The sequence below is a fragment of the Endozoicomonas sp. OPT23 genome (assembly GCF_009653635.1).
Lineage (GTDB): Bacteria > Pseudomonadota > Gammaproteobacteria > Pseudomonadales > Endozoicomonadaceae > Endozoicomonas_A.
Genome location: NZ_PPFD01000001.1, coordinates 232096 through 347438 on the forward strand (window position 1 = coordinate 232096; position 115343 = coordinate 347438).

The following is a 115343-nucleotide window of genomic DNA, read 5'->3' on the forward strand; positions in this document are numbered from 1 at the left end:
GTACTTCCGGCAGCTGATAGCGGCTGCTAAGGACACCGATAAAGCCATCATTGCTGTCCGAGCAGGCCAGATAATATAGAATTTCTCTGAACAGTTTGTCATCAGGCGTGTTGTTGATAAACGACGCGCCTTGTTCGATAAACAGACGAATCTGATGATCCAGTTCTCTCAGCAGATTAACTGTATGCAAACTGTATTCAATGGATTCATCCTGAAGCCCTTCGGTCAGGGCTACGCTGGCTTCCCAGAGAGGAGCAATAGGAGCTCCCCAGCTGATGTCCTGAAGTTTGGCAAAAATTTTCTCCAGGGTTTTAACCTGTTTGGTACGATCCTGGTTACGTAAGTAGCCTGCAAGACAAAGCTGATACTTTTGTCGAATCTTGCGCAGCAGGTTGATCAGGCCAGATTGTTCCAGTTTTGCCAACTGAGGCTGTTCAACGGACTCGGCAGAAAAAGAAATGTCGGGATGAAAGAAAACAGCTTCAGAAAGAGAGTCAACGCCGCGTAGTTTTCTCAGGTCGTTGATCAACGGCAGTATTGATAATGGCTGATCAATACCGCTGTTTATGGTCTGCTGAATATAAGCGGGGAGTTGCAATACACCCAGCATTAAATTTTCGAGGGATTGCTGACGATCGGAGGCTGTATTATCGACAAGGGCGTCGGTGAGACGAATCATGTCCTGACACAGTTGCGAAGAGCCCTCCTGATTCAGCATTTTCAGGGCACCAAACACCTGCCGAAAAGCGGTCTGGCAGGCAGACAGGTGAGCAGGGTTAACGACGTCGTCTTGATAGAGTTCAAGAGCCTGACGAGCTTCAGCAAGCGTGTTCTCTATTTCTTCCCTAACCCAGTCCAGGCCGGTGTAATCCTGTTGTTCAGCCATTAAAGGCTCCCATCATCTTATAGCTGTAATGAAGGCGGTATACATCTTGTGGAAAGAGACCTGTATAAACTGGCCTGTAAAACCTAGCCTTCATCATCTTGTCCTGAGATACGACCATGGCTGCCTGTAAAAGCAAGTGGCGGACGTTTCAGTCCGCCATCTGGTATCAGGCAGGGGTTGTTTCTTCGTCTATCTGGCTTGCCTCATCTCTGGGAGCAGGCAGACGGAAACCGGATACAGACTGACGCATTTCCAGAGCCATCTCAGCCAGATTACCTACCGAGCTGGCAGTGGCTGTGGTGCTGGAAGTGGTCTGGGTCGTGATGTCCCGGATAGTGGTCATACGTTGTGCAACCTGACCGGCAGATACTGTCTGGCGTTGTGCCGTTTCGGAAATGTGACGGATCAAGCCAGCCAGACTACTGGATACTTGCTCAATCTCTTCCAGAGCAACACCCGCATCCTGTGCCAGCTTGGCACCGGTTACTACCTCGGTGGTGGTCTGTTCCATGGAGATAACGGCTTCGTTGGTATCGGTCTGGATGGTGGATACCAGTGCTTCAATCTGCTTGGTTGCACCGGATACACGTTCCGCCAGTCGCTGTACCTCGTCCGCTACTACTGCGAAGCCTCGACCGGCTTCACCAGCCATGGACGCCTGGATGGCGGCGTTCAGGGACAGAATGTTGGTCTGGTCGGCGATGTCGTTGATCAGTGCGATGATGTCACCGATCTCCTGGGAAGATTCACCCAGTCGCTTGATTCGTTTGGAAGTATCCTGAATCTGCTCACGGATAGTGTCCATGCCGTCGATGGTGTTACGTACTACCTGGCCACCGGTTTCAGCAATTTCTACTGAACGTTCTGCTACCTGTGCTGACTCAGAGGCTTGTTCGGATACCCGGTTCATAGACTGGGTCATCTCGTTAACAGCCTGGGTCGTAAAGCTGATTTCTTCGGCCTGGTGACTGGCAGCTTCGGCCAGTTGTTTGGCGTTTGTCTGGGTATCCTGAGCCGAGGTATCTACTTCTACCGCAGTCTGGTTGATGGTGTTAACCAGCGCACGGAGCTGTTCGATAGAGAAGTTGATGGAGTCAGCGATAGCGCCGGTAAAGTCTTCGGTTACTGTCGCCTGTACGGTTAAGTCACCGTCCGCAAGGTCGGCCATTTCGTCCAGTAGACGCAGGATCGCAGTCTGATTGGCTTCGTTCTGGGCTGCTGTTTCAGCCAGACGGGCGTTGGCTTCCCGTACGATACTGATCGCAATATACAGCAGAGCCAGCAAAGCGATGATACCGGCAATGATGTTGACGGTGTTGTTTACCAGACGCTGTTCAGTAGCACGCTCGAAAGTGTCTACCAGAATAGAGGTCTGTTGTAGCAGTTGCTGGGAGTCGGTAAAGATCTGGTCAGATGCCGCACGTACCTGGAACAGTTCCGGAGAGGTTTCCAGAATCTCGTCTACGCTGCCTTCTACGAAGCCAAACAGGTCGAGGATTTCAGCCAGACGATCAGTCGCCTCTTCGTCGGTTACCTGACTGATTCTCATGGCCAGGTTACCTTCCAGCATACCGTTCAATACTCGTCCAAACAGTTTGGCATCTCGACCAAAGCTGTCTGCCGCCATGATGGAGTCTTCACCACCTTCCAGTACTTTCGATACGCTTCGAACAATACGTTCTGCAAGCCATGGCTGACGCTGGGCTAGTGCGATCTGGTCGCTTGGTGCTTCGTTCTGCAGCAGGATCTCTACGACTTCATCGTATTCAATCTGCAGCTGAGGGATGGTCTCACCCAAGGTTATCGCTACGTCGTGCAGGGTCAGTACGGTCTCTTCAGAAGCCAGAATGTTATCTGCTTCTATTTTAAGTGCCGACCAGGATGCATCCAGAGTTTCGATTTGTGCGGCTACTGCTTTGTCGCCAGGGCTTAACGCTGGAAGTACAGAGAGTTTGGAACTCTTCAGAGTGTTAAAACGCTTATCAAATTCGTTACGAGCTTCACGAAGCAGGGAGAAGGCTTCTTCCTTACCTGCTGATGCCTCGGACGCACTGGTCGCAATACGCTGCGAGAGTACGCGAAGTTCGCCTGCATCAGTCAGGTGAACCTGATCCAATGTGTTCTGCTGACTTATATAAGTGAACGAGCCAGCAATAATGACGAGAGAGACGATCAACAGGGTGATCGAGGCTATTATGCCCCGATTTGCCCCTGTTCCCTGGGCTTTTTTTGCGGTGTTGCCTTTCATTGTTGGGTCCCCGGAGACTTCTTTGAATGCTCGCTGTATTTAAAATTTGTCTATTGCCGCTTTTAGAAAGCGGGGGTTCATGGTCAAAAGTTCAGTGCTGAATACCGAATATAAAATATCCTGATGGAGGTAAGAGCCTGTTGAGAATGGCTGTACGACATCAGGTAAGTCTACTGGGAGTTTTTCACTGAAATTACTGGCAGAGAAATGAACCATTCCCTGAACTTCATCTACAATGAGCCCTGCAGCCAGTTCGGTTTGCTCAATGACCATAATGCGGTTCACTGATTTGTTAGCACTTCGCTTGCTGCCAAGGAACTCTCCCAGATCAATGATGGGAAGCAAGCGCCCCCGAACATTAGCAACACCCTTGGCCCAGGGCTGAACTCCCGGCAATGGTGTTGTATCCGGAACCGGCAGTATTTCCAATACTTCACCGATTTGAACAGCGAAGCGCTGATCATTCAGAGTAAAGCTGACACCACTCCAGTGTTTATCTTCACTCTGCTTTTCAGGCAGGCTGAAACGGTTACTCCGAGCTTCTTGCTGCAGTTGCTGCAAATGCTCAAACGGCATTGCCGGAGCTGCTTGTCCATTTGTATTCATGTGAGTAGTGTTTCCAGGAATTGACGGCGAAACATTGCCTGCCTGACTCCACGCAAACCGTTAAACGGTTCAGGCGGACTCTACGGTCAATACACTACCAAGCGTCTCAATCAGAGTGTCTTCCTTGATTGGCTTGGTCAGGTAATCCCTGGCACCCTGTCGCATACCCCAAACCCGATCGGTTTCCTGATCTTTTGTGGTGACAATAATGACTGGAATATGTGAAGTATCAGCGCCTTTAGACAACTGTCTTGTGGCCTGAAAACCATTAAGACCAGGCATAACAATGTCCATGAGTACGAGATCAGGGCGTTCAGCACGGCAGAGAGCGACACCGTCGGCACCATTTTCTGCAGTTAGAACACTGTGACCGTGCTTTTCCAGCATGCCTTTCAGTTGGAACAGTTCGGTTGGAGAGTCATCTACAACGAGTATATTGGCCATAAAAAAAAGAAATCCCCCGTTTACTGCTGCTGTCCGACATTCGACGCCTGACTTTATGGTTGTTCTGCAGTAATTTGTTATTGCTTACTCTGACAGAGCGATAAAATGCTAAGAGTACTATCGTATCAGCTTAAGCAGGATTGTTAACCGATATTATGCCACTGCCGGACAGTAATTCCTGATCGCACCGAGCAGTTCGTCTCTGCTGAATGGCTTTGTCAGGTAGTGATCTGAGCCAACAACCCGGCCCTTGGCTCGGTCAAACAGTCCGTCTTTGCTGGAAAGCATGATGACAGGCGTCTGTTTATAAGACTGATTGTTCTTGATCAGTGCGCAGGTCTGGTATCCGTCCAGGCGCGGCATCATAATATCGACAAAAATGATATTGGGCTGATTATCAGCAATTTTAGCCAGAGCATCAAAACCGTCAGTTGCTGTTACAACATCACAACCAGCTTTCTTTAGCAGTGTTTCTGCGGTTCTGCGGATGGTCTTACTGTCATCAATGACCATGACTTTTAGATTATTCATGCTTTCGTCCATAGATGTTGTCCGCTTACTCGAAGCTGCTCTGATATGGCTTCGAATACTCTCTTACACCTTTAAATAACAATGATGTTTTGGTATGGATCATACTCTTGCTTAAAGGTCTGATGATCCAGTCTCCAAGGCTTGAGTGCGTTGACATTACAGCAGCAAGCTAACTTTACGGCAGCATGCTGGCTATGACCGTATTTATTTACTGGTCAGCACCTTTGCACCAATACTGTTTCTGATCAAATTAACTTCCGGTTTTCACCAGACGATCCGTTATTGTCATTAGTCCGGATCCTGAATCAGTGGCTGGGTTGCTCAGCATTCTGTTTTATACAGATTCAGAAGTTGGACTACCGCACCTTTTTACCACAAATACAAACCCTATGACCAGTTGCACGAGTTGCAGAAAAAGCTGTATTTAACGAGGTTTTTCCAATTTTGAAAGCTACATCACTGTTCCTGACTTTTGGGATGCCTTGTCACGTAAAATAATGCTTTGTCGAAGTAGTAGTGATGTAAGGCTGTGCGGTTATAGTTCAGTGTTTTTCCAACTCATATAAAAAAATTTATTGATTGATATTTTCCACATTCAATATCTTCTACTAGCCTTGTCTCTGAATGCACAGTACTGCAATGGGTCAGCTTATTGCCTTGAAACTTTCAAGGCAGGAAACACCAAGAAAAAACAATGAACAAAGCAGGATGTAAGTGCCAGGAGCAGGCAGACAGATAAAAGATGTACAGGAGGTTCGGACAAGTGAAGATAGTAGCTGTTACAGCATGCCCAACCGGTATTGCACATACCTATATGGCAGCAGAAAAACTGAAAGAAGCCGCTCATAATCAGGGTCATGAAATAAAGGTTGAAACTCAGGGAGCTATGGGAGTCGAAAACCAGATTACCTCAGATGATCTTCAAGGTGCCGACGTTGCTGTTCTCGCTGTCGATATTACGGTCGATGGTGAAGAACGATTCAGCCATCTTCGTGTGATTAAGGTACCGGTTGCTGAAGCAATCAGAAATCCGAATGCTGTGCTCGACCAGCTTGGCAACTGACTACAACCTTTTTGAGTTATTGGAACGAGGGTGAGCGGGCGAATGAGCTGTAAGGAGCTGGTCTTTACCTGTGAATTGGTACACGGATTACATGCAAGGCCTGCCAGCGCACTGGTAGCACTTGCCGAAGAGTTCGATGCAGTAATGGAACTCGAAAATCTCAGGACTGGTTTCAAGGCCAGCCTGGACAGTGCTCTTTCTCTTATCGCAGCAGATATAGCATACAGGGACACCTGCAAAGTCAGAGTTGAAGGTTCTGATGCCCAGGTAGCGTTGAAAAAGCTGCAACGATTTGTTCTGAGGGAATTGCAGCATTTTGATGCAGAAGTGCTGATTGCAGATAATGTTCCCACCCTGCCGCCTTCTCTCAGAAATCTAAATATTAATCATTGTGTCGGGCACTCAATAGGCAGCGACTGGGTTGAGGGTATACCGTTCTGCCTGAGTGAACACAAACTTTATTCGAATAGAGACAACACTGCTTATACAGGTATTTCTGGCGAAAGAATGAAGCTGCTTGGTGCCCTGGAGCAGTTACTTGCTAACATCCGGGCAAACATGTCGGTTGCTGAGCTGGATACAGAGAAATCCATCCTCAATGCCCATGTCATGTTGGCGAGTGATCAGGAGTTTAAATCCAGATTACTCAATTACATCAGTGAAGGTTGGGCAGCATCAGAGAGTATTAAAAAAACCCTGCAGTACTACTCCTTGCGATTGGAAGCGGCGGAAAGCAGTTACCTCAGAGACAGGGTTCTGGATATTCAGGATTTGTGTGACCAACTACTGCATCTGACCTGCAATCTCACCTGCGAAAAAACAGATAGCCTCACCGCTCCCAGTATCTGTCTGGCTGATAACCTGACACCTAGTCAGTTTCTGGCACTTGATAAAAAATATCTAACGGGACTCGTACTGGAAAATGGCGGTAAGGCATCCCATACCGTGTTGCTGGCACAGGCACGAGGTATCCCTGTCATTGTTGGTGTTGAAGGTGCCAGAAGCCTGATGAAAAATGCAGAGCGGGTGATTCTGGATGCCAAGCTTGGGGTTTTGATTTCAGACCCTTCAGAGAAAGTAGATCGCTATTATTTGCAGGAAGCTCGGAGACAGCAAAAGTTAGAAAAAAAGTATCAGCCATTTATCCACAGAAAAGCCAAAACAGCAGATCAGAAAAGGCTCGAGGTCGGAGCTAATATTATTGGGCTGGACGATGCTGTTCAGGCATTTGCTTCGGGCGCTGAAGGTGTTGGTCTGTTTAGAACAGAGATGATGTTTATGGAGCGAACCTGTGCTCCGGATATGAATGAACAACATGATGTATATGAAGCGGTGGTAGATGTTGCTGAAGACAGGCCGGTCATTATTCGGACTATTGATGTCGGTGCAGATAAGCCGGTTGACTACTTTGAGCTACCTGAAGAGCAGAATCCTTTTCTCGGATTCAGAGCGGTCCGTCTTTATTCAGAGTTTCTGGATGTTTTTAAAGAGCAAGTCAGAGCTATTCTGAAAGCATCCAGAAACAAATCTCTCGGCTTGATGATTCCAATGGTGACTACAGTTTCTGAAGTAGTCTGGGTGAGAAAGATTATTGCTGAAGTACAGCAGGAGATGACCTTAGCAGGTGCTCAGTTTGGGAGAATCAGATTGGGTATCATGGTTGAAGTACCGTCTGCCTGTATGATTATTGATCAGCTGTCTGAGTATGTAGATTTCTTCAGCATTGGCAGTAATGACCTTGCTCAATATGTATTGGCAGCTGATCGTTGTAACGATCGAATAGGCGAACTCTATAACTACCTTCAACCGGCTTTTCTGAGGTTATTAGATAAAGTAGTAAAAGATGCAAGAAGTAAAAATAAATGGATTGGGGTTTGCGGAGAAATGGCCTCTGATATTAATACGCTGCCCATTCTTGTAGGTTTGGGTGTGGATGAAATCAGCGTGTCAGGCAGTCAGATTGGAGCTATAAAAGAACGAATAAGCCACCTCGACAGCCAGCAGTGTCGTAAGTTGCTTGATTCAGCTCTGTTTGCCAGAGATTATCGTGAAGTGTCCGGACTGCTTAAAAATACTTACAGCGAGTTGGCTCCCCGGCCATTGTTTGACCCTTCTATTATTTGTATTGATTATGACTGTCTTTCCAGAGAAGAGGCTATCAAGCAGCTGGTGGATATGCTTTATCTGGATAGTCGTATAGCTGACAGTACTTCAGTTGAAGAAGCTATCTGGCAGAGGGAAGACATATCATCAACTAATCTAGGTAATGGAATAGCTATACCCCACTGTCGGTCGGATCTTGTCTACAGTCATTCTATTGCAGTGCTCAAACTGGCGAAACCGATTCAGTGGCAATCTCAGGATGACAGCCTGGTGGATACTGTTTTTATCCTGGCAGTGAGAGAAGCTGATACACCTGATGCTCATATGAGGTTTTTTGCCAGCCTGGCGAGAAAACTTATGGAAAGTGATTTTGTGAAACGCTTTCGAAACAGTGCCAGTGCTATCTCGGTTGATCAGCTTTTAAAATCCGAGTTGAAATTGAGTAATTAACCTTGGAGCCTGCCGGGGTTTATGCCGCCTCTTAGTCTGGCAAAGTGCTTAACTGAGAGAAGTAAGCCAGAGCAGGTTGTTTTAGCATAATGTTTTTTTGTGTTGTGTAGACTGAGTGCAGGCTATCTTTTGAAGCGGTATTCAGGGCTACTTTGGGAGGAATATTAACGATAACTTCATTGTTGAATTTGATGCTACAACCTACCTCAATTTCCCCCTGTTCCTGTAAGCCGCATAGCCATCCCGCGCATAAATCTGAGAAGTGCCGTTTTACAGCTTGTTCATTTGAAGGCCACTGATTAGTTTGTTCAAGCTGATGCTTGATTAGCTTAAATGACTCCAGATCTTCAATATTGAGCGATGTTATAAACCTCATACGTTCCAGCCGTTCAATATCCCTGACAAGTTTGGCAGCGATGGGTGAATTGCCAGCATGCTCAAAAATATCGTTGGTGCCTGATATGTCTGTGGCAATAGTCGTGGATATCTCAGAATCGATATCACCAAGATTGATCAGCATATCGGTTATCAGTTTTTGTTGTTCAGCTGAGCCTGTTTTTTCAAGGACTCCTCTGGTGTTCGGCGTGGCAGCAGCCAAACCAAGTTGGTAAAGAGGAATAACCTGGTCTGAATAGCAGAGTGCTTCGGGGTGCTGCCAAGCTTTCATTGAATTCATTAAAATAGGGAAAAGCAGTGCTTTTCGAGCTGAATGGGCGTACGCCTGCTTGCCTGTGGTATCAATTCTGGGGTCGATATCCGGAATCTTTGAAAGTGGGTTGGGTAGCCCATGAGTATCCAGTGGGCTGTTACCAATTCTTGCCAGAGTAGCTCTGCCAATAAGGTTATCTGTGGGTTCTTGTGCTTCAGTCGTTGCATACGGATTTATGTTCACCGTTTGTATTTTTACTCTGCCAGCTTTATAGGCTTCCGTAAGTTTTATCTGTTTATTTTGTGGTTCGGGTGTTTTAACTGGAGATTCTTTTGATTGCTGAGAGGGTTGCCTGTCTTTTTGACGGACTCTTTTCCCCCTTGTTTTCTTCGATTTGGCTGGCGCTGAAGAGTGAGAAACTAACGGCGAAGGTGTTACAGGGTCTTCTGCCCGGGGCGGTTTTTTCAGTGGTTCTGGGCTTTCATGTACTCTTTGATCAGAAAAGTAAGTAAGCGGCTTTTGTCGTTCGCTTCCTGGAGCAACCGGAATGGAGTCAGGCCTGATTTGCGGTCGTAGCTTATTCAGAAGATCCAGTGCCAGGGCTGAGCGCATTTCCGGCTTTGGCCTGCCGGGTAAAGGAATGTTGTGCTCGGCCAGTTTTGCTTCGATGTTGCTGAGGTTTTCTTTGGCACTATTTAAGTCTGCAGTTAACTGACTTTTTTGATCCTCGGTGAAGTGTTTATCGATTAAAGCAAAAGTGTCAGCCAGAGTGTTGCAGAGTGCTGCTGATTTCTTTGTATTCTGCATGCTTAAATCTGGTGGAATAACGTTAGTCATATCCCCTGAACCACCAATATGAATAACAATAATATGGGGCGGTGCAGCGCCAAGGTTTTGATGGCGAAGAATCTGGCTGATATTGCCTGCTTCTCTGGCAAGGCAGACCTGATGCTCAAGAGATTCTTTTCTTAACCTTGATGACTGGAAGTCACTGAGTAGCTTTTCTGGTGACAAATCTTCAGGTTGTATTGATGACGTTGTGTTATTTGTGACTGTTTTTCTTTCAGATATAGACTTTCCGGAGGTCTGACTAGGTTCTAATGGTCCTGGTTTTGTCGAATCTTTGGCTGATTTATGCTCTTGCTTTTTTGAAGTCGATGAGAAAGAAGGGCCTGGAGGTTTTGGTGGAATATTCATGACTTCAAACCTCTCACGCAGATTTAGTCTGTAACTGTGGAGGGAGTTGAATTTCTTTTATCAGGTTGTCTTTGACCTGACTTTTGTAAGCCTCAATACCTTTTCTAACAGCAGCCTCTACTTCTGCTTGCGAGCATTTGTCGTGGCGGTATAGGCCGCTACTGATAGCGCACATTCTCAAGGTCTCAAGTTTAGGTAAATTACCGATTTTTTCAGCATGCTTATTATAATTGTTAACGGTTGCTGGAATATCAAAGGCGGTTTTTGATACGGCGCTCAGAAAGGCTGCTTTATCTTTATAATGGCTTCCTTTTGGTGGGGAAACATAAACCATAGCCTGGTTTTCTGCACAGCCATTCGGGTGGTTATCTTTAATTACATCAACGAATACGGCACCCATTCCGTCTCCCTTGTACACCTCTCCTTTAGGTCTCGGGAAAAAAGCATACATAGCCTTTAATGGCGTTCCTTTAAGCTGGTCTTCGCCCATTTGGACCAAAGGGTTGTCTGATCTTCTGGCAAAGCCCATCAGTTGATTATGGAGTTCCTTGTATTCATCAGGGCGAGCAATTTCTTTTGCAAAGGCTGCATTAATCCCGTCGCCACCGATGGACAGGTCACCTGTTCCGGAGTTGACTGATGCAACAGACCCTTGAGTCTGTCCCGCATTTATTTCTCTGTCGGAGGGGAAGATAGGTGCATTACTGCCACCCTGTTCGGCCTTGATGTTTCTATAGCTTAAGTCGACCGGAGTTATTTTTATCGGGGGCGGTGCCATTGGCTTTCTGGAAATAGAAGGGGGCGTGTACGGAATAGGTGGCGCACTCTCATCAATATCCAGAGAAGGGTGTTTTGGGCTGAGAACAAAGTGAGGTTCTGTTTTTCTCTGAGTATGAGGAGCATGTCTTTTGGTTGGTTCTACTGCTTTTGTTGAAAAGATAGAGTCATCGATAAAGATCATCGCTTGCTGTAAATCGAGAGCAGGCAACGGATTCTGAAATTTGGAAAGCTGCTGTTTGGCTATGGCGAAGTTATGAAGAGCGGTGTCTCTGTTAGCTTTGAGGTGCTGTACTTTATTTTCCGTATTCCCCTTTTCAATATTATCCAGTTTGGAGAGAAGGCTTTTCTTAATAGCTTCAGCATCGGGGTGGCCATCCAGACCAGTCAAAACAGAGATAGGATTACCTGATGAGTCAAAATATAGAATATCAAAGGGGAAACTATCCGCTTTTAAACCAGGGGTTGTCAGAAGCTTTTTTAAATCAGGTATGCTTTCCAAAAACTCAACTTTTGTACTTTCTGCTGCCGCGACTTTTCCCGTCTGCTGATACTGTTGTGCCAGCTGAGCAACAGGATTTACCTGAAGCTGAGGTGAAACTGGCTTGGCAGTACGTTGTTGAAGTCGGCTGGAAGAGTGATGGTCAGCCCCATAAGCTGACCTTGGAATCTGTCTACGAACAGGCACATTATCCGGTTTATTGTCCTCGTTCGGGCCCGTAATGGGGGAGGGGGCTCTTCCTGACTCTCCGGGACCTGTAGGTGGAGGAAATGACATTGCTCAGTATTCCTGTTTTCAACCAATGCCTTTTTATCGGTCAGTAGAAGCAACAAATGAGTTCTCCAAAGCAAGCCGCTATACTGGCTTGTTTTGAATTTAGCCAAACTCTGATAAGTGCGCAGTCATGCGGATTCACAAGCTCTTTTGCTTACAAAAGGTGGAGGATCTGTGTCTATATCATTTACAGGGTCTGTGGCAGTGAACAAGTAGAGTCGTGCATGAGCAATAAAGACCTGGCCCAACGATTTATTTTCGATAACGCCGATATTCGGGGCGAGATTATTTCTCTGGAGGAAAGTTTGGCTGCATCCCTTGCAGCTCATAACTATCCGGTCAATGTCAAAGCCCTGTTGGGCGAGCTGGTGGCTGCAGCGGTGCTGCTCAGCTCAACTCTCAAGTTTGAAGGCATAATGAGCCTTCAGGCTAAAGGTGAAGGTCCTCTCTCCCTGCTGATGGTGGAATGTTCCGATCAGAGAACGTTTCGTGCGTTGGCTCGCTGGGATGAAGAAAATACGGACAAGCTAACGGCTAAAGGTCTTCAGGGCTTGCTGGGTAACGGTCAGTTGATAATGACGATCGATCCTCATAAAGGTAACCGCTATCAGGGTATTGTTCCTCTGCATCATGAAACCCTTGCTGCAGGCTTGAATGATTACTTCAAGCAGTCTGAGCAGCTCGCTACCGAATTCTGGCTGACCAGTAATGGTGAAACTGCTACCGGCATGCTGCTGCAGGCTCTGCCAGTGAATCTTGAAAAAGATGAGAAGGTGCGTGCTGAAACATGGGAACGAATTTCTGTTCTGGCCAAAACAGTCACTGAGCAGGAAATGCTGGAGCTTGATCACCATACTCTGCTGACCCGACTGTTTCATGATGAAAGTGCCCGTCTGTTTGATGGTGAGAAAGTAGAGTTTAACTGCAATTGCTCTCGTCCGCGTAGTGCCCAGATCATCCAGAACCTGGGGCAAGAAGAAGCTGAATCTATTGTTGTCGAGCAGGGTGAAATTTCCATGGGCTGCCAGTTCTGCAGCCAGACCTACGTATTCACGGGTAAGGATGTCGCTGACATTTTTACTGGCAATGAACCGCGCACTCACTGATTGTTCAGTTGTTAGCTCTTTCAGATCCTCTTTAGAGCAGCTAGCTATTCCCTTCTCAGGGTCGGTATTTTGCCGATCCTGATCGCCATTTAAACGCATAGTTTCAAATATTGTCAGAAATCAACATATTCAGATAATTAACTTGTTAAGTTGCTGTCAGGAAAGAGCTATAGAAGCGCAATTCAATAGATTCAGCCCTTATGGATACTTTCTAGGCAGTTTGAATGTTGTGTAAGCAACTGACTGAATAGGACAATGCTTCGTTGCTCTCATGAGATGTTTTGTTTGTCTGTGTAAGTTATTTGTAGAATCAGGAAAAAAATGACTAAAAGTGCGTTTATTCGGGCCGCCTAATCCCCTATGATATGCGCCTCTACATCTAATACCAAAAAATCACAAAGACGCACAAAGATTTTGTAGAAAGCTTAGGAGAGCTTGTAAATGACTGAAGTTAGAGCAAAGGGTGAGCTGCGTGCAGAAGCTCTGGCCGGCCTTGGCATCAAGGATGTTGCTGAGATTGTTTACAATCCTTCCTATGACCTGCTGTTTGAGGAAGAAACCAAGCCAGATCTGGAAGGCTATGAAAAAGGTGTAGTAACCGAGCTGGGTGCAGTATCTGTTGATACTGGTATCTTCACCGGCCGCTCCCCGAAAGACAAGTACATCGTTAAAGATGATACGACCCGCGATACCCTCTGGTGGGCAGATCAGGGCAAGAATGATAACAAAGCCATCACTCAGGACACCTGGACACATCTGAAATCTCTGGTGACTAATCAGCTTTCAGGTAAGCGCCTGTTTGTGGTTGATGGCTTCTGTGGTGCCAATAAAGAAACAAGACTTTGTGTACGTTTCATCACTGAAGTGGCCTGGCAGGCACACTTTGTTAAAAACATGTTCATTCGTCCATCTGAAGCAGAGCTGGCAGTATTTGAACCAGACTTTGTAGTAATGAACGGTGCCAAGTGCACCAACCCTAACTGGAAAGAACAGGGTCTGAACTCTGAAAACTTCGTTGCCTTCAATCTGACTGAACGTGTTCAGGTAATCGGTGGTACCTGGTACGGCGGTGAAATGAAGAAGGGTATGTTCTCCATCATGAACTACCTGCTGCCACTGCGAGGGATTGCTTCCATGCATTGTTCTGCCAACGTCTGCAAAGACGGCGATGTGGCCGTATTCTTCGGCCTGTCCGGAACCGGTAAAACTACGCTTTCTGCAGATCCTAAGCGTGCACTGATTGGTGATGACGAACACGGTTGGGATGATGACGGTGTCTTCAACTTTGAAGGTGGCTGCTACGCCAAGACCATCAAGTTGAGTAAAGAAAACGAGCCGGAAATCTACGAGGCAATTCGTCGGGATGCTCTGCTGGAAAACGTGACTGTTCGTGAAGGTGGTGTGATCGACTTTGACGATAACTCAAAGACCGAGAACACCCGTGTTTCCTACCCGATTCACCATATCGAAAACATTGTTAAGCCGGTTTCCAAGGCAGGCCATGCCAAGAAGGTTATCTTCCTGACTGCTGATGCTTTTGGTGTTCTGCCTCCTGTGTCCAAGCTGACACCAGAACAGACTAAGTATCACTTCCTGTCTGGTTTCACGGCTAAACTGGCCGGGACTGAGCGTGGTATCACTGAACCAACACCAACTTTCTCTGCATGCTTTGGTGCAGCTTTCCTGAGCTTACATCCAACGCGTTATGCTCAGGAGCTGGTGAAGAAGATGGAAGCCAATGGAGCTACAGCTTACCTGGTTAACACCGGTTGGAACGGTACTGGCAAGCGTATCTCTATCAAAGATACTCGCGCCATCATCGATGCAATTTTGGATGACTCCATCGATGAAACTGAAACCATGACCGTTCCATACTTCGGTCTGCACGTTCCAACTCATGTAAGCGGTGTATCTGACGGCATCCTGAACCCTCAGGACACCTATGCAGATAAGTCTGAATGGGATAAGAAAGCTCGTGACCTAGCGGACCGTTTTATCACTAACTTCAATAAGTTTACTGATACGGAAGAAGGCAAGACTCTGGTTGATGCTGGTCCAGTTCTTGACTGACGTTTAGTGCTCTCTTCAGGTACCCTGTGCAAAGACCTTGTGTAGGGTACCTTGTCCGGGCTTTATAGCTTGAAACACTGTCCATGTTTGTTGCTGCTTCTTGATTCTTTCAATATCACCCTTCCACCCTTCTGTTAGAGCTTTGTAGTTAGCTTCTGAATTTGTTTTTAGAAATTCTTTTCTCTGCTGTCTTAATTGCCGGAGACTGGATTTTAGTAACTGCAGTATCTCCGTTTCCCTGTTTAGGGTTGTGATCTCTTCAAAACCGGTAACTCTAAGCAGGGATTTCAGTTCTCTGGTGCTGTTAGGGTAATAGTGTCTTTGCTGAAACTGATCTTTAGCTTTATCAGACAAAGGGTCACTATCAAGACAGAACGTCGTGAAGAGAATTTTTCCACCTGGTTTTAACCAGTTATAGGCTTTATTGAGAAAATCCTCCTTGTTTTCAAGATATATCAGGTCGTCTGAACTGAATACAGCATCAAAGGATTCGTTTGAAAACGAAACATTAGTGCTGTTTTTATTGATGAAGCGCACGGGTAAGTGAAAGTTGTCATCACTATCAAAAATCTGCTCTTGAATGCTTGCAGCTATATCAATAGAAACCACTGAAACATGAAATTCTTTTGCGATAAATAGTGCGTTTTTGCTCAGAGCGTTACCAATGCCGAGGATATGTTGGCCTGGTAAAGGTGGATGCCTGGAAATCAACTTCTTGATTAAATGGTCGGTTGCCGAATTGGTGGAAGCCTGCTTTTTATGGAGTGCGCTCAGAATCGAATTTCTGCTGGCGTCCGGGTTTAAAGTCAGTTCAGCATAAGAAATATAAGGAATGACCAGCCAGAGGCTGATCAATAAAAATTGGATAATTGTATTTTTGGAAATATGAACAGGTCGACGCATTTATTTTCCTGAAACAACCATATAGGGAAGCATGGTTGATATACAGGGATTTGCAAACACTGCTTCTGGTCAACGATACAACTGTTCATCTCCATCCTGTTTCAGAACCGGCTGTGGTTTGTTCTGCTGATCCAGCCAACGTGCAAGCTGGTCGTGATAGAAATCCCATACACAGGGAGAACAACCTCCTCCGCAGCAATCGTCATCAGCGGGGCGTTCAGGTTTTTCAATCGGTTTTGTTTTCATTGTTATTTTTCAATGTGGCTAATTGAGAACAAGCCCTAAGCACTGGTCAATCAGTCGATCAATAGCGGTCGAGGTCTGTGTAGCAAACTTGCTGGACAAGGAGAATGGTTCCTCTGTGGCATTCTCAAGCCCGAAATCATTTTCAGGTATCAGGTAGCCTAGCGAATCATGGCTCAATCCTAAAACCGCAACCGGACGATTCTGAACTTTTTCCATCAGCTCTCTGCCGAACGCCGTCACAGGTTCACCGGGGACCGTTATCAGAACCAGTGAACCCAAAACTATGACCGAAACACGAGAAGTTACCTGAGTACTGAAAGTGGATGGCCAGCTAATGGTACCTTGTCCCAAAGTTTTTGTAAGGCCTACCAATTGCAGATTCTCAGCATCTACCTTTAACTGCTCGGTGCAATATGAAAGCTTACTTTTCAGTTCGGTTATATTTTCTTGTTTCGCTGCAATCACATGACTGGCAATCTGGTCACCGTAAAGCTGAGCGTTTTCGAAATTACGTTTTTTATGCTCCGGTAATGGGATCACATCACCGAGAACGCCATTGATGAAAAGAACTCTGGTTTGCAGATCGGTTTCCAGTTTGTTTCTGGCAAAACCTACCCAGTCTGAAGTGACCTGAAGGTTGTCTTTGTCTAAAACTACAGGGTGAGAGCCGAAGGATAACAACAGAACAACGGGTTTGTTGTCGGGCGTTTCAATATGGACTGCCGTTATCTGGGAAATAATGCCCTCAGATTTATGACGCCGATTAAGTCCTTCTCCCTTCATGGAACGGCTTAGTTTTAAAGTGACAGGTTGCTGATGAGTGAAAGCTTCTTTGGCTGATCCAACCACTTTGTTAAGCAATTTTTTCTGTTGCGACTCTGTCACACTGCCCCAAATGCCTTGAATATCAATGCTGCTGTGAGTATGAGTCGCAGAGAGAATAATGTTTTCGGTTTTGATACCAGTGCTTTTTGTCACAGCTATTCTTGCCTGTTCTGCAAAGTCCTGACTGAAGCCGATGGTATCCAGAGAGACGAATAAAATTTTTTGTGTACCATCGCTTAGATACAGTGATCGAACGGATACATCATCATGAATCGTTTCAGCAGGTCTGTTGCCAAGGCCATAGCCTGCCAGGTAGACCGGATCATCTGCAGAAAGATCATCAGTAGTAACCAGTACCTCCATACCAAAGCCGGCAACCCAGTCAGATGCAGAAGCAAATCCCGGCTGGAAAATCAGAAGAATGATTGCGAAAAGTGCTGGTTTGGTATTCATTCAGTGAGTCATTTTTAATGTATTTATGAGAACTGATGCCGCCTGCAGGGTAGACATAGATTGTTTATGCTACAGCCAGTGGGGCTCATCCGGTATAATTTCATGCCCGAATTTTTTCAGGACAGAATTTAGACCACAGTTTTGCGCCGATTATCCGGTACGGTCAGTCTGTTTTTATTGATGCAGTGACATGACATCAGACATTTTAAATATTCGGGCATACGTATTCATAAGCTGCTTGTCCGCTTTCGGCGGTCAAACAGTAACTTAGTATTCGATTACGTGAGTTTATACACTTACATATTCCAAGCTGATAACGAGTGGGTTTTATGGAAATCATCTTTCAGCGTATCGCCGAAGAGCTAAATGTACGTCCAGCACAGGTTACCAGTGCTGTAAATTTGCTGGACGATGGTGCAACAGTTCCTTTTGTTGCGCGCTATAGAAAAGAGGCAACGGATGGTCTGGATGATACCCAGCTCCGAACTCTGGAAGAGCGTCTGAGATACCTTCGTGAACTTGAAGATCGTCGCGCAACCGTTCTGAACAGTATTAAGGAACAGGACAAGCTGACACCGGAACTTGAAAGGGATATCAAGACGGCTGACACCAAAACCCGTCTTGAAGATCTTTATCTGCCATACAAGCCAAAGCGTCGCACCAAGGGGCAGATCGCCCGTGAGGCAGGTTTGGAGCCACTGGCAGACAAGCTGTTTGATGCTCCGGAAACAGACCCTGAAACAGCGGCTACTGACTTTGTTGATGCCGGCAAAGGTGTGGCTGATGTAAAGGCAGCACTTGAAGGTGCCCGTTATATTCTCATGGAGCGTTTCAGTGAGAACGCTGAACTGCTGGGCAAGCTTCGTGACATGCTCTGGAACGAAGGTATTCTCACCAGCCGTGGTGTTGAAGGCAAGGAAGAAGAAGGCGCCAAGTTCCGCGACTACTTCGAACACGATGAGCCAATAAAAACTGCACCGTCTCACCGTGCTCTGGCGATTTTTCGTGGTCGTAATGAAGGCGTTCTTCAGGCCAGCATCAAGCTGGAAAACGAACCTGAATCCCGTCTGGCAAGTCACCCTTGTGAAATGGTGGTTGCCGACTTCTGGAAGGTTTCCGATGAAGGTCGTCCGGCTGATAAATGGCTGAAAGACGCTGTTCGCTGGACCTGGCGTGTAAAGCTGCTGACTCAGCTGGAAACTGACCTGATGTCCCGTGTCCGTGAAAGTGCGGAAGAAGAGGCGATCAAGGTATTTGCCAAAAACATGAAAGACCTGCTGCTGGCTGCTCCGGCTGGTCTGCGTCCAACGCTGGGTCTCGATCCTGGTCTGCGCACCGGCACAAAGGTCGCCGTAGTTGATGGTACTGGCAAGTTGGTGGAACACACGACCATCTACCCTCATGCGCCTCAGCGTAAGTGGAAAGAGTCCTTAGGTGTTATTGCCACTCTGTGTCTGACACATAAGGTTGAACTGGTCAGCATTGGTAACGGTACGGCTTCTCGCGAAACCGACAAACTGGTCGCTGAACTGATGCGTACCTATCCAAAACTGGGACTGACCAAGATTGTTGTCAGTGAGGCGGGTGCATCGGTTTACTCGGCATCTGAACTGGCTGCCCGTGAATTCCCTGATCTGGACGTATCCATTCGTGGTGCGGTATCTATTGCTCGTCGTCTGCAGGACCCACTGGCAGAACTGGTGAAGATTGAGCCTAAAGCTATTGGTGTTGGTCAGTATCAGCATGATGTTAGTCAGACTCAGCTGTCACGCTCTTTGGAAGCGGTAGTGGAAGACTGTGTAAACTCCGTTGGCGTTGATGTGAACACCGCGTCCAGCGCGCTGCTGACTCGAGTGTCCGGTCTGAACCGTACACTGGCAGACAACATTGTCGCTTTCCGTGATCGCAATGGCGTTTTCAATAGTCGTGCTGCGTTGAAAGACGTTGAACGTTTTGGCCCTAAAGCGTTTGAGCAGGCGGCAGGCTTCCTGCGTGTTATGAACGGTGAAAACCCGCTGGATGCTTCTGCAGTTCACCCGGAATCCTATCCTGTGGTTCAGCGTATTGCGTCTGAATCGGGTCGTGAAGTGAAAGGCCTGATGGGTGATTCTCCCTTCCTGAAAGTGCTTGATCCAAAAACCTTTACCGATGAGAAGTTTGGTTTGCCAACGGTGACTGACATTATTTCGGAACTGGATAAACCGGGTCGTGACCCTCGTCCTGAGTTCAAGGCACCTGAATTCCAGGAAGGCGTTGAGAAGATTTCCGACCTGAAGCTCAACATGGAACTGGAAGGTGTAGTAACCAACGTAACCAACTTCGGTGCCTTTGTTGATGTTGGCGTTCACCAGGATGGTCTGGTACACATCTCAGCAATGTCCAACGAGTTCATCAAGGACCCGGCAGAAGTTGTGAAAGCAGGTGATATCGTCAAGGTTAAGGTGATGGAGGTTGATGCGCCGCGTAAGCGTATTGGCCTGTCCATGCGTATGACGGATAAGGCTGAAGAAGTGGCTGAAGCTCGTCAACAACCTCGTGGTGAGCGTTCCGGTGGTGGTAGAAAACCTCAGCATCAGAACAACAATCGCAGCAATCAGAAGAGCAGTCAGAACAGCGGTAACCAGAAAGCCTCTGGTGCTTTTGCTGACCTGTTTGCCAATGCGAAAAAATTACGTAAGTAACAACTGACCCATGAGCGTGGTCATTTTGATCACGCTCATTCTTTCTGCCCTTTACCCTTCTTTGACAGTCGTAACAGATGCAAGCCTTGCAGTTCCGTTATATAGTCCGGCAGATATTCTGCCAAAACGACGGTTTGGAACTGTATTTTGACTAGCCTTTACGAGCAACGTTTGCACCTTTTTCAGCAGACGTCCAATCAGAAATTGTTCAGCGGTATTCGACACGGAATTGAGCGCGAAGGTTTGCGTGTTACTCCCGATGCCCGGCTGTCACAAACTGAACATCCGGAAGCTCTGGGTAAGACCCTGACCCACCCTTATATTACGACTGATTATTCCGAAGCACTGCTGGAGTTTATCACTCCGGTCTATTGCAAAGTGAATGATGTCTTGGGCTTTCTGGAAGAGCTGCACGCTCACACCTGCCGGAATATGGAAGGTGAATACCTCTGGGCTGGAAGTATGCCAGCCATTCTTGAAGGCGATAAAAAAATCCCTATTGGTCGCTACGGTTCTTCCAACCCGGGTAAGATGAAATCGGTTTATCGCGAAGGCCTTGCTCATCGTTATGGCAAGCCTATGCAGACTATCGCCGGCATTCATTATAACTTCTCTTTACCTAAAGAGATCTGGGAAGTACTGCAGGCAAATCAACAGGGAAGCAGTTCTCTTGATGATTTTCAGTCGGAGGGCTATCTGGCACTGATCAGAAACTTCCGTCGATACTCCTGGTTGTTGATGTATTTGTTTGGTGCTTCTCCTGCTGTAGATAAAAGCTTCGTTCCGGAAGGTAACAATTCAGGCCTTGAGGAACTGGATGACAAAACTCTGTTTCTGCCCTGGGCGACCTCTTTGAGAATGAGTGACCTAGGTTACACCAACAACGCTCAATCCTCTCTGGATATCTGCTACAACACCTTGCCGGAGTACGTTTCCAGTCTTGAGAAAGCGATCCGTACACCTTATGAACCTTATGAAGCTCTGGGTGTGAAAAAGGATGGCAAATATCTGCAGCTGAACACGAATGTGTTGCAGATCGAAAACGAGTACTACAGCAATATTCGTCCAAAGCGTGTTGCCAGTCGCGGTGAAAAGCCAGTGGATGCGTTGAGAAGAGCGGGTGTTGAGTACATTGAAGTTCGCTGTATGGATATCAATCCATTTGAGCCGCTAGGTCTATCAGCCACTGATGCCCACTTTCTGGATGTGTTCCTGAGTTTCTGTGCGCTCCATGAAAGTCCGGAAATTGCTGGGGATGAATGTCGCAGAGCGACGTCAAACTTTGCTGTAACAGTTGCTGAAGGCCGTAAACCTGGTTTACTGCTGCAAAGTGAACAGGGCGACATTGCATTGCCAGAGTGGGGCTCTCAGCTTATCGACAACATGATGCCGATTGCCGAGTTGCTCGACAAAGCCAACGATACAACGGACTTTACTGCAGCCATGGCAGTGCAGCTGGAAAAGCTGGCTGATGTCGAACAGACTCCGTCCGCAAAACTGCTGCGTGAATTGAAAGATAACAAGCAGGGTTACATTGACTGGTTGACAGAGCTATCGAAAAAATACTCTGGTGATTTTTCAAAAGTGCCTATGAATGAAGAGCGAAAGGCTTATTTCACAAAATTAGCACAAGAGTCTCTAATTGATCAGCAGCAGCTGGAAGCATCTGATACCAGTGATTTTGATGAGTTTTTAAAGAACTATTTTGAAAAAAACTGATTGATATCTTCTCAGGGCAGTCACTCTGACTGCCTTCATTTACAGACAAAAAACTGAATCAAATACTGATTAATTAATTCTCAGAGTAGCGTTGCAGCCAAATCACTCCTTTAACATAGATAACATTTTCAAATTATTATTTTTGTTTTTATCTGCATTTGTTTTTAAAACTTGCAGAACTCCCTATAAACAGAGTTTATTGGTACTTTCATACAGAATTATTCAGGAAATTTTCATCCTGTTTTTAAATTACCTCTTGCCGCAAAAAATTCACTGTCATAACCTAGCAACTAAGCCGTCCTAAACAGACGCATCTGTGATCCCGTTTATCAAGATGAGATCCAAACCAAGAGGAATGATCATGCTGGAGGGGTGCAAATCGGCCAAAGAGCGTTGGGGAGGTGTATCAGAGATTATTGATCGCTGGCTCAATGCCCGTCAGGAATTGATAGTTCTCTATTGCTCTGTCAATGGAGTTAATCAGTTTCATGATGATAAGCGGCCTGTTGCAAACAAGCTGAAAGAAATGTGTCAGATCCTGGTTGATTATGTTTCAACAGGGCATTTCGAAGTCTATGAGCAGCTTGTACAGGAAGGCCTTGAGTTTAACGATGGCAGTATTGAACAGGCAAAAAGCATCATTCCTCAATTGGAAAAAAACACACAGGTTTGTCTCGATTTTAATGATGATTGCGAAAACCTGAGCAGTGTTGCTCAGCTGCAGTCCAGTCTTTCCGAGTTGGGTGAGGCTCTGGAAGAACGTTTTTCTCTGGAAGATAAACTGATTGAAGTGCTGCATGAATCACACAGGGAAATGGTTTCCTGATAATAAAAAGCAGGGTCGGCTGAAAACCGCCCTGCCTGGTAATTACTTCTTCTTGTCTTCTTTTCCTACTTTCATCAGCTCAACTTTAAATGTCAGCATGGAGTTAGGTGCAATTCTTCCAGGAATCCCCCCGGGACCGTAAGCTAACTCAGCAGGAACAAACAGCTCCCAGGTAGAGCCTTCAGGCATTTCCTGTAAGCCTTCATTCCAACCACGAATGACCTGATTCAACCGGAACGTTGCTGGCTGGCCACGCTCATAGGAGCTGTCGAAAATCTTACCGTCCAGAAGCTTTCCTTCATAGTGAACGGTGACTTCACTGCTCTCTTTTGGTTTTGCACCAGTACCTTCTTTTATGATGCGATACTGCAGTCCATTATCCATGGTTATAACACCTGGTTTTCTGGCGTTTTCCTTGAGAAACTGTTGCCCTGCCTCAAGGTTGGTTCTTGCTTCTTCTGCCAGTTTCTCCTGTTGTTTTTTCTCATCTTCTTTACGAGCTGTTTCCACAACCTTAAGCATTTCCTGTTTGCTTAGCTCTGTTTCTTTACCTTCCAGGGTATCTCTTATCCCTTTTGTCAGTGCATCACTGTTTATTGTTCCAAACTGTTTTAGCTGTTCAGCCATTAAAGCACCAAGACTGTAACTGAGTTTGTCAGATTCAGTTTCAAGAGCTGCACTTGCATGCAAACTGATGCTTGTCATGACGATTGCTGTTGCAATTTTCAGCTTCATAAACCCTCTCTTCATGAATTTTTATAATGCAGTAATTGTCATTCGCTGCAAAAAGTGGAGAATTTTATATTTGTGCAAAGTATCTAAGATAGCAATAGATATTTTTCTTTGCTGAGTTTTAAAAACTTCGAGAAAAAAAGGTTTAAATGATATTTTATTTTTTTGTGCGTTTTTTTTATTTGAAATCTGTCTTAGATTTTCGTGAAAAAAAATTAAAAAAATATATAAAAAAATTTGCAGTATGGCGATAAGCACTCTATTAGTATTAAAAACTGAATGTTTTTTGTTCAGCTTTTAAATGGAAGTACAAGAAGTACTTTATTAAGGCAATGACGAGGGACGACTAATGCCTGTAGCTAAAAGGAAGCCAGCCGCTAAAAAGGCTGTTAGAAAACCGGCTGCTAAAAAAGCAGTTAGAAAACCAGCCGCTAAAAAAGCCGCAGCTAAAAAGCCAGTAAGAAAAACTGTTGCTAAAAAAGTGGCCAGCAAGGTTGATCCGGTTAAAAAGCTGGAAAAAGAAGTAGCAGCTCTTGATAAGCAGTTAAAGAAGGCTAAAGAGTCTTTAAAGAAAGCCAAAGTGAAAGCTAAGGCTACTGCCAAGAAAACTACTGCTAAAAAGCCTGCTGCCAAGAAAACTGCAACTAAAAAGAAGGCCACTGCCAAGAAAACTACCGCTCGCAAGACTGTAGCCAAGAAAAAGGCACCGGCGAAGAAAAAAGTTGCAGCTAAAAAGACTACCGCCAAGAAAAAGGCACCTGCAAAGCGTAAGGCTCCCGCCAAAAAAGCTGCAGCGAAAAAGACAGTAGCCAAGAAAAAGACAACTGCCAAGAAAAAAGCGCCAGCTAAAAAAGCTGCTGCTAAGAAGACAGTTGCCAAGAAGAAGACTACTGCCCGTAAACCTGCTGCCAAGAAGAAGGCTCCAGCTCGTAAGGCTACCGCTAGAAAGGCACCAGCCAAGCGTAAAGCTCCAGCTAAAAGAAAAGCTAAACGTTAAGTTGTAGACAGTACCCTCGCAGGGGGCTTGCCCCCTGCAATACTTTTCTAATTATGAATCTTCCCTCTCGCTTGCTTTAAGTGCGAGTATTTCTTTAAGTGGCTCAGGCTTTCTGATGCCACTTTTTTTGTGCCTGTCTATAGTTCCTTTTAGATATTCAAGAAAGGGAATTTTGTTATGAGTACAGGTGGTCTAGGTGGTGCAGGAGGTGTGAGTCATGGGAATCATTCTCCTGAGAGGGTGCAGTCAGATGATCCTGAAACAAAGGAAGGTAGTACAGGTGCAAGAAAGGTTGAAGTTGCAGATACAGGTAAAAAATTACCTGACAAAGGCGGGCTGGCGAAAAGAAAGGGGAGAGGATTGAGGCTGGGAGGTTCTCCTTCATCCTCACCTGGTAATAGCCCTGAAGTTCAAGGCAGAACTGTTCAAGTTCCACCATCAGAGTCGGCAGAATTAAAAAAAATACCGGATACCAGTCACAAACTCTGGGAACAACTTGAGTCAAGAAAACCGACACAGGTTAAATGTACTGAGGGAGAAAAAACAGCTTACAAGTTTAAACAGACTGAAATAGTTGCACCTACCGCTGTAAGGCTTTCAAGAGATGAAAATAAACTGACACCATACAATCAGATAACTTTGGGTGGGCAAAAAGTTGGTATAGCTGCTCGAGGCCCTACTGCGGGGAATAATCAGGAGAGGGCTACTTTCATGACGGCGGCAGTTGAGAATGGGTGTAAGGCAATTGTTAATATAGCTACTTCACTTGAGGGTGTATCTGATTACATACCCAGAAACAACCAAGCAGCGCAATATAATTCAGTGACAGTTACAACGATTGATGAGCCTTTCTTTTATGGTCCAAAAGTTCGCAGCGAAATAGAGGTAAAATTATGGGAGGAAGACAAAGGAACATCACTTAAGTATTTCTTAAAGGGTGATATTGGAAATAGGAAAGCTGGTGACCCCAAAGAATTAGTTGACCTCGCCCGTGAACTTCCTGAAGGGCCTGTGATCGTCCACTGCAAAATGGGAATTGGCCGTACAGCTATGTTTATGCTGGTTCGAGCACTGGTGAACGATACTACGCTGACAAAAGAAAACCTTGTGCAAACAGTATTTAATATGGTTCAGGATGGAAGACAGTGCCGTGGAGAGTTTCTCGAGAATGAAGCTCAGCTGGATTCTGTTTTAAAGGCCGGAGCAATACTTCTCGGAATGCCAGAAGAAGAACTTTACCAGAAGGTTGATCAGTATCTTGCCAGCTCTACGTAAGCATAATAACAACCCGCAGTATTCCATAGGAAACAGCAGCTGACAGCGTTTATAATGCGCGCCATGATTAATTTGAACTCTGTCAGTCTGCTGCGTTCCGGCAAACCTCTGCTTGAAGACACCAGCACAATAATTCATCACGGCCAGCACGTTGGTCTTGTTGGTTCCAATGGTTGTGGTAAATCCAGCCTGCTTGCTCTGTTGATGGGAGAGTTACACCCGGATCAGGGTGATATCTCTATGGACACCGGCCGTGGCATTGCCCACATGGCTCAGGAAGTTGAAGCGCTTGATCAACAGGCTGTTGAGTATGTGCTCGATGGTGACGTTCAGCTGCGCCGTATCGAAAACGCAATAACTCTTGCAGAGCAACAGGAGCAGCATGTAAAGCTGGCGGAATTGCATGAGCAGCTTTTACATGCCGATGGCTACACTGCACGCTCTCGTGCTGAACAGCTATTGCATGGCCTGGGTTTTAGTCACAGTCAGGTAACCAACAACGTCAGGGACTTTTCCGGTGGCTGGCGAATGCGCCTGAACCTCGCCCGTACACTGATGTCGCCTTCCGATATTCTCTTTCTTGATGAACCGACCAACCACCTGGATCTGGATGCTATTGTCTGGCTGGAAGGTTTTCTGAAGCGTTATGCTGGAACCCTGATTGTTATTTCCCACGACCGGGATTTTCTCGATGAGGTGATTAACGTCACCATCCATATCGAAAACAAAAAACTGAACAACTACAAAGGCAACTATTCAGCCTTTGAAAGAATGCGTGCTGAACGTCTGCAGCAACAGCAAGCTGCTTTTGAGAAACAACAGAAGCAACGTGCGCACATGGAGTCGTTCGTCGAACGGTTCCGTGCTAAAGCGACTAAGGCAAAACAGGCCCAGAGCCGTTTAAAAGCACTGGCTCGACTGGAAGATATCGCGCCAGCACACGTAGACTCACCGTTTACGTTCAGTTTCCCTGCATCCGATAAAATGTCATCGCCTCTGCTGACCCTTGACCGTGCCGAGTTGGGTTACGCTGATAATCCAATGCTGAAGCTAAAACTCAGTATTCTTCCAGGTAGTCGTATTGGTCTACTGGGTGCAAATGGCGCAGGTAAGTCGACTCTGATCAGAACGCTGGCCAATGAGTTACCACTGATTGCCGGTGAGCGTCATGATGGCGAACATCTGAAGATCGGTTACTTTGCTCAGCATCAGCTGGAAGAGCTTGATCCACAGGCCAGCCCTTTCCTTCACTTGCAACGTATTTCTCCGACAGCCCGTGAACAGGAGTTGAGAAACTTTCTTGGTGGTTTTGGTTTTCACGGTGATAAAGCTCTGGAAATTATTGAAGGATTTTCGGGTGGTGAGCAGGCTCGATTGGCACTGGCTATTGTGGCCTGGGAAAAGCCTAACTTATTGTTGCTTGATGAGCCGACCAACCACCTTGATCTGGAAATGCGTCACGCATTGACCATGGCATTGCAGTTGTTTGAAGGCGCAATGGTGCTGGTATCTCACGACCGTAATCTGCTGCGAAGCACGACAGATGATCTGTTTCTGGTGCACGATGGCAAGATGGAACACTTCGAAGGTGATCTGGATGATTACAGTTGCTGGTTGCTGGAACAGAAGCAGGATACGAAAGCAGAAAGCTTTGATGAGTCAGGTGAAGTTGTTGAACACTCTGCGCAGGCTCGTAAAGAGCAGAAGCGTTTAGCTGCTGAGCGACGCAAGCAGTTGAGACCTTTGAAGAAGAAGGTTGATGAGTTTGAAAAGAAACTGGATAAGAAACAGTCAGAGCTGGCCAAGGTTGAAGACGAGCTGGCTGATCCGGTTATTTATGAAGGTGCGAACAAAGACCGCCTGAAAACTCTGCTGGATCAGCAGACATCTCTTAAGCAAACCGTTGCCGACATCGAAGAGCAGTGGATGGAAGCGCTCGAAGAATTTGAGCAGATGGAATCAGAAGTATGATTCCATCGCGCAGTTACTAATCAGCAACAGCGGTTCATCTATGTATTATTTGCCCACGATGGCGGGCAAATAATACATGAACCCGATATGAGGCAGATCAATAGTCCGAATCCGCTCAGGCTGTTTCGTAATCAACCTGTTCAGCGTCGTCAGACACCTTGTCCAGCTTACCCAGCAGAGCGCCTACACGCTCAGTCCAGGAGCCCAGCTCGTTCTTCAGCTCGGTGTTTTCCTGCTCAAGGCGGCCGTTAGTTGTGCGGAGCTCTTCCAGCTCCATGCGAGTCAGTTCCAGCTTATCAATCAGGTTTTGAAGTTTGGATTCCAGATGACCCAGGGATTCAATGGACATATCTGTTACTTTTCACCAGCCAGTCAAATTAGACGATCATCGCCAGTCATTGCCTTTTATGAAGGGCATAGGACGATAGGGTTTGAATCTAAGATACCACATAGTTTTGACCAAATCAGAACTCTTGTCTCTCGAGATTGTAAAAGTCTCTGGTTTTATATTTTGAAAAGTTTGGCAGACATTTTTCGCCTGAAATCTCAGGACGACTATACTTCGTCAGTGATTGATCAATCAGGGTTTGAAAAGCGTATTTTCTGATCGTAGCAGTGGATAAATTGGGTTTTATTCACCGCTGCATTACAGGTTGCGCCTGTGGTTAAATGTTTATCGCTCACGGGTGCAAAGAGGCTGATGCCTCAAAGGAGTCATGCATGAGCGAGATGATCCGACCCTGTGCGACTATTGTTTCCGACCTGAATGTAGAAAACGAAGCCTTAAAAGCTTTCTACATTTCTCTCACCTGCAACCAGAGTGTTGATGATTACATTGTTGATCGACACATTCATTTCTCATCCCGTCATGTCGAGGGGACATTTCTGAGCCATCTTCTAGCACTGACTGAACTGGCTCTGGATCGATGTGTTTTCAGGGAGAAGCAGTCAGGGCTGGCCAACTGAATGAGTCATGATTCTTTCAGGCTTAGCTGACAAGCTTTCATCAAGGCTATACACTTCGGGTTTCTGAATCTTTGCTATCTATATCAAAATATTTTGATGTATAGAAAAGCATCAGGTTTTAGCCGGAGTCCGGAATGTTCCGGAAACAAGAAGAATGAGTCCGCCGCTGTATTCGTTGAAGGTCAGTTTGTTGAAGAACTGTTCGTTGAACCATTGTCAGTGAGTGGCTAGCAATACAGACACTATTATGCCGGATGCTATTCCCGTTGACTCAGTCGGTCTGGTAACACCTCAGACCATCCACTTCAGTCAGCCTCTGCAGTTAAGTTGTGGCCAGATTCTGGAAGAGTACGATCTGGTCATTGAAACCTATGGTCAGCTCAATGAGCAGCGCAACAATGGTGTACTGATCTGTCATGCGCTCAGCGGTCATCATCATGCCGCTGGCTACCATTGCATGGATGATAAAAAGCCCGGTTGGTGGGACAACTTTATCGGACCTGGAAAGCCGCTGGATACCAATAAATTTTTTATTGTTAGTCTCAATAATCTTGGTGGCTGTCATGGCAGTACAGGGCCAGTTAGTTCAAACCCTAAAACGGGTAAACTCTACGGCCCTGACTTTCCTATTATTACGGTTGAAGACTGGGTTGAAAGTCAGGTTCGACTTTCTGACCATTTAGGCATTGATCAGTGGGCTGCAATTGTTGGTGGCAGTCTTGGTGGTATGCAGGCATTACATTGGTCTATCACTCATCCTGATCGACTGCGTCATGCTTTGGTTATTGCTTCTGCGCCTAAACTGTCTGCCCAGAATATTGCTTTTAACGAAGTGGCTCGTCAGGCCATTATGTCCGATGAAAACTTCCGGAACGGTCGTTACCTTGAAGAGAATACCTTGCCGAGAAATGGTCTTGGCCTGGCTCGAATGGTGGGACACATAACCTATCTGTCTGATGACGCTATGGGTGAGAAGTTTGGGCGTGAGCTGAAGAATAAAGAGTTCAGCTTTGACTATGGTGTCCAGTTCCAGATTGAAAGTTATCTCCGTTATCAGGGAGCTAACTTCTCTGGTTTGTTTGATGCCAATACCTATCTTCTGATGACCCGCGCACTGGATTACTTTGATCCTGCCAGCCGTTTTGATGACGACCTTGCAAAAGCCATGGCAAAAGCAAAAGCAAAATTCCTGCTGGTTTCATTTACTACGGACTGGCGTTTTTCTCCGGCTCGCTCTCATGAAATGGTCAATGCTCTTCTCCATGCCGGTAAAGATGTCTCTTATCTGGAAGTTGATGCGCCGCAGGGACACGATGCTTTTCTGATGAATATTCCCCGTTACGTGAATTGTGTTTCTGGCTATATGCAGCGGGTAGCTAATGAATGCGGGGAGAAGCAGTAATGGCATCAAGAGTTGACTTAAGTGTTATCAGTCGCTGGATAAAAGAAGACAGTCGCATTCTTGACCTTGCCTGTGGCGATGGCAAATTACTCCATGATCTGGCCCGTGACAAAAATATCAGTGGCTACGGTATGGAAATTAACCCTCAGAATATTCAGGCCTGTATCGAAAGAGGTGTGAATGTTCTCGAACACAATATTGACCAGGGGCTGGGCAACTTTACCGATCAGAGTTTTGACACCGTAGTTATGGCTCAGGCTCTGCAGGCGTTACAATTCCCCCATCTGGTTCTGGATGAAATGCTTAGGGTAGGCAGAGAGGGCATTGTTACCTTTCCAAACTTTGGTCACTGGCGTTGCCGGTTGCACCTTTCCACGAAAGGGCGAATGCCGGTTTCCAAGTTTATGCCCTACACCTGGTATGACACACCCAATATCCATTTCTGTACCTTTAAGGATTTTGAAGATCTTTGTCGTCAAAAAAAGCTAACCATTCTTAACCGATTGGTGGTGGACAGAGCCAACAAGGGCGACTGGAAAACCAGACTACTGCCAAACCTGATGGGCGAAGTGGCTATTTATCACGTTACTCGTTAAGTAAACGGACATACGAAGTCATAAGCTATTTGCCCGCCATTGGCGGGCAAATAGCTGTTGAATATCTGGCGACGAGTGTCTGTACACTTAGTGTGACTCTCAGATTTTAAATTAATGCTCAGAGAAAGAGTGGGTCAATGAAAAGAAAGTTTCTTAAGTCCTCAATTTTCAGCTTTATGGTTATGCTGTTTGCAGCTAATACCTTTGCTGCACAGGAAGGCCGTATTCTGGACAGAGAACCTAAGCGCTTTGGTGATTACGAAGTGTCGTTCAGTGCTTTTCCAAGCACCTTCCTGACACCGGAAGTGGCAAAAGCTGCGAAACTGAAGCGTGGGCCGAAAACAGGTCTGGTGAACATAGCTGTTCGCAATGTGAAGAAAAGCGAAGCAGGAAAAGCGGTAAAGGCTACCTTTGAAGGCAGCAAGTCGATCAATATTATTGGCCAGCAGGCAGGTCTGAAGTTTAAGGAAATAAACGAAGGCGAGAATGCTATCTACTACCTTGCAGACTTTCGTTACAGCCATGAAGAGGAAATCCGCTTTGAAATTTCCGTCAAACCTGAAGGTTCAAAGCGCACTCATAACTTCAAGTTCAGACAGCAGTTTTATGAGGCAGGCAGAAAGTGAGCACTGAAAAGCAAAAAGTAGTTCTGGCCAGTGGTAACAAGGGCAAACTGAATGAGCTTCAGCAGATGCTTGACGGTTTGAACTTTGAAGTACTGCCTCAGAGTGATTTCAATGTCAGTTCAGTGCCGGAAACGGGACTGACCTTTGTTGAAAATGCTCTGATCAAAGCCAGACACGCTTCAAAGGTGACAGGCCTGCCAGCTATTTCCGACGATTCAGGTCTGGAAGTGGATGCACTTAATGGTCAGCCGGGAATCTACTCAGCGCGATACGCAGGTGAAGATGCTGATGATGCGGATAACAATGCGAAACTGCTGGAAGCATTGAAGGATGTCCCTTCAGAGCAACGTACAGCTCGTTTCCACAGCGTTCTGGTTTATATGCGTCATGAGAGCGATCCAACGCCGTTGATCTGTCACGGCAGCTGGGAGGGCTCTATTTTGACAGAAGCTGCTGGTGTTGGTGGTTTTGGTTATGATCCGCTGTTCTGGGTTCCTGAAAAAGGCTGTGCTTCTGCAGAGCTGACCAAAGAACAGAAGAATGCGATCAGTCATAGAGCCAAAGCTAAAGATCAGTTGTTGGTACAGCTGAAAGCCCTTTTAGATGTGTAGATCTATTTGAGGCTGGGGAACAGGTTGATACTTCAAAGGCCAGGAAGGCCTGCTAGTGACTCTGACCATGGATGGTCAGTGGAGCGGAAATAACAACCTGTTTTCCAGCCGATAGCGACTAACGTGATCGTAAAAATAAGGTCAAAGGGTATACTTACCCTTTGACCTTAAAACCAAGCGAGTTCCATGCTCTCACTTCCCCCTCTGAGTCTTTACGTCCATATTCCATGGTGTATCAAGAAGTGTCCCTATTGCGACTTTAATTCCCATGCCATGAAAGATGGAATTCCTGAAGAGGAGTACGTCACGGCTCTTCTAGAAGACTTTGATCAGGAACTGCATACCATTCAGGGGAGAGAGCTGCATTCGATCTTCTTTGGTGGTGGTACTCCAAGTCTGATATCAGCAAAGGTTTTTGATCGATTCCTTACTGAACTTCAGAAACGGATTACTTTTGCCAGTGATATTGAAATCACTATGGAAGCCAATCCCGGTACCTATGAGCACGATAAATTCAAAAGCTATCGTGATGTTGGTATCAATCGCTTGTCTCTGGGCGTGCAAAGTTTTCAGGATGAAAAACTGAAAGCGCTGGGTCGTATTCATTCTGCCAATGAAGCTTACGAAGCCATTGCTTCCCTGAGAGAGATTGGTTTCGATAACTTCAATATCGATCTTATGCATGGCCTTCCAAGTCAGACCGCTGAAGACGCTATGTCGGATCTCAGAAAAGCCATTGAGCTGAATCCTACTCATATTTCCTGGTATCAGCTGACCATTGAACCCAATACCGTGTTTTTCTCCAAGCCGCCAAAACTGCCGCAGGATGAAACGCTCTGGTCTATTCAGGAGCAGGGCTGGGACTTACTGGAGCAGGCAGGATATAAACAATATGAAATTTCTGCTTACAGCCAGGAAGGCCGACAAGCGCGTCATAACCTGAACTACTGGACCTTCGGTGATTATATTGGCATTGGTGCTGGTGCTCACGGCAAGATCACCAGCCTGGCCGATGGCAGTATTTATCGTAACTGGAAGACTCGTATGCCATCGGATTACCTGTCTGCTGACAAACCTTATGAAGCCGGTCGCAGGCTGCTGGAACAAGGCGATCTGCCGATTGAATTTCTGATGAATGCTCTGAGGCTGAATGAAGGCGTTGCTCATTCACTCTTTTCTGAACGCACAGGGCGTGAACTGGCCATTATGGAATCAGGATTGAAGCAGGCTATCAGCAAAGGTTTGCTGGAGCAGAAAAGGTTACAGCCAACGAAGCAGGGAAGGCTATTTCTGAACGACCTGCTAGAAATATTTGCCTGAATTGAGTGACAATGCAGGCATAAGAAAAAGGACTTTTTATGGACTGGCTATCAAGCAGCATTATTCAACTGTCAGCTTTTTGCCGTGACTACCTGGGTATTATCGCAATGGCGTTTACTGCTGTTGCGGTGGTTATTTCCGGCAGATCACTGGCCGCTGTTGCTGGTGGCTGGTTATCGAGATTTCCAACGTTACTTCGTATACCGGCAAGAGCAGTATTGAACCTTGGCCTGTTTGGTGCCGTTTTCTATTTTGTGCCTTACTGGCTGGGAAGCCTGCTGGGCTATTTCAATAATTACACTCTGGCCCCCGTCCTGCTGATTATTATTGTCTGCATTGGTATTCTTTCGGAAAAGTTTCGTTAAGAGGGCTCCGTTGAAAGGGCTCAGTTAAAAGAACTTCGTTGAAAGAGTCGCGCTGAAAAGGAGTATCAGAATGAATAAGGACGTTTATATCCGTGAGATAGAAAAACGACTCAGATTGATGTTCAGGTCATCAAAAGAAGGTTCTAAAACGTCAGACATTGAACGTCACAGACTGGAAGGCTTTATGTCCGCTGCTGTTTTTATTGGCTATGCGAACAACAAGGAACTGTCGAAGCTGATGAATGATATTCATATTGAAGTGTTTGGCAAAAGCATTGAAGCGAAAAAAGCAGAACAAAAAGCGATCTGGAAAAACAGTGCTATTGATTACAGCCAGTATGAAATTCCTACCGTTGAACGTGTAAACAGTTAAGAAATAAGGTGGCTTGCTCAGAACAAGCCACCTCAACAATACTACTGAGCACAGCGATCCAGCAGATAAGCAATGGAGTGGTATGGCACACCACTGTGGTGGCTTAGTCCTATCTCGCAGGTTCTGTTGGCCGAAACTCCTTCACGACAATCGTCAGGCACCTGTGCATTCAATGGCTCCAGTGCGCTGGCATTGAGTTCCGGAACGGAAAAGCCTTTATCACCGGCAAAGCCACAGCAGGTAATGTCTCTTGGCAGAACCATATTGGTTGTGCATTGGCTGACAATTTTCTTCAGTTTTTCACCATCACCCAGCTTCTGAAGACTGCAGGGGATATGAACCATCACAGGTTCATCAATGGCTTCAATATTAAGATCAGACAGCATGAAGTCATGAATAAATTCCACCAGATCATGAACCTTAAGGCTCTTTCTCTCACTCTTCTTATCAGAGTCCTTTTGTTGCCAGCTGCAGCTGCTGGTATCAGAAAGTACAGGCCATTCTCCCTTGTTACTTAACTCCCAAAGTTTGTTAAATAGCTCATCGGATTTAGCCTGAGCGGCTTCTGGCTGACCTTTGGACGCAAAAGGCTGTCCGCAACAGAGCTCGGAAATGGTGTCGGGAATAATGACACTGTAGCCCGCCTTTCCCAGCAACCTCTTAACGACAGCAACCTGTGATTCGCTTTCAAAATCCATCCGTGACGGTGCCATATTTCGACTGGCACAGCTTGGGAAGTAGACGACTGTTTTTGAATTTGAGTTTTTAGGTTTTGCGACTTCTTTCAGAGGTTTCTGGTCAGCTGCTTTTGGCATGGCATCCAGCCACAAAGGCATTTTATTACCAGACAGTTTTCGTGCAGTGCCGGTAATGCTCGTCATGGCATCGGTACCAATGATTCCGTGCACTGCGTCAGCGGTCGCAAGTGTTGCTCTGGTAATTTTGGTGGTAGTAGCGAAGTGCTTCGCCAGCAACCGGGCTTTACCTTTATGTTTCTCGTTTCTTTCAGAGCGCAGTTTCAGCGTCAGTTCGCCCGTGTTGATGCCAACCGGGCATCGGGTTGAACAGAGGCCACAGGCGGCACAGGTGTCGATTCCCTGCCAGGCATAGTCTTTCTCAAGCTCTTTAAGCCGTGCCTGATCCTGAGCTGTTTTTGCTTCACGGCGCAGATGGCTGATTTCACGCCAGAGTACGATACGTTTTCTTGGGGTCAGGGTCAGGTTTTGAGAAGGGCAGGCCGGTTCGCAGAAACCACACTCAATGCACTTATCCACAAGTTCATCAGCGGCCGGCATTGGTTTGAGGTTGCGAATATGAGCCAGATCATCGTCGTTAATAATAACGCCAGGATTCAGCAGGTTATCCGGATCAAATAGAGACTTGATGGCTCTCATCAACTGATAAGCGTCTTTGCCCCATTCCAGTTCAACGTAAGGTGCCATATTTCGACCAGTGCCATGCTCTGCTTTCAGAGAGCCACCAAACTCTACGGCAACCAACTGGGAAACGTCGTCCATAAACTGGCGATAGCGTTCGGTCTCAGCTTCGGTATCGAAAGCCTGCGTGAAGACAAAGTGCAGGTTGCCTTCCAGTGCATGACCAAAGATCAATGCTTCGCTGTAAGCGTACTTATCAAACAGATCCTGGAGTTTGTGAACGCCTTCCGTCAGCAGCTCAACAGGAAAGGCTACGTCTTCGATGATAACCGTTGTGCCAGTCTCTCTGACGGCACCCACTGCCGGGAACAAGCCTTTGCGAATGGCCCAGAGAGCCGCGTATTCACTTTCGATGCTGGTAAAGGCAACCCGTTCGTGAACAGGGAATTGAGTCAGAACGGTTTCAATTTCACTGATACGTGATTGAAGTGTTTCTTCATTCTCCCCACGGGTTTCGATCAACAGGGCGCAGGCTGATTTGGGGAGCTTGTCATTAATGAATTCTGGTAGGCCAGGCTTGCCTGCGACTGACATCATGGCTCGATGATCCATCAGTTCCACAGAATCAACAGGCGCTGACTTCAGTGTTGTTACTGCACGACAGCAGTTTTCCACATCCGGGAAAACGACCAGTGATGATGCTTTATGGGGGTGATCAGGAACGGTGTTGTAGGTAACCGATGAGATAAAGCCGAGCGTGCCTTCAGAACCAATCATCAGGTGAGAAAGAATGTCGACAGGATCTCTAAAGTCGACCAGAGCGTTGATACTGAGACCTGTGGTGTTCTTAAGGCGATATTTATGCTGAATTTTTTCTTTCAGCTCGGTATTGCTATGGACTCGTTCTGACAGAGCTTTCAGATTAGCCAGTAAGCCCTGATGTTGATTCTTGAACTGCTCAACACTTGTTGCGTTGCCAGTATCGAGTAATGTGCCATCAGCCAGCACCAGACGAATACTGTCCAAGGTGTGATAAGTGTTCTGAGCAACGCCGCAGCACATACCACTGGCGTTGTTAGCAGCGATGCCACCAATACGACAGGTGTTTATTGAAGCCGGGTCAGGTCCAATTTTTCGACCCAGAGGTGCCAGAATAGCGTTGGCTTCAGCACCAATAACACCGGCTTCAAGGCGAATCTTTTCGCCATTCTCAAGAATACTGTGACCTGTCCAGCCCTTACTGGCGATGACCAGAACAGAGTCCGTAATAGCCTGACCGGAAAGGCTGGTACCAGCCGCTCTGAAAGTGACAGGAACTTTATACTTAGCCGCTTCCATAATAATCAACTGAATTTCCTGTTCGGACTCAGCCAGTATTACCAACTGAGGAATCAGTCGGTAAAACGAAGCATCTGTACCAAAAGCCAGAAGTCTGGAGGCATCCGAGATCAGGCGCTGCTCGGTGATGGTGCTCTGAATAGCCTGATAGAAACTTTTAACCGCATTGTTCATTGTTATTTGACGTGCCTGAAAATTCTTATATTTGGAGTAACGACTACATAAGTGTGAAGACTTACGTAATCGAATTTATATGTACGGCTACATAAGGTAGCCGTTACTCCACCAACAGGATGATTAACTCTTTGGGGCCGTGAGCGCCGTAAGCCAGAATTCGGGCTATGTCGGCGGTCTTTGAAGGTCCGGACACCAGCAGAACATTGGTTGGCATGCCTGATGACCAACCTTCTGCATGAATCGTTTCTGCCAGGGTGTTGTGAATGTCTTCTGCTTTCAGCAATACCAGATGAACCGGAGGTACCAGCGACATGCTTCTTGGCTCCTGCTCGTCTGGCCAGAGCACCAGACTGCCGGTTTCAGCAATGGCGCTGCGGCAGGTTGTTAACGCAGCCGGTATGGAGAAGAAGAGCTTATCTTTATGATCATTCAGCTTTTCTGAGGAAATCAGTTCCAGTGAACGGCTCGCCAGTTTCTGTCCGGTTTCTTTTTGAGAGGAAACCAGCAGCTGGTTAATTTTTTTGTCTTTCAGAATATGTTCGACAGCTTCAGGCCAGCCCTGCTCTGACGTTCTATGAACCTCACCATTCACCGATGAAATCACGTTTATAAAGCGATCTACCTTTTCAGTCTGACTCCACTGATAGCTGGCGGCTGAACCTGAATCCTGAGATTGGTCAATGGGTTGACTGTCCCCCAGTCCAGCTCGAAGTCTGGAAAGAATATTACTTCTTGCTTCAATACTCATTGAGAACCTCCAGCTTCTTTATTACGAGACTGTTCCTGTTCTTTGCGATAATTTTTCACAAGAGAGTGAAGGCTCTTGCTGGCTGGTTTTGGCGATGTTCGATAGTCCGTCCAGCCTTTCATTTTTGATGGAGTCAGGCCACGAAGAAGAGTGGCAGACAGCGCAAAGGTACGATAAAGAGCAGGAGAGCTGTAGAGCTTACTCCAGCTTCCCCAGGCGGCTTTTTCTGTGTGAGTGTATTTGGCACCGTGACCGCGAATAACCGGATCTTCATCTTTCTTAAGCTTTCTGACACCTTCGTGTCTCAGCCTTCGCAGCAAATCCGGAATAGGGATCTTAACAGGGCAGACTTCACTGCAGGCGCCGCACAAACTGGAAGCGCTAGGCAGATCTTTGGTCGCTTCAAGTCCCAGCAGGTGGGGTGACAAAATAGAACCAATAGGGCCTGGATAGGTAGTGCCATAGGCGTGACCGCCCAGACGGGTATAAACAGGGCAATGGTTCATGCAGGCAGCACAACGAATGCATTGCAATGTCTGTCGCATCTCTTCGTCAGCAAAGGGAATGGTACGACCATTGTCCAGCAATACCAGATGCACTTCTTCCGGGCCGCCTTCATCACCTTTACGCGGTGAGGAAATCATATTCACATACGTGGTGATGGGCTGGCCGGTAGCGGAATTGGTCAACAGGGTCAGCAACGGTGGTAGGTCATCTAGGTGCTCGATCACCTTCTCGATACCGGTCATGGCGATATGAACTTTAGGGACTGTTGTCGCCAGACGACCATTGCCTTCATTCTCGACCAGCACCAGCGAACCGGTTTCAGCCACCATAAAGTTAACACCGGTCAGTCCTATATCTGCCGAGTGAAACTGTTTTCTTAGCTCTTTTCTGGCGGCCTGTATTAAAGCATCGACGTTTTCTGTGTATTCACAGTCGTCCAGGTTCTGCTCGAACAGTTCAGCAATCGCTTCCTTACTCTTGTGAATAGCTGGCATCACGATATGAGAAGGCTTCTCTTCTGCCAGTTGCAGAATATATTCACCCATATCAGCCTCGACGGGATGAATGCCTTTTTTTTCCAGAAACTCATTCAGTTCGGTTTCTTCACTGACCATGGACTTGCCCTTGATCATGGTCTTGGCGCCATGATGCTGAGCAATATCCAGCACTGTCTGGTTGGCTTCTTCCGATGATTCTGCCCAGTGAACTCTTATGCCGTTCTCTTTAAGTTTGGCTTCAAGCTGTTCCAGCAAATCAGGCAGTTTTGAAAGTGCACGCTTTCTAATACTGGCACCCAGCGTACGCAACTCCTGCAGCTTTACATCGTCAGTAAAGCTACTGCTGCGCTTATCCATCAGGAAGTCCATGGCTTCCCGAAAGTTGGTACGCAGGGCTGGGTTGTTCAGATCTCTCTCTACCCGTTGATCGAAACCTAGATCGTGTAAAGGGATTTGCTCAGACATTAGACTCTCCCTCCGACTGCATGGATGTTCGCTCCCAGAGGTAGCTGGCGATATGGGTACCTTTCAATTCATGACCCTGAAAATCCAGCGCTCCATTGATATTCATCAAACAGGCGTAATCGGCACTGATCAGGCGATCGGGCTCGATATCAGTAATGGCTTTTACCTTGTCGTTTACCATGGCACCGGAAATATCCGGATAACGGACGCAGAAAGAACCACCAAAACCGCAGCATTCAAACTCATGGTCGTGCACTTTGCGGGCGACATTCTTTAAAGAATCAATCAGCTGCCAGCCGGTCTTGTGAACATTCATCTCTCTACGGGCAGAGCATGAGGTGTGGACGGCTACCGTTTGAGGTTCGCCTTTATCTTCAGGCTGATAGTTCAGGACGTGAACAAGAAATTCGGTGAATTCAAATACCCGATCAGCAAACTTTTTTGCGTGATTCTCTTCAGGAAGGCCTTTAAACATCGAAGGATAGTGATGGTGCATCATGCCACCGCAGGAGCCGGAAAGAACAACTACAGGATAATTTTCAGCCATTACTTCCATTTGCATTCGAGCAACTGCACGAGCTTCGTCGTCATATCCCGAAGTATAAGCCGGTTGCCCACAGCAAGTTTGTTTGTCTGGAAATACAACATCAATGCCTTCCTGTTCGAGGAGCTTTAAAGCGTCAAGACCAGCCTCCGGTTGGAGAAGGTCAACAAGACAGGTGCCGTAGAGGTAAACCTTCTCCGGCTTCTCTGGGTAAGCTCTTGGTTCAGGTGCCAGACATTTCCGGGGTTCATCACTTCCCGTTTGATCTGGCATAGCATTGACAAACAAATCAGACATTTTATTATTCTCTTTAAATTGGTATGACCAATTATCCAGTTTGCAAAATGATAATGATCCTCCCCTGCTGCTGTCAATTACTGATCGTTGTTGATTGAGGTTGGTAAATACTTGAATAAAGCACTGGTTATGGTTTCAATAACCTCCCATGCAAACACTGACCGGAACGCAACGGCTTGAAACAACAGACTCTGGCAGAACGAATAACAGAAAAACTGGAAACCCTGATTGTTGAAGGTGTCTTTCGACCGGGTGATCGGTTACCTGCTGAACGGCAGCTGTCCGAGCAACTGGGTGTATCCAGGCCTTCTTTGCGCTCGGCTCTGCAAAGTCTGGCAGTAAAAGGAATCATTCGTTCCCGTCAGGGGGGTGGGCATTTTGTGACTGAGGCATTGACCAGTTCTCTTACCGATCCGCTGCTTGATCTGCTGGGGAAACACCCGGAAGCAAGAGATGATGTGCTGGAATTTCGTTTTCTTTTGGAGGGCGCCAGTGCTTCATATGCCGCTCAAAGAGCAACAGAGCAGGACTGTGATAATTTAAAGCAGGCTTTTGCAGAGCTTGAACAGGCCATGGAGAAAAACGACAGAGAACGTGAAAGCAAAGCCGATCTGGACTTCCACCTGGCTATCGCTGAAGCGTCACACAATATGGTGTTACTGCATTCCATGCGAAGCATGTTCAGTATGTTGAAACATAATATTTACACCAATATTGGCGGTTTATACGACAGGAATGTCACAGGTGAAGATTTGAGGCTTCAGCATAAAGCTATTCTGGAAGCGATACTGGCAGGTAATTCGGTAGACGCAAAAGAAGCCGCTGAGCAGCATATTCTTTATGTGCAGCAAGCGTTGTCGAAGCTGGAACAACAGCAGAAGCGTAATCAAAGAGCCAAAAGCAGGAAGGGAGAACTGGAACCGGTATAACGCGGTTCCAGTCAGTGCAGGACTTAGGCCGTTTTCTCAAACAGCAAATCCCAAACACCATGTCCCAGACGCTGGCCGCGTTTTTCAAACTTGGTCAGTGGTCGGAAATCAGGGCGTGGAGCGTATTCACCTTCAGCGACAGTGTTCTTGAACCCTTCCGCAGCGGTCATCACTTCCATCATTTGTTCAGCGTAGTTCTCCCAGTCAGTTGCCAGGTGAATCACACCACCAACGGCCAGCTTGGGACGAATAGCCTGAATAAACTGATCCTTGATCAGGCGACGCTTGTGGTGACGTTTCTTGTGCCATGGGTCAGGGAAATAGATCTGGACACGGGACAGGCTGCCATCGGCAATACAGTCGCGCAGCACTTCTACGGCATCATCGCAGTAACTGCGGACGTTGGTCAGGCCAGCAGTCTGGGATTCGTTCAGCAGGCTGCCAACGCCAGGACGATGCACTTCAATACCGATGAAGTTCTTATCCTGTTCGGCACCCGCCATAGCTACAAGGGAAACACCCATGCCGTAGCCGATTTCCAGTACAACCGGTGCATCCCGGCCAAAGGTTGCGCTGATATCCAGTGGGCCATCTTCTTTCTTCAGCCCCCAGTTTTCCCAGCACTCATCCCAGCCACGTCGCTGGCCAGTGGTCATACGACCGGCACGAAGCACGAAGCTTTTAATTTCCCGGCGTTGTACTTCGTCACCAGGCTCTACAGCAGAATCATCACTCATGAAGGCAGATCGTTCGATAATGAAAAACCGCCGTACAATACCGAGTAGTGAGGCATTTGGAAATAGCGGTTCATCGGGATTGAGTATTTTTGAAGTTAATACCAACTTAGGTTGGGTTAGAGTCAAAGGCTCGTAACCCAACCATTTGATTAGTTGGTTTTAATTTCTCGTGCAGACAAAGCCAGTAATAACCAGCCCAACATAAAGCTGACACCACCCAAGGGTGTAATGGCGCCGAGCCAGGTAATACCGGTTAGAGCCATCAGATAAAGACTGCCAGAGAACAGCAGAAGACCGGCAATAAAGAGCCTTCCGCTCCACCGGAGCTTACTGATGTTCGGGAACAGATGAATCAATACAGCCAGCAGAATCAGCACCAGACTGTGATAAAACTGATAATCTGTTGATGTTGCCCAGACAGCTGTCATTCGTTCTGACAGTTGTCCTTTCAGGGCATGGGCACCAAAGGCACCCAGTCCAACCGAAAGCATGCCACTCAAAGCGCCGGTAACCAGAAAAGCTCTCATTTAAAACTTCCCTGATCAGCGGTGAGCTATAGCCGGCAAAGGCAGGTCAACGACACTGTCTGCCGCCAGACGCAGGCCTTCCTGAAAATATTTGGAGCTGCCTTCGTGGTCTTCCATATGTGCCATTAAACGACCAAGTTCATTGTAAGTGTCTACATGACGCTGGTGACGAAGGCTGGCTTCGAAATACTCTTTTGCTTTGCCCCAAAGCTCATTTCTTAAAGCAAGACGCCCCAGAGTCAGCAGCAGACTTGCATCGTTAGGGCGTTCATTAAGAAGGCTCTCGGCGAAATGCAGCTGCTTGCTGGTATCACGTCCTTTGACCTTGCCGAACAGCAGAATCATATCGCTGTTGTAGTACTTACCCAGTCTTTCTCTCAACACGCTTTCAGCTTTGTTTTCGCCGTTCAGTTGAGCCAGGCAGTCGGCATAGCGATAGATCATTTCAGGATCACGTTTCAGGCTGGAAGAGAGGTTATTCCAGACCTGATTGGCAGGCTTTAAACGATCATCAGACGTATTAAAGCTGCGACCTTTGCTATAAGCCTGCTCAAACAGAGCTCCATAACACTTCTGCTCCAGCTGACGGTATTCCTGATCAGCAACAATCTTCTGTTTTTTCAGTTGAGGCAGCAGAGTGGAGAGTGCCTGCCAGTCATGAAGACGACAGTATGCCTGCTTCAGCATTTTCAGCACATAACCGTGACGAGGATGCTGTTTGTGCAGCTTGGTCAACATGGCCAGAGCCTGTTCAAGCTGACCAGACGACAGCTGTAGCTGAGCTTGGGTAATACCAATAGCCAGGTCGGAGCCAGGTTCTTTACGGTCAGCCTGACGAAGGTATTCAGCTGAGGCTTCATGGTTATCGTTTTCGTGTGCTGCTCGAGCTGCTGCAAGATAGTTCAGCAGTGGCGAGTCGCCGGAGTCTGCAGCTTTGGACAGGTAGCGTTCCGCTTTCTTCCAGTGTCCTTGAGTAAACTCGACAAAACCACGGGTCATCAGTTTGCGTGCCTGACGCTCACGAGCCTCACGGGTAATCGGGTAAACCAGACTGGTAACGCCAAACAGCATTTTAATGATCAGCCAGGCCAGCCAGCTGACGCCGGAAACAACCATGGCCAGAACCAACATACCCCAAAGCGTAGTTTCAAACGTTGCGTTGTTATAGGAAATCAGAACATAGCCGCTGTCGTTCACCATGATATTGGCCAGCAGAAAAATGCCTGCCAGTGCCACCAGAAAGTAGATAAAGCTTTTCATTGCTGCTTATCTCCTTCTGGTACAAAAACGCCAGGCTGTTTGGTCGCTTCCGTTGCTGCACTGGGCTGTGCTGGTGGTTGTGCAATAACTGGTGCGACAGGTGGTTCAGCCTTGATTGGTTCAACCGTGTTTTGGGAAGGCTCCTGCGAAGGCTCTGGTAATGTATCCGCAGTTTGATACTCCTTCAGTGCCACCAGAGAGTGGCTGATATCCGGTTGAGCCGGCGAAATATCCAGTGTTTGCAGTTTCACCAGTTCTTCAACCATGCCACTTGCTGCAGTGCCGGATAGAACAAAGTAACGTTTAATCCAGTTACTAGCCTGTTTAAGACTGCTTTCAAAAATAACCTGATCGCGAGTCAGTAGGGCCAGCTTGCCCTGTTCCAGCAGCAGGCTCAGGTTCTGGCGAATCATGCTGTCTTCAGCTGGAGATAAAAGCGCTTTAACAGGTTCATCACGGTTCGGAGTGAAACGGAACAGGCTGGAGAAACTGTTCCAGACGTTCTTCATCATTTCTAAAGAAACTGCTTTCCAGTCACCGGAACTGGCAGAGGCAGAACTGTTTTGTTCGGAGGGTTCAGCTTCAAGAGAAGGTGCTTTTTGCAGTACAGGTAATTCACTCACCTGTTTTGATACTGCTTCAAGCCTCAGGTAGAGGCCTTGCTGATCAAATTCAGGAATAGCGTTTAACAGAGATATGTCTTCAGCCAGTGCTTCACGGACACTGAACAGTCGGAAGTCATCCAGGTCAACCAGAATGCTGTCAGCATTGATCAGCAGCTTTTTGGCGGCTTTGATGTCTGAGCCCATCAGCATCTGCTGATTAGCCAGTCTTAACAGGTATTCAACTTCAGCCAGTTTCCAGCCTGAGCGACTGGTGCCTGCCAGCTCACTGACACTTTGAGCAAGGCTGTCAGTGCGCTTCAATAGTCGTTCGTTACGTTCCTGCTGGCTATCGATTTGTGATTTCAGGGGAGCCAGTTGGCGTATAGCTTCAGTCAGTCTTGCCTGTTGTCGGGCAATCTGGGTAGTCAGCTGCTCCTGACCGGTTATGAGTGAAGGCTGCTTTTTCTCCAGCGGCATGGCGCGCCAGCCAATGTAGGCAGACAGGCTGAGTGCAGAGACAGAAAGCACCAGAGCAAGAGCAGCAATGCCACGGCCTGATTTAGCAGGCTTGGATCTTGGTTTGGCGACAGGTGTTGTAGTTTTTTTGGCAGGTTCGGCTGCCTTTTCAGTTTCAGCTTTTACAACTTCTTTATCGCTATCACTGCTTTTCTGTTCTTTCTTGCTCACGATAACCCTTCACTGTTGATCAGGTTCATAGCTGAAAGCATGGCGTTATTGCTTGCCCCTTCAGCGGTATGAACTCTGGTGAATCCCATGTTTATTGCCAGCGCTTCGACCCGTTTACTGGGAACAATTAAATGACAGTGTTCGCAGAAATCCGATGACAGGTAGTGTGCTGTGTTGGCCAGTATTTCGCCACTGCTGGCCAGAATAACATTAATTCGATGTTCCTTTATCAGGCTGCTCAACTGCCCGCAGGAATATTCAGGACGTTGCCGCTGATACAGCTCCAGTTCATCCACCTGAGCGCCACGATCTGCCAGTGTGTGTCTCAGCAGATCACGACCACCTTTGCCTTTAATCAGCAGGACCTTCTCACCGGCCACAGACTGAAAGTCAGGCAGTGATAACAGTGTTTCACTGTCCAGAGCCTGTTTCGGGCAGACTGAAGCTACGTCAAAATCGTCCAGTGTAGCTCTGGTCTTTTCACCAATGGCGTACCACTGAATGCCAATAGGTAACTGAGGCCAGTAGACTTCAATGTGTTCCATTGCCAGCCGGGCAGCATGATGACTGATGACAATGACTTTATGGTACTGATCGAGTTCCAGTACCCTTGAACGTATAGCCTGACTTTCAGGATAAGGTTCGATCGTCATCATGGGCATTACCCAGGCCTGACCACTCTGCTGTTGAATCAGTTCAGCCAGTGGCTTAGCCTGCTCTTTCGGGCGAGTGACCAAAGCTCTGATATGGCTCAGTTCGATATTATTCAATCCAATAATGCCTGAAGTACTGCTGTTGTCATCGTCTGTCCGGCTCACAATCATGGCATGGCCTGTATCAGTGCATCAACTTGGCCAGAATACGGTCGGCACCCTGACTGATGACGGAATCGGCCAGCTTGATACCTGCTTCTTCGCCATCAGTGAGAGTGCAGCGAATTTCATCGGTCAGCAGCAGTGTGCCGTCAGGCTCACCGACCAGTCCTCGAATATAAAGTTCATCGCCTTCGATTTCGGAGTAGCAGGCAATAGGTACCTGACAGCCGCCGTTCAAACGACGGTTCATGGCACGTTCGGCCAGCACACGAATAGCGGTTTCTTCGTGATGCAGAGGCTTGAGCAGCTCTTTCATTTCTTCATCGTCAGAACGAATTTCGATACCTACAGCACCCTGGCCAGCAGCTGGTAGGCTTTCTTCGGAGGGCATACAGTATTTAATGCGCTCTTCCATGCCCAGACGAATCAGGCCGGCCGCAGCCAGAATAATAGCGTCGTATTGACCATCGTCCAGCTTGGACAGACGGGTATTAACATTACCGCGTAGGAACTGGATTTTCAGGTCCGGACGGCGAGCCAGAATCTGGCACTGTCTTCTCAGGCTGGAAGTACCGACAACGGAACCTTCAGGCAGGTCGTCCAGTTTTTCATAGGTGTTGGAAACAAACGCATCCAGAGGATTTTCACGTGGGCAGATGGTACTCAGGCAAAGACCTTCCGGAAACTCCATGGGAACGTCTTTCATGGAGTGCACAGCAATATCGGCACGGTCTTCCAGCATGGCGGTTTCCAGCTCTTTAACGAACAGGCCTTTGCCACCGATTTTTGCCAGTGGCGCATCCAGTATGCGGTCACCCTTGCTGGTCATCTTTACCAGTTCAACATTGATTCCCGGATGGAAGTGTTCCAGGCGTTCTTTGACGTATTCTGCCTGCCAGAGAGCCAGGGCACTTTTTCTTGTAGCGATACGGACAGTTTTCATGAACGGGTCTTACAACAGTTGCTGGTCGGCAGCCATTACGGAAAAGCCTTTCTGCCGAAACAAGGCTTACCGAGCTGGAAGGAATTCAAGCTGCTGCTGATGATACTTCAGCTTGGAAGGCTGACCAAATTTTCAGCTTTGATAGAGAGATTTGCAGCGATTTCCATGATTTGGAGCAGACTGAAGGAGGGATGTGCGTTTGAAAAGCATTTGCCCGCCAAAGACGGGCAAGTGGATAAGCGGCTTACAGCGTTTGCATAAACTTCTTCATCAGCGGCACATGGCGACGGGAAACAGAGATGGGTACCTCGACACCGGCTAGCTTAATAAAGTAATGACCGTGTTCATCGCGGGTCATCTTTTCAATGGCTCGCCGAGCGACCAGAGCATTTCTGTGAACTCGCACAAAACGGTTTTCAAATTCCGCTTCCAGCTCTTTCAGTGGGTCATCGATCAGGATTTCACCGTTCTTATGATAAACAGTGACGTATTTGCTGTCGGCCATGAAATAGTGAATATCATCCAGCGGCACCAGCTCAATACCCTTCAAGGTTTTGGCGGCAATATGGCTGCGGGAGTTATCGTCTGGCATTTCCTGACGCAAGCTGGCCATTTGCAGGCGATTGATTTTGCTGGCGTTGTTCAGAGCCTTTTGCAGGTCTTCCTGTTTTACCGGCTTAAGCAGGTAGCCCACGGCCTGAACCGAGAAAGCTTCAATGGCATGAGTGTCATAGGCAGTACAGAAGATGACTGCTGGTGGCCGCTCCAGCTTGCTGATATGCGCGGCTGCTTCCAGACCACCCATACCCGGCATGCGGATATCCATCAAAACAATATCGGGCTGATATCTCCGACACAGCTCTATGGCTTCAAGCCCATTACCTGCGTCCTGCTCCAGAGGTTGAAAGCCGTCGAGACGTCCCAGCAGGTGACGCATGCGGTCACGTGCCAGTGGCTCGTCATCGGTGATCAGTATGTTCATTTTTTTCGCCACCGTAAGGGTAAATAATCAAAGTTTCAAACTCGCTGTCATGTCCACTGTCATGCATTCGTGCTTGAACGCTGGCCTGCTGGCCGAACAGCATATTGAGCCGTGAGCGAATATTCTTCAGAGCGACCTGGTTACCCTGTACATGCTCGGCGGGTACAAACATATCCTGCTTTGCTGACGGGTTTTGGACCGGATTTCGGACTCTGATATGGATGTTATCGTTGATTCGAGTGATATCTACACTGACGGTGCCACCTTTTTCCAAAGGCTGAATGCCGTGATAGACCGCGTTTTCGATAATGGGCTGTAGAGTCAGTGGTGGAATGGTTAAATCGTCGGGCAAACCTTTGCTAACCCATTTACTTTGCAGGCGATCTCCCAATCTGTGTTTTTCTATTCGCAGATAGCGCTGGCAGAGGTCTATCTCTTTGGTTATGGGAATACGGTTGCCGTGTTCTTGCAGGCTGGAACGAAAGAGGTCAGCCAGATCTTCCACCGTTTCCTCTGCCTTGTCCGGATCAATATGAATAAGACTGGCAATGATATTCATACTGTTGAACAGAAAATGCGGGCGAATACGCGCCTGCAGTGCATCGAAGCGAGCCGTGTGACTGGCTTTCTGCTCGGTTCTGGCTTCCTGCTGAATATAAAAATAACGAAGCAACATGGCAGTAATGATGAGAGCTACCAATGCATGACGAAACATCTGTTGCCAGTCAGGGAAGGTTGGGATGAACGCATCTCTATAAAGGAACCACTGAGCCAGCGCAGTGAAAATTTCAGTGATGGCCATAACCAACAGCAGGCAGGAGATAACAATGGCAGGCAGGCTTTTTGTTTTCAGTACTGGCCTGAGCCGACAAAGCACAGCACCTGATACCAGAGAAATCCACTGCACAAACATGGATGTCATCGCCAGTCGGTTCCAGTCAATATGATGTGGGCCGGGCAGGGCGAGTACCTGAATCAGAACAAACAGCTCTGAAATAAGTACCAACATAAACACTGCTTTTGGTGAGCAGAGATCAGGCAGGAAAAAACCATCATCTTCCGGGTTGTCGGTGGCGTTGACTGGCAAAATCTATCCTTGTGACTAAGATTACTGTTTTTATGACTAAAGTTGCTATTTTTATGAGTAAATATTCAAAAGTGTTTTGATAACTGTTTTAATAGGGCATCTATTAAAGAAGTTTCTATTGAGAAAATTCTCCCTATAATGCCGAAGCACCTGCTGCCTATCTATAGCGACAGATAACACTTTCTCCAAGATGTGTTGATCGGCAGATGAAAGGTGCAGGCAAGGGAATAATAATCAAAAAGACCATGACACATTCATGGAGCAAGAGGTAAACAATGTCTGACAGCAGCAATCAGCAGTGGGGTGGTCGGTTCAGTGAAGGTGTAGATGCCTTTGTTGCCCGTTTTACGGCTTCTATTGATTTTGATCGCAGGCTTTATCGTCACGATATTCAGGGCTCCATGGCTCATGCCCGTATGTTGCATAACTCCGGTATTCTCAGTGCTGAAGAACTGAGCGCTATTATTGGTGGCCTTGAAGGCATTCTGAAAGATATTGAAAACGACAAGATCGACTGGTCCATCGAGCTGGAAGATATTCATATGAATATCGAAGCTCGCCTGACTGATCGCATTGGTGATGCCGGCAAGAAACTTCACACAGGTCGTTCCAGAAACGATCAGGTGGCTACAGATATACGTCTCTGGCTGCGTGATGAAATTGATGCCATTGATATTGAACTGGCTCGTTTCCAGCAAGGGCTGCTGGACCTGGCTGAAAGAAATGCTGACACCATCATGCCGGGCTTTACCCATCTTCAAACTGCACAGCCGGTGACTTTTGGTCATCACCTGATGGCCTGGTTTGAAATGATGGTAAGAGACCGTGAGCGTCTGCAGGACTGCAGAAAGCGGATTAATGTTTCTCCTCTCGGTGCAGCGGCACTGGCAGGAACCACGTACCCGATTGACCGTGAATTTACGGCAAAAGAACTGGGTTTTGATCGTCCAACCAGAAACTCTCTGGACTCTGTCAGCGACCGTGATTTTGCCATTGAATTCTGTGCTGCCGGTGCTCTGATTATGACGCACCTGTCGCGTATGTCAGAAGAACTGGTGTTGTGGACATCGGCACAGTTTAACTTTATTGATCTGCCAGATCGGTTCTGCACCGGCTCATCCATCATGCCGCAGAAGAAGAACCCTGACGTACCTGAGCTGGTAAGAGGTAAGACGGGTCGTGTAAATGGTCATCTTGTTTCCCTGCTGACATTGATGAAATCACAACCGTTGGCTTACAACAAAGACAACCAGGAAGATAAAGAACCACTGTTTGATACCGTTGATACTCTGAAAGACTGCCTGCGTGCTTTTGCCGATATGATTCCTCATATCGAAGCCAAGAGAGAGAGTATGTACGAAGCAGCTCGCAGAGGTTTCAGTACGGCAACGGACCTGGCTGATTATCTGGTTCGTAAAGGTATGCCGTTCCGTGACTCTCACGAAGTAGTAGGTAAGGCTGTTGCTTATGGTATTGAGCAGAACAAAGACTTGTCAGAAATGACACTGGAAGAACTGAAAGTATTCTCAGGCACCATTGAACAGGATGTGTTTGATGTGCTGACGCTGGAAGGTTCTGTGGCTGCACGGAATCATATTGGCGGGACTGCGCCGGGGCAGGTTTTGAAGGCTGTTGAGGTGGCTCGCTCTCTGATTGCTTGAATATCCCTTGAGCAGGTATTCGCCTGCTCATTCTCCTTTCCAAGCCAGCTCTCACCAAACCTGTGATGTCTGGTACAATCCTTCCCCATTTATACCTCGACCGGATTGATTTATGAGCCAGCTGTTACACCAGCTTCTTCTTGAACAAGCTGAGAAGACACCTGATGCGCCAGCAATTGGTGTAAAGTCCCAATGGTTTGACTACCGTGCTATTTCCAGCAGAACCAGAGACGTTGCTGCGGGTTTACAGGCCAATGGACTGTTAAAGCATGAGAGAGTTGCTGTCTACCTGCCTAAAACTCTTGAAGCTGTCTGCAGCTATTTTGGCACAACAGCTGCTGGTGGTGTGATGGTGCCTGTTAATCCGATTCTGAAAGCACCTCAGGTTGAACATATTCTGGCTGATTGTAATGCTCGAGTATTGATTACCAATAAAGCCCGATATAAACAAATGCAGGAGCATCTACCGCACTGCCCTGATTTGAAACTGGTTGTTCTGGTCGATTCAAGTGAAGACAGCAGCGAGCAGAATGTAAAGGTGAGTTGCTGGAGTGACTTCATCGGCAAAGAGAGTGAGTGGAAACCATCTTCGGCTATAGATGCCGATATGGCTGCAATTCTTTATACCTCTGGCAGTACTGGAAAGCCAAAAGGCGTTGTTCTGTCTCACAGAAATATGGTGACTGGTGCACACAGCGTTGCTGAGTATCTGAAAAATGACAACAGCGATAAATTGCTTTGTGTCTTACCGTTTAGTTTTGACTATGGTTTCAGTCAGTTGACCACGGCCTTTTCAAAAGGAGCTGCATGCTACCTGCTGGAATACCTGTTACCCAGAGATATTGTCAAGGCAGTATGTACGCAGGGCATTACTGGCCTTGCACTGGTTCCACCACTTTGGGTACAACTGGCTGGCATGGACTGGCCTTCAGAAGCAGGCTGTTTGCGTTACTTCACAAACTCTGGTGGAGCCATGCCTACAGCAACTCTTAATCCCTTGCGTGAGAAGCTGCCAAATGCAGCGCCATATTTGATGTACGGCCTGACAGAGGCATTTCGCTCCAGCTATCTTGATCCATCCCAGATTGATATACGTCCAACATCTATGGGTAAGGCTATTCCTAATGCAGAACTGCTCTTGATCAATGATGCAGGAGAGTTGTGTAAGCCAAATGAACCTGGAGAACTGGTTCATAGAGGTGGGTTGGTAGCTCTTGGTTACTGGAATGATTCTGAAAGAACGGCTGAAAGGTATAAGCCTGTTCCAGCACAGATCAGTGGAATACCTGTTACTGAATTGGCTGTCTGGTCCGGTGATATTGTTCGTCAGGATGAAGAAGGCTATCTGTATTTTGTCGGTCGTCGAGACGACATGATCAAAACCTCAGGTTACAGGGTAAGCCCCAGTGAGCTTGAAGAGGTGGTATACAGCTCTGGTTTGGTATCTGAAGTTACTGCTATCGGCATTGCACATTTCAGGCTTGGCCAAGCCATTGTGCTGGTTGTTGTTGCTGGTGAAGCTGCACTGGATGAAAAAGCCATTATAAAATATTGCCAGCAAAAGCTGCCGGCATTTATGGTCCCCGCCAAAGTGATAGAGAAAGCATCACTGGCAAGAAACCCCAATGGCAAGATTGACAGGAAGACACTGGCAAACGAGTTTAAAGATCTGTTTGCTGACGCGGAAGGTACTAACTGATGAGCAAACAGCATGATCGGCTGCAGCGAATAGAAGCGGGCAATAACCAGTTACTGATGGCTGGTAAGACAGCCGAAGAACTGTCTGCAATTGCTGGTGGTACACCTTTTTATATCTACGACAGGCGTCAGTTAGTAGAGAGAGTTGAGTCTTTGAGAGGCCAGATGCCATCAGCTTTGAAGTTGCACTATGCAATGAAAGCTAACCCTATGCCGGCTCTGGTTCAGTTTATGGGAAGTCTGGTGGATGGGTTAGATGTAGCTTCTCACCGTGAAATGCTGGTTGCACTTGGTTCGGGTGTAACGCCTGAAAATATCAGTTTCGCTGGCCCTGCCAAGCGGGAAGAAGAGCTTCGGGCAGCCGTTGCAGCAGGCATTATCATAAATGTTGAATCAGAGCTGGAGTTGGAACGGCTGTATAGTATTTCTGAATCAGCAGGCATTCTTCCCAAAGTAGCTTTTCGAGTAAATCCTGATTTCGAACTGAAATCATCCGGTATGAAAATGGCTGGTGGACCTAAGCAGTTTGGTATTGATGCTGAACGAATGCCTGATCTGCTGAAAGAATTGAAGACAGATAAAGTAGAGTTATGCGGTTTTCATATTTTTTCCGGCTCCCAGAACCTGAAAACTGAGTCTCTCATTGAAGCGCATGATAAAACCTTTGAATTAGCGGAAAAGTTGGTTTCGTTATCACCGGTCAAAATTAGGCATGTCAATATTGGCGGTGGACTGGGAATTCCCTATTTTCCTGGCGAGAAAGCTCTGGATGTTCAGCCTGTTGCTGAAAACCTTGAAAGGCTGTTGTCAGCCAGAAAAGAAACATGGCTGGAGACAGAAGTCGTTATGGAGCTGGGGCGTTATTTCGTCGGTGAGGCTGGTTATTACGTCTGCCAGATTACCGATAAAAAAGTATCCAGAGGTCAGACTTTTCTTATGACCGATGGCGGTCTGCATCATCATCTTTCTAATTCAGGTAACTTTGGACAGGTCATTCGCAAGAACTATCCAGTAGTGATAGCAAACAGGCTTGAATCAGAAGAAAAGGAAAAAGTAGAGATTGCAGGACCTCTCTGTACGCCACTGGATATAGTTGGCGCTAAAATGGAGCTACCAAAAGCAGAAGTCGGTGACTATGTTGCTGTTCTTCAATCAGGTGCTTATGGTGCCAGTGCCAGCCCCCAGGCTTTTTTGAGTCACCCGGAAGTTAAGGAGCTGTTTCTCTGATGTCAGAAATGGCCAAGCCAAAAAAAGCGAAAGTTCGTCCTGCTACCGCTGATGATTTCGATGCTGTTTATCCTTTGCTGCGGGAGTTAAACAGCACCCGCTTTAGCCGTGAAATCTGGCAGCGACTGTTTACCAACCTCTGGGAACGGGAAAACTGGTCCCCTGGTTATGTTCTGGATAATGGTGAAAGGATTGTAGGTTTTCTCGGCGCACTTTTTTACAAAACAGAGCTAAATGGTGAAGACCATACAGTTTGTAACCTGACAGCCTGGATTGTTGAAGACGCTTATCGCAGCAATTCAATTATGCTGTTAATGCCATTTCTGAAAATGAAGCAGACAACTCTGACAAGCCTGACATCGTCACGAGAGGCCTACAAAGTTTATAAAAAACTTGGCTTTAGGGATATTGAGCAAGCAAGCAGGATTCTCTACCCAGTACCTTCCCTGTGCAACTCGTTTAAAGTGCTTACATCAGAAGATGAAGTCAAACCTTTGCTAAGAAAGGACGAGCTGGAGTGCTATCAAAATCATCAGTGTCTGGATATAGCACAGCTAGTCATCACTGATGGCAGTGAATCCTGTTTTTTACAAATTACTCGTAGACTAGGACGGGGCCAGATTCAAAAGGTCAGTAACCCTGAGTTTTTTCAGCGAGTGATTGGCAAAGTTTGCAGAAAGGTCTGTCGAGCCATTGATGTAAATAGCTTGCAGGTAGATGAGAGATTTTTGGCAGGTAAGTCTGTTTTGCTATCCAGAAAGAAGTGTTTTCCTCAGGAAAAGCAGGCAAAAGGTGCATTGAGCGATATGTTGATTGATGGTGCTTATTCGGAGTTGTCAGTTCTGGCTACACCCTGAGGTGTAGCCATCGAACTTAGTTGGATGCTTTCTTGATGTAGTCCAGAAGGCTACCAACAGTCTCAAAGATAGTAGCATCGATGTCGTCATCTGCGACGTTAATACCAAAAGATTCTTCAAGTGCAGTGATGACTCCTACTACAGCCATGGAGTCAAACTCAGGAAGAGCCCCCAGTAGTTCGGTAGATTCGTCAAAAGCCTCAGTGTCGATTTCGAGGATATCGGCAAGGAGTGGTTTCAGTTCGTCGATATTTGCCATCTTTATTCCAGGAGCACCAGTAATTCTGGCTTTTACCAGTCAAAATAATGCCGGCCACTGTAAAGAGTTTTATTCAGCTCTGCAAGGTTGAGACGGGTTATCTGCCGTATTCAAGCTGTTCATAAAAGCCTTGCCACTCAGCTGCTGAGAGCAACCCGGACTCATACATGTCACGTTTAAGAACCTGAATTTTCACCTTCAACTTGTGGTTCAGCTTCTTCAAAGAACGAATGTACTTCAATCCAGTATCAATCCAGCAAACGTCACCATCAATGGTGGACATCACGTTTTGGAAATGAAGATCCCTGTAGATAGCTCCATGGCTGGCCATCAGGTTAATATCGCTAGCTACCTGCTTGAGGATTGAATCGAGTTTACCATTGAGCCTGAACTCAGCGGTATGATGCTCTATAGGAAGGTGGTCTCGCAAATTTTCAATAATCAGTAATTCATTAGCGGTGTTACTGAGAGGTGCGACACCCCAGAATTTTATCTTAGGAACAGTTACACCAATTTTTTTGAGAAAACGATTACCTTTGATTTCATCATACGACTTTGATCGAGATGTCATTAACCTGAAATTATCACGGAAGAAGTGACTGACTTTTACCGTTTTGTATACGTTTTCCTCACACTTATAAACTCTGGAATACATGCTTTCATAGATTTTCTCAGGAGGCTGAATATACTTCTTTCCCTGGTATTTTCTTATCTTTCTTCCGTAAAATTTCTGGTTGTTAAAGACTAGATTCTTATGACTCATGTTCTATTTTTGACAAACTCTTAACAATAAATATTTCATTAGCCCTTACGGCTTTTCTGAAGTAGGGATCATGACCGTATGATGGGGTCTTTCGTCCAATAAACCAAGACTGTAGTTTCGCTCTGAGCCATTTCTTCGCTTTTACTGGGCGACGAAGATCATGCATCATTTCGAGAGCGACTGCTTTATTCAGCTGTACTTCTTCAGAGAGAGTGAATGAATAGACACTGCCTACAGTCAGCTCTTCCTTAATCGGTGGCAGGCTTGTCAAGCTATGTGCAGGACCAAAAGGAAACATATCAGTCGTTTCAAGATGGTTTGCGTAACAGAGTAGATGGCCAGGTCTGTGAGTCGTTAGAGTTAGTGCCTCTTCTACGGCATAGGTCGCAGCCTTGTGGTCAGGGTGTGAATCTATGACCGTGTGAGGGGTGACGATTGCCGTTGGCTTTATATCGTCTATGAGCTCTTGAAGATCTGATACCAGATTATTCCAGGTTGGCTTGCCATCAGAGTCTGATGCGAGCTGACGTGTATTAAACTTTCTGAAGAAACGAGTATCATCCAGATCGGCAGTATGAGAAGGGAAAGACTTATTTTTATTCTGCTGCATTGGAGAAAGCTGCATGCAGAAATAACCAAGGTTAATAGAGTTTGTAAAAAGCTGTTTTCCCCATAGAGGTACAGACAAACTGTCCCAGATTCTTACCAGCCCTTTCAGACGAGATGCCTTAACAGGATCAGAAGAAAAATGCTTGAATGTTTCAGGCTCAATCTCACCAGCAGTCAGGGTGACAATATGAGACTCTGTGCTTTGGTAAAGGCCAAAGGCTGCTATTTCTGCATCGTCAGCGTGGGGGGCAATTACCAAGAGGTTACTGGTATTGACCTCATTATTATCGAACGTATATAGATCAAGCTTTTCATTAACCCGGCAGTGAGCAGCACTTAACTGTAAGCTGAAGTCTGTTTCTCCCGATGAATCCTGTAATAAGGGAGATATATCTATGTACTTGTAACCGTTGAGACCCCGTTCAAAATAAACGTTAAGGACTCTATGTTCTGATTGGATGATCAGGTGTGGGTCGAAGAAATAACCAGTAAAAGAAGAAGCTACTTTTGCTTTGATTAGAGTAGAACAATTTTCGTGCTCGCCATTAACTCTTATCTGATTACCTTTAAAAGTGAGAGACTGTGGAGTATGACCTTCCAATCGGAAATTAGTATCACTATTTCTTTTGTACCAGATGTGGTCAGAAAAAAAGAGGTTGGATATAAGCCATCCACTTAGTAGTACCAGAAAACAGAGAGCTGGATTTATGAATATCGTTGTGACTACAAGAACAGCTGCAAAAATAAAGGCAGTTTTATTAGCTTTCATTGCTTTTTCTTGTCTTGTAAGACTGAGCTTTATAATATGCTATTTTCATCAGACTAGTGATATCAGTAGACAGACCGGTCTTAAATAGATATCTGGAAAAGTTACTAAGGGTGCCCTTCTTTTTTCTGTTCCAACTGCCATCGAATAGGTGCTTTGCATATACTACTTCAGGCATTTCTGTATTGTATTTACTGGTACCGAAAGTACCAATTGGTAGTTTGCACTCATTATTGATGATCTCTTTTTGATTTTCTTCTGAAAAATTATGTTCTAAGAGAAACTGGCTAACAAAATTAACATTAACAAATGATTTAGCGTCTGAGCTATCGAACGTCAAATTATCATATAAATTCAGCATTTTTTCTGTCAACCAGTGCTCTTTGTGACACCCGATTGCTGATGTTCCAAAACGCCCTTTATCCTCAAGACCGATAAAAAAATCAAAGGAAAGCAAAGGAATGAAATCTTTGTAAACTTCTACGTCAGTATCAAGGTAGATTCCACCGTATTTATTTAATGCATACATGCGCACATAATCAGATACAAATGCAAACATTCCTGCTTGATATGCAGCTGAGACAAAGGGATGGTTCTTAATGTCAAAGCTATCCTCATTCCAAAACCTGATCTCATAGTCTGATAGGTGATGCTTCCATGAAGAAATACAGCGCTTGATAGTTAGGCTGTAATCGGCTGGGCCAAACCAGCAGAAATGCACAATTTTGGGGATTTTATTGTTATCAAACATGCAGTGACTGCTCTTCTTCTAAACTTTCTTTGATGTTTTGTTGTCTAATCGATGCGAGTAATAGACCTACAGGAAGCCATAAGAAGACATAATACGCATGTGGTCTATAGACGATTATATGGACATCGGATGCCATTCCAACGAAATTGAATGACAATAATGCTAGCCCAGCTAGCAAGAGTGGAGTTTTTGGTGTTGAAAAAAATTTTATAATCAGCAATGACATAGCAAGAAGATATAAACTCACACCGATCAAGCCAGATTCATAAATAATAAGAACAAAGCCGCTATGTGGGTGATGTGCAGTGAAGTTTATAATCGGGTTAAAAATTGACATCTCTGCATCAGCGCCAAAACCAACAAGTGGTGATGTTGCAAGTACTGCTGACAATGCATTTTCCCAAATAAACCAACGATTACTGGTAATTGATGCCAAGATTTGATCTGTTGCCTCAAGAGAGATTGTTGATGCGCTTAAGTCGGTTGCTTCCCATATAAAAAGAGCTATGCCTAAAGCAGTGAATAGAGAGATTGGTCGTATTAATTTAGGTGATGATGCTATGAGAAATACTACACTACCAATAATAACACCGAGCAGAGCTAATCGGGTCCCTGTGTAATAAGTTGCTGCCAAACATAAGAGAAATGCCACCAGAAAAATATACTTGCTATTGCCTTTTATAGAAATCATCCGGCTGAAGGACAGAACAGTAAACGCACCATAGAATAACCCTGCCTGTATGGAGGTACTGAATTGACCGTATTCTCCGTATAACATCGACTCGAGCCTAAAAGATCGATACTTCCAACTGAATCCATACTTTTCAAAATTAAAATAAAGCGTGATTATAGCGGCGATGCTAATCACTACAATAGCGGTATCCAGTGCTTTTTTCATATGTGACCCGTTTTTATAACTGGTAGTGATGACTATTGCAGCTAGGTACACAAAAACATATAAAGCATTTCTAACATAGTCGGTTACGACAGATGTTTTATGGCTAGTTGACCATAATGATGTGAGAGAAAACCATATAATGAATATGGTAATTAATATCTCTTGCTTATTATAAAAAATACTTCTGTAGTTGGATATGTTGAAGACAAGGTAAAGAATGGTGGGGAGCATTAACCATAGGTTTGTCTGGGCAGCTTGCCCACTACCTGATTCAAGCCACATCAGTGATGATAGTTGTACAAAAATACCTATTGATATCCATATAATGAGGAAATTGTTAACGTTACATCTTGTCGGCATTGTCGGCATTGTTGGGTTTTCTTTAGTAGGTAGAATCTAAGGCTAGATTAGAGTGTGAATATGTACTATCTAATATTGAAGAAATTAATATTGAACATTCTTGCAGACCAGATGCACCATTATTAAGATGGTATTCCGACAATTTTTCAGTCATGTCAATATAAGTTATGTAATTAGACTCTATTTCCCTGATTTTTTTCTCTAGAGACTTTAAGTCGTAACATCTATCTCCAAGGAATTTCTCAAGTGAGAAAATGTCAGTAGTCTTATACATATTAAGAAATGCTATTGGACGTTTTGCTAGGGAAGCCTCGAGTATTGCATTAGATTCAATGGATATGACAATACTGCACTTAACTAAAGTTTGTGCCAAATTGATATCACTAGCGAGTAAAGTTATTTGATTTGAACTTGATTCTGCGGTTCTCCAAAATTCAGATTGACTTCGTGGATGCGGTTTAATAAAAAGCTGGTACTCAGGGTTGTTTAGAATCCAGTTAAGAGTAATCTGATAGTTACTTTGAGCTAGAGCTGTTTTTTCTCTATCAGGCCCCATGCCTAGAAGTAGGACTTTTTTATTTGATTCTGGAAGAGCTGGAATATCATAACTCTCATCAATCATATGTGAACCAGAAAGAACTATCTCAGATGTACCATATATATTTTTGTATTGTCTCAAGCTTTCAAGAGAGCTTTCTCCAAACAAGAAATAATAGTCATAGTCGTTCATGGTAAACTGCCAGTCATATTCCGTCGTTGTAGCATGAGCGAGCTGAATCAGCTTGCCGCCCCTTTTGTTAATAGCTTCACGCAGGAAAGGGGCCATCAGCATGCCGTTTCTATCATTTAGGATGATTTTTGGGTTGTATGTCTCTATCAGATATTCGGCATAAGCGGCATAATAATAAAAGCGCAGTGGTATTGACGATTTTGGCTTTGATAATAAATGTTTTGAAATGACACTCCATTTTTTTTGGAAGCCAGTTTCTGATATTGTAAAGCCTTTCTTATTGAGGTTTTTTTTTAGTTTCTTTTTTCGGTTTAGGTTTATTATTTTTTCTGAGTGTTGGAATATTAGTATATCTGAATTTATTTTTTCTTCTTTCTTTTTTATAAAGTAAGAAATCAGAAATGCAAAAAAACCAAGTAGCAAGTTTTCTGTTTTTTCCTGATAGTGCTTAATGTATCGTTTGATTCCAGATCGCCTGTTAAATATAATATCTTTTTGATATTTTTCTATTGCGATAAGTTTTTTTTCTTCCATTGGTTAGTTATATCTAAGTTTTGTTGATGATTGCTTTAAGCTGTACAGAAATCGCTTTATAGGTAAATAAATCTTTGATTCTATCAATCATAAATGAGGCTGCAGAAATTTTTTCTTTTTCTGAAGTTTGATAGACATTGATCATTTCCTTAGCTAGTTCATTCGCATCCCCAAAGGTGAAGCTACGGGCATGTGGACCAACTACTTCAGGTGCACCCCCACAGTTACTAATAATAGTAGGTAAACCTGCTGTCATTGCTTCGAGGAGAACCATGCCAAAAGGTTCACGGTCAGACGTTAAAACGAAACTATCAAAGGCTTTGAAATATACTTGGGCATCTTTAACCATACCAAGGAATAAGACTCTATCTCGTACACCCAATGTTTCTGTTAAGGCCTTTAGCTCTTGCTCAAGCTCACCAGTACCCAAAATTACCAATATGGAATCACTTTCTTCCTGGCATACTTTTGCATAGCCTTTTATAAGTGTGAACTGATCCTTATCTGGATGCAGCCGCCCTACGTTTGCAAAAATATATTTGTTTTCAGGTAACCCTAGATAAGCTCTTGCTTCAATGGTAGAAACCTGGTTACTACGCAGGCGTTCATAGTCAATAGCGTTATAGAGAGTGTGTATGCGCTTCTCGCTAAAACCAGGGAGTGACAGCCTGAGATCATCTCTGATGGCGTTAGAAACACCTAACAGGGATAATTTGTTTTTATACCTGTAGGCGTGAAGCCTGCGGGTTAAACGTTTGTAGTCTCCAAAACAGTGATGTACACCAAACACAGGTATATTTGTCGCTTTATTTGCAATGTATATTGACTTAAAACGATGAGCGATAATGAAATTGTAATCTTCATTCTCACAAATTTTCTTAATTTGTTTAATCTGTTTTCTTTTTAGTCCACGAATATCTTTGCTGCTGTTTTTTAAAAATATCACATGGTCTGAACACGACTCTTCTGCAATTTGGCTATCTTCATCTCCCTTAATGTAAACAGTAGTTACTTTATATCCAGCTAACCGAATGGCTGTAGCATACTGTTTTGCAATATCAAGGAATGGAGGGTTGTAGCTATGGCAAATTTGAAGGATTGTTTTATCTGTCATTCGTGAATCAACGGTTAGGTAAGAATGTTATGTCTTTTTTATTTATGACAGTACTGTTACTTGGGATATCTTTATTAATAAATGTCATGGCTCCGATATTAACATTGTCACCAATTTTAAGATTATTGGCTATTATGCAGCTATTTGTGCCAACAGTGACATTGTCACCTATTACTATTTCCCCTTCACCGCTAAAACCGGAGAACCCGATAGTTGAGTTTTGCCGAATATAGAAATTTTTTCCTATTTTAGCTCTGTCACTAATGACGATGCCAGTCATATGCAATAGTTGTAAACCAATGTCTATGTTGGCACCTAACATAATTTCGATATTGTGTTTGGTGATAAGTCTTTTATTGATTCTTTTTGCGATAGAACGTTTTAAAGTATTGTTTGAGTTGTATAGTAGATAAGCTGCTCTAAACCAGAAAAGATAGTGGCACTGTCTTTTTCTTAAAACTTTCCTGATAACTTTTAACCAGCTAAATTTTTTATTATTGAGAACTTCTATGATTAAAAATTCTCTAAATGAACAGTGATTTTCTTGCATGATTACATCTAGATAATGTTATTGATTTCATTTTGCAACAGATTTATTTTAGGGATAGCTATATCTTTATATGGATGATTGACCCAATCTCTTTCTAACCTATCTAAATCTTTTAAGAAGTGGTCTTTACCTTTTTTTGACCTATTCGATGAATCCAGGTCGATAACATAGGTTCCTTCTTGAGATTGTATAAAATTGGCTGTTTTCGTATCACCATGAATTATGTGATGAGAATACATTTTCTTTAGAGCGCTTATTATACCGTCAACAAAGTTACTGGTTTCTTTCTCAGAAAAGCGCTCAGGGTAGTCGATGAAGTTTTGTCCTGTTTGCCCTTGAATAAACTCAGTAATAACATAGCTTTCAATACATAATGGTCCAGATTTTTTTAAGATCAATGCAAGCGGTTTGGGCGTGCGAACATTGATTTCCTCAAGTAGCTTTGCGCTATTCCAATAGTTTTCTGCTCTTGATATGTGCAGGCTTCGCAATATGCAGTGTCCATAGCCCTTAAATTTATAGTTTTTGATGATAACATCAAGCTGACTGCATTCGTCAGTGGCAAGAAAAATGTCTGCTGACCTGTCATCTTTAACGATTTTGGCATGATCCAGTAGAGACTGAAAATTGAAACCTTCAATTTCAGGAGCGACTTGCATATATACGAGCTTTGAAGGGAATGGCATTTCCGGTAACTGCCTTTATAGTTAGATCCAATATCATTTACTAAAAAAATTAATGATAGACTCGATGGTTTGTTTGTCTTTCAGGGACAGTTTGCTCGAGCTGGTATATATTTTGAAAAATCGTACTCGCTGAGTTTTTGAAAGGCACAACTTAGCCACTTTATCCAGACAGGCTAGATCTTTGATCTTTTTTCTACCTGCTATCGCTGACGGTAGAATCTCGCCTGCAGGGCAGTCGATCAAAAAACATGAAGGTTTTTCTCCTTGTGTCACAAGTATGTTGCGCCACTTGTGGTCTGTATGAATAAAATTTTTACTATGCAAAGTTCGAGTTATGCCAGCTACTTGTTCAAGAACAGAACTCATCCACTTACCATCTTGAATTTTAGGCGACCCCTCATCCACCATCGTTTTAAGGTCTTTGGTATTTTTAACTTCTTCGGTAATCAGAACACCACGCGTCATCATCGTGAAGCTCTTTTCCTCACCATAGGCAATGACCTTTGCAGCAGGTATACCCAGTTTGTGAAAGAAAAGCATATTCTCCCACTCAGCCCTGATTCTGCTTCTGCCTGCGTATCGTCTTAGCCCTTTACCAGCTTTGGTGTAACGCTTCACATAGTAACCAATACCATCTATTTCAATTCTGTGTACGTTACTAAGTTTGTCGGAGGAAACTTCCTTTCCAGATAGGGAAAATACGCTGTCCAGACTGGAAAAAGCTTTCCGAGCCGCAGCAGACTGACAGGCATCGGTGATAGTCCAGGAGGATGAATTCAACATAAATATTAATGCTTAAGTCAGACCTTTAGAAACTCAGTAGTTAGGGTGACCAGCTTTTCGCTCCATTCTTCTATAAAGTTTGTGTGCTTTGTGCTCAATGGCAGAAAGAATAGTTTTGTAGCTTGATAGAGCTTCGCGTAAAGGTAGCCCTGAATATATTTTCAGGAAACGCAAAATATCCCTGCTGGTAAATCCGTAGTCCATCGCAGAGAAGTACAGTCCAGACAGATCTTTCAAGCGCCAGCGTTCAGGCAGATTCTGATGAATCATTGCTCGATGTAAATCAATCATATAAAACTGAATGGGCTTATTATCCGGAAAGCCCTCTTTTGGCATCATAAAATGACAAAGATAATAATCCCGATGATTCATACCATTGTCATGCATCACTTTACTGATTTCGGCAAGCTTTTGAACAATAGCCCATTTCAGTTTTACAGACGGTGGGTTTTCCTTCCAGGTTTCACAGAAGTCTTCCAGAGTAATCATATTCTCCAGCTCTTCTGTGATAAGGAATGAACGCTGTTTTGCAGGGTTAAAACCTGCTTCTCCAAAGCCAACCGTTGTCATGGTTTCTACACCGATAGACTTTAGCTTTGTCAGAGCTTCCCACTCATCCCGAGCACCAAGCACCGGCCTTCTGAGTCTTAGGATACTTTCCAGAATCTCTTTCCAGCCCACGCCCATGTGAACTTTGGCAAAGTATCCCTTACCGTTAAATTCGAAGCGGAAGGTTCTTCTGGCTTCCAGCTCTCTGAATACTTCACCGTCCATAGTTTCGAGAAAGGCCTGAACGTCTTTCCCTTGCCAGGCCTGTTTAAAATCGTCTCTCAGGTAAAGCATTCAGTGGGCTCCAGCCGCTGCTTTTTTCTCTGCCATCGTCATTATGATGTCGGCTGCTTTTTCGGGCATGCTGTAAAGGTCAGTTTTTTTACTGAAGCGTACAGCGTTACCCTGCCAGAGCTGCTGTTGTGATGTTCCAAGCATTTCATCCAGTAGCTGATTCAACCGTTGTTGCTTGAAAGGTGATTCCACTACATAGCCAGCTTCGGCATCGAGAATATAGTGCGCAAAACCACAGACATCCGTTGTCAGAACAGGAAGGCCAGACACCAAAGCTTCCAGTAAAACTGTGCCGGTGTTTTCGTTGTAGGCAGGGTGAATCAACAGATCAGCACCGAGAAGAAAACGAGGTACATCACTGCGGCCCGCAAGAAACTGTATTCGGTCATGAACGCCTTTCTGTTTAGCCAGACCTTCAAAGGGTTTCTGTTTGTCCTGACCAATAATAAAGAACCGGGTTTTACTCTTCAGTGACTCGGGTAGAGAGGCAATAGCTTCGATAGCACGATCCAGCCCTTTGGTTTTAAAACCGGAACCAACCATGAGAACCAGCTTTTCGTCGTCTGCCAGTTTGAACTCTTTACGAAGCTCTCTGCGAATTACGTCTGCATTCTCCGGGCGACAGCAGTCTTTTGAAATACCCGGTGGCAGAAGAACAATACGTTCATCTGGTGTCTGATAATGCTGCTGAAAAACAGGCTTTTGCAGTGGAGAAATCAGCAAAGACAGGGTGTGACTCTCTTTCGAAAAAACTGCCTGCTCAAAAGCTCGATACTGTTTATAGCGAGAAGTCAGGCGATACCACCAACCTTTGCCCAGAGCCTTATCCTGATAACAAGTGTCTGCCGCATAATAAACATCCAGCCCTGCCATCTTGTTAAACCCAGCCAGCAAAGTGTCAGGTTCACTCTTCATATCTGCCTGAATACGGTTCTGGAAGTTCAGCATCTTGGCATGGTTGGACGCACCACTGGAACGCAGAAACTTGATGTCAAAGCCTTCCGGCTTATCACCCTGCCAACTGGTGGTGTAAACCCTGATTTCATGCCCTTGCTTCTGACATTCCAGAGCAATTCTCATGAAGTCTCTCTGCAGACCACCAAAGGGGAAATATTTATAGAGCGCAAAGGCTATGGTCATACTGCTTCCTCGACCGGCTTGCGCAGAATCTGTTCCAGTGTCTGCCAGACATAGTCAGGGGTCATGGGTGTAAATATGTCCGGATCTGCTTTGGGAATATCGACTTTCGGGCAGTCTTTTACCGTCAGGTGAATCTGGGAGTTGCCATAGGCGCCTACCAGGTCAGGACTGGTTGGGCCGTAAAGGGAAACCGAGGGTGTTTCCAGAGCGGCAGTAAGATGCCCAAGGCCAGTATCAACTGCTACGGCTGCTTCGGCATTGGCAATAACACCGGCAACACCAGCAAGACTCAACCTTGGCAGAACTTCAATATTGTCAGAGAACTTGGCAATGCAGTTTGCTCGCTCTTTTTCTTTTTCACTGCCCCATGGAATTACCACATGGTAACCAGCCGCTTCTACTCTTTTTGCCAGCTGACACCAGTAAGCTTCAGGCCAGTGCTTGGTTGCCCAGGTGGTACCGTGAATAAAAACGACATAAGGCGTTTTATCAATCAGGTCACTGTCGAATCTTGTTCGATCAAGTTGAAACTGACCTGTATGTTCTGGCAGTTCGTAGCCCAGGGATTTTGCGAACAGTTGACGTACACGCTCAACCGCGTGCTGACCCCATGCGACTTCCTGAGGATGATCGTAAAAACGTGAAGCCGCCGGTTCTCTGGCAGAATTTTTGTTTAATCCAAACTTTGGACCTTTCGCCATACGAGTGATCAGGGCACTTTTAATCAAGCCTTGAGCATCGATAACTGCATCATATTCTCTGGTTTTAAGGTCTTTTCTGTATCGACGCCATTCACCAGAACGGATGGTCTTGAAAATAGATTTACGCCAGCGACGTACCGCAACCGGGATAACCTTATCCACTGCCGGATGCCAACGGGGTACTTCAGCAAACCCTTCTTCCACCACCCAGTCAAACTTGATACCTGGAATCGCTCTGGCAGCATCGGTCAGAGCGGGCAGAGTGTGAATCACATCGCCCATGGAGGTGGTTTTTACAATCAGAACCTTCAAGCTCTTACCTCCAGAGGCTGCTCACTGGTTAAACGACCAATGGCATCTATAACCATATGAGGACCAAGCTTGTTCATACAGTCCATATGACCAAGTGGACACTGTCGTTCAAAGCAGGGGCTGCATTCGAGTCCCAGCCAGAGCGTTTCACTGTTTTTATTCATTGGTGGTGTATGCGCCGCTGTGGTTGAGCCATAAACGGCAACCAGTGGGCGGGACAGGGCGGCAGCAATATGCATCAGCCCCGAATCATTGCTAACGACAGAACTGGCTCTGGACAAGAGGTCTACAGCATCGGCAAGGGATGTCTGCCCAGCCAGATTGAAACACTGCTGTTGCAGCTGGTCTGGTAGAAAGGCCTGAATCTCGCTGGTGACCGGACGGTCTTTCTCTGAACCGAATAACCAGACCTGCCAGCCCTTTTCTGCCATGGTACGGGCAACTTCACCGTAGTAACCGGCCGGCCATTGTTTGGATGGGCCAAACTCGGCACCGGGGCATAAAGCTAGTACTGGAGCTTCTGTACTAAGGCTGTATTTTTTCAGAACAGAGCTGACCAGAGCTTCATCAACTTCCAGAGCAGGAGCTGGCAGTGGCTCAGGAAGCTCAGATCCGTCAGGGTAGGCAAGAGCAATAAAACGCTCCACCATTAACGGGTACTTCTCTTTATCCAGAACTCTCAGGTCATTGAGTAGACCGTAGCGCATTTCACCGCGCCAGCCGGTGCGAACGGGAATACCAGCCAGAAAAGGGACCAGTGCTGACTTTAAAGAATTAGGTAGCAGGATGGCCTGATCATAACCTTCTGCCTTGAGGTTCCGGGCGATCTGTCTGCGAATGCCCAGGTCAAGCTTGCCGTGGCCTACAGGCATATCGATGCCCTGACGAACTTCTGGTATACGGTCAATGATTGGGCGGCTCCAGCCGGGAGCAAGAACATCAATGACCGCATCAGGGTTTTGCTGTTTGATGGCGATGAACAGCGTCTGCGCCATCACCATGTCCCCTACCCAAGAAGGGCCGACAATCAGATACTTCACTTTACCACTGGCTACTGTTTCTGGCATTCGGGCACGCTACCGCCCTCAGTAGGGACCTGCCCAACCGAAGGAATAAACATTGTTTTTAGTGGGTACTGGCTGCCAGTACCCTGTTTTAGTAGTCAATTGGCGAATTCAAAGGTTATTTGTCTGCCGGAGACAGATCAATAACCGTGTAGATATTCGATCACGCATGACCACATTTATAGGCTCAGTTCTGAACTGATACCAGTCGAAAATTAACCGGCGATTATACGCCAGTTATCAGGATAACCCTAACAGTAACAGTGGGAAGCCAAATAGTGGAAAACACTTGGTAAGAAAGAAATGCTGAAGAGTAATTGAACAATAGTACTTAGTTTTAATAATTTGGCAGAGAGAATGGGGATTCCCTCTGCCAACAGGAGCTGATCTGATTTCTTGTTAGGCGCAGGCCTCCTCTTTTACCGGGGTTGAAAGAGCAACTTCCAGTCTACGATCATCTGCAGTAAACAAATGACATCGTGAAAGGTGGAAGCTGAACGTCATAGGTTCGCCTTTAACCAGTTCAAGGTCAGAATCGGCTTCGATGGTTACAGGTTGGCCATCAATATCGCTGTACACATAAGTAGTGCCGCCCAGCTGTTCAACCACATCAACATCCACAGTCAAAGAAATATCTGCTTCAGAACCGGAGAAGAAATGTTCTGGACGAATGCCGAGAGAGAGCTTGTCGCCCTCATTCACAGTGCGACCATCGCAGCTGAGAGACAGCTTTTGGCCATCATGAAGAAGAACGTTAACCTGCTCGCTGTTGGCTGAAAGTACGGTTACTGGCAGGAAGTTCATTTTTGGTGAACCGATGAAACCAGCAACAAACTTATTCACGGGCTGGTGATAAAGTTCCAGAGGCGTGCCCACCTGCTCAATGTTGCCGTCTCGAAGTACAACAATCTTGTCAGCCATGGTCATCGCTTCCACCTGGTCGTGGGTTACGTAGATCATGGTATTGCCCAGCTGCTCATGGAGCTTGGATATTTCGATGCGCATCTGCACACGCAGTTCAGCATCCAGGTTAGACAGGGGCTCATCGAACAGGAATATTTCCGGTTGGCGAACAATGGTTCGGCCAATGGCAACACGCTGTCGTTGACCACCAGAAAGCTCTTTAGGTTTGCGATCCAGTAGGTCACCCAATTTCAGGATGCGAGAGGCTTCAGAAACACGCTGCTCAATCAGGTCTTTGGGTTGCCCGGTTACTTCCAGACCAAAGCTCATGTTTTCAAGCACTGTCATGTGTGGATAAAGTGCATAGGATTGAAAAACCATGGCAATTTCACGCTTGCTGGGCTGCCAGTTGGTAACCTGGTTGTTACCAATGTAAACCTCGCCTTCGGTCACTTCTTCCAGGCCGGCAATCATGCGCAGCAGAGTAGACTTGCCGCAACCGGAAGGGCCGACAAAGACGACGAATTCACCGTGTTTGATGTCCAGATCAACGCCGTGAATGGTTTCAACCTTGCCGTAGCGTTTTACAACTTTTTCTAACTTAACGTCAGCCATGACGGTTTCCTTATACTTAAAGTTCAGAAGAACTAAATCTTTGTCGTTTACTTCACAGCGCTGGCATTTATTTAACCGCGCCAGAAGTTACGCCACCAATAAACTGTTTTTGCAGCAGAGCAAAAACGAACACAACCGGTGCCGCAGCGAGGAATGAGGCAGCCATGGCTCCACCCCAGTCGGAATTGTTTTCGTTGATATAACGAAGCAACAGGCCAGGTCCAACGGTACGGTTTTCTTCAGAGGTGATCAGTGTCATGGAGTAGAGCAGATCGTTCCAGGACCACATAAAGGCGTAGAGAGTTACCGTGATAAAAGCCGGGAAAGAGATCGGCATTACGATTCTATAAAAAATCTTGATGTTACTGGCGCCATCCACCTTGGCTGCTTCAATCAGTTCGTTAGGAAGCTGTTTGAAGTAGCTGTACATCATGTAAGTGCTGACCGGCAGCGCAAAGACAATGTAGGAAATGGTGAGTCCCAATTTGGTATCGAGTAGGTTTACCGCTTGCAGCATGGGGTAGATGCTGATCAGCAAAACACCAAACGGGAACATCTGGGCAGACAGTATTAACAGCATCAAAGGCTTCTTCGCTGGATACTCAAACTTGGCAAAGCTGTATCCGGCCAGTGAAGCGAGAGCTGCATTTAACAGAGCTGACGAAGTAGATGTCAGTAGGCTGTTTTTAAGCTGCAGTAGCAGGTTACCTTCGCTGATAGCGGTTAAAAAATGCCCTAAATAAAAGTCGCTGGGGAACATGGTTGGTTCAAGCTGGTAAAGCTCGCCATTTCCCTTGAAAGCACTGCTTAAAGCCCAGTAAACAGGGAAAAACAGAAAAAATGCGATTAACAGCAGCAGAGCTATAAAGCCTGCCTTGGCCTGCCAGGAACGTAATTCAAACATGGCTTAATCCTCTTTAAACAGACTGCGGAGGTAAAACACGACCAGAGGCATAAGGGTGAACACCCAGAGCACGCCGATGGTTGAAGCCATACCCAGGTCCCAGTTTTCAAAGGCTTGTTTGAATACTTCTATGGAGAGTACGGTTGTTGACCTGATTGGGCCACCGCCGGTAAGGGCGTAAATAATGTCGAACTGCTGCAGGTTACCGATCATACCCAGAGCACCGGTGACCAGAAAAACCGGGCCAAGGTGAGGGATTATCAGGCGTCTAACGATGGTCAGGTTGCCTGCACCATCAAGGCGGGCTGCCTCGATTTGCTGAAAGTCCATACTTTGCAGACCGGCGAGGAAGAAAGACATAAATAGCGGGATTGAGATCCAGGTTCGAGTCAGGATAATGGCCATCATGGCTCCAATATCATCTGACAGAAACTGAATAGATTCATCAGTGATACCTGCACCTAAAAGCATGGCATTCACAACACCGTATTTCCCGTTGAGCATCCAGGCCCAGACAAAGGCACTGACAGTACTGGGAAGAATCCAGGGTAGCAGAGTCATTGTTCTGAATACGGCTCTTCCCTGAAAGTCCTGATGCATAAGTAAAGCCCAGGCCAATCCTAATGTCATTGTCAGAACGGTGGTGCCCACTACGAATATAGCAGTGGTCACCCATGATGCCAGAACATAGGGGTCACTAAGGATAGTGACAAAGTTATCGAAACCGATAAAAATCGGTTCCATGTCGTATATAGTGAATTGAAAGAACGACATGGACATAGCATCCACGAAGGGATAGAAGACCATGACCATAAAAGCAGTCATCGCCGGCACCAGTATCAGGTAGGCAAAGCGACGATCTCCTGCTTTTAGACTTCGTTCTTTTGTGGGTTTTTTCAAACCCTGGTCTTGAGTAGATACCATATCCATGCAGTCAGCCCTTGAATATTCGGACATATGAATTCGTAAGTTACGTGCCCACCGAAGGCGGGCAAGTAACAATCTAATGTTCGATTACGTGTGTTCTCACACTTACTTCATCAAACGCTTCATGCGGGATTCCATATCGGCAGCTGCTTTTTCAGCATCTTTCTTGCCGAGAATCACAGACTGAACTTCTTCACTGACAACAGCGATGTAGTTTGCGCTGTTCTTGATGGCAGACAGTTCGTTACGCTTTGGCAGACCCAGAGAAGCATTCCAGTTAACGATATAGTCATCCTTGCTGATCAGTTCATTGCTTCGAGCTGCCAGAGAGCCAGGAATAGCGCCGGATTTCTTGAAGTAATCCAGCTGAATGTCAGCATTCATGGTCAGACCTTCAACAAATTTGGCTGCTTTACTGTCCTTGCTGAGCTTGCCGTTAATTTTTGCTGCATCGGATTTCATCATCACCAGCAAGTGACCCCACTGCATGGCATGGGAAGTCATTCCTTCTTCAGCAACAGGTGTCTGCATTGGCAGAACATACTGGTCGTAGTCAGCACCTTTACCACTGAAGTCACGAGCAAATCCGCGAGCTACTGGTGCGTCGAAGTAATAAGCTGCAGACTCCTGACCAAACAGACGACGGGCAGCGCCACGGTCGGTATCGAGGTTGGCCAGCTTTTCATCAATCAGAAGCTTCAGGAAGTTCAGGGTTTCTACGGTTTCTTCAGAGTTGATGGAGAGTTGATTCTTGTCATCAAAAATCTTGCCTCCGTGCGCCCACAACCAAAGCTGGAAGTCACCGGAGATCAGGTTGTTTGATTTGGTCATCAACGCATAAGGTGTGCTTTCAGGGTATTGGGATTTAACTTTACGGAGGGAGCTAACGAATTCGTCGATAGTCTTTGGTGCTTTGCCAATGCCACTTTCATCCAGCATTTTCTTGTTGGCGACCAGGCTGATGGAGCCTGTGTTCCAGGGTAATCCAAGCTGCTTGCCATCTAAACGACCAGCTTCCAGTACTTCGGCAGGTATCTGGCTTTCAAGGAAGTTTTTACCATAGATGTCGTTAAAGTCGACCAGATTTGGCATCTTGCCCAGTGTTGGCAACCAGCGAGCCTGAAGTTGTGAAACATCAAGAGGCTGTCGTGTTCTAAGGCGCAGATAAATGTTCTTCTGCATATCGCCCCATGAACTGTCCAGCACATTGACGGGAACCTCGGTTTTATCGATCAAACCTTGAATAACCGGCTTATTACTGGGCTCTGCAGTTACCCAGTTAAGGAAGGTTATATCTTTACTGGCGGCCATTGAGCTGCCTGTAAGCGCGACAAGTGCTGATGCCAGCAGAGTCTTTTTTATTATTTTCTTCATTGTTCCCTCACTTCCAGAAGTACTGATTCACGGATTCAAAATAAGAATCGATGGCTCTTATGGTGTGTCGCAACACAACTTGCTTAGCATGGTCGTGCATTAACACGGTTCATTCAAACCCTGAATCTGATCCTGAGTACTTCATCAAGGCTTGAGTCTGTTACAGGTTAATCAAGACACCGAATGTATCTATAATAGATATACTGCATGAGTAAAAAACATCTGGCAAGGCACTTGGCGCTCTTAAAAACTGCTTAAAAATGAGTTTTAAATATCTTATTTTTTCCATCAAGGCTTACTCTGCCAAGGGTTCTAGACGTTTTTTGTGCCTGTTTTTTAGGGTTTTATTGATTTTTTGTGCATCAAAAACATGACCCTTATCAATTTTATTCAACTTCGATTGGGTTTGTGCTGATTTGATAAAAGTCTTCTGATAAGGTTTATTTGTATCTATAGTAGACACAAAAAGAAAATAAGGATAATTTAGATTTAGAAGAGCCTGGGTTTATGGCAGGTGAGCTTCTCTACAGGTTCCAATGAAACAGAACCTGATAGAGAGGGTAAGAAGTTGGTAAGTGACGTTTAGTTAGAGATTCTGGCAGACAGGGATTGAAGGTGGTGAATGTGCTGTTCCAGATCTTTATCGGACTGATTATAGAGACGGGAAAAAGCGAGACCAGCCTGTGCTGGCTTAAACACAGGCACCGCGATGCTGTATTCACCACTGTCAGCATCACGACGAACAGCAAAGCCCTCCCGGCGAATCTGTTCCAGTTTTGGTGTCATGGCTTTGAACCGTTCGACTCCCAGTCGCTGTTCAACAATCTCGTCATCTTCCTCTGCCATCAGAACCTGTCCGATGCTTGAGTGACAGGCGTCGTAAAGAGGAAAAGAGCCAATGCCGCTGGTTAATGAGGAATTTGGAAGACCATGAAACAGATAACTGACCTTGTCTTGCCAGAGCACACCAAGCGCCACGATAAACGGCAACGGCATTATTTCATCAATAACAGGCAGAGCATTTCTGAACAGATCAGAGCCTCTGATGGCCTGAGAGGCCAGAGCATGAATCCCAGGACCCGGCATATAGGCACGCTGATCGTTCTGGACAGCCAGGCCAATGCTTTTGAGTGTTCTCAAAAGCCGGTTAACACGGGTGGGATCCAACCCCAATTGTCTGGCTAGCTCTCGTCCACGGACGGGCTGGTCAGCAGCCGCAAGGCTCTGAAGACAGGTGATGCCATCAATCAAACTCTGATTTGGCTGGGAAGACATAAAGAACCCACAAACAGTTAAGAACACAACGAGTCAGTAGATTATCAGCAATGAGTCAACTTAGAAAAGAATTCAACCAGGGTCCACGCACACTCAGACAGCAGTTCGTCTCAGTGGATTTTGTCGTCGTGGGTGGTGGCCTTGCTGGTGTATGTGCAGCAATTGCCGCTGCAAGAAAAGGTCTGGACGTTGTGCTGGTTCAGGATCGACCGGTTCTGGGCGGCAACGCTTCCAGTGAAATCAGGCTTTGGGCTCTGGGCGCAACGTCGCACATGGGCAATAACAACCGCTGGGCGAGAGAAAGCGGCATTATTGGAGAGATCCTCGAAGAAAATCTGTTTCGTAACCGTGAAGGCAATCCAGTCATATTTGATTTGCTGCTTTTAGAACTCGTACGTCGCGAGACCAATATACAGCTGTTATTAAATACCGCAGTGCTGGATGCAGAAACAATTGGTGACTCTATTAAAGGTGTTAAAGCGTTTAATAGTCAGAATTCGACGTTGTATGACATTCGTTCGAACCTCTTCTGTGATGCCACAGGTGATGGTGTGCTGGGTTATCTATCCGGTGCAGATTACCGGGTCGGTGCAGAAGATAAAAACGAATTTGACGAGAAATTCGCTCCCGATGAAGAGTACGGCCAGTTGATGGGCCACTCTATCTATTTCTATACCCGTGACACCGGTAAGCCTGTTGACTTTGTTCCTCCTGCTTTTGCGCTCGAGGACATCACCGAGATTCCCCGCTATAAACGCTTTAATGCCAAAGAAGATGGCTGCAATCTGTGGTGGATTGAATACGGTGGACGGCTGGATACGGTTCATGACACTGAAGAAATAAAGTGGGAACTCTGGAAGGTTGTTCACGGCGTCTGGAATCACATCAAAAACTCCGGTGAATTCCCTGAGTCTGAAAACATGACTCTGGAATGGGTGGGACATATTCCGGGTAAGCGTGAAAGCCGCCGTTTTGAAGGTGATTACATGCTTAACCAGTCAGATGTCGTTGAACAGAAGAGCCATTATGATGCCGTTTCTTTTGGTGGCTGGTCGATTGATCTGCACCCAGCTGACGGTGTCTACAGTGATGATAATGGCTGTCATCAATGGCACAGCAAGGGTGTGTACCAGATTCCTTTCCGCACTATGTACAGCCGTAATGTCAGTAACCTGTTAATGACGGGTCGCCTAATTTCTGCATCACACGTTGCCTTCGCCAGTACTCGAGTAATGCTCACCTGTGCTGCCAATGGTCAGGTTGCAGGAACGGCTGCAGCGGTTTGTAAAAAATATGATCTGACGCCACGGGAGTTGGCTCAGGAGAATCATGTCAGCTGTTTGCAGCAGAAGCTGTTGAGAAGCGGGCACTTTATTCCGGGCATTCCACAGGCGGGTGATTGTGATTTGGCGCTGGCTGCAGATATGACAGTCAGCAGCACGCTTGAACTGCAGTCGTTGAAGCCGGACGCTACATGGCAGAATCTGTCCGACCGTCGCGCCATGATGATCCCCGTGCCTGCTGGCAGTCTTCCTGCCTTTTCAATGTTGTTCAACGCTCTTGAAGACACATCTCTGGAAGTGTCATTGCGTCGCAGTGATAAATTATTCAATCACACACCTGAAGTTGTCCTGGATACAAAGACTCTTGAGCTAAAGAAAGGTGAGCAAGAAAGTGTTGTTGAATTCTCAGCTGACTGGACTGACAGCACTTACGCTTTCATCTGCCTGGAAGCGAACAACAAGGTTGATGTGGCACTGAGCAGTGAGCGACTGACGGGCATTCTCAGCCTGGCTCAGAAAGGCAATACGAAAGTGGCACTGGGCAGCAGGCAAGAACCTTCAGACGACATTGGCTTTGATGCCTTTGACTTCTGGTTGCCTGAACGTCGCCCTGAAGGAAAGAGTTTTGCTGTCGACTTTTCAAAGCCTCTGGCTATCTACCAGAAAGGTTTCATGAAGAACGGCATCCAGAGACCTGTTAAGAAAACCAATGCCTGGCTGCCAGCAAGAGATGATGCAAAACCGACGGTAACGCTTGAGTGGGCTGAGCCCGTAACAATCAATCAGATCTGTATCCATCTGGATAATGACTTTGATCATCCAATGGAAACGGTTCAATGGGGGCATACAGAAAGAGTCACTCCTTTCTGCGTGAGATCGTTTCGAATTCTAGATGCACGAGGTAAGACGTTAATAGAAAAAACTGACAATCACCTAAGTTTCAACAAACTACCACTGCCCAACGCAGTAACAACACGCAAGCTGGTTTTTGAATTCGACAGGGATGAGGTCGACCACCCGGCTGTATTCGGAATCAGTTGCTACTGATCAATTCATTTGAAGAACACGGCAAAAGTCTGACTTTTAACCGAAGGGATACTTTTGCCTTAGAAAAATATTTGGGGAACAAAATGAAAAAGAATATTCTCGCAATCGCCATAGTGGCTGCTACCTCTGCTGGTACAGCTCAAGCTGGTTATGAACTGTTTAATGATGGAGAACAAACTGTTTCTCTGGGTGGCCGTATTCAGCCGATGACCATTCATGAGAATGGCAACAGCTATGATATGCATCGTGCTCGTCTTGATTTGAAAATTAACCGTACTATCTCTGAAACCATGACTGGCTTTGCCCGTTGGGAAAGCCAGTGGCGTCAAAACACTGGGCAATCAAACATTAAAGTTTATGCCGGTGTTAAGTCGGGTGACCATGCTATCCAATGGGGTCGTACCGGTGGTTCCCAAGGGCTGGTGACCAATATGACCGATATCACCAGCTGGTTTGGTGGCGCTGCAACCAACAAGTTGAACGTTGGTAATGAGATGGATGGTGTTATCCATTACACAGGTAGCTTTGGAAGTTTGGAAATTCAAGCTGATGTAGCTACTGCAAAAACTGATACTGAAACGCGTAAGAACGGTAATATCTGGAGCGACACTCTAGTAAAGGATACCGTAAATGCGACAACGACAACGTCAGGATACTCCGTAGGTGCGAAGTATAAAACTGATATGGGAGTTGCATTTGGTTTGACAGCAGGTCAGGAAGAGTATGAAAAAACCTTAGCCAATCAGGAAACAGAGGATACTAAAGCGACCAACTATGTGGCCGCCGTCAGCTATTCTGCTGGCCCAGCTTATGTAGCTGCTTCCTATGTAACAGGTACACGGGCAGAAAAAGATCGCAGCGGTTTCGAACTGGCTTCATCTTACAAAACAGGTGATTTCAAATTCTACGGTCTGTATCAGGATCGCAAAGACGAAAATGCTCAAGGTAAGAAAGAGCAGGCAGTTAAAGCTTACGTTGCAGGTGCTCGCTATTACTTCGCACCAAGCCTCTGGGCTGATGTGATCTACAACTTCGACAAGATCGAAGGAAATAAAGATCAGGTATTCCTGGATCTGCGTTATAACTTTTAAGAGTGGGAAAGTGTTAAGGACTGTGTCTTTTTAGCAATGCTTTTCCAGGGCCGCAAAAAAGTCACGAGAACACTCCCCACCCGAGTTAGAGCTTATACAGAAAAAGCTTGAAAAAGTCAGCCAGACTTTAGTCTGGCTGACTTTCAGTGAATGAAATAAAGAGGTCGATTGCGTAAGGACAACTGGCAATCAGAAGAACGGACAAAGACGTATAAAGGACATCAACAACGGATACTGTTGAGAGAAAGAACATTCAAATACAGCGCTTTTTGTATTGCTTTAAACCGAAGGAGTTTTTAATGATCGCTTTAGCCTGCGGCACCGGGCTGGTCGTTAAGAACGAATAACAAAAAAACAAACAGGTTTGCATGAAAATGAAAAAGCTAATATCCGCCAGAGGAACATGTTTCCTCCTGGCTGCTTTACCCCTTGCTGTGTCTGCAGCAACAATAAGTCAGTCTGGTGATTCGATTGAGGTTACCGAATCGGGCTACCAGATGACTATAGAGCTGAGCGACTTTAAGTACTCATTTTCGGATTCCAGTGGTACTGAGATAGCGCCTGCTCACGACACTTCTGGTTTGGTACTGAATGGCTCACCGGCAGAATCTGCCAGTTATAACGCAGCCAGTTCAACGAGTTCAGAGCTTCAATTCTCAGTCTCCTTTGAGAATAATCAAACAGCAACCGTTAAAGTCTTTCCCAATGAACATTCTGTTCGCATCAGTGTGGAACCATCTTCTCAGCCAACAAATAACACTCTGAAGGCCAGAACAGGTTCTGTTGCCGGGCCTTTCTATGGTTTGGGAGACGATGGCGGTGCAGGGGTTCTTGAGGACATTTCAGACAAAACTCTGCTCAATAATGGTGGAGCTTCCCGATTTATATCAACCTTCGCCATTGCACCGAATACAGGGTTTGCTCAGGTCGCTATTTCTCAAGTGAACGAACGCTTTCTGGCGAACAGTAGTCAAACGGTTCCTCACAAAGTATCCATAAACGCATCAGAGACTGTGATGGGTGTGGGTAATGTTAAAGCGACGAAGCACTTTTATTACTTTATTGGCTCTCCAAAAGAAATTTATCAGGCATTTTCTGATGCAAAAGAAACATCCGGTTATGGTGATGTAAAACCTGAATACGGTATGTTTGGACTTGGCTGGGAAGCCTGGCCTTTCGAAAAATACCACACCAATGCTTCTACGGTTGAGAACAGTGTTACTCAATTTATAGATGATTATGACTACCCACTAAGCTGGGTTGTTATTGGCTCCGGCTTCTGGGAAAAGGGTGGCTCAACAGTCAGCACAGGTCGTTTTAATTTTAAGACCTATCCAGATGGGAATGGCGACGGAAAACCAGACATCATTGAACTGGTTCGCTCAAAAGGTGCGAAAGTAATGTTTGGTCTGCGCACCAGTTTTTCTGATTGTAATGGCAGTAATGACTTTTCCTCAGGTGGCACAGATGGCGGTAAAGGAGGGTGCTTCCTGCCGATTACGACACCAGAAGAGTATTCGACAGGACTTGCTAACAACTATTTTGCCAGACTGGCCAATGGTAAGAACCATGAAGCAAGTTCTCGCTGGTTTCCTCAGTGGGACGGCAAGATGGAGATACTTGATGCGGCCAATCCGGATGCTGTCAGCTGGTATGCCTCGGAAACCGCAGAGTGGGGTGTCGATGGCTGGAAAGAGGACACCATGCTTACCGGAACCAGTGAATCCGGAAAGGTCTATCATGATGGTGCCTGGAATGCGCCGATGAAAGCACTGCATGAGCGTGGTGACTACGTGATGGCTCGTAATGCTTATGTCAGTAGTCCTGGTAGCATCCAGCGCCTCAATGATACTCACGGTGAAGAACTCCGTATTCCACAATTGGTCCTGTCTTATGCAGCCAGTGGTGCACCTAATGTGTATACCGACATTATTGGTAACTCCAGCCAGGGCAATGGTCGATATCTGGAAAGACACGCCAAGTTGGCCGCACTGACAGCCAGTATGTCGTTTGGTATTGAACCATGGCGAAAATCTACTGCAGCCAACATTAAGGCTGCAGCAGACTGGCATGAAAAGTACCGTCCTTTCATCTATAGCGCAGCTCTGAAAACTTACGACACAGGGTATCCTTACACAGCCACTCCCCTGCCAATAGCCTATCCAGAGGACAGTCAGACTTATAACCTGGACAACAGTCGTCTATGGCAATGGTTGATCGATGAGTCGGTACTGGCTTGGCCAAAGTTCAACAGTAGCAGCGGTAACGGTAGTCGCAATGTATACCTGCCTGAAGGTATCTGGATGGATATGAACACCCATGAGAGCTTTCAGGGGCCTCGCATGCTGACTGAACACAGTCAGTCGGGTACAAAAATCCCCGTATTTGTTGGTGGGAAAGGTATTGTTGTCAGCAAGCAGGGAGAAAACCTTCAGGCTGAAATCTGGCCTATCAAGCCAAACAGTGTCAGCAGTGTCAGTTATGAGTATCGCCACTTTGAAGCTCAGGCTGATGGTACTGACAAAGTGTCTTCTATCACTCTGAACAACACTGGTTGGGATACTGGTTTACTATCAGTGACTGATATCACAATGGGCGCATCAGTCGATGTTACGGTTGTTAATGAGCGGGGTGGTATTAACTTTGATCTGCAGGCAGGACACAACTATGAAGTATCCGGTGGTGGCACCGAAGTAGATGCTGGTGGCCCGGGTACTTTGCCAACCGGAGATAATATTGCGCTGAATAAGCCGGTTACCGTCAGCTCTACGCATTCCAGTAGTTTTGTGGGCAGTAATGCTGTTGATGGTGATAATAGTGCTAATAACAGCAGCCGCTGGATTTCAGAACAGTATTCTGACAACAGCTGGATAGAAATTGATCTGCAGGGTAACTATCAGATTGATGAGATTCGTTTCTGGACAGGTTGGAATGACTACAACTCGGCACTGGCTGATTACACGCTGGAATACTGGAATGGTGATAGCTGGATAGAAGCCATTAACAGAACCAATAACAGCAATGCAGTTGTTGTTGAGAGCGTATCAGGTGTGACGGGGTCAAAGATTCGTCTTTCATCATCGGACTGGATCAAGCTGTTTGAGATTGAGGTAATCGGTAGTAAGGCTGCGTCAGTTAATCTGGCGCTGAATAAGACTGCGACTGCCACTTCGAGCCATAACAGCACATATGTTGCAAGCAACGCTGTTGATGGAGACACCTCAAGCAATTCAAGTCGCTGGATTTCAACCAATGACAATCAATCAGACTCGATTGAAGTTGATCTTGGTTCTCTGAAGAGCATTTCACAGATCAAGTTCTGGACTGGCTGGAATAACTCTGGTGCTTTGAGTAGCTATCAACTTGACTACTGGAATGGCTCTGCATGGGTGAATTTGTTTGATGAGCAGAATAATAGTTCTGAGCAGGTAGATAAAACCTTTGCCGCTGTCAGTGCTTCAAAAGTCAGGTTAAGCAGTAATGACTGGATCAAACTGTATGAGTTAGAAGTCTATTAATTAACCGTTCAAACTTCCCCTTTGCTTTCGTAATTACTGAAGACAAAGGGGAGGCTCGCAAGCCGTCGGCTATAACTCCTTATTTCGCTGTTTTTCTATAGCCAAAAATATTTCATTCGCATCGGCGTTCATGGCACGCAGCCTATAGGGCTTTTTGTACTCTGAATAATATATTTCAACCTGAGGGATTCTGGCGTTATGGGCGTAGTGCTCGTTGAGCTCGACCCGTTTTATTTCTTCGAACAGTAAACGCCTTTTGGTCAGTGGGAAGTGAAGAACCAGGCTGTCAGAAAGAATATCTATTTTACTCACGGTCAAAAAGTATTCATGGCTGACAATCAGAGTGAACAGAAGGATAGCCAGCGATGCCCACCAGGAGACAAGGGCCGATATCAGAGCAAAAAGGCCAAACGCGACAAGAAATATAATCCAGCCAACCTGATCAAGCCGGTTTATGCGATAACTGGACGCATAAGCTTTATTTCGAGTGCTTTGTAGGAGCCTCTCAGTCAGAGTAGTTTGAAGTTCCTGAAAGTTTTTTAACTGGCGGGATACGGAAATAAGAACTTTTCCCTGAGCATCTTTTGCTTCAAGCGTTCGCAGCCAGCTACGTTCTTTCCAGGAATCAATTCTCTCCCACGGGATTAATGTTTGCGACTTTGAGTGTCTGAGATACCAGATGCCCTCATCATCAATGGCAATTTCCTGATCTGGCATTTTTCTATAGCTGTACCAGCAGGCAACGCCCATTCCTCCAAACACCAGCATTGAGCATGAAAATATAAAGATGAATGCTTTTAATCCACTCTCACCGCTGGCAAGTAAAACTCGATAATCCTGGTCACCCCCAACCAGAAAAGGCACTGCCAGCCCTAATAAAAGGCAGCCAACGGCTAATACCTTTGCAATAGTGAAATCATAAGAGTGAAAACAGTAACTTTTTTGTGACATGCTCCCTCACACGACAAAGCCTGATCAGCAATAAGTATCCAGACACAGGTAATGAAATATTAAGTCGCTGTTTGCCCGCTTTCAGCGGGTAAAGACTTATAATTTCGTATGTCTGGGTGCTGAAGGCTGTAGCATCAATGAGTCAGGTTAATAATTAACCGGATTAATTGAGAAAGATGTGAGATTTACCAGTAATTAAATGGGGCAGGGTTCGCAGAAAGGGAAGATTTAAAGCTGCCTGTTTTCACAGACAGCTCATTTGAACAAACGGAAATGGTTATACGTGAGCTAGCCATTCAGGATATTCTTTCCGCTTACCAGTCACCTGATCAAAGTACATGGTCTGTAGCTTCTCGGTGATTGGGCCACGCTTGCCACTGCCAATGATACGACCGTCGTATTCACGAATCGGCAGTACTTCTGCAGCGGTACCGGTAAAGAACGCTTCTTTGGCGATATAGACTTCGTCACGGGTAATACGTTTTTCACGCACTTCCAGTCCGATATCTTTAGCAAAACGCATAATGGTTTCACGGGTGATACCTTCCAGGCAGGACGTCAGCTCAGGGGTGTAGAGAATGCCGTCTTCTTTCAGGATGAAGATATTCTCGCCGCTGCCTTCTGCCACATACCCTTCGTTGTCCAGCAGCAGTGCTTCTTCACAACCGCTGTCCAGTGCTTCACGCAGAGCCAGCATGGAGTTCATGTAGTTGCCGTTTGCCTTCGCCTTACACATGGTGATGTTCACATGGTGGCGAGTGTATGATGAAGTACGAATCTTGATGCCTTGTTCCTTGGCTTCAGGGCTCATATAAGAAGGCCAGTCCCAGGCAGCAACAATCGTGTGAACTTTCAGACCTTCAGCACGCAGACCCATACCTTCGGAACCAAGGAAACACATTGGGCGAAGGTAGGCTGAATCCAGACCATTTTCACGAACGACCAGCTTTTGAGCTTCATTCAGTTCTTCTTTGCTGTGCGGAATATCCATTCTCAAAATATGAGCACTGCGGAACAGTCGGTCAGTGTGCTCATTCAAGCGGAAAATAGCCGGACCTTCAGGTGTGTTATAGGCACGAACACCTTCAAAAACGCCCATACCATAGTGAAGGGTGTGGGTCAGGACATGGGTCTTGGCTTCGCGCCATGGGATCAGCTGGCCATCGAACCAGATTACGCCATCTCTATCGGCGAAGGACATAGGAAAACTCCCGGTGTAATCAATTGTTTGAGTTGTTGTTCAGACCCCAGGTGGGACACAGTTTATGTTGTGTTCCCATACAACCATGGCTAGCTGGTTTCTTGACTATATAGCTCGGAATAGCGGGGCTTCAGCGATTCCGGCTGTCACTGTTTTTGTAGTGACAATTTTGCTGTGATTAAGAGCAGAATGCCTGAGCTTCGGTAAGGCGCAGGTTTGTACGTATTGGAGCATAAAACGATGCTGAATCCAAACATACATTAGAGATAGAGGGTTAGTCCTGCTGTCTGCCCTGTTATGCAAATCGAATTTCGTGTCACCAATAATGAATAGGTTATTTCTCGAACGGGGAAGAGAAGTATGTCAATTCAACGCGTAATGTCGAATGCACTCACTGGTGTGGTCAATGGAGCTAATGCTTACAACTATGTAGCGAGCATACCAGGTAGGGGAATTGGAAAGTTAGCCGGTTATGTCGTTGGTGGCCTTACTGGCAGTATTGTTGAGGGTGGAAAATATCTTTCAAGCAAGGTGCGTGGAACCAAGTATCAACCCAAGAGCATAGCAAGTTACTGCGATAAGCCTGTGAAGGTACTTGAGGCTGTTGGTGGCTTTTTATCTGTGGCTGCAATCACTGTCGTTATTCCTGAAGCGGTTCTTTTCAGTGCAGCAGCGGGCTCCTTAATTGATGTTATTGTGGGAGAGGTTATTCAGGAGTCAATGCCACTGACGAATCCTTGGACGGAAGAGCAACTCCCAGCGCCCTGGAGTCCTCTGCATGAAGAAGGTAGCTTTAAAGTACGGCTAGATCAGGATTTAAACAGAGCAGAACTAGGCCAGTGTTAAGCCCGGTTCTGATTCAGTGGCCGGGATTACTTCCCCAGCCATTTTTTCCACAGCTCTGTCACTGAAGCAGTTAAAGGCTCGACTTGCTTTACAGGTACAAAAGAACGCTCACTTAGAAAAGCTCTTGAGTGAGCGGCCTTTCTTAGAAACTTGTATGCCTCGCGAAGGTCATAGCCCTCCTGTTCAGAAAGGTATTCAGCCTTTTCCAGTGATTCAGAAATTCTTACATTATCCGTGAATTCAGTAATGTCGGCATGGCTGTTAGCGTGAGCTAATACGGCGTACTGCATCAGAAATTCAATATCAACAATGCCGCCCTCACCGTGTTTCAGATGAAACATAGGCTCGCCCGTTGCGTCCAGCTTTGTTGAAGTCAGATGTTCATGCATTTTGTTACGCATTTTGATCACTTCAGCTTTTAGCTCGGGTAACTCTCGTTTGGTCGCTAAAATAGTTCTGCGCAGTTTTTCAAATTTCTCTGTCAGCTCTTTATCACCCGCTACTGCCCGTGCACGAACCAATGCCTGATGCTCCCAGGTCCAGGCTTCATTGCGTTGGTATTTTTCAAAGGCTTCAAGGGAACTGACCAGCATGCCGGATGCGCCGGATGGTCTCAGTCGCATATCTACTTCATACAGGCGACCAGAAGGCGTCTGGGTGGTAAGGATGTGGATAATACGCTGCCCCAGTCTTGTGAAGAACATTGAGCCATCCAGAGGTCGCTGACCATCTGTTGGTTTATTGGGGTTCCCGTCGTGTATGAAAACAAGGTCAAGGTCAGAGCCGGGGCCTAGCTCGATACCACCCAGTTTGCCATAGCCAATAATGGCAAACCCCGGATTGCATGGCTGACCATTTTTGGAAACAGGGTAGCCGTGTTTCTCAACCATGTTTTTCCATGCGATATCGACGACTTGCTCTAGCAATACTTCAGCAATCCAGGTCAGGTAATCGCTTTCTTTCATTAAGGGCAGTGTTCCGGCGGCCTGCGAAGCAGCTACCTTGAGAACATGTCCCATCTTGAAATGACGCAGCACTTCCATCTGGGCTTCCAGGTCATCTTCAGGAATATGCGCCAGTTGTTGCCTTAGATCGTGTTCAAGATCATTGCGTTTAGGCGGGTTGTAGAGATCGTCAATATTGAGGAATTCATCGAGCAGGGCAGGATAGCGGGAAATCTCGTCAGCAATCCATGGGCTGGCAGTGCAGAGCTTAATGAGGTGCTCCAGAGCACCGGGGTTTTCCATTAGCAAAACAAGATAAGCCGTTCTGCGAAGAACGCTTTCAATCAACGGTAACAGTCTGCTCAGCGCAGTGTCAGGAGATTCTGTGTCCGAAATCTGTACCAGCAGATGAGGAATAAAGTCGTCCAGTCGTTCACGGCTGACGCGACGTACTCTGGTAATTGCTTTGCCATCACGTAAAGCCTTGAAGCGACTTAGTGCTGAATCGGAGTCATGAAATCCATGCTTTTCAAACTGATTGAGTTCTTCTTCTTCGGAAAGGTGTCCCATCCAGAGTAAGTGCCAGCCTGTTGCTTCTGCTGTTTGTTCTTCAGTACTGTCTTCCGGGTCGGCAACCACATCATCAAAGTGCTGCGTAACTTTTTCTCGATAGTCATCCAGAACAGACAGCAGTTCAGACCAGTCTCGCTGACCCATACTGAAGGCCAGTCGATCCAGAGTTTCATTATCGATTGGTAATTGTTGAGTCTGTTTATCCTGCAAAGCCTGAATAGCATGTTCAAGGTTGCGAAGGTAAATATAAGCAGCTCTCAGTTCATCGGTTGCTGATGCAGGCAGGTACTCTTTCACCTTAAGTTCTTCGAGAACTGTTAACAGGCTTTTCTGTTGTAATGCCCAGTCTCGGCCACCGTGAATCAGCTGGAAAGACTGAACAATAAACTCGACTTCCCTGATGCCGCCTGGCCCCAGTTTAATGTTGCCCTCCATACCTTTTCGTTTAACTTCACGCTGAATCAGCTTCTTCATATCACGCAGTGAGTCAATGGCGCTGAAGTCGATGTATTTTCTGAAGGTAAAAGGCTTCAAGGTATCCAGAAGTTGATGGCCTGAATCGAGATCGCCAGCAATGGCTCTGGCCTTGATCATGGCGTAACGTTCCCAGTCACGTCCCTGATCCTGGTAGTACTGTTCCATGGCGGAAAAGCTCATGGAGAGTGAACCGCTGGAGCCATAAGGCCTTAGTCGCATATCGACTCTGAAAACAAAACCATCCGCTGTCTTGCTGTCGATGACTTTTATAAGGCGTTGACCAAGGCGGTTGAAAAACTCCTGATTATCCAGAGCACGTCTGCCGCCTTTTGTTTCTCCTTTATTAGGGTAGGTAAACATCAGGTCGATATCAGACGACAAATTTAGTTCATTAGCGCCGAGTTTCCCCATTCCCAGCACAACCATCTTTTGCGGTTCAGGTTCTTCGCCATACATCGCGCCCATAGGTGTGCCCAGCGTTTTGCAGGCATCGTCATAGAGCCATTGCAGCGCTTTATCAACACAGGCATCGGCCATTTCAGAAAGGTCTGCTGTGGTTTCCTGCATGCTGGCCAGACGGTTCAGGTCGCGCCAGATAATTCTTACCATCTGCCGGTTGCGGTAGATGCGAAGTTTTTGGATCAGGTCAGCTTCATTGGTGACTGAATCGATTAATTCTTCCAGTGCACTGTGATGCTGACCTGCTGAAAAAGCAGCAAGATGTTCTGAAGGAGAAAACAACAGGTCGGGATGCTTGAGGCATTGCTCAAAAGCAAAATCACTGCCAGCCCAGAGTTTGGCTGTTTTTTGAAGGATTTTTGCTGGTAGTGTGTCTGGAGAGTCGGGAGTGCCTGTGGAATGACATACTTCCACAAATTCTGCCCAGTTACTTTTCAGGTGACTTTCAATCGCTGCGGGATACTGACCTGCGAACTCCATGAGTAATGACTCTCCATCGACCGTGAAAGGTGGTTGAGTGTCATTTTATGGGAAATAACCGGTAGCGGCATCTGTTTCTTCAATTGAATAGAAAGACTTTGTTGTCTAACCGTCAGGGTTCACGGATGGTGTACTTGTTGTGCTATCAGAAAAGTAAGGGTGCTCCAGTAAGTCCCTGGAGGTTATTCGTTTCTCAGGGTCAGGATCAAACAAACGTCTGGCAAGGTTTACCTCAATGCTCTCGTCACCGTAAGCGCTGGCAATGGCTTCGATACAATGTTCGCCCACATGCTGTTGAATAGCGTCTGACATTTCTGTCCCAGACCTAGCCAGTCGGATGGCATTACTCGCGCTGGAGAAATGAAGTTTTTTGCCAGTGAGTAAACTGGTAAAGTGAAGACCAAAAGCCCACATGTCTGCACTTCCAGGGCGTTCACCAGTTATTGAAAATCGTTCTGGTGGTGAGAGTAAAACTCCTGGTGTTATCTGTAGTGCTAATGTTTCTGCTTTGCTTGGTGGGTCCTTTCTTGGGCTGGAAAAGAGTTGCTCATTGGTGCAGCAAAGCCCGAAATCTATGATTTTAACTCGGCCAAGTCCGTCCACCAGAATATTGCCAAAGTTAAGATCCATGTGGTTTAACCCAGCGTTATGCAGTTCGCACAGGCCGGTACCGATACTTTTAAGAATGTTTTGCAGGTGATGTTTTGGCAGTGGTTTCGGCGTCTCTGAATATGGCTCAGCCAGAAGCTTTCCTATGGGCTCACCAGCCAGAGGGCTTAGCAAACCTTCCTCAGTGGCTTCGCTGTTGATTAATACTTCAGAATCCAATGCGGTGATTTTTTCTGCCAGAGAGACTTCGTTGGCAGCAAGAGTAGAGAGTTTATGCGAAAGCTCATTGAGTGCACTATCTGCAGCATCCATTGATTTCCAGTGGGTAGAAAAAGCTTCTTCATGGCCATTCAGCCACGAGTCTATTGACCAGCAAAGACTTTCCAGCTTCGGTTCAGTCTGTGATTTATTGACTAGGGCTCTTAAGGCATCAATGTCCTTCAGAGAGACTGTTTGAGTGGCATAAAAGGGTTCAAGGCAGGCATCAAGCTCTGAAAAAAATGCCAGTAATGCTGGAGACGGTGGCTCTAAAGAAGGTGAGTTTAAAGAGACTCTAGCGGTGTCAATTTTCTTCTGTAGCTCGCCAAGATGTCCTGCGCTAAAACTTTTCTGGTTGCGTAATCTCTGGATTTTCTTTCGAGCAGCTGAAAATTCATTATTGAACTCTGAGTCAGTATCGGATTTTTTCCTTCTGGAAACAAAGTAGTGATTGCCTCTTGTGACCACGACAGCTTTAACAGAGCCCCCTGTACCTATGACCCATTCAGGTTTATTTTTTTTGGATAATGACTGGATTGCTGAAGAATCAGGAGAAACATACCGCTTATGGGATTTATGGGTTCTAACCAGTCGCCCCAGATAACGGATTATCTTTTGAAGAATATTCAGGCGAGCAGGCTGGTTATTTTGAGAAATGGGCCCTTGTTGTGAAATCTTCGGCATAAGCCTTAAGTCGATAGCTGCTCATATCATTTAAAGCGACACTTTAAGGGCGAAGTTAAGTAGGGGAAGTAATGAAAGACTGAGTGTTTATATAAAGGCGGCTTTTACAGGTTGAGAAGTCAGGTTGTTTAAAGTTGTTAATATGTGAAGGTTGACTGGCTCAGGCTGCTGTCTGTCAATACGGATCTGAGTTCGGAATACTCGTACAGCTTTTTACGGCCTATCCGCCAATCAGTTAATTTTCTTACAAATTTACATTACTTTGCTGGTATTCGGGGGCTCTGGTGTAGTCTTGCAGCGGGTTTTGATGTATTTTTGTAACTTTACTACAGCTAAGTACTGGTACTCATTGCGGGTATTGCGTATCTTGTAGTTCAATTACAAGATTGATCAATATCAATTTTTGAGACGTATTTAACCACTGTCAGCCTCTTACTTTCGATTCACTGCTCGCCCTGAACATTCGTTCTGACTTCGGCTTGAGTGTGAATTTTACTCGCTTATGCTGAGTAAGTTTGTTTAAGACCCGGACAGTTAACATTTTATAACAGTTTGACGCTGGCGGTTTACCCTGTTTTTTCGTTAGTTTTCGCTCTCGAATCAACCCACCCCTGTGGGTTAGACAGAGTAAACTGGAATTACCCTGCAGAAACAGCCAAGGGCGGCAGAACTGGTATCTGAAGGCTAAAGTTTGTAGCAGTTGTTAAAAACAGCCGCATCAGGCTTGTGCCGCGCTCAAGGCTCGTACCACCGTGCCGAACACAGCGCTCAATCCCGGAGCAGAAATATATGCATGACATCGATCCCATCGAAACCCAGGAGTGGCTTGACGCCCTGGAATCCGTTCTGGAACAGGAAGGGGAAGATCGGGCACATTACCTGATGACCCGCTTGTCCCAGTACGCGAGGGGAAAAGGTACCCAGCTGCCCTACGCGATCACCACACCTTATCGCAACACCATTCCGCCTGAGAAAGAAGCGAGAATGCCGGGCGACCTGTTTATGGAGCGTCGTATCCGTTCCCTGGTTCGCTGGAATGCTTTGGCGATGGTTATGCGCGCCAACCAGAAAGACAGCTCTCTGGGTGGTCACATCTCTTCCTTCGCCTCCAGTGCGACACTGTACGACATTGGTTACAACTACTTCTTTCATGGTCACGAAAATGACCGTGAAGGCGATCTGGTTTACTACCAGGGACACACTGCTCCGGGCGTATACTCCCGTGCATTCCTGGAAGGTCGTCTGAGTGAAGATCAGCTGAACAGCTTCCGTCAGGAAGTAGACGGCAAAGGTCTGTCTTCCTACCCGCACCCGCACCTGATGCCTGACTTCTGGCAGTTCCCGACTGTATCCATGGGTCTTGGCCCACTGCAGGCGATCTATCAGGCGCACTTCATGAAGTATCTGGTAAACCGTGGCATGTCTCCGGAACAGAACCGTAAGGTTTGGGCATTCCTGGGTGACGGTGAGACCGACGAGCCGGAATCCCTGGGTGCTATCGCCCTGGCCGGTCGTGAAAACCTGGATAACCTGATCTTTGTAGTTAACTGCAACCTGCAGCGTCTGGACGGACCTGTTCGTGGTAACGGCAAGATCATTCAGGAGCTGGAAGGCGTCTTCCGTGGTGCTGGCTGGAACGTTATCAAGGTGACCTGGGGTCGCCATTGGGATCAGCTGTTCGCTCAGGATAAAGACGGCATGCTGCAGAAGCTGATGGACGAAGCCGTAGACGGTGACTATCAGAACTGTAAGGCGAAAGGCGGAGCCTGGACCCGTGAACACTTCTTTGGTCGTTATCCTGAAACCAAGAAGATGGTTGAACACCTGTCAGACGACGACATCTGGCGTCTGAACCGTGGTGGTCACGATCCTTACAAGGTTTACGCCGCTTACCACGAAGCAGTAAACACCACTGGTAAGCCAACCGTTATTCTGGCCAAGACCGTTAAAGGTTACGGCACAGGTTCTACCGGTGAAGCGTCCAACGTTTCTCACAACGTTAAGAAGCTGCCGGTTGAAGATCTGAAAGTCTTCCGCGATCGTTTCGACCTGCCTATCAAGGACGAAGAACTCGCTGACCTGCCTTATTTCAAGCCGTCTGCTGACAGCCCTGAAATGGTTTACATGCGCAAGCATCGTGAAAAGCTGGGTGGATTTATTCCACAGCGTCGTGAACAGTCCGACGTACAGCTGACCATGCCGGAGCTGAAACTGCTGGAACCAGTACTGAAAGGCAGTGGTGAGCGTGAAATCTCCACCACCATGGCTTACGTACGTATCCTGGCGGCTCTGGCGAAAGACAAGAGCATTGGTAAGCACATCGTACCAATCGTTCCGGACGAAGCCCGTACCTTTGGTATGGAAGGCATGTTCCGTCAGCTGGGTATCTACTCCGCTGAAGGTCAGAAGTATGAGCCAGTAGACTCCGATCAGGTAATGTTCTACAAGGAATCCAAGACGGGTCAGATTCTGGAAGAAGGTATCAACGAAGCAGGCGCACACGCTGCCTGGATCGCTGCTGCGACTTCTTACAGCTCCAACAACGTGCCAATGATTCCGTTCTACGCTTTCTATTCTATGTTCGGTTTCCAGCGTACCGGTGACCTGGCCTGGGCGGCTGGCGACATTCAGGCGAAAGGCTTCCTGATCGGTGCTACTTCCGGTCGTACTTCCCTGAATGGTGAAGGCCTGCAGCATCAGGACGGTCACAGCCATGTACTGGCTTCCACCGTACCTAACTGCATCAGTTACGATCCGACTTACGGCTACGAGCTGGCAGTAATCATTCAGGACGGTCTGCGTCGTATGTACGGCGAGAACGAAAATGTGTGGTACTACATCACCACCATGAACGACAGCTACAAGATGCCTGCGCTGCCAGAAGGCGACGATGTTCTGGAAGGTATCGTTAAGGGTCTGTACTGCTTCGAAGAAAACTCCCGTGACGGTGGTCTGAAAGTTCAGTTGATGGGTTGTGGCACCATTCTGGAAGAAGTTCGCGCTGCGGCCGACATTCTCCGTGAAGAGTACAAAATCGAATCCAACATCTGGTCTGCTACCAGCTTCAACGAGCTGCGTCGTCAAGGTCTGGATGCAGCCCGTTACAACATGCTGAACCCTGAAGCCGAGAAGAAGGTTTCCTGGGTAGAACAGCAACTGTCCGGCCGTAAGGGTCCGGTTGTAGCGGCTTCCGACTACATGAAGATTTACGCTGACCAGATTCGCGATTTTGTACCGGCTACCTTCATTACTCTGGGTACCGATGGTTTCGGTCGCTCCGATACCCGCGCCAAGCTGCGTGAGTTCTTCGAAGTGGATCGTTACTTCGTAGTTGTTGCTGCTCTGTACGGGCTGGTTAAGGACGGTGAGCTGGAAGCTTCTGTTCTGACTGAAGCTCTGAAGAAGTACAACATCGATGGCAGCAAAGCCAACCCACTGTACTGCTAATAATTAACTGCTGATGTCGTCTGATAATGACTTTCTGTGTAAAGCATGTCAGACGACATACTGAAAGGTATCCCGAATGAATGATGAAACTATCAAGATCCCGGACATCGGCAGTGGCAGTGCAGAGATCATTGAGATCTGTGTTGCGTCTGGCGATTCCGTTTCCGCCGACGACTCCCTGATTGTCCTGGAGTCCGACAAGGCTTCCATGGAAGTACCTGCGCCACGCGATGGCCAGATCACCGAGATTCTGGTGAAAGTAGGCGACAGCGTTTCTGAAGGCGACGATATGCTGAAGATGGCAGCTGCTGGCGCTGCTGCAGCTCCAGCTGTTGTTGAAGAAAAGGCTGCACCGGCTCCAGTAGCGGCTGCACCTGCACCTGTTGCTACTCCAGCCCCTGCTGCAACCAGCAGTGTTCAGGCATCTTCTATACAAGAAGTACAAATTCCTGATATTGGTGCTGAAAATGTACCGGTTATTGAAATCTGTGTTGCTGTTGGCGACGAAATTGCTGAAGAAGATTCTTTGGTCGTTCTCGAAACTGACAAAGCAACCATGGAAGTGCCTTCTCCTTTCGCTGGCGTGATCAAAGAGATCTGCGTGAAAGAAGGCGATGCCATGAATCAGGGCGACCTAGTGGTTAAAATTGAAACCACTGGTGGTGCTGTCGTAGAAGCTCCTGTTGCTCAATCGGCTGCACCTGTTGCCGCTCCTGCTTCAGCTCCGGCTGCCGCAGCACCAGTTGCCATTGCTGGCGGCGTTCAGGACGTGACTGTGCCAGACATTGGTGGAGACGACGTTCCTGTTATCGAAATCTGTGTTGCCGTAGGCGACGAAGTGGCTGAAGAAGATTCTCTGGTTGTTCTGGAATCTGACAAGGCGACCATGGAAGTACCTTCTCCTTTCGCTGGCGTGATCAAAGAGATCTGCGTTAAGGAAGGCGACAAGATGAGTCAGGGCAGCCTGATCGTCAAGATTGAAACCAAAGGTGGTGTTGTTGCCGCTGCCCCTGTTGCAGAAAGTGCGGCTGCTCCTGCAGCACCTCAGGCACCTGCTCCGGCCGCTGCACCAGCAGCACCTGCTGCAGGAAAGTCTGGAAAACCTTCCGCCAAGCAACAGCTTGAACTGGAAAAAGCCAACCGTAACTTCCACGCTGGCCCTGCTGTTCGTAAGCTGGCCCGTGAATTCGGTGTTGATCTGTCTCTGGTTAAGGGTACCGGCCCACGCAGCCGTATCATTAAGGAAGACGTTCAGGCTTATGTGAAGGCCAAGATTCAGGAAGCTAACAAGCCACAGGCTGCTGCAGTTTCCGGCGGTGCCGGCATTCCTCCGGTTCCTGCTCAGGATTACGGCAAGTGGGGCGAGATTGAAGAAGTTGCCCTGAACCGTCTGCGTAAAGTAGCGGCCAGAAACTTCCAGCGCTCCTGGTTGAACGTGCCTCACGTGACCCAGTTCGACGAAGCTGACATCACCGAGCTGGAAGCTTTCCGTAAAGCCAACAAGGCGATGGCTGAGAAGAAGGGCACCAAGCTGACTCCGCTGCCATTCTTCCTGAAGGCTGTGGCTTACGTGCTGGCTGAAATGCCTCAGTTCTGTACATCCCTGAGTGAAGACGGCGAGTCTGTTATCTACAAGAAGTACATCAACATTGGTGTAGCAGTAGATACGCCGGACGGCCTGCTGGTTCCTGTTCTGAAGAACGTTGATCAGAAGGGTATCTGGGAACTGTCCCGCGAGTGCATTGAGCTGGCTGGCAAGGCCCGTGATAAGAAGCTGAAGCCTGACGAAATGCAGGGCGGCTGTTTCACTATCTCCAGCCTGGGTTCCATCGGTGGTACTGCCTTTACTCCAATCGTTAACGCACCTGAAGTTGCGATTCTGGGTATTTCCAAAGCGGCTATGAAACCGGTCTGGAATGGCAAGGACTTCGATGCCAAACTGATGTGTCCTCTGTCACTGTCGTACGATCATCGTGTGATCAACGGCGCTGACGCAGCGCGCTTTACTTCCATGCTGGGTAACCTGCTGGCTGATATTCGTATGCTGCTGCTGTAATAATTTTTTCACGAACTTGTTATTGAAGACCCGCCCTGTTCGAAGAATATGGCGGGTTTTTTTTACTTGATGGTTAGTATTTTTTCTCTCTATTCACCCAAGCTTGATACTGGTGGTGGAGGGAATTGCCTTTTTCCTGACTGGCTCTTGGAGGCTATTGCCTCAACAAATGAGTTATCAGCTACCCGGAAACGGACACCGTTAGTATCCACTGTTTTCCAGTGGAGGGCAGGAGTAATTTGCCCTGCATTTTTCTTTTGTTGCAATGAAGTGTCTGTTTTTTCAGGCAAGATGATTGCTTTTTTTGTTAAAGCTACATCTTGCCGTTCAGTACCTGCTAATACTTTCCGCACATAATCTGTCGATGACAAAGCACCGGCGACTTTACTTTTTAAATAAGTTGCAGCACAGAGAGTGCTTTTTACAGCATATCCTAGCCACTCTCCGGTATAGCGAGTGAATTTCTCACAGTAACTTTCATGCCTGGATACTGGTCTTGAAATAGTGGTTTTTGGGCTTAAAGTCCATTCCGTACTGGGTTCGATGGAAGACATTGCAATAACTCCTGTAAGCAGCTCTTTTAAATAAAGGGAAATTGATGGGTTTCTTACAGGTAAGATTTGAGTAACTCAGTTAAGTTGCAATATCTGAGGTTAGTATCACTAACTATGCTGATAACTCGAGAGTAACCATGGCTACTTGAATTTTGTTGGGAGGCGTCAGAGGCTGGTAAGAGAAAGAACAGTTGAAAAAGACTACTGAAGCAAGGATTCCGTCACTGGAACCCTTGCTAGAGCTATATGTAAATTAGAGTGCCCTAAGAATATTATTCAGCGTATAAATCGCCAGAAGCAGAACCATTGGTGAAAAGTCCAGCCCACCCATGGGGGGAATCACTTTACGAATACGACCTGTCAGTGGCTCGGTGATTTGATACAAAAGCATCAGGCCAGGGTTATGACTGCCGGAAGCGACCCAGCTGGCAATAGCAATAATGATCAGACTGTAGAAGTAGATATTGAGGAACTGCATCGCCAGTTCTTTCAAGCTGTAAATCAGAACCTGTTCAAATGGCGCCATGCCGCTTTGCAGGGTAAGCAGCAGGTAAACCAGACCAATCTGTAGAATGACTGCCAGAACCACAGCAGCCATATCAAGACCGGCAACGCCAGGAACGACCTTTCGAACCGGATTCAGCAAAGGTGAGGTGATCTTAACAATCGCCTGGGAGATCGGATTATAGAAGTCGGCTTTCACCAGCTGCAGCAGAAAACGCAGCAGCACTGCCATAATATAAAGCCCACCTACTATTCGAATCAGATCAAGAAAAGTGGATGTGAGTACAGATGACATAATTGTCCTTACGTAAAAATGTTCTGAATTAGTCAGCCAGCTCTTCAGCCATTTCACCGGCTCGTTTTACCGCTGCTCTCATGGCTGTATCGACCAGTTGCTCAAAGCCGCCATTCTGGAACGCCTTGATTGCCTGTTCGGTGGTGCCGTTCGGAGAGCAGACTCGACGGCGCAGTTCAGCGGCATCAACATCGCTTTCTACTGCCATCTTTGCAGCACCCAGCGCAGTCTGCAAGGCCATTCGACTGGAGGTCTCTTCACTCAAGCCCAGCTCGACACCGGTTTTGGTGATGGCTTCCATAAACAGGAAGAAGTAGGCCGGAGCTGAACCCGCTACGGCGATAACGGCATCAATCAGCTCTTCACGCTCAACCCATTCGGCAATGCCAACCGCCTTGAAGATATTGTCTGATATTTCCTTCAGCTCGTCTGTAACATTGCTGTTTGCATACAGACCACTGACACCACAACGAAGCAGTGAAGGCGTATTAGGCATGCTGCGAACGATAGGCAGTGATGGATCACTCCACTGACCAAGGCTTTCAAGAGTGATACCGGCAGCCACAGAGATCAGCAGTGGTTTAGTTTCTCGCAGGGTTGGAGCAAGATCCGTCAGAACCGCTTTCATCACCTGAGGTTTAACCGCCAAGACAACAATATCAGCCGCTTTTACCGCTTCATGGTTATCGTTGGTCACCCGAACGCCGAACTCTTGTTGAATTCTGTCAGTGGTTTCAGCGGTTCTGGCTGTGGCCCAGATTTTATCTTTTGACCAACCGTTATCGATCAAGCCAGCGAAAATGCTGGTTGCCATATTACCTGCGCCAATAAAGGCTATTGTTTTGTTGCTCATTGTTGTGCCTGTAAACGCTGTTGGTTTTTATACAGCTCAGTTACTTAAGTTCTATTGGTGTAGTCTCGGGCCCCAAACAGAGCAGTACCTATTCGAACCATGGTTGAGCCTTCTTCAATGGCCGCCTCCAGATCCCCTGTCATACCCATTGAGAGCGTATCCATATCGAGGCTGAAGGTTTCATTCAACTGTTTCATGGCATCAGCCAGGGCTCTGAACGGCTGCTTCTGCTTTTCCGGGTCAGACTCTGGAGCCGGGATAGCCATCAAACCACGAAGTTTTATATTGGGCAGCTTACTGACTTCTTCAACCAGAGCCGGTAACTCGGGAAGCGTGATGCCGGATTTACTTTCTTCGCCACTGATGTTGACCTGTAAACAGATATTCAGTGCCGGTAGAGAACCGTCTCGCTGATCACTCAATCGTTTCGCTATTTTTAATCGATCCACAGAGTGAACCCATTGGAAGCTGCTGGCGATATCACGGGTTTTGTTGGATTGAATCGGGCCAATAAAATGCCAGACAATGTCATCCAGCGAATTGAGCTCCTCAACCTTACTCAAAGCTTCCTGCAGATAGTTCTCGCCAAAGTGTCTCTGGCCCAGCTCATAGGCTTCCTGAACCATAGCTGCGGGCTTGGTTTTACTGACGGCCAGCAGTGTCACCTGGCCAGTCCGCTGGCAGCTTTGCTCAGCAGTATGAATTCTTTCAAAAACCTGTTCGAAGTGACTTTTTAAAGGGGTCATCAGCCTGTACAGTAGTGCGTCATTTACGGATAACCGAAAAGTACCTGACTCGCTGGAATAATCATACTTCCAGTCATAGGGAATCGGTCGATAAAAAGATGTGCCCGGTTATTTTAACCTTGTCCGGGTTTCAGGGGGAATCTGATGGATATTACCGAACTTCTGGCATTCAGTTACAAGCAGGGGGCTTCGGACCTTCACCTCTCTGCCGGGCTGCCACCCATGATACGTATCGATGGTGATGTCCGTCGAATTAATCTGCCCGCCATGGAGCACAAACAGGTTCACGGTCTTATCTATGAGATCATGAACGACAAGCAGCGTCGTGATTTTGAAGAAAATCTCGAGACCGACTTCTCGTTTGAAGTGCCCGGAGTAGCGCGCTTTCGTGTTAACGCGTTTAACCAGGCCCGAGGTGGCGGCGCTGTATTCCGTACCATCCCCAGCAAAGTTCTGACTATGGATGATCTTGGCATGGGCCAGATCTTTAAGGATATTTCCCTTAAGCCTCGTGGTTTGGTGCTAGTAACTGGTCCAACCGGTTCCGGTAAGTCTACTACTCTGGCGGCGATGCTCGACTATATCAATGATAATAAGTACGAGCATATTCTGACCATTGAAGACCCTATAGAATTTGTTCACGTCTCCAAGAAATGTCTGGTTAACCAGCGTGAAGTACATCGTGATACCCTTGGCTTCAGCGAAGCCTTGAGATCGGCGCTTCGTGAAGACCCTGACATTATTCTGGTGGGTGAGATGCGAGATCTGGAGACCATTCGACTGGCTCTGACCGCAGCAGAAACTGGCCACATGGTATTTGGCACACTGCACACCACCTCTGCTGCCAAGACCATTGACCGTATTGTTGACGTATTCCCGGCGGAAGAAAAATCCATGGTTCGCTCCATGCTGTCGGAATCCCTTCAAGCAGTTATCTCCCAGACTCTGTTAAAGAAAACCGGCGGTGGTCGTGTAGCTGCCCATGAAATCATGATCGGTACTCCGGCAATTCGAAATCTGATTCGTGAGGACAAGATTGCCCAGATGTACTCTGCTATCCAGACCGGTGGCGCAATTGGTATGACAACTCTTGATAACAGTCTCAATGACCTTGTTAGAAAGGGTATTGTTACTAAAGACGTCGCTCGTGAAAAAGCCAAAGATCCGGATAAGTTCTAATTTCTGAGACAGAGATAAAAATTCTGTGGATATAAATCGACTTCTTAAAGCCATGGTGGATAAAAAGGCATCGGATCTTTTTATCACCGCTGGTTACCCACCCAGTTTGAAGATTAATGGTCGGGTTGTTCCGGTTAGTAAAGAACCTCTGTCGCCTGTTGCAACGCGAGACATTGTGCACGGTGTCATGGATGCTGAGCAGAAAGCGGAGTTTCAGGAAAAGCATGAGTGTAACTTTGCCATCTCTGCCGCGCGTATTGGTCGCTTTCGTGTCAGTGCCTTCTACCAACGCAATCTGGCCGGCATGGTTCTTCGTCGAATCGAAACCAAGATTCCTGAAATAGACCAGCTCATGCTGCCTCCGATCATTAAAGATCTGGCGATGGCGAAGCGTGGCTTGGTGATCTTCGTAGGGGCAACCGGTTCGGGTAAGTCGACATCGCTTGCAGCCATGGTGGGTCACCGCAACGAACATGCATCCGGTCATATCATCAGCATTGAAGATCCGATTGAGTTTGTGCATCAGCACCGCAATTCTATCGTGACTCAGCGTGAAGTGGGTATTGATACCGAATCGTTTGAAGTGGCCTTGAAAAACACTCTGCGACAGGCACCTGATGTCATCATGATTGGTGAGATACGCTCCCGGGAAACCATGGAGTATGCGCTGACCTTTGCCGAAACCGGACACCTCTGTCTGGCGACACTGCACGCAAATAATGCTAACCAGGCTCTGGATCGAATTATTCACTTTTTCCCGGCTGATCGTCATGATCAGATCTGGCTGGATCTGTCATTGAACCTGAAAGGAGTTATTGCCCAGCAGCTGGTGAGAGACAGAACCGGAAAAGGGCGTAGAGCTGCGATTGAAGTATTGTTGAACACTCCGCTGGCAGGAGATCATATTCGTCAGGGTGCTGTTCACGAACTCAAGGAACTGATGAAGAAATCCCGTGAGTTGGGAATGCAGACTTTTGACCAGGCTTTGTTTGATCTCTACAACGATGGCGAGATCACCTATGAAGAAGCCATCCTGCACGCAGACGCGCCTAATGATTTGAGATTGCTGATCAAGCTGCACTCGGAATCTGATGGTGAGCATCTGATAGAAGTGTCTGACAAACTATCGCTTCAGCACCAGCAAAGCTATTGAACCCTATATATAGGCTCGACAAGGATGTCTGGCTTTATTTTGCGCACTCACGGATAAACTTTTCCTGAAGTTCTTTTAGGTTCTCTTTTGTCATCAGAACAGTATGACTGTCTGCCATAGTTAGTTGGTTCAGACAGCGATCTTTTGCTGAGTCTGAGCTTCTGGACTGTTTTGGGAAAAGAGTAACAGACGTCAATTCTCTTTTACCTTTGAGGGTAGCTCGCTCGGTATAGTTACCAATACAGCAGAGCGCGCAGTCAGATAACCCTTTAGTAACTTTGGCCGCTTTCTCGGCAGAAAGTCCGTAGCCTATCAAAGCGCTGGCAGTTGTCCTGCGACGAATTTCGAAGGTGCCTGGTGCGATAATATCCAGCTTCTCAATACTGCCAAAACACCGATCACCACCCTCAATAGCAAGAGTCTGGGTGAGTTCGGAATCATGGTTGTTATCCAGCGATAAGCCCTGAACCAGATAAGCATGATTAAAGGTTCCAGAGCCGCCATAGTTGGCGGAATAACTCAGCAGAACCTGGCTGTTCTGCATCTGCCCGATAATCTCGTACTGTGCATAATCAGGCAGTTCCTCAAAATTTTTGGTTTTCACCTGATTGTTTTTTTCATAAGTGGCCTGCCAAGGCGTGTTTTGAGAAAAACTGTATTCAGCAAATCGCTCCTGGCAATCATCCAGATCAATTTTTCCGGGTGACATCTTACTGTCGAGGCTTAACAGCCGGTCCAGGCAGAGTGGGTTAATGCTGCTTGAGAGAGGAGCTGATGAGGCGCTGCCGGGGGATGTGTTGTCGACAGCCATAGAGGTATAGACTGACAACAACAGGAGTGGCAGTAATAGTAGTAATAAAAAAGAAAAAAACTGGCTAGCTATCGAGGACGGAATTGTTTTCATCGTTCATCCAGCCTTCCAGAATAATCTGGGCTGCCATCGCATCAACCGGGTTGGAGCCATAATGGCCTTTATGGCCGAGTTTTCCAGCCCAACTTTTGGCTTCAAATGAGCTCAGCCGCTCATCTGCTTCATAAAAGGGCAGATTAAAACGACCATGCAGGCGTTTTCCGAATTTTCGTGCTCGCAGCGACATCTGGGATTCAGTGCCATCCATATTCAGAGGAATACCAACGACAACGGCATCCGGCTGCCACTCCTCAATGATCTTTTCCAGCTCATTCCAGTCAGGAATGCCATCTTTTGCTCTCACTGCCGGTAAGGCAGAGGCTGTTCGAGTGATGACCTGACCGATAGAGATACCAATATTCTTGGTACCAAAATCAAAACCCATAATAGTTTTCAATGATTTTTCTGTCATTCTTTCTCAGTCGTCTTTTACTATGAAAATGCAGTCATATCAGGGACTCTAGCTATCTTCATATTTTGTGGAGAAGGTATTCTCTGCTAACGGCATTGCTTGCTTTATGCTGTTTCGGATCAGGCGTGACCAACCTGATCTGACATGAGCTGCAGGTTAACACCAATCAGGCTGGCAGCGGCATCGAGTCTGTGGTGGAAAGGTGTATCAAAAATAATGTCGTTGTCTGCTGTACAGGTTAGCCAGGAATTATCCGACATCTCCTGTTCCAGTTGTCCTTTACCCCAGCCGGCATAGCCAAGCGCAATCATGGCATCTTCCGGACCTTCGTCGTTGGCCAGAGCAAAGAGTATATCTCTTGAAGACGTCAGTTGAAGACCATTATTGATTCTAAGAGAGGACTCCCAGCGAGACTGACCTGAATGAAGAACAAATCCCCGCTCTTTGGCTATAGGACCACCTGAAAAAACAGTTTCCGGGCTTCTTGAGCAAATGTCCGGCTCTTCAATCCCAATTTGGGCAAATACCTCATGAAGCTTCAATTCGGTAGGGCGGTTAATGATAATGCCCAGTGCTCCGTCATTACTATGCTCACAAATCAGGGTTAGGGTTTTGGCAAAGGAAGGGTCTGCCAGTCGGGGCATGGCAATCAGAAAATGGTTTTTGAGACTTTGAGTGATACTGCTCATCAGCGCAGTATCAGGCTAAAAACAGTAATTGGCAAATTTTCAGAGGAAGAAACTGGTACTTGTATTTAAGTACCAGTTTTATGACGAGCGTGTGCTATCAATTGCTTAGCAAGCGGTCGCCTTTTTCAAATCGCCAAGTACGAATGATTTCAACGATGTCGTAATCTTTCAGATCAGTACTGAAGGCTGAATAAGGCGCCGACAAACGCACGATACGAATAGCGGCATCATCAAGTACCTTGTAACCGGAAGACTCCAGTATTTCGACATTGGCCAGCGTACCATCATTGTTGATGGCGACTATCAGGCGCAGTTCACCGTACAGTTTCTGTTGCCGGGCCTTGGCCGGGTAGTTCAGGTTGCCAATTCGTTCAACTTTTCTGCGCCAGGCTTCTTTGTAGTACGCTCCTGGTTCCTGCATGGTAGAAGCAGCCGTCAGTCGTTTAATTCTAGGACGCTTGGCATATTCCTGTCGTTGCTGACTGAACTGAGCTTCAAGGCTGGCGATTTCCTGTCTGAAATCGATGCGCTTTCTGGGCTCAGCATTTGATGGTTGTTCTATAGAGAGCTTTTCAATCTTCAGGGTTTCCCTGACTTGTTTCTTGCTCTCTCCACGAGTAACCAGTTGTTTGGTTTCCTGCTTATCTACCTTGGGAGCAGAGGCTTCCTGAGGTTTCAGCTGGACGTCGTTGATCTTGTTATCTTGGAAGTCAGCCTTACGGTTGGTAGACGGTGCAGCCTTCTCATCAAGAGAGCCACTGCCCTGTTGATTCAACTGGGCCAGATAATCAGCGTCTTTTGGTTTTTCCTGACTCTTATAGGTTGCAAGAGTCACTTCCAGTGTTTTAGGTGGTGCGGCCTTCTCTTCAAGCCCGAAGCTGATACCCAAAACGACGACAGCATGAATCGCTGCTGCCATGAACAGGGTAAAGCCTAAACGATCTGTGGAGGAAACGGTCGTCATCGACACTTATAGCCTCTTAAATACTGCATCCCGGACTTTTTCTGGTCTTCCTTATCGCTTCGCTGAAAATATGCTTTTGCGATGCACTCTGATGCGAACATCAGGCTGCTAAGAAGTCCTTTCGTTATCGTTATTTATAATATCCATGATAGGAACGAATAGATATTCGCCCCTTCACAAAATCTTTACTCTATCAGGACAGTTTTTCTTCAATCTTGTCCATCAGCATGTCACCAATACTGATACCAAACTGGTCGTCCAGTTGTCGAATACAGGTCGGTGAAGTGACGTTGATTTCAGTGAGGTAATCGCCGATAACGTCCAGCCCCACAAATAACAGACCTTTCTCTTTAACGGCAGGTGCTACCTGACTGGCAATCCAGCGGTCTCTTTCAGAAAGTTCACGGCCTGCACCTGTGCCACCGGCTGCCAGGTTGCCACGGAATTCACCATCTTTTGGAATACGGGCCAGAGCGTAAGGCACTGGTTCACCGTCAATCAGCAGGATACGCTTGTCGCCATCGGTGATCTCGGGAATGTACTTCTGGATCATGGCTTGCTGCTGACCGTGGTTGGTCAGTGTTTCAACAATAACATTGAAGTTCTGGTCGCTGGCACTGGTACGGAAAATGGAAGAACCGCCCATACCATCCAGAGGTTTCAGAACGACATCGCCGTGTGTTTCAGCAAACTCTTGCAGCAAACGAGCACTGCGCGCCACCATAACCGGAGGTGTGCACTGTGGGAAAAGTGTGGCAAACATCTTTTCATTGCAGTCACGGATGCTCTGAGGCTTGTTAACGATCAGAGAGCCTTGCTGTTCGGCCTGCTCCAGCAGATAGGTGCTGTAGATGAACTCCATATCAAATGGAGGATCCTTACGCATCAGAATGACATTCAGATCCGCCAGAGGCCGTTCCTGACGCTCCCCCATTGAATACCAGTCTTCCGGATTGTACCGGGCTTCCAGTGGGCGCATGCTGCCGTACGCTGTACCTTCTGACTGGTATAGGTCTTCCTGCTGCATGTAAAACAGTTCCCAGCCTTTCTTCTGTGCTGCAACCAGCATGGCCAGAGTACTGTCTTTGGTGTAACTGATGGACTCAATTGGATCCATCACGACGCCCAGTTTGATAGTCATGGGTTATCCGTGATTCGAAAAATATGAAAGACGGAGTTTATCGTTTATTGGCGCAGGCTTCGAGTCGGAGGGGTAAAGGAGTAGAAAAGAATGGATGAGGCTCAGAAAAATAGTCGATCTGAGCCTCTAAGTCGCTATGTATTAACGACTTTATTTAGCACTGAGGGCTTTATTCGGCACTGTCAGGTTTAGCCAGAGCTTCACCCAGACGAATCTTGGAACCCGCCTGCCACTGGTCCAGCCAGTCAACCTGATCCTTGCCGAACAGAACGATTGCGGTTGAGCCCATTTTGAAACGACCCATCTCATCTCCACGTTCCAGTTCTACATGGCGTGCTGAGTCTTCACCGTATTCAAAAGTGCGGACTTCCTTACGCTGTGGAGTTACCAGCCCGGCCCAGACGGTTTCGATACTGGCAACGATCATGGCACCAACCATGATGACAGCCATTGGGCCGTACTCAGTGTCGTAGATAGCAACCACACGTTCATTACGGGCAAACAGGCCCGGTACGTTTTCAACGGTCGCCTGATTCACAGAGAACAAACGACCAGGAACGTGAACCATTTTGCGCAGTTTGCCACCGAAAGGGGTGTGCACACGATGGTAGTCTTTTGGAGACAGGTAAATAGTGGCGAACTTACCACCCATAAATTCCTGCCCCAGATCGCTGTCGCCGCCGACCAGCTCAATCAGGCTGTAGTCATGACCTTTGGCCTGATAAACACGACCGTATTCGATATCACCGATCTGACTGATTTCGCCATCGGCCGGGCTAACCACCAGAGACTTGTCTTCCGGCAGTGGGCGCATGCCCTCTTTCAGAGGGCGGGTAAAGAAGTCATTGAAGTTGGCATAGGCTTCAGGATTTTCTTCAAGCGCTTCGGTCATATTGACGTCGTACTGCTTGATGATTTTTTTAATCAGCCAGTTTTTAAACTTAGGGTTTCGGGACTCAACAAAAGCGTAAACCGCCCGGGAAATCAGGTGGTGTGGCAGCAGGTGTTGAATAAAGGCAAATAATTGTTCTTTCACAGTCAGGAGTCATCCTGTTACAGAGTGTGGCCGAATTGTAATAGAAGGGCTGATTTGTCTACAAGTGGACTGTTGTCAGCCCACTGCAAAGAGTTGCTCGCAGATAGCTTAAATTTCTACCGGTGTTTCCGGCGAATTGCCCCACTCAGACCATGAGCCATCATAAGCTTTGATATCATAGCCCAGCATTTTTCCGACCAGATAAGTAAAGCCGGAGCGGTGGTGAGTCTGGCAATGGGTGATAATGGTTTTATCTTTAGTCAGGCCAAGCTCAGGCAGAATATCTTCCAGATCGGTTCTGATTCTCAGATTCCGGTTGTGATCCATTGCCTGAGTCCATTCGAAGTTAATAGCTCCGGGAATGCGTCCGCCTTTCTGAGCCATCACTCGTACACCTGAATGTTCTTCTGGTGAGCGGGCATCCCAGATCACTACGGTTTCATCGTTCAGGGTTTCGATGATCTGTTCTTTGGTCGCCAGAACCTGATCATCAATAGCCAGATTAACGCTGGTGGCAGTGCGGCTGTTCGGTGTGTTTTCGGTTGGAAAACCTTCTTTCAACCAGCTATGAGCTCCGCCATTCAGGTAGCTGTAACCACCTGTGTGACCAATAATATCCAGTGTCCAGATAAAACGTCCTGCCCAGCCGCCGCCTTCGTCATCATAAACGACGATATGTTCATTGCCGGTGTAGCCCAGTTCAGAAAACAACTGGTTTAGCTGTTCAACCGCAGGGAGTTTTCCCGGAGCAGGCTGACCACCCGCTACCATTCTGTGAGCACCGATATTGATAGCACCAGGCACATGGGCCTGTGCATACAGTTGCGGATTACAGATATCGACAATAAGCAGTTGTTCGTTGTTCAGGTGTTTTGCCAGCTCTTCTGGTTCAACAACTAATGGCAGTAAAGGCGTCTGGCTCATTTTGTTCTGTTTTCCTGAGCGGTTAATTTTCTCTGACAGCATTGTAATTAATGCCGCCGAGAAAGGCATTAGTTGAGTGCTTTACTCAGGTATATCTTTCCAGGGGAACTTGTTGGTGTTCACTTTTGTATATGGTAATTGGGTGAAATTCATATTCAATGCACCGGGAGGACTCATCAACAGTACTTTGCTGGCGAGAGGCGCAAAAGCAGCATGGAAGTGAAAAATAGATTTCACGACAATGATTCGATAGTCATTCAGGGATATACCAAACTGCGTGAATACTTCAGGACTGAATACCTGAGTTCGAATACTGTTCACCACAAAGTGAATACCTTCGTGCTCAAGGCAGACACTGTCCCCACAGGGAATAGGAATATCGTTTGAGCCTGACTGCGGAAAGCTTTGCTGCATATCAGGAATACAGCCAACGACTCTGACTTCAAGATCAACAGGCTGACCGGAATCGATAGAGGTTTTACCACCAACACGAATTTTCAATGTTGCGCCTGCACCTGCTTTCATGGCAAATGCGACAGTCTGGGGATCGTAGATCATGCCAAGCAGACAATCTTTCATCTGGCGTTCAACAAGATATTTAAGCGCATAGGTTGAATCACCTGGCGCACCGCCACCTGAATTGTCTGAGACATCAGCCATAACAACCGGCTTGCCTGAATCGTTAATCTCTCTGGCCTGAAGAAAAGCCTCTGGCATCGACTGTGATTTGAATTGTAATGGGTGACGTTGCTCAAACAACTTCTGACTGACAGCTTTAGCCGTCTCTTCTGCCAGAGCCTGATCGTTATTCGTCGTCACAAGAACACGAGTACCGCATTCTTCAACATCGCCCCAGGGGAAGCCATGGGCAATATCAACAGAGATAATCCCGGGCTGGTTATTCAGCTCTTTGATGTACTCAACCAGTGAGCGCATGGGTTCAGGCGTGGTCGGGTAGAGATTGATGATCTGACTATCGTGGAGAAAACTGACAGGCTCTGTTTTCTTTTCTGCACAGTCGATGCACATGGCCAGTAGTTCCCGGGCACGATCGAGAATGTCGGTGTGAGGGTATTCTCGATAGATGGCAATCAGGTCAGCCTGATCAACCAGCTTCTGGCTCAGGTGGCAGTGCAGGTCCAGCTCAACACCTATTACAGTGTCGGGGCCGGTAATGGCTCTGGCTCTTTCGATAATATCGGCTTCGCAATCGTCATACCCTTCAGCCACCATTGCGCCATGGAGTGGAAATATTGCGATATCCAATGGCAGCGTTTTTTTCAGATCGTCCAACAGTTCATCCCGTAACTGCTCATAGGCTTTACGAACTGTCGTGCCACCTGGTTCGGCAACAGCGATAAAAGAAGGGCAAAAAGTCCAGTTTTGGCTTTCTATGTCTTTGCGAAGAACGTTTTGGATCAGGCTTTCACTGGGTTCTGAGCCAGAGAGAGTATTGGCACGAGTCGAGACGAAATCATCGTAACCGGTAGGTATAGGCGAAAAGGTATTGGTTTCGGTAATAATACCGCCGGTAAATATTCTCATCGTACATCCTGCGATAATTTTTTTATGAATGACGATGAGAATAGACGCTAATAAGCGGCGGCGTAGTAAAGAGCTATTAAAGGGCTTTCAGAGAGCCCTTATAATAGCTCTTATAGAGCAATCAAGGCTGATCGAGAGAGTTCAGAATCTGTCGGTAACTGAACATTCGTTCCTCAAGAATGTAGCCTTCATCGAGGGCTCTCAGCAGAGCACAGCCTGGCTCCTGCTCATGTTTACAGTCTCTGAAACGGCAGTACCCAAGGAAAGGACGAAACTCTCTGAAACCTTCCAGAACTTCCTCCGGTTCAATATGCCAGAGACCAAACTCCCGGATTCCCGGAGAATCAATCAGCATACCGCCCGCAGGGAAGTGGAACAGTTTGGCTGCGGTGGTGGTGTGCATGCCTTTGCCGGTAGTTTCAGACAGCGGCCCCACCTTGGTGTCGATGCCTGGCAGTAGAACGTTCACCAGAGATGATTTACCAACACCGCTCTGACCAACGAACACGCTGACATGCTCATTCAGTAAGGTCTGTAGTGGATTCAGGCCGTCTTCAGTCTTGGTTGAAGCTCTCAGAACGGTGTAACCCAGCTCTTCATAGATGGCCAGCATGCCATCAACCAGCTCCTGCCCTTCTTCATCCAGCAAATCTGTTTTGTTGAGCAGCAGAACCGGCTCAATGCCGACAGTTTCTGCCGCGACCAGATATCGGTCAATCAGGTTGGTCAGGGGCATAGGCACTGGCGCAATGACCAATACAATGTAGTCGATATTGGCTGCAACCGGCTTGATACGACCCTGGTTATCCGGACGAGTCAGCAGGCTCTGTCTGTCTTCCAGAGCAACCACTACGCCTCTATCGTCTTTTTTGGACGGTCGCCAAACGACCTTGTCACCTGTCACCAGTGCTGGCAGGTTACTCCGCAAATGACAGCGATAGGCTACACCTGGTTGATCAGTGGCTTCAATATCAAGAGTAGCTCCGTAGTGAGCGGTTACCAACCCTTGTTGATCGGCACCCAGATTTTCATCCTGGAGGTCCTGTTCTGCCAGAGTGTCTTTTTTACTGGCCCTGGCAATTCGTTCTTGCTGGACTTTTTCGATGCGCCATTTCTGTCTGCGTGTCAGTTTGCGCTTGCTCATTGTGTACTCAAAATCTTACCCGTCGGGAATAGTTCTGCCCGGTCAGGACAATACCCGGTGAAGTGATGAAAACAGGGGTATAGGAAAAGAGACCGGTGCAGGTATGGATTTCACGGTAAGATTATGATCGGTTAAACTAAATAAGTCAGCCGTGGCTTGTCTATTTTCAATTCTTCATGGCTGAAAACACAGGAATTCGATGACCTAATGGCTAAAGCTGACAACCTTATCTGGCTTGATCTGGAAATGACCGGTCTGGAACCGGCTCAGGATACGATTCTGGAAATCGCTACTATCGTGACTGACAGTGAACTGAACCAGCTTGCTGAAGGCCCTGTTATTGCTGTTCATCACTCTGATGATGTATTGGCTAACATGAACGAATGGTGCATTAAGACCCATGGTGAAACCGGCCTGACTGAGCGGGTTCGTAAAAGCACGGTGACTCTGGCAGAAGCTGAACAGCAGACCCTGGAATTCCTGAAACAGTATTCAGATGCCGGTTTGTCGCCAATGTGCGGCAACACCATTGGTCAGGATCGTCGATTCCTGAACCGCTATATGCCAGAGCTTCATAACTTCTTTCACTATCGCAACCTGGATGTCAGCACCTTGAAAGAGCTGGCCAGACGCTGGCAGCCAGAGTTGTTAAATCAGTTCACCAAAAAGGGCACACATCTGGCGCTGGAAGACATTCGTGAATCCATTGAAGAGCTGCGCTTCTACCGCAAGCACTTTATCAAGTCCTGATTACTCAACCAGTTCAGGTGAGCGTGAAAGATGTTGATGGCGTATCAGCCACTCACCTGAATGGTTTTCCACAAAGACTGTGACTCTGATTTTGACAGGAATGTCGGCTTTCGCTTTCAGGGTGGTGCAGATACAGGCTGCTTCTCCAAACAGAAAAACTGTCGGTTCTCCTTTCTCCGCTTCAAACACTTCGTTGTTTTCAAAGTACTCTTTAAAACGATTTTTAAGGGCTACCCGACTGCTGAGATCCCTGTGGAGGCCAAAGCTGTGTGGTTCATCATCATGAACAAACAGAGACATCAGACTCTCAAGGTCTCTGTTTGTCATGTAGTGGTCGTATTTCTTCATCAACTCCAGAAACGGAGCAAGAGCATCGTCAGTCAGTTTGATGGGCATAATCAGTCTCGAATAAGCAGCAGTAGCTAATAGAAAAAAGCTAATTGATAACTCAGCTCATTCAAAATAGATCATTCTTATACTGATGCTAATTGAAAACGCCCCTAGGGATTTGCCTGATGTTGCTGAAGTGCCCAGAGAACATGCTCACGAATAAGCTCTGACGGTGAATCTGCCTGTGTTTTAAGGGCATTAACGATCTTGTCAGTGGTTGGGGCATTACCCAGAGCTACAGCCAGATTTCTCAACCAGCATTCAAAACCTGCACGGCGTATTGCTGAGCCAGCCGTTTTGTTGAGAAACTCTTCTTCAGTCCAGAGAAACAAATCAGCCAGTTCAACGTTATCGAGACTGTGCCTTGGCCGAAAGTCATTCTCCTGGGTATGTTTGGCAAAACGGTTCCATGGGCAGGCTAACTGGCAGTCATCACAACCAAATACCCTGTTACCTATTTTACTGCGCAGCTCTTCCGGAATAGGACCACTGTTCTCAATAGTGAGATAAGAGATGCATTTTCTGGCATCAACTTTGTAGGGCTCGACAATGGCTCCGGTGGGGCAGATATCAAGACAGGATGAGCAGCGACCACAATGGTTCTTGTCATAAGGCTCATCAATGGGTAGAGGAAGGTTGGTGAACAACTCTCCAAGAAAAAAGAAAGAGCCTGCCTGGCGATTAATGATAAGAGAGTGTTTTCCCGTCCAGCCAAGACCAGCCTGTTGGGCTAGAGGTCTTTCCATAACCGGAGCACTGTCAACAAAGGCCCGGTAACCATGTTCACCCACCGCTTGTTCTATCTGTTTGCCCAGCTGGGTCAGCCTTTTACGGATCAACTTATGGTAATCACGCCCAAGTGCGTAGCGTGATACGTAGGCTTTCTCCGAGTCGGAAAGAACTTTTACGGTTTCTGTTTCTGCGGGCAGATAATCCATTCGAGCTGAAATAACTCGAATAGTACCCTCGTGCAGGAGCCCTGGAGAAAACCGCAAATCCTTATTGCGTTCCATATAATCAAGGTCACCGTGAAGCCCCTGATCCAGCCAGTTTTGAAAAGATTGCTGATCTTGCTCGGGAATACGGGCTTCGGTAATACCGATAGCCTGAAAGCCAAGTTCACGCCCCCAACGGCGGATATCTTCTGCCAGTTGTGCAAAATCAGGTTGGGAAGAGGCTGTTGGAGAAAAAATAGCGATTATTGACTCCTGAAGAGCGGTAGTAATGAAAAACAGTTATTGTGAAATTTTATCACAACAAAAAAATCAGGAAATTTGTCTTAATATCAGGAAGTTTACATATTATTGTCTATTTTTTAGCAGTGGTTCAAAGATTCAATATTGCATATTATGTACCCCCATTGGGAAAATATCCGTTCATACGTCAGAGATGTGAGCGAGGGTTTTCATCCTGTAGTTGTAATCAGTAACAGGGTTGTTCTGATGCTGAATAAGAGAGTAGGGCAAGAGGCAGTTCATGGATAATGCCGGCAGTGTTACCTGGGATATTTCACACTTTAATCAGAAAAAGAAGGCTGCGGACTTTTTTGACTCTCTGAGAAATGTGTTTGCAGTTTATAGTCCAGGCACCTCGCAGATATACACAAACTATGATGTGTTTTGGAGCAGCTATAACCAGGGGAAACTGGTGGTTCTGCCTAACCAACACGCACATCACGATACTTTTTTTGAGATTGAGCAAGATGCGACCAGAGCGTCGGGTATCTTTGTTATTCCCGGAGAAATTATCGGTCGTGATGAACTTTATGTCGCTTTACCAAAAACCAAAGGACGAAAGACCAAGCCCTTGCCTGCTGAAAGAGGGATTGAACTTTTTGCCAGAGCTTATGAGAAAAAGTATCCGGGGAAATCCTTTGTTCCTATCGTGACAACCGGCGACTTGCGGGAATTCAATAAAAAGGCTCCTTTGCTGCATCTTCATATGTTGGATGTATCACGCCTTGTTGCTTTGTCACCCTTCAAAAAAGAAGATTTAAAACAGTCTCTGGTTGGAAGACTGGAGAACATCCGTGATGTAGCTTTTGCCTGATCAGTCGTTTTACTGAAAAAAGCGGAATTATTTTATATATTCATTAATTCTGCATTTTCTTTCATCTCATGATGTCCTTCCTCCTGATTTTTCCTATGCACGACAATGCTGTGTGTTATGGCTGAATAAAATGCGCTTATTCGGTTTCACTTAACTAAGTTACTTCTTTTTCGCGGATATTATGCTGTTTCACGACTTTTTGTAGGTAATCAGCTCAATAATGTTCGAAACCTGACCATTATTATTAGTAGTTATTTGCACTGTGCCGCTTATTCCCTGCCTGTATATTTTCTGTCACAACCTGATTTGACTGATAAAAACCCCATGCATGTGGAAACGTGATTTTTTTGCGAAGAAATAGCAGGGAAAAGCTCTTTTTTTCGGTGAAATCGCCTGCATTTTGTTTGTCATAGGTCAACGTCGAAAAACGGCTTATCGCAGAGTATTCGCTCCCTTTGCGTTTCTATGCAAGGGGCTTTTCTGCATGAGGTTTTTCGCAAAAGGCTTTTTCGAAAGAGGCTATTTCGAAAGAGAGTGGCACCTCGTTGAGCAACGTGAAAACAAAATGCAATGAGCCCCTCGAGTCATCAATAAAGAGTATATGTATGTGGAATAGACTGAATAAGTCCATGATGGTCTGCCAGATGATGTTTGGCTTGTCCTTCTATGGCGTCATGGTTATTTTGACCCGCTTCTTCCTGGAAGACCTTGGGTACAGTGAAGCTGACACCATGATGGTTGTTGGTGCGTTCTCTTCTATCGGTCCGCTGTTTGCTATTGCTGGCGGCTTCATTGCCGACAAATTTCTGGGTGCCTACCGCTCCCTGACCATTGCCTACGCAGGCTTTACCACCGGTTACGTACTGCTGGTGCTGGGTGCATCCGCTGCTAACGTGCCTATGGCTCTGGTGGGTATTGCTCTGGCCAGTTATTCCCGTGGCCTGATGTCACCGTCTTACCCAAGTCTTTACAAGCGTACCTTCAAGACTCAGGAAGACTTTGAGAACGGTTTCCCGGTTAACTATTCCGTGAACAATGTTGGTGCTTTCCTGGGTCAGTACCTGTTCCCAATGTTTGTTCTGGCTATCGGTTTCAATGGTGGCTTTGCTATCTCCGCTACTATGGCGGGTGTTGCTCTGGCAGTAATGGTTATCTCCCAGAAGCCTCTGAAAGCAGTTGCCGCTGAAATTGATCAGCAGCCAGTCAGCATGGGCAAATGGATTGGCTTTATTGCTACTTCCATCGCCATGATCGCTCTGGTGTTCTTCATGTTCAGCGATATGGACACTGGTAAGTACATTGTTTACGCCATTGGTGGTGGTGCAATTGCTTACTTCATGTTCCTGATGGCTAGCTCCGAGAAGTCTGTTGCCCTGAAAATGGGTACCATTCTGATTATGGTGGGTCTGACGACAGCATTCTTTGTTTACTACGGTCAGATGATGACCTCCATGAACATGGTTGCTATCAACACCATGCGTGGTGATCTGTTCGGTTTTATTCCGGTTGCTGCTGAAGCTAACATGGCTATGAACCCATTGTGGTGTATTGTTGCCGGTCCGGTAATCGCTATGTTCTTCTCTGCGCTGGAAAAGAAAGGCATTCATTTCTCCACAGCAACTCGCGTTGGTTTCTCTTTCATTCTGACTGCTGTTGCTTTCGGCATCCTGACTCTGGCTGTTCAGGGCATCGGTGATGACGTTGTTCTGCGTCCTGAAGTGTTCCTGGCGATCCACTTCTTCCTGGCATTCGGTGAAGTAATCGTGGGCAGCATGGTTGTAGCCTTCATCCTGTCCGTTGCGCCTAAGCACATCGAGAACTTCTCTGTATCCCTGTTCTCTGTAGCTATCGCTCTGAGTGGTATTGTTGGTGCGGTATTCTCTACCTCCATCGCTCTGGAGAAAGGTCAGGAGATCACTCAGGAAATCGTACAGACTGTATACGGTGACTACTTCAGCCTGCTGACTATGCTGGCAGTAGTAATGGTTGCTGTCGCTTTCGGTGCTTCTTTCGTGATTCGAAAGATGCTGGAAAGTGCTGAAAAAGCTGAAGGCACTACAGCGGCAGTAGCTGCTAAGGCATGATCTAAAGCTCTATAGCTCGATCCCTGAAAGCCCTGAACGACAATTGTCGCTCGGGGCTTTTTTATGTCCATGGATGGACGGTATGCAGGAAACTCAGGAGCAATTTCCTGCGACGTTCAGGGATACCCGAGAAAAAATACACGTCTAATTGCCACTGGCAACTATAGTGAAAATCAGTTTTACACCAGAGAAAACTGATATGACTGCCTATCGTTTCTACATGCCTGCACTTAATCATATGGGCGCAGGATGTCTGGATGAAGCCATAACCGATATTAAAACCCTTGGCCTGGAAAAAGCTCTGCTGGTTACTGACAAGGTGCTGGTTGATATTGGTCTGGTCAGCAGTGTTACTGAAAAGCTGGGCGGCGCTGGCATTTCCTGCGAAGTGTTTGATGAGACCAAACCCAATCCTACGGTTAAGAATGTTGAAGATGGCCTGAAGCAGTTACAGAGCGCTAGCTGTGATTGTGTTATCTCGCTGGGTGGTGGTTCCCCACATGACTGCGCCAAAGGTATTGCGCTGGTGGCCAGTAATGGTGGTGCGATAAAGGATTATGAGGGCGTGGATAAATCAGCTAAGCCACAGTTAACACTGGTTTGCATCAATACCACGGCAGGTACGGCCAGTGAGATCACCCGTTTCTGCATCATTACTGACGAAGCGCGCCATATCAAAATGGCTATTGTGGATAAAAACACCACACCTACCATGTCAGTAAACGATCCATCTCTTATGCAGGGTATGCCCAAGTCACTGACTGCTGCGACCGGTATGGATGCTTTGACCCACGCGGTAGAAGCCTATGTCTCCACAGCTGATACCCCAGTCACTGATGCCTGTGCTTTACAGGCGATAGAGCTGATTTCAACCTGGTTACGAACAGCTGTTTTTGATGGCGACAACATGGAAGCCCGTGACCAGATGGCTTATGGTCAGTTACTGGCAGGTATGGCTTTCAACAGTGCCAGTCTGGGTTACGTTCATGCCATGGCGCATCAGTTAGGTGGCTTTTATGACCTTCCCCATGGTGTCTGTAATGCTGTGCTCTTACCTCACGTGGAAGCATTCAACTCTCGAGCTTGCCCAGAGAAACTGGCTCGTGTTGCCGCTGCTATGGGGGTTGATATCTCAGGGCTTACTGACCGTGAAGGGGCTGAAAGAGCTCTGGAAGAAATACAGTGCCTGTCGTGGGATATAGGTATTCCGGAAGGTCTGGAAATACTTGGCGTGAAGAAAGACGACTTTGGCATATTGGCAGATAATGCTTTGAATGATGCCTGCGGGTTAACAAACCCTATTCAGGCTACCAAAGATGAGATTATTGAAATTTTTGATGCCGCTTTTTGAATAAGATTTTGAGAGGTATGGAGATCATCGATTTCAAATTAACCGTTGATCTCCATACTGCATGCAAGCTGCTGCGAGTGCCTTTTAATTTGATAGACGGCGTTTGTAGTGTGATAGAGCCATCACAGCAATTAAAAGCAATCCGAATGGCCCTTGGGAGCCACCTCCGCCACCACCACCGCCAGATGAAGCAGGTGTTGTTTCTGGCTCGGGTTTTGAAGGTACAGCGCCAGATTCTGGTTTATTTGTTTCCGGAGTTGGCTTTGGTTTAGGTGTTGGGAGAGGTACAGGTACAGGCTCTGGTGGTAAGGGTGTGTTTGTAGATCCTGAAGTAAAATTGGTCGTTAAAGTGTTATTACTGGTGTTGAGATCAACTAGGTTATTGCCAGTTTTTATCAATGCTTCGCTGGAAATTTTTGTTGAGCCCTGCACTCCAGCCTCACTCAACTGAGCTTCTACTTCCAGAAGGGTTGTAGCGGGAGGTTCGGTAAGCTCGCAGGTATAGTTCTGACCATTGTCGTCAACATTACATTCCGTCCCGGCCAGTCTTGCAGAGAGTAGTCTGCCTGAGCCAGCAGTTATAGTTCCTCTGACCTGCACATCTGGCAGAGCAACAAAACCATTTTCAGTAGTCAGGTTATATCTCAGGGTGAAGGGCGTATCGGCTTCAACGGTGATGGCGCTTTCAGTGGTTTTATTGAGACTGACATCGACAGGGAAACTCAGGCAGCTTTCAGGATCTCCAATACGGCTAATATGGCTTCTTACATAATCTGAGGAACATGATGAAAACCCTGCTGCCTGAGGGTTAAGGGTGGAACCCATGATGTACTCAGAGCTGCTGCAGTCGTTTCCGCCTGCCCCTCTATCTCCATCGTGCTCGGAGCCCATGTTGTGACCGATTTCATGGGCCACAATCAGTGCTGTTTTGGCGATGTTGGGAGTATTGTTGGTAAAGGTTTGCAGCTCATTGATGCCGGTAGCTGAATGGCGATAGCAGGTGCTACGGACTGTTGCGACACCTAATGTACTATCATCAAACTCTCGCCCGGTCAGTAAATGCATGATGGAATAAGGGTCTTTTTCGAAAGACAGCTGCCCGCCTTCTCTTTTGTTACGAACGTCAGCTATTAAAGTGTCGGCATTGTTGCTGGCAGTGAACACCCGGTTGTTCAGCAGCTCAACATTGATGGTTCTGAAAGCAATGCTGAAGTCTCGTCGGTAGTATTCTTCAACAATATTGATCAACAGTTGGATCTGATCATCAGAGTTGTTGCCTGATTGGTTAACCTTGTTCTGAAAAGACTGGTCAGCGACAATCTCAAGTTTGGGCAGCAGGCAGATATTATCGACCTTTGAGTCACACAATGTTGAATAACTCAGCCTGCTAGTGCGACTGTTTGATAACTGCCCAAAAGGTTGCTCTGAAAAGGATCTGTTTGAACTTTCTCTATGTTTCAGTCCACAGGTTTTCCCTGCGAAATCAGTCATTAACTCTGTTTCAACTTCAGGAGCTGAGCTTTTATGTAAAAGACGGTTTTCAGAGTCTTGAACTGAAAGAGATGCAAGCTGATTGACAGGACGATTAATGGTATAGAGTTCGCCAGTCAGAGAAACGACACCCTGCCAGCTGCCATTCAACTTCGATACCACAGCCCAGCTACCATCTTCTCCTGTAACCTTGCCACGAAAGTGGCGGGCGGATGTTTCTAACGTTGCAGTCGATTTCGTAGCCTCAAGGTTAAGCTGGTAAGGAGAGCCCTGAATGCTAACGTCCAGAGTTTGTCCGGCAGAGGCCAGCTGACTGGCCAAAAACGTCGCTGATAAAAGAACACCTGTAAACAGGCCATGAGATGTGAGAGTTCTCAGCAGACTTTTTCCGGAACCTGACAGGTCTTCAGGGCCCCTTGCTAACTTAATCAATTGATCAGACTTCCATTAACTTTTATTGTTTGGAGCGAATTCAAGCGCTGTATCCCTGTTGGGCAGTCAAGCCACTTATCTTTATGCAGAAGATCCTGATCTCTGTATGAAGATACAACGTTAGTCGTGTATGAAATTTATTCAGCAATTATCACCAAAGCACTGGTTGCTTCCAGTGAATCTTTGTCTGGCTCTGTTTTTTGTGA

General features: G+C 46.6%; 99 protein-coding genes (1 of these 99 running past the window's edge). 37 read left to right on the top strand and 62 right to left on the bottom strand.

The genetic code is table 11. The features are described 5' to 3' along the window. Window positions 1-1052 precede the first annotated feature (1052 nt). From EOPP23_RS00910 to pilG, 4 genes are all read right to left on the bottom strand, one after another. Window positions 1053-3134, bottom strand: coding sequence for a methyl-accepting chemotaxis protein (locus tag EOPP23_RS00910; RefSeq protein WP_153764098.1), 2082 nt, complete (start codon window positions 3132-3134; stop codon window positions 1053-1055). Window positions 3135-3173: 39 nt separating this feature from the next. Further along, window positions 3174-3740 carry a chemotaxis protein CheW gene (locus tag EOPP23_RS00915; protein ID WP_153764099.1) on the bottom strand — a complete coding sequence of 189 codons (567 nt, stop codon included), beginning with the start codon at window positions 3738-3740 and terminating at the stop codon, window positions 3174-3176. A 69-nt stretch (window positions 3741-3809) separates the two neighbouring features. Further along, window positions 3810-4184 (bottom strand): twitching motility response regulator PilH, encoded by a 375-nt coding sequence (gene pilH, locus EOPP23_RS00920; RefSeq protein WP_153764100.1) that lies wholly within the window; start codon window positions 4182-4184, stop codon window positions 3810-3812. 153 nt (window positions 4185-4337) lie between these two features. After that, the gene (gene pilG / locus EOPP23_RS00925; protein ID WP_153764101.1) at window positions 4338-4727 is read right to left on the bottom strand and encodes a twitching motility response regulator PilG; all 390 of its coding nucleotides are present in this window, start codon (window positions 4725-4727) and stop codon (window positions 4338-4340) included. Window positions 4728-5478: 751 nt separating this feature from the next. On the opposite strand from pilG, the gene EOPP23_RS00930 reads away from it, so the two are divergent. Next, complete coding sequence (locus tag EOPP23_RS00930; RefSeq protein WP_370514572.1) at window positions 5479-5778, top strand: PTS fructose transporter subunit IIB; 300 nt, start codon at window positions 5479-5481, stop codon at window positions 5776-5778. A gap of 42 nt (window positions 5779-5820) precedes the next feature. Then, on the top strand, window positions 5821-8331 hold the full coding sequence (gene ptsP, locus EOPP23_RS00935; protein WP_153764103.1) for a phosphoenolpyruvate--protein phosphotransferase: 2511 nt from the start codon (window positions 5821-5823) through the stop codon (window positions 8329-8331). A 31-nt stretch (window positions 8332-8362) separates the two neighbouring features. Here ptsP and EOPP23_RS00940 read toward each other — a convergent pair whose 3' ends face one another. Then, window positions 8363-10177, bottom strand: a complete 1815-nt coding sequence (locus EOPP23_RS00940; protein WP_153764104.1) for a hypothetical protein — start codon at window positions 10175-10177, stop codon at window positions 8363-8365. Window positions 10178-10190: 13 nt separating this feature from the next. Next, entirely contained in the window at window positions 10191-11732 is a 1542-nt protein-coding gene (locus EOPP23_RS00945) for a hypothetical protein (protein WP_153764105.1), read from the bottom strand. A 221-nt stretch (window positions 11733-11953) separates the two neighbouring features. On the opposite strand from EOPP23_RS00945, the gene hslO reads away from it, so the two are divergent. Together hslO and pckA are read left to right on the top strand one after the other, a co-directional pair. Further along, window positions 11954-12835, top strand: a complete 882-nt coding sequence (hslO, locus tag EOPP23_RS00950) for an Hsp33 family molecular chaperone HslO (protein WP_153764106.1) — start codon at window positions 11954-11956, stop codon at window positions 12833-12835. 441 nt (window positions 12836-13276) lie between these two features. Next, window positions 13277-14905, top strand: a complete 1629-nt coding sequence (gene pckA, locus EOPP23_RS00955) for a phosphoenolpyruvate carboxykinase (ATP) (RefSeq protein ID WP_153764107.1) — start codon at window positions 13277-13279, stop codon at window positions 14903-14905. A gap of 15 nt (window positions 14906-14920) precedes the next feature. Here the strand turns inward: pckA and EOPP23_RS00960 are convergent, their stop codons facing one another. The 3 genes from EOPP23_RS00960 to EOPP23_RS00970 form a co-directional block, all read right to left on the bottom strand. Next, a complete protein-coding gene (locus EOPP23_RS00960) occupies window positions 14921-15808 on the bottom strand; it encodes a methyltransferase domain-containing protein (RefSeq protein ID WP_153764108.1) in 888 nt (295 codons plus the stop codon). A gap of 69 nt (window positions 15809-15877) precedes the next feature. After that, window positions 15878-16054, bottom strand: coding sequence for an oxidoreductase-like domain-containing protein (locus tag EOPP23_RS00965; protein WP_153764109.1), 177 nt, complete (start codon window positions 16052-16054; stop codon window positions 15878-15880). An 18-nt stretch (window positions 16055-16072) separates the two neighbouring features. Continuing rightward, a complete protein-coding gene (locus EOPP23_RS00970) occupies window positions 16073-17332 on the bottom strand; it encodes a hypothetical protein (protein ID WP_153764110.1) in 1260 nt (419 codons plus the stop codon). 329 nt (window positions 17333-17661) lie between these two features. Here EOPP23_RS00970 and EOPP23_RS00975 point away from each other — a divergent pair, with 329 nt between their 5' ends. From EOPP23_RS00975 to rsd, 3 genes are all read left to right on the top strand, one after another. Then, a complete protein-coding gene (locus EOPP23_RS00975) occupies window positions 17662-20013 on the top strand; it encodes a Tex family protein (RefSeq protein ID WP_153764111.1) in 2352 nt (783 codons plus the stop codon). Between the two features lie 147 nt (window positions 20014-20160). Continuing rightward, entirely contained in the window at window positions 20161-21732 is a 1572-nt protein-coding gene (gene gshA / locus EOPP23_RS00980) for a glutamate--cysteine ligase (protein WP_153764112.1), read from the top strand. A 361-nt stretch (window positions 21733-22093) separates the two neighbouring features. Next, on the top strand, window positions 22094-22558 hold the full coding sequence (rsd, locus tag EOPP23_RS00985; protein WP_153764293.1) for a sigma D regulator: 465 nt from the start codon (window positions 22094-22096) through the stop codon (window positions 22556-22558). Between the two features lie 42 nt (window positions 22559-22600). Here the strand turns inward: rsd and EOPP23_RS00990 are convergent, their stop codons facing one another. Then, window positions 22601-23293: an FKBP-type peptidyl-prolyl cis-trans isomerase gene (locus EOPP23_RS00990; RefSeq protein ID WP_194842447.1), complete on the bottom strand. Its 693-nt coding sequence runs from the start codon at window positions 23291-23293 to the stop codon at window positions 22601-22603. A gap of 346 nt (window positions 23294-23639) precedes the next feature. On the opposite strand from EOPP23_RS00990, the gene EOPP23_RS00995 reads away from it, so the two are divergent. The 3 genes from EOPP23_RS00995 to EOPP23_RS01005 all read left to right on the top strand — a co-directional run bounded on the left by EOPP23_RS00995 (window position 23640) and on the right by EOPP23_RS01005 (window position 27533). Continuing rightward, window positions 23640-24287, top strand: a complete 648-nt coding sequence (locus EOPP23_RS00995; protein WP_153764114.1) for a histone H1 — start codon at window positions 23640-23642, stop codon at window positions 24285-24287. A gap of 177 nt (window positions 24288-24464) precedes the next feature. After that, the gene (locus tag EOPP23_RS01000) at window positions 24465-25562 is read left to right on the top strand and encodes a protein-tyrosine phosphatase family protein (protein WP_153764115.1); all 1098 of its coding nucleotides are present in this window, start codon (window positions 24465-24467) and stop codon (window positions 25560-25562) included. Between the two features lie 54 nt (window positions 25563-25616). Further along, window positions 25617-27533, top strand: coding sequence for an ATP-binding cassette domain-containing protein (locus EOPP23_RS01005; protein WP_370514573.1), 1917 nt, complete (start codon window positions 25617-25619; stop codon window positions 27531-27533). Between the two features lie 115 nt (window positions 27534-27648). Here the strand turns inward: EOPP23_RS01005 and EOPP23_RS01010 are convergent, their stop codons facing one another. Then, on the bottom strand, window positions 27649-27882 hold the full coding sequence (locus EOPP23_RS01010) for a cell division protein ZapB (protein ID WP_153764116.1): 234 nt from the start codon (window positions 27880-27882) through the stop codon (window positions 27649-27651). A 371-nt stretch (window positions 27883-28253) separates the two neighbouring features. On the opposite strand from EOPP23_RS01010, the gene EOPP23_RS01015 reads away from it, so the two are divergent. The 8 genes from EOPP23_RS01015 to EOPP23_RS01050 all read left to right on the top strand — a co-directional run bounded on the left by EOPP23_RS01015 (window position 28254) and on the right by EOPP23_RS01050 (window position 33792). Continuing rightward, entirely contained in the window at window positions 28254-28499 is a 246-nt protein-coding gene (locus EOPP23_RS01015) for a hypothetical protein (RefSeq protein ID WP_153764117.1), read from the top strand. Window positions 28500-28746: 247 nt separating this feature from the next. After that, a complete protein-coding gene (locus EOPP23_RS01020; RefSeq protein WP_153764295.1) occupies window positions 28747-29901 on the top strand; it encodes a homoserine O-acetyltransferase in 1155 nt (384 codons plus the stop codon). Further along, a complete protein-coding gene (gene metW, locus EOPP23_RS01025; RefSeq protein WP_153764118.1) occupies window positions 29901-30497 on the top strand; it encodes a methionine biosynthesis protein MetW in 597 nt (198 codons plus the stop codon). Before EOPP23_RS01020 ends, metW begins: the two co-directional genes overlap by 1 nt. A gap of 137 nt (window positions 30498-30634) precedes the next feature. After that, the gene (locus tag EOPP23_RS01030; RefSeq protein ID WP_153764119.1) at window positions 30635-31123 is read left to right on the top strand and encodes a DUF4426 domain-containing protein; all 489 of its coding nucleotides are present in this window, start codon (window positions 30635-30637) and stop codon (window positions 31121-31123) included. Beyond that, window positions 31120-31734, top strand: a complete 615-nt coding sequence (locus EOPP23_RS01035; protein WP_370514574.1) for an XTP/dITP diphosphatase — start codon at window positions 31120-31122, stop codon at window positions 31732-31734. Before EOPP23_RS01030 ends, EOPP23_RS01035 begins: the two co-directional genes overlap by 4 nt. A gap of 186 nt (window positions 31735-31920) precedes the next feature. Then, the gene (gene hemW / locus EOPP23_RS01040; RefSeq protein ID WP_153764120.1) at window positions 31921-33054 is read left to right on the top strand and encodes a radical SAM family heme chaperone HemW; all 1134 of its coding nucleotides are present in this window, start codon (window positions 31921-31923) and stop codon (window positions 33052-33054) included. 38 nt (window positions 33055-33092) lie between these two features. Further along, window positions 33093-33419: a DUF3392 family protein gene (locus EOPP23_RS01045; protein WP_153764121.1), complete on the top strand. Its 327-nt coding sequence runs from the start codon at window positions 33093-33095 to the stop codon at window positions 33417-33419. Between the two features lie 70 nt (window positions 33420-33489). Beyond that, complete coding sequence (locus tag EOPP23_RS01050) at window positions 33490-33792, top strand: hypothetical protein (RefSeq protein ID WP_153764122.1); 303 nt, start codon at window positions 33490-33492, stop codon at window positions 33790-33792. Window positions 33793-33833: 41 nt separating this feature from the next. Here EOPP23_RS01050 and EOPP23_RS01055 read toward each other — a convergent pair whose 3' ends face one another. The 4 genes from EOPP23_RS01055 to EOPP23_RS01070 form a co-directional block, all read right to left on the bottom strand. Next, window positions 33834-36680 (bottom strand): FAD-binding and (Fe-S)-binding domain-containing protein, encoded by a 2847-nt coding sequence (locus EOPP23_RS01055; protein ID WP_153764123.1) that lies wholly within the window; start codon window positions 36678-36680, stop codon window positions 33834-33836. Between the two features lie 103 nt (window positions 36681-36783). Beyond that, on the bottom strand, window positions 36784-37431 hold the full coding sequence (locus EOPP23_RS01060; RefSeq protein ID WP_153764124.1) for a lactate utilization protein: 648 nt from the start codon (window positions 37429-37431) through the stop codon (window positions 36784-36786). Beyond that, entirely contained in the window at window positions 37428-38900 is a 1473-nt protein-coding gene (locus tag EOPP23_RS01065) for a LutB/LldF family L-lactate oxidation iron-sulfur protein (RefSeq protein ID WP_153764125.1), read from the bottom strand. Before EOPP23_RS01065 ends, EOPP23_RS01060 begins: the two co-directional genes overlap by 4 nt. After that, window positions 38893-39741: a (Fe-S)-binding protein gene (locus EOPP23_RS01070; protein ID WP_153764126.1), complete on the bottom strand. Its 849-nt coding sequence runs from the start codon at window positions 39739-39741 to the stop codon at window positions 38893-38895. The genes EOPP23_RS01065 and EOPP23_RS01070 overlap by 8 nt, the downstream gene beginning before the upstream one ends. Before the next feature lie 176 nt (window positions 39742-39917). Between EOPP23_RS01070 and EOPP23_RS01075 the strand changes: the two genes are divergently transcribed. After that, a complete protein-coding gene (locus EOPP23_RS01075; protein ID WP_153764127.1) occupies window positions 39918-40670 on the top strand; it encodes an FCD domain-containing protein in 753 nt (250 codons plus the stop codon). 23 nt (window positions 40671-40693) lie between these two features. Here EOPP23_RS01075 and trmB read toward each other — a convergent pair whose 3' ends face one another. The 6 genes from trmB to hemC form a co-directional block, all read right to left on the bottom strand. Further along, window positions 40694-41407, bottom strand: coding sequence for a tRNA (guanosine(46)-N7)-methyltransferase TrmB (trmB, locus tag EOPP23_RS01080; RefSeq protein WP_153764128.1), 714 nt, complete (start codon window positions 41405-41407; stop codon window positions 40694-40696). A gap of 149 nt (window positions 41408-41556) precedes the next feature. Next, window positions 41557-41934 carry a DUF423 domain-containing protein gene (locus EOPP23_RS01085; RefSeq protein ID WP_153764129.1) on the bottom strand — a complete coding sequence of 126 codons (378 nt, stop codon included), beginning with the start codon at window positions 41932-41934 and terminating at the stop codon, window positions 41557-41559. A 15-nt stretch (window positions 41935-41949) separates the two neighbouring features. Next, window positions 41950-43194 carry a heme biosynthesis HemY N-terminal domain-containing protein gene (locus EOPP23_RS01090; protein ID WP_153764130.1) on the bottom strand — a complete coding sequence of 415 codons (1245 nt, stop codon included), beginning with the start codon at window positions 43192-43194 and terminating at the stop codon, window positions 41950-41952. After that, a complete protein-coding gene (locus EOPP23_RS01095) occupies window positions 43191-44486 on the bottom strand; it encodes a uroporphyrinogen-III C-methyltransferase (RefSeq protein WP_153764131.1) in 1296 nt (431 codons plus the stop codon). Before EOPP23_RS01095 ends, EOPP23_RS01090 begins: the two co-directional genes overlap by 4 nt. Beyond that, a complete protein-coding gene (locus tag EOPP23_RS01100) occupies window positions 44483-45310 on the bottom strand; it encodes a uroporphyrinogen-III synthase (RefSeq protein ID WP_153764132.1) in 828 nt (275 codons plus the stop codon). Before EOPP23_RS01100 ends, EOPP23_RS01095 begins: the two co-directional genes overlap by 4 nt. A 13-nt stretch (window positions 45311-45323) precedes the next feature. Then, window positions 45324-46244 (bottom strand): hydroxymethylbilane synthase, encoded by a 921-nt coding sequence (gene hemC, locus EOPP23_RS01105; protein WP_153764133.1) that lies wholly within the window; start codon window positions 46242-46244, stop codon window positions 45324-45326. Between the two features lie 18 nt (window positions 46245-46262). Here hemC and EOPP23_RS01110 point away from each other — a divergent pair, with 18 nt between their 5' ends. Further along, window positions 46263-46505: a hypothetical protein gene (locus tag EOPP23_RS01110; RefSeq protein WP_153764134.1), complete on the top strand. Its 243-nt coding sequence runs from the start codon at window positions 46263-46265 to the stop codon at window positions 46503-46505. On the opposite strand, the gene EOPP23_RS01115 is transcribed toward EOPP23_RS01110, so the two are convergent. Then, window positions 46489-47226, bottom strand: a complete 738-nt coding sequence (locus tag EOPP23_RS01115; protein ID WP_153764135.1) for a LytTR family DNA-binding domain-containing protein — start codon at window positions 47224-47226, stop codon at window positions 46489-46491. The two genes, EOPP23_RS01110 and EOPP23_RS01115, sit on opposite strands and share 17 nt — an antisense overlap. Continuing rightward, a complete protein-coding gene (locus EOPP23_RS01120; protein WP_153764136.1) occupies window positions 47204-48313 on the bottom strand; it encodes a sensor histidine kinase in 1110 nt (369 codons plus the stop codon). The genes EOPP23_RS01115 and EOPP23_RS01120 overlap by 23 nt, the downstream gene beginning before the upstream one ends. A gap of 275 nt (window positions 48314-48588) precedes the next feature. On the opposite strand from EOPP23_RS01120, the gene argH reads away from it, so the two are divergent. The 4 genes from argH to EOPP23_RS01140 all read left to right on the top strand — a co-directional run bounded on the left by argH (window position 48589) and on the right by EOPP23_RS01140 (window position 53756). Beyond that, entirely contained in the window at window positions 48589-49974 is a 1386-nt protein-coding gene (gene argH / locus EOPP23_RS01125; protein ID WP_153764137.1) for an argininosuccinate lyase, read from the top strand. A gap of 112 nt (window positions 49975-50086) precedes the next feature. Further along, window positions 50087-51673 carry an acyl-CoA ligase (AMP-forming), exosortase A system-associated gene (locus EOPP23_RS01130; protein WP_153764138.1) on the top strand — a complete coding sequence of 529 codons (1587 nt, stop codon included), beginning with the start codon at window positions 50087-50089 and terminating at the stop codon, window positions 51671-51673. Beyond that, a complete protein-coding gene (locus EOPP23_RS01135; RefSeq protein WP_153764139.1) occupies window positions 51673-52899 on the top strand; it encodes a pyridoxal-dependent decarboxylase, exosortase A system-associated in 1227 nt (408 codons plus the stop codon). Before EOPP23_RS01130 ends, EOPP23_RS01135 begins: the two co-directional genes overlap by 1 nt. Next, on the top strand, window positions 52899-53756 hold the full coding sequence (locus EOPP23_RS01140) for a hypothetical protein (protein ID WP_153764140.1): 858 nt from the start codon (window positions 52899-52901) through the stop codon (window positions 53754-53756). The genes EOPP23_RS01135 and EOPP23_RS01140 overlap by 1 nt, the downstream gene beginning before the upstream one ends. Window positions 53757-53772: 16 nt before the next feature. Here the strand turns inward: EOPP23_RS01140 and EOPP23_RS01145 are convergent, their stop codons facing one another. The 19 genes from EOPP23_RS01145 to EOPP23_RS01235 form a co-directional block, all read right to left on the bottom strand. Further along, window positions 53773-54015 (bottom strand): acyl carrier protein, encoded by a 243-nt coding sequence (locus tag EOPP23_RS01145; protein ID WP_153764141.1) that lies wholly within the window; start codon window positions 54013-54015, stop codon window positions 53773-53775. A gap of 97 nt (window positions 54016-54112) precedes the next feature. After that, window positions 54113-54778, bottom strand: coding sequence for a lipopolysaccharide kinase InaA family protein (locus tag EOPP23_RS01150; RefSeq protein WP_153764142.1), 666 nt, complete (start codon window positions 54776-54778; stop codon window positions 54113-54115). Beyond that, window positions 54768-56156 (bottom strand): PIG-L deacetylase family protein, encoded by a 1389-nt coding sequence (locus EOPP23_RS01155; protein WP_153764143.1) that lies wholly within the window; start codon window positions 56154-56156, stop codon window positions 54768-54770. Before EOPP23_RS01155 ends, EOPP23_RS01150 begins: the two co-directional genes overlap by 11 nt. Further along, complete coding sequence (locus EOPP23_RS01160) at window positions 56146-56904, bottom strand: glycosyltransferase family 32 protein (protein ID WP_153764144.1); 759 nt, start codon at window positions 56902-56904, stop codon at window positions 56146-56148. The genes EOPP23_RS01155 and EOPP23_RS01160 overlap by 11 nt, the downstream gene beginning before the upstream one ends. After that, entirely contained in the window at window positions 56897-57802 is a 906-nt protein-coding gene (locus tag EOPP23_RS01165; RefSeq protein WP_194842449.1) for an O-antigen ligase, read from the bottom strand. The genes EOPP23_RS01160 and EOPP23_RS01165 overlap by 8 nt, the downstream gene beginning before the upstream one ends. 382 nt (window positions 57803-58184) lie before the next feature. Continuing rightward, window positions 58185-59426, bottom strand: coding sequence for a polysialyltransferase family glycosyltransferase (locus EOPP23_RS01170; RefSeq protein ID WP_153764146.1), 1242 nt, complete (start codon window positions 59424-59426; stop codon window positions 58185-58187). Between the two features lie 13 nt (window positions 59427-59439). Continuing rightward, window positions 59440-60540 (bottom strand): glycosyltransferase, encoded by a 1101-nt coding sequence (locus tag EOPP23_RS01175; RefSeq protein ID WP_153764147.1) that lies wholly within the window; start codon window positions 60538-60540, stop codon window positions 59440-59442. Window positions 60541-60547: 7 nt separating this feature from the next. Continuing rightward, a complete protein-coding gene (locus EOPP23_RS01180; RefSeq protein WP_153764148.1) occupies window positions 60548-61090 on the bottom strand; it encodes a serine acetyltransferase in 543 nt (180 codons plus the stop codon). Between the two features lie 8 nt (window positions 61091-61098). Continuing rightward, a complete protein-coding gene (locus tag EOPP23_RS01185; RefSeq protein ID WP_194842450.1) occupies window positions 61099-61749 on the bottom strand; it encodes a lipopolysaccharide kinase InaA family protein in 651 nt (216 codons plus the stop codon). 60 nt (window positions 61750-61809) lie between these two features. Continuing rightward, on the bottom strand, window positions 61810-62559 hold the full coding sequence (locus EOPP23_RS01190; protein ID WP_153764150.1) for a lipopolysaccharide kinase InaA family protein: 750 nt from the start codon (window positions 62557-62559) through the stop codon (window positions 61810-61812). A gap of 33 nt (window positions 62560-62592) precedes the next feature. Next, a complete protein-coding gene (rfaP, locus tag EOPP23_RS01195; protein WP_153764151.1) occupies window positions 62593-63402 on the bottom strand; it encodes a lipopolysaccharide core heptose(I) kinase RfaP in 810 nt (269 codons plus the stop codon). Continuing rightward, entirely contained in the window at window positions 63403-64542 is a 1140-nt protein-coding gene (locus EOPP23_RS01200; protein ID WP_153764152.1) for a glycosyltransferase family 4 protein, read from the bottom strand. Next, on the bottom strand, window positions 64539-65555 hold the full coding sequence (rfaC, locus tag EOPP23_RS01205; protein ID WP_153764153.1) for a lipopolysaccharide heptosyltransferase RfaC: 1017 nt from the start codon (window positions 65553-65555) through the stop codon (window positions 64539-64541). The genes EOPP23_RS01200 and rfaC overlap by 4 nt, the downstream gene beginning before the upstream one ends. After that, window positions 65552-66622 carry a lipopolysaccharide heptosyltransferase II gene (gene waaF / locus EOPP23_RS01210; protein WP_153764154.1) on the bottom strand — a complete coding sequence of 357 codons (1071 nt, stop codon included), beginning with the start codon at window positions 66620-66622 and terminating at the stop codon, window positions 65552-65554. The genes rfaC and waaF overlap by 4 nt, the downstream gene beginning before the upstream one ends. Window positions 66623-67018: 396 nt before the next feature. Then, on the bottom strand, window positions 67019-68137 hold the full coding sequence (locus EOPP23_RS01215) for an ABC transporter ATP-binding protein (RefSeq protein WP_153764155.1): 1119 nt from the start codon (window positions 68135-68137) through the stop codon (window positions 67019-67021). 67 nt (window positions 68138-68204) lie between these two features. Continuing rightward, complete coding sequence (locus EOPP23_RS01220) at window positions 68205-69041, bottom strand: carbohydrate ABC transporter permease (protein WP_153764156.1); 837 nt, start codon at window positions 69039-69041, stop codon at window positions 68205-68207. Window positions 69042-69044: 3 nt separating this feature from the next. Next, window positions 69045-69971, bottom strand: coding sequence for a carbohydrate ABC transporter permease (locus EOPP23_RS01225; RefSeq protein WP_194842451.1), 927 nt, complete (start codon window positions 69969-69971; stop codon window positions 69045-69047). 102 nt (window positions 69972-70073) lie between these two features. Continuing rightward, a complete protein-coding gene (locus tag EOPP23_RS01230) occupies window positions 70074-71342 on the bottom strand; it encodes an ABC transporter substrate-binding protein (protein ID WP_153764158.1) in 1269 nt (422 codons plus the stop codon). Between the two features lie 582 nt (window positions 71343-71924). Continuing rightward, window positions 71925-72617 (bottom strand): IclR family transcriptional regulator, encoded by a 693-nt coding sequence (locus EOPP23_RS01235; protein ID WP_153764159.1) that lies wholly within the window; start codon window positions 72615-72617, stop codon window positions 71925-71927. A gap of 50 nt (window positions 72618-72667) precedes the next feature. Between EOPP23_RS01235 and EOPP23_RS01240 the strand changes: the two genes are divergently transcribed. The 3 genes from EOPP23_RS01240 (at window position 72668) to EOPP23_RS01250 (ending at window position 79556) form a co-directional block, all read left to right on the top strand. Then, on the top strand, window positions 72668-74947 hold the full coding sequence (locus EOPP23_RS01240; protein ID WP_153764160.1) for an FAD-dependent oxidoreductase: 2280 nt from the start codon (window positions 72668-72670) through the stop codon (window positions 74945-74947). 83 nt (window positions 74948-75030) lie between these two features. Next, window positions 75031-76038, top strand: coding sequence for a porin (locus tag EOPP23_RS01245; RefSeq protein WP_153764161.1), 1008 nt, complete (start codon window positions 75031-75033; stop codon window positions 76036-76038). 374 nt (window positions 76039-76412) lie between these two features. Continuing rightward, a complete protein-coding gene (locus tag EOPP23_RS01250) occupies window positions 76413-79556 on the top strand; it encodes a discoidin domain-containing protein (protein ID WP_194842452.1) in 3144 nt (1047 codons plus the stop codon). Window positions 79557-79625: 69 nt separating this feature from the next. Here EOPP23_RS01250 and EOPP23_RS01255 read toward each other — a convergent pair whose 3' ends face one another. Further along, window positions 79626-80507, bottom strand: coding sequence for a hypothetical protein (locus EOPP23_RS01255; RefSeq protein ID WP_153764163.1), 882 nt, complete (start codon window positions 80505-80507; stop codon window positions 79626-79628). Between the two features lie 277 nt (window positions 80508-80784). Next, a complete protein-coding gene (locus tag EOPP23_RS01260) occupies window positions 80785-81708 on the bottom strand; it encodes a branched-chain amino acid transaminase (protein WP_153764164.1) in 924 nt (307 codons plus the stop codon). A gap of 360 nt (window positions 81709-82068) precedes the next feature. On the opposite strand from EOPP23_RS01260, the gene EOPP23_RS01265 reads away from it, so the two are divergent. Beyond that, window positions 82069-82554 (top strand): hypothetical protein, encoded by a 486-nt coding sequence (locus EOPP23_RS01265; RefSeq protein WP_153764165.1) that lies wholly within the window; start codon window positions 82069-82071, stop codon window positions 82552-82554. Between the two features lie 26 nt (window positions 82555-82580). Here EOPP23_RS01265 and glnE read toward each other — a convergent pair whose 3' ends face one another. Further along, complete coding sequence (gene glnE / locus EOPP23_RS01270; protein ID WP_153764166.1) at window positions 82581-85487, bottom strand: bifunctional [glutamate--ammonia ligase]-adenylyl-L-tyrosine phosphorylase/[glutamate--ammonia-ligase] adenylyltransferase; 2907 nt, start codon at window positions 85485-85487, stop codon at window positions 82581-82583. 105 nt (window positions 85488-85592) lie between these two features. Beyond that, entirely contained in the window at window positions 85593-87038 is a 1446-nt protein-coding gene (locus tag EOPP23_RS01275) for a protein kinase (protein WP_153764167.1), read from the bottom strand. A 789-nt stretch (window positions 87039-87827) separates the two neighbouring features. On the opposite strand from EOPP23_RS01275, the gene aceE reads away from it, so the two are divergent. Then, complete coding sequence (gene aceE / locus EOPP23_RS01280) at window positions 87828-90485, top strand: pyruvate dehydrogenase (acetyl-transferring), homodimeric type (protein WP_153764168.1); 2658 nt, start codon at window positions 87828-87830, stop codon at window positions 90483-90485. Between the two features lie 76 nt (window positions 90486-90561). After that, window positions 90562-92541 carry a pyruvate dehydrogenase complex dihydrolipoyllysine-residue acetyltransferase gene (gene aceF / locus EOPP23_RS01285; protein ID WP_153764169.1) on the top strand — a complete coding sequence of 660 codons (1980 nt, stop codon included), beginning with the start codon at window positions 90562-90564 and terminating at the stop codon, window positions 92539-92541. An 89-nt stretch (window positions 92542-92630) separates the two neighbouring features. Here the strand turns inward: aceF and EOPP23_RS01290 are convergent, their stop codons facing one another. The 4 genes from EOPP23_RS01290 to EOPP23_RS01305 form a co-directional block, all read right to left on the bottom strand. Beyond that, window positions 92631-93095, bottom strand: a complete 465-nt coding sequence (locus tag EOPP23_RS01290; RefSeq protein ID WP_153764170.1) for a hypothetical protein — start codon at window positions 93093-93095, stop codon at window positions 92631-92633. A gap of 253 nt (window positions 93096-93348) precedes the next feature. After that, window positions 93349-93894, bottom strand: coding sequence for a YggT family protein (locus EOPP23_RS01295; protein ID WP_153764171.1), 546 nt, complete (start codon window positions 93892-93894; stop codon window positions 93349-93351). A 28-nt stretch (window positions 93895-93922) separates the two neighbouring features. Then, window positions 93923-94747: a pyrroline-5-carboxylate reductase gene (gene proC / locus EOPP23_RS01300; RefSeq protein WP_153764172.1), complete on the bottom strand. Its 825-nt coding sequence runs from the start codon at window positions 94745-94747 to the stop codon at window positions 93923-93925. 44 nt (window positions 94748-94791) lie between these two features. Next, window positions 94792-95493: a YggS family pyridoxal phosphate-dependent enzyme gene (locus tag EOPP23_RS01305; RefSeq protein WP_153764173.1), complete on the bottom strand. Its 702-nt coding sequence runs from the start codon at window positions 95491-95493 to the stop codon at window positions 94792-94794. A gap of 144 nt (window positions 95494-95637) precedes the next feature. On the opposite strand from EOPP23_RS01305, the gene EOPP23_RS01310 reads away from it, so the two are divergent. After that, complete coding sequence (locus tag EOPP23_RS01310) at window positions 95638-96672, top strand: type IV pilus twitching motility protein PilT (RefSeq protein ID WP_153764174.1); 1035 nt, start codon at window positions 95638-95640, stop codon at window positions 96670-96672. 25 nt (window positions 96673-96697) lie between these two features. Continuing rightward, on the top strand, window positions 96698-97825 hold the full coding sequence (locus EOPP23_RS01315) for a PilT/PilU family type 4a pilus ATPase (RefSeq protein WP_370514575.1): 1128 nt from the start codon (window positions 96698-96700) through the stop codon (window positions 97823-97825). 34 nt (window positions 97826-97859) lie between these two features. Here the strand turns inward: EOPP23_RS01315 and EOPP23_RS01320 are convergent, their stop codons facing one another. The 9 genes from EOPP23_RS01320 to rsgA form a co-directional block, all read right to left on the bottom strand. Then, window positions 97860-98729, bottom strand: coding sequence for a hypothetical protein (locus EOPP23_RS01320; RefSeq protein ID WP_153764175.1), 870 nt, complete (start codon window positions 98727-98729; stop codon window positions 97860-97862). Beyond that, complete coding sequence (ruvX, locus tag EOPP23_RS01325) at window positions 98701-99147, bottom strand: Holliday junction resolvase RuvX (protein ID WP_153764176.1); 447 nt, start codon at window positions 99145-99147, stop codon at window positions 98701-98703. Before ruvX ends, EOPP23_RS01320 begins: the two co-directional genes overlap by 29 nt. Window positions 99148-99266: 119 nt before the next feature. Beyond that, complete coding sequence (locus EOPP23_RS01330) at window positions 99267-99836, bottom strand: YqgE/AlgH family protein (RefSeq protein WP_153764177.1); 570 nt, start codon at window positions 99834-99836, stop codon at window positions 99267-99269. A gap of 97 nt (window positions 99837-99933) precedes the next feature. Next, window positions 99934-100800: an energy transducer TonB gene (locus tag EOPP23_RS01335; RefSeq protein WP_153764178.1), complete on the bottom strand. Its 867-nt coding sequence runs from the start codon at window positions 100798-100800 to the stop codon at window positions 99934-99936. 193 nt (window positions 100801-100993) lie between these two features. Beyond that, complete coding sequence (gshB, locus tag EOPP23_RS01340; RefSeq protein ID WP_153764179.1) at window positions 100994-101941, bottom strand: glutathione synthase; 948 nt, start codon at window positions 101939-101941, stop codon at window positions 100994-100996. A 169-nt stretch (window positions 101942-102110) separates the two neighbouring features. Beyond that, on the bottom strand, window positions 102111-102977 hold the full coding sequence (gene asd / locus EOPP23_RS01345) for an archaetidylserine decarboxylase (protein ID WP_370514576.1): 867 nt from the start codon (window positions 102975-102977) through the stop codon (window positions 102111-102113). 108 nt (window positions 102978-103085) lie between these two features. Beyond that, window positions 103086-103901, bottom strand: a complete 816-nt coding sequence (locus EOPP23_RS01350; RefSeq protein WP_153764181.1) for a rhodanese-like domain-containing protein — start codon at window positions 103899-103901, stop codon at window positions 103086-103088. Between the two features lie 81 nt (window positions 103902-103982). Next, window positions 103983-105446 carry a M81 family metallopeptidase gene (locus tag EOPP23_RS01355; protein WP_153764182.1) on the bottom strand — a complete coding sequence of 488 codons (1464 nt, stop codon included), beginning with the start codon at window positions 105444-105446 and terminating at the stop codon, window positions 103983-103985. A gap of 121 nt (window positions 105447-105567) precedes the next feature. Continuing rightward, complete coding sequence (gene rsgA, locus EOPP23_RS01360; RefSeq protein WP_153764183.1) at window positions 105568-106590, bottom strand: small ribosomal subunit biogenesis GTPase RsgA; 1023 nt, start codon at window positions 106588-106590, stop codon at window positions 105568-105570. Window positions 106591-106797: 207 nt separating this feature from the next. Between rsgA and orn the strand changes: the two genes are divergently transcribed. Further along, complete coding sequence (orn, locus tag EOPP23_RS01365; RefSeq protein WP_153764184.1) at window positions 106798-107340, top strand: oligoribonuclease; 543 nt, start codon at window positions 106798-106800, stop codon at window positions 107338-107340. On the opposite strand, the gene EOPP23_RS01370 is transcribed toward orn, so the two are convergent. Both EOPP23_RS01370 and queG read right to left on the bottom strand, forming a co-directional pair. After that, entirely contained in the window at window positions 107341-107736 is a 396-nt protein-coding gene (locus tag EOPP23_RS01370) for a nuclear transport factor 2 family protein (protein WP_153764185.1), read from the bottom strand. Window positions 107737-107840: 104 nt separating this feature from the next. Next, window positions 107841-108965: a tRNA epoxyqueuosine(34) reductase QueG gene (queG, locus tag EOPP23_RS01375; RefSeq protein WP_153764186.1), complete on the bottom strand. Its 1125-nt coding sequence runs from the start codon at window positions 108963-108965 to the stop codon at window positions 107841-107843. A 241-nt stretch (window positions 108966-109206) separates the two neighbouring features. On the opposite strand from queG, the gene EOPP23_RS01380 reads away from it, so the two are divergent. The 3 genes from EOPP23_RS01380 (at window position 109207) to yiaY (ending at window position 113214) form a co-directional block, all read left to right on the top strand. Further along, window positions 109207-109779, top strand: a complete 573-nt coding sequence (locus EOPP23_RS01380) for a hypothetical protein (RefSeq protein ID WP_153764187.1) — start codon at window positions 109207-109209, stop codon at window positions 109777-109779. Between the two features lie 605 nt (window positions 109780-110384). After that, the gene (locus EOPP23_RS01385) at window positions 110385-111863 is read left to right on the top strand and encodes a peptide MFS transporter (protein ID WP_153764188.1); all 1479 of its coding nucleotides are present in this window, start codon (window positions 110385-110387) and stop codon (window positions 111861-111863) included. A gap of 199 nt (window positions 111864-112062) precedes the next feature. Further along, window positions 112063-113214, top strand: coding sequence for an L-threonine dehydrogenase (gene yiaY, locus EOPP23_RS01390; RefSeq protein ID WP_153764298.1), 1152 nt, complete (start codon window positions 112063-112065; stop codon window positions 113212-113214). 84 nt (window positions 113215-113298) lie between these two features. On the opposite strand, the gene EOPP23_RS01395 is transcribed toward yiaY, so the two are convergent. After that, entirely contained in the window at window positions 113299-115137 is a 1839-nt protein-coding gene (locus EOPP23_RS01395) for a M12 family metallo-peptidase (protein WP_153764189.1), read from the bottom strand. 130 nt (window positions 115138-115267) lie between these two features. Between EOPP23_RS01395 and rrtA the strand changes: the two genes are divergently transcribed. After that, window positions 115268-115343, top strand: the 5' end (the start) of a protein-coding gene (gene rrtA, locus EOPP23_RS01400; RefSeq protein ID WP_153764190.1) for a rhombosortase. It continues 527 nt past the right edge of the window; only the first 76 of its 603 coding nucleotides appear in the window; the start codon lies at window positions 115268-115270; its stop codon lies off the right edge, out of view.

Excerpts from the sequence above, each read along its gene's own strand:
- EOPP23_RS01190 (WP_153764150.1), bottom strand. The coding sequence starts at position 62,559 with ATGTTGAATTCATCCTCCTGGACTATCACCGATGCCTGTCAGTCTGCT.
- pilH (WP_153764100.1), bottom strand. The coding sequence starts at position 4,184 with ATGGCCAATATACTCGTTGTAGATGACTCTCCAACCGAACTGTTCCAA.
- EOPP23_RS01005 (WP_370514573.1), top strand. The coding sequence starts at position 25,617 with ATGCGCGCCATGATTAATTTGAACTCTGTCAGTCTGCTGCGTTCCGGC.
- EOPP23_RS01230 (WP_153764158.1), bottom strand. The coding sequence starts at position 71,342 with ATGAAGAAAATAATAAAAAAGACTCTGCTGGCATCAGCACTTGTCGCG.
- EOPP23_RS01255 (WP_153764163.1), bottom strand. The coding sequence starts at position 80,507 with ATGTCACAAAAAAGTTACTGTTTTCACTCTTATGATTTCACTATTGCA.
- EOPP23_RS01015 (WP_153764117.1), top strand. The coding sequence starts at position 28,254 with ATGAGCGAGATGATCCGACCCTGTGCGACTATTGTTTCCGACCTGAAT.
- EOPP23_RS01010 (WP_153764116.1), bottom strand. The coding sequence starts at position 27,882 with ATGTCCATTGAATCCCTGGGTCATCTGGAATCCAAACTTCAAAACCTG.
- EOPP23_RS01250 (WP_194842452.1), top strand. The coding sequence starts at position 76,413 with ATGAAAAAGCTAATATCCGCCAGAGGAACATGTTTCCTCCTGGCTGCT.
- ruvX (WP_153764176.1), bottom strand. The coding sequence starts at position 99,147 with ATGACAGAAAAATCATTGAAAACTATTATGGGTTTTGATTTTGGTACC.
- gshB (WP_153764179.1), bottom strand. The coding sequence starts at position 101,941 with ATGACTATCAAACTGGGCGTCGTGATGGATCCAATTGAGTCCATCAGT.
- glnE (WP_153764166.1), bottom strand. The coding sequence starts at position 85,487 with ATGGAGTTCGCAGGTCAGTATCCCGCAGCGATTGAAAGTCACCTGAAA.
- ptsP (WP_153764103.1), top strand. The coding sequence starts at position 5,821 with ATGAGCTGTAAGGAGCTGGTCTTTACCTGTGAATTGGTACACGGATTA.
- EOPP23_RS01225 (WP_194842451.1), bottom strand. The coding sequence starts at position 69,971 with ATGGATATGGTATCTACTCAAGACCAGGGTTTGAAAAAACCCACAAAA.
- EOPP23_RS01060 (WP_153764124.1), bottom strand. The coding sequence starts at position 37,431 with ATGAGTATTGAAGCAAGAAGTAATATTCTTTCCAGACTTCGAGCTGGA.
- EOPP23_RS01215 (WP_153764155.1), bottom strand. The coding sequence starts at position 68,137 with ATGGCTGACGTTAAGTTAGAAAAAGTTGTAAAACGCTACGGCAAGGTT.
- EOPP23_RS01200 (WP_153764152.1), bottom strand. The coding sequence starts at position 64,542 with ATGACCATAGCCTTTGCGCTCTATAAATATTTCCCCTTTGGTGGTCTG.
- EOPP23_RS01185 (WP_194842450.1), bottom strand. The coding sequence starts at position 61,749 with ATGCAAGTCGCTCCTGAAATTGAAGGTTTCAATTTTCAGTCTCTACTG.
- EOPP23_RS01145 (WP_153764141.1), bottom strand. The coding sequence starts at position 54,015 with ATGGCAAATATCGACGAACTGAAACCACTCCTTGCCGATATCCTCGAA.
- EOPP23_RS01275 (WP_153764167.1), bottom strand. The coding sequence starts at position 87,038 with ATGCCGAAGATTTCACAACAAGGGCCCATTTCTCAAAATAACCAGCCT.
- EOPP23_RS01065 (WP_153764125.1), bottom strand. The coding sequence starts at position 38,900 with ATGTCTGAGCAAATCCCTTTACACGATCTAGGTTTCGATCAACGGGTA.
- hemW (WP_153764120.1), top strand. The coding sequence starts at position 31,921 with ATGCTCTCACTTCCCCCTCTGAGTCTTTACGTCCATATTCCATGGTGT.
- EOPP23_RS01370 (WP_153764185.1), bottom strand. The coding sequence starts at position 107,736 with ATGCCCATCAAACTGACTGACGATGCTCTTGCTCCGTTTCTGGAGTTG.
- EOPP23_RS01175 (WP_153764147.1), bottom strand. The coding sequence starts at position 60,540 with ATGACAGATAAAACAATCCTTCAAATTTGCCATAGCTACAACCCTCCA.
- EOPP23_RS01115 (WP_153764135.1), bottom strand. The coding sequence starts at position 47,226 with ATGAACATACTGATCACCGATGACGAGCCACTGGCACGTGACCGCATG.
- EOPP23_RS00995 (WP_153764114.1), top strand. The coding sequence starts at position 23,640 with ATGCCTGTAGCTAAAAGGAAGCCAGCCGCTAAAAAGGCTGTTAGAAAA.
- EOPP23_RS01155 (WP_153764143.1), bottom strand. The coding sequence starts at position 56,156 with ATGAAAGCTAATAAAACTGCCTTTATTTTTGCAGCTGTTCTTGTAGTC.
- EOPP23_RS01160 (WP_153764144.1), bottom strand. The coding sequence starts at position 56,904 with ATGTTTGATAACAATAAAATCCCCAAAATTGTGCATTTCTGCTGGTTT.
- trmB (WP_153764128.1), bottom strand. The coding sequence starts at position 41,407 with ATGAGTGATGATTCTGCTGTAGAGCCTGGTGACGAAGTACAACGCCGG.
- EOPP23_RS01305 (WP_153764173.1), bottom strand. The coding sequence starts at position 95,493 with ATGACCCCTTTAAAAAGTCACTTCGAACAGGTTTTTGAAAGAATTCAT.
- EOPP23_RS01000 (WP_153764115.1), top strand. The coding sequence starts at position 24,465 with ATGAGTACAGGTGGTCTAGGTGGTGCAGGAGGTGTGAGTCATGGGAAT.
- EOPP23_RS00970 (WP_153764110.1), bottom strand. The coding sequence starts at position 17,332 with ATGAATACCAAACCAGCACTTTTCGCAATCATTCTTCTGATTTTCCAG.
- EOPP23_RS00960 (WP_153764108.1), bottom strand. The coding sequence starts at position 15,808 with ATGCGTCGACCTGTTCATATTTCCAAAAATACAATTATCCAATTTTTA.
- EOPP23_RS01310 (WP_153764174.1), top strand. The coding sequence starts at position 95,638 with ATGGATATTACCGAACTTCTGGCATTCAGTTACAAGCAGGGGGCTTCG.
- rsgA (WP_153764183.1), bottom strand. The coding sequence starts at position 106,590 with ATGAGCAAGCGCAAACTGACACGCAGACAGAAATGGCGCATCGAAAAA.
- EOPP23_RS01045 (WP_153764121.1), top strand. The coding sequence starts at position 33,093 with ATGGACTGGCTATCAAGCAGCATTATTCAACTGTCAGCTTTTTGCCGT.
- yiaY (WP_153764298.1), top strand. The coding sequence starts at position 112,063 with ATGACTGCCTATCGTTTCTACATGCCTGCACTTAATCATATGGGCGCA.
- aceE (WP_153764168.1), top strand. The coding sequence starts at position 87,828 with ATGCATGACATCGATCCCATCGAAACCCAGGAGTGGCTTGACGCCCTG.
- EOPP23_RS01295 (WP_153764171.1), bottom strand. The coding sequence starts at position 93,894 with ATGTCATCTGTACTCACATCCACTTTTCTTGATCTGATTCGAATAGTA.
- waaF (WP_153764154.1), bottom strand. The coding sequence starts at position 66,622 with ATGCCAGAAACAGTAGCCAGTGGTAAAGTGAAGTATCTGATTGTCGGC.
- hslO (WP_153764106.1), top strand. The coding sequence starts at position 11,954 with ATGAGCAATAAAGACCTGGCCCAACGATTTATTTTCGATAACGCCGAT.
- EOPP23_RS00990 (WP_194842447.1), bottom strand. The coding sequence starts at position 23,293 with ATGAAGCTGAAAATTGCAACAGCAATCGTCATGACAAGCATCAGTTTG.
- EOPP23_RS01330 (WP_153764177.1), bottom strand. The coding sequence starts at position 99,836 with ATGAGCAGTATCACTCAAAGTCTCAAAAACCATTTTCTGATTGCCATG.
- EOPP23_RS01100 (WP_153764132.1), bottom strand. The coding sequence starts at position 45,310 with ATGATTGTGAGCCGGACAGACGATGACAACAGCAGTACTTCAGGCATT.
- EOPP23_RS01245 (WP_153764161.1), top strand. The coding sequence starts at position 75,031 with ATGAAAAAGAATATTCTCGCAATCGCCATAGTGGCTGCTACCTCTGCT.
- EOPP23_RS01055 (WP_153764123.1), bottom strand. The coding sequence starts at position 36,680 with ATGAACAATGCGGTTAAAAGTTTCTATCAGGCTATTCAGAGCACCATC.
- EOPP23_RS01220 (WP_153764156.1), bottom strand. The coding sequence starts at position 69,041 with ATGTTTGAATTACGTTCCTGGCAGGCCAAGGCAGGCTTTATAGCTCTG.
- pckA (WP_153764107.1), top strand. The coding sequence starts at position 13,277 with ATGACTGAAGTTAGAGCAAAGGGTGAGCTGCGTGCAGAAGCTCTGGCC.
- EOPP23_RS01320 (WP_153764175.1), bottom strand. The coding sequence starts at position 98,729 with ATGAAAACAATTCCGTCCTCGATAGCTAGCCAGTTTTTTTCTTTTTTA.
- EOPP23_RS01150 (WP_153764142.1), bottom strand. The coding sequence starts at position 54,778 with ATGAGTCATAAGAATCTAGTCTTTAACAACCAGAAATTTTACGGAAGA.
- EOPP23_RS01020 (WP_153764295.1), top strand. The coding sequence starts at position 28,747 with ATGCCGGATGCTATTCCCGTTGACTCAGTCGGTCTGGTAACACCTCAG.
- EOPP23_RS01140 (WP_153764140.1), top strand. The coding sequence starts at position 52,899 with ATGTCAGAAATGGCCAAGCCAAAAAAAGCGAAAGTTCGTCCTGCTACC.
- EOPP23_RS01180 (WP_153764148.1), bottom strand. The coding sequence starts at position 61,090 with ATGCAAGAAAATCACTGTTCATTTAGAGAATTTTTAATCATAGAAGTT.
- EOPP23_RS01355 (WP_153764182.1), bottom strand. The coding sequence starts at position 105,446 with ATGAGAATATTTACCGGCGGTATTATTACCGAAACCAATACCTTTTCG.
- EOPP23_RS01030 (WP_153764119.1), top strand. The coding sequence starts at position 30,635 with ATGAAAAGAAAGTTTCTTAAGTCCTCAATTTTCAGCTTTATGGTTATG.
- EOPP23_RS01130 (WP_153764138.1), top strand. The coding sequence starts at position 50,087 with ATGAGCCAGCTGTTACACCAGCTTCTTCTTGAACAAGCTGAGAAGACA.
- proC (WP_153764172.1), bottom strand. The coding sequence starts at position 94,747 with ATGAGCAACAAAACAATAGCCTTTATTGGCGCAGGTAATATGGCAACC.
- EOPP23_RS01135 (WP_153764139.1), top strand. The coding sequence starts at position 51,673 with ATGAGCAAACAGCATGATCGGCTGCAGCGAATAGAAGCGGGCAATAAC.
- EOPP23_RS00965 (WP_153764109.1), bottom strand. The coding sequence starts at position 16,054 with ATGAAAACAAAACCGATTGAAAAACCTGAACGCCCCGCTGATGACGAT.
- EOPP23_RS01070 (WP_153764126.1), bottom strand. The coding sequence starts at position 39,741 with ATGTCTGATTTGTTTGTCAATGCTATGCCAGATCAAACGGGAAGTGAT.
- orn (WP_153764184.1), top strand. The coding sequence starts at position 106,798 with ATGGCTAAAGCTGACAACCTTATCTGGCTTGATCTGGAAATGACCGGT.
- EOPP23_RS01260 (WP_153764164.1), bottom strand. The coding sequence starts at position 81,708 with ATGTCCTTCGCCGATAGAGATGGCGTAATCTGGTTCGATGGCCAGCTG.
- EOPP23_RS00915 (WP_153764099.1), bottom strand. The coding sequence starts at position 3,740 with ATGAATACAAATGGACAAGCAGCTCCGGCAATGCCGTTTGAGCATTTG.
- aceF (WP_153764169.1), top strand. The coding sequence starts at position 90,562 with ATGAATGATGAAACTATCAAGATCCCGGACATCGGCAGTGGCAGTGCA.
- EOPP23_RS01050 (WP_153764122.1), top strand. The coding sequence starts at position 33,490 with ATGAATAAGGACGTTTATATCCGTGAGATAGAAAAACGACTCAGATTG.
- EOPP23_RS01350 (WP_153764181.1), bottom strand. The coding sequence starts at position 103,901 with ATGAGCCAGACGCCTTTACTGCCATTAGTTGTTGAACCAGAAGAGCTG.
- EOPP23_RS01240 (WP_153764160.1), top strand. The coding sequence starts at position 72,668 with ATGAGTCAACTTAGAAAAGAATTCAACCAGGGTCCACGCACACTCAGA.
- EOPP23_RS01085 (WP_153764129.1), bottom strand. The coding sequence starts at position 41,934 with ATGAGAGCTTTTCTGGTTACCGGCGCTTTGAGTGGCATGCTTTCGGTT.
- pilG (WP_153764101.1), bottom strand. The coding sequence starts at position 4,727 with ATGGACGAAAGCATGAATAATCTAAAAGTCATGGTCATTGATGACAGT.
- metW (WP_153764118.1), top strand. The coding sequence starts at position 29,901 with ATGGCATCAAGAGTTGACTTAAGTGTTATCAGTCGCTGGATAAAAGAA.
- EOPP23_RS00945 (WP_153764105.1), bottom strand. The coding sequence starts at position 11,732 with ATGTCATTTCCTCCACCTACAGGTCCCGGAGAGTCAGGAAGAGCCCCC.
- EOPP23_RS01380 (WP_153764187.1), top strand. The coding sequence starts at position 109,207 with ATGGATAATGCCGGCAGTGTTACCTGGGATATTTCACACTTTAATCAG.
- hemC (WP_153764133.1), bottom strand. The coding sequence starts at position 46,244 with ATGAAAACTGTCCGTATCGCTACAAGAAAAAGTGCCCTGGCTCTCTGG.
- EOPP23_RS01165 (WP_194842449.1), bottom strand. The coding sequence starts at position 57,802 with ATGAAAAAAGCACTGGATACCGCTATTGTAGTGATTAGCATCGCCGCT.
- EOPP23_RS00940 (WP_153764104.1), bottom strand. The coding sequence starts at position 10,177 with ATGAATATTCCACCAAAACCTCCAGGCCCTTCTTTCTCATCGACTTCA.
- EOPP23_RS01265 (WP_153764165.1), top strand. The coding sequence starts at position 82,069 with ATGTCAATTCAACGCGTAATGTCGAATGCACTCACTGGTGTGGTCAAT.
- EOPP23_RS00910 (WP_153764098.1), bottom strand. The coding sequence starts at position 3,134 with ATGAAAGGCAACACCGCAAAAAAAGCCCAGGGAACAGGGGCAAATCGG.
- EOPP23_RS01090 (WP_153764130.1), bottom strand. The coding sequence starts at position 43,194 with ATGAAAAGCTTTATCTACTTTCTGGTGGCACTGGCAGGCATTTTTCTG.
- rsd (WP_153764293.1), top strand. The coding sequence starts at position 22,094 with ATGCTGGAGGGGTGCAAATCGGCCAAAGAGCGTTGGGGAGGTGTATCA.
- EOPP23_RS01235 (WP_153764159.1), bottom strand. The coding sequence starts at position 72,617 with ATGTCTTCCCAGCCAAATCAGAGTTTGATTGATGGCATCACCTGTCTT.
- EOPP23_RS01335 (WP_153764178.1), bottom strand. The coding sequence starts at position 100,800 with ATGACGACCGTTTCCTCCACAGATCGTTTAGGCTTTACCCTGTTCATG.
- EOPP23_RS01385 (WP_153764188.1), top strand. The coding sequence starts at position 110,385 with ATGTGGAATAGACTGAATAAGTCCATGATGGTCTGCCAGATGATGTTT.
- EOPP23_RS01170 (WP_153764146.1), bottom strand. The coding sequence starts at position 59,426 with ATGGAAGAAAAAAAACTTATCGCAATAGAAAAATATCAAAAAGATATT.
- rfaP (WP_153764151.1), bottom strand. The coding sequence starts at position 63,402 with ATGCTTTACCTGAGAGACGATTTTAAACAGGCCTGGCAAGGGAAAGAC.
- EOPP23_RS00975 (WP_153764111.1), top strand. The coding sequence starts at position 17,662 with ATGGAAATCATCTTTCAGCGTATCGCCGAAGAGCTAAATGTACGTCCA.
- EOPP23_RS01290 (WP_153764170.1), bottom strand. The coding sequence starts at position 93,095 with ATGTCTTCCATCGAACCCAGTACGGAATGGACTTTAAGCCCAAAAACC.
- argH (WP_153764137.1), top strand. The coding sequence starts at position 48,589 with ATGTCTGACAGCAGCAATCAGCAGTGGGGTGGTCGGTTCAGTGAAGGT.